Origin of the sequence: Bacillus daqingensis, from assembly GCF_042654445.1 — a bacterium.
Lineage (GTDB): Bacteria > Bacillota > Bacilli > Bacillales > Salisediminibacteriaceae > Alkalicoccus > Alkalicoccus luteus.
This window is the reverse complement of record NZ_JBHSGK010000001.1, coordinates 115343-208706: the sequence shown is the minus strand read 5'-3', so window position 1 is coordinate 208706 and position 93364 is coordinate 115343. Positions and strand designations below refer to the sequence as shown.

Below are 93364 nucleotides of genomic sequence, written 5' to 3'. Positions count from 1 at the left end.
TTGACAGAGAATGATTCATTCTCTTTCCTTCTTCTTGTCTTTTGTTTAGTTTTCAAAGGGCCGTGTTGCTCGGCGCCGCTCGTTTTGGCGACTTTATTAATTTACCACAGAGACACATGACCGTCAACAGAAAAAGTCAATTTTCTTCAAGTCTGCCGGGCGTTTGAGCGCCTGCTGTCTCAGCGACGATTATTAATATATCATAATAATTTCATCACGCGCAACAGCTTTTCTATAAAAAGATAAACTTTTTTAAAAGTGGCTTTTTTCTTCTATATAAGGGGAACCTGCAGGAAGGGTCAAATGCAGCGAAGCAGCCTGTGCAGCAATTCCCCTTCCTTGTCAAAACCCATCAAATTGAATCTGCCTTAGGAAGCGCCGGCCGGTAAAGCCGGTGCTGAATGGCCCCGCCTTTCGTCTTCCCAAACTGGACGGATACAAGTCCTTTTCTAACGAGATATTCCAGCAGCATGCTTAAATCCAGCGAGTATTCATGAAATGTCAGCCGCTCTTTTAACTCGTCTACGCTCCAAGCTTCCTGTTTTTCCTCCATAATAGACAGAAGGTGCGCACTGCCAAGCCTCATCTTAGTAGCAAGCTCAAATTCGTTTGCTAAAAGGAGCAGCTCCAACCGCTTTTCCAATGGTTCGGTACCGTTAACGAGCTCAGAGTACAATTTATGCACTTCAGGTTCAATTCGCCTGACCTGTTCCCAAACGGTCACTTCAGGATAATATCCTTTCTCAATCACAGAAAGACGGGCGAGGTGATGCAGCGCATGTACAATCTGATTAAACGAGTCAAGGTAATGCTTTTCCTGATACAGTGATTTTCCATCTGCAAAGCGCCTGACCAATTTTGCAAACTCCAGCCCTATCCGGGAATATCTGTCTGATTCAGGGAAATGAAGCATTCGCTCTCTAAACCTGTGCATGAATTCATTCCTGTCAAAAATGACTCTCCCATTGATGAGCCATTCCACGACACGGCGATTTGTACTTAGACGAACCCACTCCATTAACTGTTCACTGCTGACGAGATGCATCGCAGCCTTCATCCCGCGATACTCATAGTGCTTTATTTCCCACTGCCTGCTATCATCAGTAACGATGAGAATCACACCGTCAAAATAATCCGTTGCAGCATCCTCCAGCTTTTTCCCCTCCATCATGACGACAGCTAGCGTCTCGGGATCACTGGTACGGTCCTGATAAAGTTCGCGCAGAAATTCTCTCATGATAGAGCCTTCCTCCTATTCAATAAAACCTGCCTTTAAACTCCTGGTCAGGCTAGTATTCGACAACAACCGCCAGATTCCTCTTTCCCATCTCATGTTCACGACTTTTTTATATTTTCAGGGCCTTCTCTATGATATACTAGCGGTGAAGAAAGGCGTGATAGTTCAATGCTTACATTTACAAACAAAATAAACAAAATCCGCACGTTTGCTCTAGTGCTCATTTTTGCAGGTATCGTGATTATGTACGGTGGTTTATTCTTTCAGGCGAATCCGCTTGTGATGACAATCTTCATGCTGATCGGATTTCTTGCGATCATCGCCAGCACCGTCATTTATTTTTGGATTGGCATGCTTTCGTCAAAAGCGGTGCAGGTCACCTGTCCGGAGTGCAGCAAACCAACAAAAATGCTTGGCCGTGTTGATGCGTGCATGCATTGCAATGAGCCGTTGACACTTGATCCGACACTTGAAGGAAAAGAGTTTGACGAATCGTATAACTCCAAACGAAAAAGCAGGAAGTAGACAAGCGTCTACTTCCTGCTTTTTTAGTTAATGCTTTTGCCTGCAGTCTGGACAAGTCCCGTACACTTCCATACGGTGACTTCTAACGCGGAAACCGGCAACATGCTCTGCCAATGCCTCCACTTCATTTAATCCAGGATAATGAAAGTCAACAATTTTACCGCAGTCATCGCAGATCACATGATAATGATGGCTTGTGTTGCTGTCAAAGCGGCTGGAGGAATCTCCATACGTCAGCTCTCGAACCAGGCCGGCCTCTTTAAAGACTCTCAGGTTATTATAAACCGTCGCAACACTCATATTCGGGAATTTGTCTTCGAGCGCCTTGTAAATCTCATCAGCGGTCGGATGACTCTCACAATCGAACAGAAACTCCAAAATCGCGTGCCGCTGCGGCGTCATGCGAACCTTGGTTGATTTTAATGATTGAAGCGCTTCTTTTAGTTCGGCATTTTCCAACTTGCTCACCTCACAATTCGTGCATATCTCTCTCTATTCAGGTGATGAAAACGGCATTGATTGGATGATGGATCAGCTGCATCTAGAGATTCTTACATAATAATGGTTATAAACAGTATACCGAATGCATCACTTCGGTGTCAATTTTGACCCTTTAGAAAGGGAAGACTGTCGCGGGCATCAATCATAAAAGATATATATCGGTTGTGTTCCGGATTAGGTCTTCCACGCTTTTCTTCATAGCGGAGGCAGATATCTTTCATTAAGCTGTGTACCTGATTCACATCTTCCTCGGCAACCCCGATTAAAAATGTGGTGCTTCCTTTTCTCAGGAAGCCTCCGCTGCTTGCAAACTCCGTCATCCGGTAATCCGCCAGCTTAAGTCCTTCCTCCAGTACATCCCGATATCGATTTTGAACGATACAGATCATCAGCTTCACAGCTCGCACCCCTTTCAATATCCCCGATCAGGATCCACTTGGTTTATATATTCCCCATTCCCATGAAGAAAAACAGTAAGATTCTTTTCAAAAATATCCATCGCTCGCGGTTGATACATCGGCGAGATGCCTGACAAATGAGGAGTTACTGTAATAGCAGGGTGTGCCCAAAATGGGTGCTCCTTTGGAAGCGGCTCTTCATTGAACACATCCAGACAAGCATGCCGGAATTCGCCCTCATCGAGAGCAGTAATGATATCCTGCTCATTAACAGCATTCCCACGGCCCATGTTAATGAAAACAGCGCTTTGTTTCATCTGACGGAATTGTTCCAGGCTGAAGAAATCCTTCGTTTCGGCAGTTTTTGGAAGTATAGACAGGACATAATCGGCTGTATGTAAGGCTTCAGGAAGTTTGGAGACGTGCAGCAATTCATCAAAATAAGGACTCTCGCCACCACTTCTGTTTATACCGGTTACATGCATGCCGAACGCTTTAGCAAGCTTAGCCGTACGTGTTCCGATCGCTCCGGCTCCCGCAATCAGCAAAGATGATCCGTACAGCTCATGCATGACCGGCTCTCTGCTCCATCGGTGTTCTTTTTCCTGCTGCTGCACAATCGCTGTTTTCCGGGCAACGTGAAGCATCATGTGCATGCTGTATTCAGCCATTGGAATAGCATGAATGCCTTTCGCATTCGTCACAAGTATGTTTTTAGCTGCCACCTGCCTGAATGGCATTTCATCCATGCCGGCCGATACGATCATAATCCATTTAAGACGAGATGCGGATTCGACATGCCAAGGCTCCATATCTTCTCCATAAGTAATAAAAACATCTGCATCTTTTAAATCAGCTTCCGCCTGTGACATATTTTCGTGCCAGCGGAACTCATGTTCTTGAAACCGCTCCTCTAAGCGAGAGGTAATATCATGATGAATATTTCCTGACGATACAATTTTCACCTGTGGCCACAACCTTCCTGACTTATTCCTCCAGCATTAAGCTAAATTGATACTGACTCGATCTGGTTTCGCCCTCTTCTCTCCAGTTAACGAGCATACGTGCTTCGATCTGTGAAGCCGAACTGCAGACGCTGCACGCTTCGCGGTGAATGAGCTCATCTTCAAATGAATCCATCTCTAAATCCTGAAAATAAAAGCTAACATTTGAACTGTCGACGAATACCTCCAGCATGTCGATCGAATCCGGTTCGAACTCTCTGTCTTCAGCAGGACTAAGTCTGAAGCCGATCTCCGCTTCATCACCTTCCCCTTCGACAAACAAAACCGCATCCCAGTATGCATCTGAGGCATCACTTCGGTGATCCGGATCGAAAGGACCTTCATAATCATCCTGCAGAAAATATAATAGAGCTCCGACAACAACGGAAATCAGTATAAACGGAAGCACCTGCTTCATCCGGATCCCACCTTTCCTACTTACTATAGTAGCAGACTCCTGCATGGAATTCAGCCGCAAAGCAGGAACCGCCCTCCGCAGTCTGTTCAAATGATACAATGACAGAAATAATCGTTTCCGTTAAGGGGTTGGCATCTATGAAGAAAATGTTCATACTGGCTCTTCTATGGCTTACAGCCTGCTCAGCCGAAGAAGCATACGAAGGCCGCACAGCTGGTCCCTCCGACGGGTTTGGACGAATTCTTTTTACCGCAGGCGATACATTCGGACCGGCTATTCAGGAAGACCGCTCCAGACATCCGCTTGAAGGATATGAGGCTGAGGCATTTCACCTGATGCAAGGAGAGGAAACAGCGATATATGATGCTGTTACAGGAGAAGAAGTTGACTCTGATACATTCATGCCGAATCAACGGCTGAGCATCTATCCGCCGCCGGAGAAAGCTGGACACAAAACTCCCCTCCAACGCTATTTAACCTACCAGCCACGATTCCTTCCAGCCTATATCCCGGAAGAGATTGCTGTTCATCCGCTTGAAGAAGAAGATGTAACGACTTTTTACCAGCCTGTACGGGACGGAGACTTCCGCTTGATCGGCCGCGGATTAAGTGAAGAAGAGCTTTTATATCAGCTGCAGGGCATCCCTTCTATGCTTCAGGAAAGGGAGCGCTTTTCTGCCGAACTGCTCGAACAGCAGCAGGCTGCCCAGCTCGAGTACAACTGGGTGCTGCTGACATCAGACGGCCTGGCGGCTCAGGTTGACAGTCCGATGGACATCATTGGTTTTTTCGAAGAAAGAGCGGAGGAGGATGACACATGAAGCTGATTATTGCGCTCGCTGCACTGCTTCTTTTCCTTTCCGGTTGCAGTCAGGATGAAGAGCAGACGCTCGAGGGCCGTTACATGTTCACTCTTTCCATGGAAGGCAGTTTCCAACTATTTGTTGAGGATTCGTATACCGGGTCTTCCTACCGTTACTTAAACGGGCTGCAGACTTCACTCCCGGTCATGTATGAGGCTGAATCGTATTTGATTCATACGACGGAGGAGACTGTTTTTACTGATCTCGACACCGGTGAATCTGCCCTGATGAGCGAGATTGATTTTCCGCTCCACTGGCCGAATCAGCACCTGGAAATCCGCGTTTCAGAAGAGATTGAGCCCTTTACCCGAACACTGGAAAGACCCGTCACAGAAGAATCCCGCCTGTTCCCGATTTATACTGCTGAAGAAATTAAAGCCCATCCATACACATCCGAAGATTTTATTGAAGTGCATACACCGGTTGAAGACGATCATTATATGCTGTTTTTATTTGATGAAAATTTCAATAGAGAATACTTGCTCATTTTAGATGAGTTCGGCTCGCAGGCCGGCGAACGCTACGGGGTCTACATCGACGTTAACTATTATGCACCGGATTATTTTGAGACCTTTATGGAAATCGACGATACGCCGTCCTATCTCGTTCTTTCCTCCGCAGGCGAAGCGATTCGTACGTCGGACTGGGAAGAGATACGCAGCTGGTTTTCAACGGAAGCCGGAATTGGCATGCCGAGAGAGGGAGATCCTGCTTGGAGAGAGCTGCTCTATTAGTACGCGTCGACACGAATGAGTGTGCATGATACAATCTTTCCGACAGATACGAGTGTAATGGAAGGAGAACATCATGCATACATACGAACAATCTGAAAAGCTTTTTCATGAAGCAAAGCAAGTCATTCTTGGAGGAGTCAACAGTCCATCGAGAGCCTATAAAGGCGTAGGCGGCGGTACGCCTGTGTTTATGAATCGCGGAGAGGGCGCTTATTTCTGGGATGAAGACGGCACCCGCTACATTGATTACCTGGCTGCCTACGGACCGATAATTGCTGGACACGCCCATCCGCACATCACCCAGGCAGTTAAGGACGCTGCAGAAGACGGCCTGCTTTACGGAACTCCAACCAGACACGAAAACATCTTTGCGTCCATGCTGAAAGAAGCGATGCCGGCACTGGATCGTGTTCGATTCGTCAATTCCGGCACAGAAGCTGTTATGACAACAATCCGCGTGGCGAGAGCATTTACTAACAGAACGAAAATCATTAAATTTGCCGGCTGCTATCACGGTCATTCCGATCCGGTTCTTGTGGCAGCCGGTTCGGGACCATCGACGACCGGCCATCCTGATTCTGCTGGTGTTACGGCCGCAACAGCTGCGGAGATGATCACAGTTCCCTTTAACGATGCAGATGCTTTAGAGCAGGCCCTGCATCGGTTTGGTGAAGATATTGCAGCTGTCCTTGTCGAGCCGATTGTTGGCAACTTCGGAATTGTCGAACCGCATCCCGGTTTTCTCGAACAGGTTAATCACCTTGCTAAAGGAAATGGCTCGCTGGTGATTTACGATGAGGTTATCACAGCGTTCCGCTTTATGTACGGCGGGGCTCAAGATAAGCTGAACGTCTATCCGGATTTAACTGCTATGGGCAAAATAATTGGCGGCGGTCTTCCGATCGGAGCATATGGAGGCAGACGCGACATTATGGAGCAGGTTTCTCCGATGGGAGCCGCCTACCAGGCTGGCACGATGGCTGGAAATCCAGCTTCTATGCGAGCAGGAATTGCTTGTTTGGAAGTGCTGCAGGAGCCAGGACTTTATGACAGGCTTGACCGCCTGGGAGCAAGACTGGAACAAGGGCTCACGGCCGCTGTCGCAGAAGCAGGCATCCATGCGTGTATAAACAGGCTTGGCGGTGCGCTTACAATCTACTTCGGGGTCAACCGTGTGACGAACTATGAGGAAGCAGATGCTTCTGATACGGACATGTTTGCAGCTTTCTTTAAATTGATGCTGAAGGAGCGCATCAACCTTGCTCCCTCTAAATTTGAAGCTCTCTTTTTAACGGCAGCCCATACGGAAGCCGATATCGACGAAACAATCAGCGCTGCGAGAAGAGCATTTCAAGCGATGAGCTGAGCCTTTCTTGTCAATGACAGGAAGCGGGTGTATGATGAATAGAAAGGAAGGCGACCCGGAGCATGTGCAGCCGGGTCCTTTTTGCAAGCAGCTTTCCAGCTGACTTCAACACGAAAAAGAAAGGAAGTACACATCTTATGAGGCTCGGAGCCCGGATGTTTAAAACTGGTCTGGCAGTGACACTGGCCCTTTATGCGGCGATGTGGCTGGATTTTACAACTCCTGCCTTTGCCGCACTTGCGGCTTTTTTTGCTGTTCAGCCATCTCTGTATAAAAGCATCACCTTAATTTGGGATCAAATTCAAGCCAACATTATCAGCGCAGTGCTGGCAGTCACGTTCGTGCTCACATTTGGTCCGGAGCCGTTCGTGATCGGTGTCGTAGTCGTCCTGATCATTGCCATTCATATTCGCTGGAGACGTGAGGCGATCATTCCTCTCGCCGTTGTGACCGCAGTTATTATCATGGGCAGTCCTACTGACGACTTTCTTCCTTTCGCACTGGATCGGTTTCTGCTCATTATGATCGGCGTCTTTGCTGCATCTGCGGTTAACATGATTTTTCTACCGCCTAACCATGAAAACCAGCTTTATCACAAGCTGACAGCAGCGAATGATGAAATTATTCAATGGATCCGGCTCATCCTTCATCATGAAATTGACTACAGCACCCTTAAACAGGATCAGGATAAAATTCGCACGTCGATTCAAAAACTTGATACGCTCTTTGATCTGTACCGTCAGGAACGCAGTCTGTTCCGAAAAAAAGAGTACTCCCGTATGCGCAAAATTGTCCTGTTTCGTCAAATGATCCGCACGACGTCGAAAGCAGAAAATATTCTTGAAAGTCTTGCGAGACATGATCATGTGACACATCAGCTCCCCCCTGAAGTAGAAGAAGTGATTCAGCATCAGCTGGATGCGCTGACAAATTATCACGAGCGGATTATGCTCAAATATATGGGCAAGGTTCGGCCACAGTCGTTTACGATGGATCTGGAAGAAGTAACGGAGGGACGAGCCTCGCTCGTAGAGATATTTATGAATTCGGAAAAACACGTCGAATTCAAACATGAAACGTGGATTCATTTTCTTCCCGTAATCGCGCTGATCATTGAATACTCCGAAGAGCTTGAACATCTCGATAAGCTGGTAGACGGATTTTTCACGTATCATACGGAAGATAACGAAGTAGATATTGCAGCAAAAGAACTGTAGGACTGGAAGCCTTCACGCGATACGAAAGCCGAATTCAGATCTTCGGAACATTTAATTGAAGCGTACATCGTGGACTTGGTATGTCATCCCAATGTTAAGCAGCAGGAATACATGAGCGAAGTGGAACCTGCATGCTCAAAGCGAAGAATCTTTTGCCGTCATCCACCCCCTGATGTATCTTTCAGCTGAAAAATCATTTTTGTTAAACGTTTATTCATTTCTCAGTCCTTTTTCGCTTATCTAATCTGCCGCGGGGCACGATTCAGAATCCTTTGTCCGGGTCGGAAGGGCACGGCTTATGCCTTTGATCCTCAGAACGGCTTCGGTCGTTCGATTTGCAAATGAGTACCAGAGCCGCAAAGAATTTTGAGACTGCTTGTTGTGCCTCTGGCGAACGCTGTAAAACACTGGCCTGACGATTGTGTTTCATTGTTGTGCAGGAAAGGTTCAAACACTCGCAGCTGGATCGATCCAATGTGAAATCAGGCGTTCCACTTGTCCGGTCAGCTTCCGAAGCCGGAAGGACCCAGCTCAAACAGGGAGAAGATCCGGCGGACAAGAAAGAAAAGCCGCGCCCGTGCTCTCCGGAGAGCGAGTGACCGCAGCTGCAGGAATAGTCATTCAGACAGACTTTATCGACGCACATACAAAAACGAGCCGGCAGCGGCTCGTTTTTGTATGTAGCTATTTGCATCCAATTACCGGTAGTGTCACGACTCTTTTTTTGAGACCGCAATGGCCCGCGAAATGCCTTGACGGAAAGAGAATTTTCCGTACATCAGTACGCCGCCTTTGTATACCCTCGCTGCTGCCAGGTTGATTAATACGGCACTCGTGATCAGCAGGAAGATGATAAGCGCAATTTCCCAGGCAGGTACTGTTTCCATGCCAATTCGCAGAAACAGAAGCTGCGGTGTAAAAAACGGCACGTAGGACAGGATGCGAAACACCGTTAATTCCGGTGCATTCAGTGCAACGATCGAGATAAAAAATGCAATCATCGCCAGGAAAATAATTGGCTGCATTGCCTGATTAGCCTCCTCGGCACGGCTGACAAGCGCACCTGTCATCGCTGCAAGCCCTCCGTAAAGGACATAACCTAAGGCGATAAAAAGAAGGGCGTAGCCTAAAAGGGAATAGTCAAGTACCTCATTGAGAATAAATGAGACCGTCTCCTCTCCGCTCAGCCAGGCCCCTGCCGCAGCTGCAGCAGCCACAGCAGATAGATTGACCAAGCCGGCTAATCCAATCCCCGCAAGCTTGCCAAACATTTGGGTCACTGGAGACACGCTGGAGACAATCAGCTCCATCACTCTTGACGATTTCTCTGCAGCTACCTCTGTCGCAATCATTGATCCAAAGGATACGACGATTAAATAGATAACAAACACGAGCCCGTAGACCATCCAATACGATCCAGAAAAGGCTTCGGGCCGCTCCTCCGCTCCGGGAAGCGGTGATTGACTGACATCTACTCCTCCATAAAGCGGAGCTGCCTCCGACTCATCAAGCTCCAGCACCTGCTCTGCATAAAGCGAAGCCTGAACACGGTCCAGAGCGTCAGCCGTCGTCTGAGCGAGGATCGCCTGCTCGCCACTAACGAGAAGATTTGCTTGAAGTGCTGCTGCCTCTCCCGAAATGATCAGCGCCGCACCATTTCCTTCTTCAGCCCGTCGTTCCGCTTCATCCGCTGATGAAACAAGCTCCGCTTCCATTGCCTGCTGCTCCTGAAACCGTTCTGCAGCCGCTCCATCCCACACCGACTCATCCGCAACGTAAACTGTAGTCCCTTCATCGGAAGCCGTCGTTTGAAGCAAAGTCGGGATAAGAAAGAACGCCATGATTAAAAAGGCCATGACAGCAGTAGATATTAAAAAAGATTTTGACGTAATTCGTCTGACTGCAGTGTGACTGACCGTAATCCAAAAGCTACGCATGTTCTTCGCCCTCCATCTGATCGACGAAGATTTCATGCAGGGATGGCTCCTGCAAATCAAATTTCTTCAGCCATGTCGACTCAGAGCAGCGGCGGAAAACACGTTCAGCTGCTTCCGCTCCGCTAACCTGTACAATCGTTTCAAGCTTGCTCGTATGAACCTGAAGCACGCCGGGAAGCCCTTCAAGCTCGGGTAAATCATCTGCGCCTCTGACAGCAATCCGTTTAACAGGATAAGAAGCCTTAATATCAGTCAGCTTGCCTTTTAAAATAACGTTTCCTTTTTTAAGCATCATCAATTCGTCACAAAGCTCTTCTACATTATGCATTTGGTGACTGGAGAACAGAATGGTCGTACCTTCTTTCTGCAAATCTAACACAGCTTGCTTCAGCATGTCTGAATTCACAGGATCCAGTCCGCTGAACGGTTCATCTAAAATAAGCAGCTCTGGTTTATGCAGTACAGAAGCCATGAACTGTATTTTTTGCTGATTCCCTTTGGACAGCTCCTCTACCCGGCGGTTCTCATATTCTTCAATTTGAAAGCGCGCAAGCCAGCGGCGCATTTCCTCAAAAAACGTTTTTTTCGGCATACCTTTGAGCTTCATAAAATAATGAAGCTGCTGTTTAACGGTCAGCTTCGGGTAAAGGCCTCTTTCTTCGGGAAGATAGCCGACCAGTCTGGTGCGCCGATAGTCTAGCCGTTCTCCATGCCATTCAGCCTTGCCTGCAGATGGATCAATTAATCCTAATATCATGCGAAATGTAGTCGTTTTACCGGCACCATTTGATCCAAGCATGCCGAAAATGGTTCCTGCTTGAATTTCAGCCGAGAGCGCGTGAACAGCCGTTTCTTCTTGAAAGGTCTTTGTTAATTGACTGAGCTTGAGTCCCATTCCGGCAGCTCCTTTCTTTCTGCAGTTTGCTTGCTGTTTCCATTAACCAAGCTTCTGAATTGAGAATAGCTTTTTGTACCGCCCGTCGAGCTTCATAAGTTCATCATGTGTACCTGTTTCTGCGACCTGGCCATTCTCCATCACAATGATCTTGTCCGCATGTGTCACAGTGGACAGACGGTGGGCAACGAGAAAGGTTGTCCGGTTTTCGGCAAGCCTTAAAATAGAGTCTTGAATCAGCTTTTCACTTTCGAGATCAAGGGCAGAAGTCGCTTCATCAAATATTAAAATGCTCGGGTTTTTCAAAAACACTCGTGCGATTGCCACGCGCTGCTTTTGTCCGCCTGATAGTTTGACACCGCGCTCCCCGATTTTCGTTTCATAGCCGTCCGGCATTTCCTGAATAAATCCGTCGGCATTTGCAGCCCGGGCAGCTTCATACACCTGTTCGTCAGTTGCTTCAGGATTTCCCATGCGAATATTGAACATGATCGAATCGCTGAAAATAATGTTATCCTGCAGGACCATACCGATTCTGTCGCGAAGGGTTCTTACTTGATAATCTTTGACGTTCACTCCGTCTATCTTTACAGCACCTTCATTGGCATCATAAAATCGCGGAATCAAGCTCATAATAGTACTTTTTCCGCCGCCGCTCATGCCAACAACCGCAATGGTTTCTCCTGCTTCGGCACGGAAGCTAACTTCATGCAGCACTTCTTCTTCGTCATAACCAAACGAAACACGGTCAAAAATCACTTCACCGTTTCCGCTTTTATATGGCTTTGCCTGCTCGTGATCTTTAATATCATACTTCTCATCAACCAATTCAAACATCCGGTCCATCGACGCGATTGATTGAACGAGTGTTGTCGAGGAGTTAACCAGCCTTCTGAGCGGATTATATAACCGATCCATATAAGCGGTAAAGGCAACGAGCGTACCGACGGTCAGATCGGCTTGAATAACCAGCACTGCAGCAGTGAAGATGACGATAAGCGGAGCGATATCCGTGATGGTGTTCACGACCGCAAAGGTTTTGGCGTTCCACTTCGTATGATCTACAGCACGGTTTAAAAAATTGTTGTTTTGCTTGCCGAACTCTTCCTGCTCATGGTTTTCAAGGGCAAAGCTTTTAATGACGCTGATTCCCTGCAGCCGTTCATGCAGGTGTCCCTGCACGTCGGCCAGCGCCTGCGACCGCTTTCTCGTTAAATCACGCAGTCTGGCATAAAAAAACTTGATCGACAGCGCGTAAAACGGCAGCAGCGCTACAGCTGCAAGCGTCAAGAGCGGATCCAGTGTCAGCATGATAGCAATTGCAACGATGATCGTAAACATGTCGAGCCAAATGTTCATCATGCCCGTCATGATAAACGTCTTCGTCTGCTCGACGTCATTGATCACCCTCGAAATGATTTCACCTGATTTGCGGTTGGCGTAAAACTTTAAGCTCAGCTTTTGCAGGTGGCTGAATAACTGATCCCGAATATCATATAAAATTTTATTCCCGGTCCACTGGGCAAAGTACTGTCTGTAGTACTCGACCGGGGGCCGGATAATTAAAAAGATAAATAACGCCCCGCCCATCAGCCAATAAAGCATGGTCATCTGTTCAGCGACTGCAAGACCTTCTCCGCCAATGATATCATCGATAACGAATTTCAAAATCAGCGGCGTTAAGAGCGGAATTCCAAATTTCAGCATACCGATAAAAACGGTAATCAATATTTCCTTCCAGTAAGGACGAATAAACTGCATATAACGTTTAATACTATCCAAGCAAAGTGCCTCCTATCTTCAGCAGTCCGGACGGTCTAAAGGCGCCATAACGGACACATGCCGTCATGACGCCTTTCACAAGCTCCGGCTGGATGATCAGCGGTGCTGAAGAAATCGTTCATACCAGTACTCAATAAATCCGGGTTCAAATGGTCCTTTTTGCGAGCTGATCCAGGACACGAGCTCATCAACTGCACGATGCAGGATAGGCTCTACTTCCTTAGGATAGTTCATTTGCTTTTTGTGGATATCAAATTCATCCTCGTCCAGCAGCTTATAGGTCATATCCGGAAATACTTTAATATCCAAATCGTAATCAATATACTTTAACGCTTCCGAATCATACGTAAATGGAGTCCCTAAATTACAATAGTAATAAATGCCGTCATTACGAATCATGCCGATGACGTTAAACCAGCTGTTCGCAGTAAAATAGCAAATGGCAGGCTCTCTCGTCCGCCAGTGTCTGCCATCCGATTCATAGACGAGTATCCGGTCGTTTCCACCAATTACTTCCTGACTCGTGCTTTTTAAAATCACCGTCTCTTCCCAGACGCGGTGAAGACTTCCATCGTGCTTGTAGCTTTGAACTTCGATCGTACTTCCAACTGTCGGAAAATCCACGCGGCCTCTCCTTCCTGTCATCTGGCCGCCGGTTTTCGGTGGGTCACCATCCTGTCCTCCGGATGCAGATAAAGGTCAAACGGTGGTTCCTCACGCAGGTAATTTTTCAATTTGAAATAGCTGATCGGACTAGTCTGATCGCTGCCCTTAAGCGGCAGCTCTCCGGTTTCAAGAAAATATTGGTCGCATGCAATCTGAGCATGATCGATCAATCTCGGCGTATCCGGTTCTTCAAACAGCTCGAATGTCTCTTTGGACATGTAAAAAGGGCGGTCCGGTAAGCCGTTCAAATAAGGAATAAGCAGCTCCGCATCCAGTTCGTTACCGGATGTGACGAGCGTTCGCAGTGAAATTCCCGGTCCGGCAGACTCAGCAAACGCGTTAACTGCCTGCCGAACCTCCTCCAGTGAGCAGGAGATGACTTCCGGCTCCTGCTGTGCTTTATCTCGGCCCTGCTTTTTCTGCTTCCGTCTGAACATGACGCCCTCTCCTTTAGCAGTGATTACCTGTTTCGATAAACCGGCGGATAAACATCATAGTATCGGTTCCTGAATATTCCCTTTTATTATACTATTGTTTGGCGCCGGATGCACAGAAGAATCACCGTTTACGCCAGAAGCGATATTCCGCCGTCGACGATGATCGTTTGTCCTCTTACCATATACGCTTCATCGGAGACGAGAAATTTCACAGCAGCTGCCAGATCCTGCGGTTCTGTAATACGGCCTGCAGGCGTCCGGGATGCTGCATCGCCAAGCAGTTCATCACGATTTGGGAAATGCGTCAGCGCATCAGTGTCCACTGCTCCACCGGACACTGCATTCACACGAATTCCTTTCGGAGCCAGTTCAACTGCCATGTAGCGGGTAAGTGCTTCAACAGCAGCTTTGGAGACTCCAACTGTTGTATAATTGGGCAGGTAGCGGATCGATCCGAGCGAGCTCAGGCTGACGATCGCTCCGCCATCCTTCATGCGTTCAGCTGCTTTTTGACTTACGAACAGCATCGCTCTGCTGTTGATGTTCATCGTCCAGTCCCAGTGGCTTTCTTCGAGCTCCATCAATGGACGAAGGACGCCGGAGGCTGCATTATTGATCAATACATCAATGCTGCCGACCTTCTCATCAATCTCCTGAAACATCTCATCAAGCTTTTCGGTTTTTGCGATATTTGCCTTGATTGCAAACGCTCTGCGGCCCTTAGCCTCAATTTCTTTTACCGTTTCATCCGCCTTTGCCCGGCTTCTCGCATAATTAACGATGATATCGTATCCGGCATCTGCCAGGGTCAGTGCAATTTCTTTGCCAATGCCGCGGCTGCTTCCAGTAATCAGTGCTGTTTTTCGATTTTCCATTTCAGATCAATCCTCCAAAATAAACGGTCTCTCCGCTATTGTTCCTCAGTTGCATCATTTTGTCCAGATGAGAATAGATCAGGATAGAAAAACAGCGCCATACAGCAAAGCTGCGGCAATAACGAACGCTGGATGTACCTTGCGGATTTCGAGCAGGTAGTAACTGGCTCCCAGCAAGAAAACCGTCTGCAGCCAGCCGCTGTCCGTATAGGACGTTTCTAAAAATCGGAACGTCATGACGCCGAGCAGAACCGCTATTGTCGGCCTTACAATAGCTGATAACTTTTTCACTTTCGGTGAATCTTTAAAGCGGAGCAGAATGCTTAGCAAAATGATCATCAAAATAAGCGATGGTGCGACGGTGGCAAACAAGGCGATCCCTGCCCCTAAAATACCGCCTTCCACGAAACCGATATACCCTGCCATTTTTGTCGCGATTGGTCCGGGCAGCGCATTGCCTAATGCAAGCACCTCGCCAAACTCCTCTACCCCCATCCATTCATAGCGGTGCACTACCTCGTACTCAATCAGCGGAATTGTTGCTGGCCCGCCGCCATAACCGACAATACCAGGAATGAAAAACGCCAGAAATATTTCCCAGTAGATCATGTGCGGTCACCTGCCTTTTTTACCGGTTTTACTAGTACAAAGAGAATAAGCGCGGCAATGACGATCGCTGGATGAACTCCAGCCAATTCTGTAAGGGCTACAGAAGCTACCGTCAGCAGAATAACTACTTTCCACCCAAGATCTCCTTTTGCTTTCGTTAAAAACCCCCACGTCAATACACCGAGCATGACTGCTACAACGGGCATCACACCTTGCGTCATCCCTTGCACCCAGGCATATTCCTGGAACGAAGCCAGCGACACGAGCAGCGCGATCATTAAGATAACCGTCGGAACGATGGAAGCAACGATGGCATTTAAAAGTCCGGCAGTTCCTGCGACCCGGTATCCGATATAACCTGCCATCTTTGTGGCGATCGGACCTGGCAGCGTATTCCCAATTGCCAGAATATCCGAGAACTCTTCATCGTTCATCCATTCGTAGGTTTCAACAGCTTCCTTTTGAATAAGGGGAATGGAAGCTGGTCCGCCTCCATATCCGAGCATTCCGACTCTGAAAAAAGCCATGAACAGCTCTTTTTGTACTCCCATTCGATTTCACCTCACTACATTGAACTAAGACTTACTGTAACAGCTACTAACCTGCCGCGGTTTTCAGAACCGTTCCATTTCACAGTTACCATGATTTTGCGCACAGCCGTGCGAAAAGAAGAAGCCGTCCAACTGTACAAATTGGACGGCGGTTACGAGCTTGCAGGCAGAAGGTCTCTGTGATCAGTAAGCGGCTACGCTTCCATCTGTTCTGGGCTCCGTTCCACCTTGCAGTACGCCTGTTTTCGGATCTTTCCAAATGATCTGGCCTCGTCCGAACATACCTGAATCATGCGTCAGCTGCACTTCATGGCCTCTTGCAGCAAGTGCTTGAGCAATATGGTTTGGCACGCTGTGCTCCAGTACAACTTTTTTACCGCTCATCCACTGCCATCTTGGTGCATCGAGAGAAGCCTGTGGATTGAGACCGAAATCGATCGTATTCATGATCATCTGCATATGCCCCTGCGGCTGCATAAAGCCTCCCATTACGCCGAATGGACCGATAGCCTCCCCATTTTTCGTAAGGAAACCCGGAATAATAGTGTGGAATGTTTTCTTTCCGGGCTGCAGCGCATTATCATGGTTTGGATCAAGACTGAAGTTATGGCCGCGGTTTTGCAGTGCAATACCGGTCCCTGGGACAACGGCTCCTGAACCAAAGCCCATGTAGTTACTCTGTATAAAGGACACCATATTGCCATCGCCATCTGCTGCTGCGAGGTAGACAGTGCCTGAAGCAGAAGGATCTCCAGCTTCCGGCGTCAGTGCCTCGTCACCGATCAGGCTGCGGCGCTCAGCAGCATACTCTTTTGATAAAAGCGCCTCAACGCTTCTGCTCATATGCTTTTCTTCAGTGATATAGGTTTCTCCATCTGCAAATGCCAGCTTCATCGCTTCTATTTGATGATGATACGTAGCTTCATCTTCCCGGGCGGCGAATGAATCATCCTTCAGCATGTTCAGGGCCATCAGCGCGACGAGCCCCTGGCCGTTGGGTGGTATTTCCCACACATCGTAGCCCTTGTAGCGGACTGATATCGGCTTAACCCACTCCGGCTTAAACGCTTCCAGATCCGACTTTCGAATATAGCCTCCGTGCTTCCGTGAAAAGGAGTCCAGCTTGTCGGCAAGCGAGCCGCTGTAAAAAGAGGCAGCCTTTGTTGAAGCAATTTCTTCAAGTGTCCTTGCATGATCCTCGGAGTGCCACATCTCTCCTGCCTGCGGCGCCTTGCCGTCAGGCGTAAAGATTCGATACCATTCGTTAAATTCTTCCCCCTGCCAAGCCTTTTGGTAAGCAACAGCTGCTTTATTCCAGTACTTCGCCAAAGTAGGGCTGAGCGGGAATCCTTCACGGGCAAGCTTCACAGCTGGAGCCAGCGTTTCTTCAAGAGTCAGCTTCCCAAACTTCTCTGAGAGTTCCGCCCATGCAGCCGGTGCTCCTGGAACGGTGACAGGTGTCAGCCCGAACTTAGGTATCTCTTCCACTCCTGCTGCTTTCAGCGTTTCAATAGACAGCTTTTCCGGGGCCTGGCCGCTGGCATTTAATCCATGCAGTTCATCCTTCATCCAAACGAGCGCAAATGCGTCGCCGCCAATCCCGTTCGATGTCGGCTCTACAACTGTAAGAGCTGCTGCTGCTGCCACCGCCGCATCAACGGCGTTGCCTCCCTGCTTTAATATATCAAGTCCAGCCTGTGCAGCCAGCGGCTGGGATGTTGCGACCATCCCATTTTTTGCAAACGTTACATTTCGGGTTGATGCGTAGGGATACGTATGTGCCTGATCTGTATTCATGAATGAACCATCTCCTCACATTGCTTTTATCTTACTGTATCACATCCGAGCGCAAAAATTAACACAATGTTAATATATATCAATAAAAAATAACTAATTGTCAAGTAAATACCGCAATTAATATTCTTTTATGTCACAACCTCATGAGCAGGAGACTCATCATGAGAACGAAAGTTTCCGTTCTAGATATGAATTAGAAATTGGATCGCGATTGACCGCCGTCTACATTCAGTGTAGCTCCAACGATCCATGAAGCTCTCTCTGAGCAGAGAAAAACAGCCGTATCCGCTACTTCTTCCACAGTTCCAAATCGGCCCGCGGGAATTTCCTGCTCGACAAATCGGTTTATCTTTTCCGGATTTTCATCGAGCCGCTTCTGCCAATTGCCAGTCGGATGCAGGATGGAGCCCGGCGCGATTCCGTTTACGCGGATCCCGTCTTGTATTACCTCATCAGCGAGTGATTTTGTCATGCTGATCATGGCAGCCTTGGCGCTGTTATAGCTCGGCTTCCCGCCGGACTCCCGTCCAAAGATGGATGAAATATTGAGGATGGCTCCGCCGCCATGCTGCTTCATTTCAGCGCAGGCAAGCTGGGCATAATGCAGCGCTGAAAAATAGTTCAGCTCCATCGCTCCGCGAAACGTATCGACCGGTGTATCAAGGTGCGTGCTCCCGGCGGATCCTCCGGCATTGTTAACAAGAATATCAATGCCGCCGAGTAAACGTAGAGCTTCATTAAAGCTCTTTTCGCGCTCCGCCTCGTTCGATACGTCCGCCTGAATCGTTTGTAGTCCAGAAAGCTCAGAAGCGGCCTGCTTTAAAGCGTCTCCTCCTCTCGCAATAACAGCTGTCCTGGCACCTTCTTTTATAAATGCCTCTGCAATACCGTAGCCGATTCCTTTTGATCCGCCTGTAATAAGTACTCGTTTATTAGTAAGGTTCAATTCCATCATGATTCCTCCAGTAAGGCTATTATTTTTTGGTGCGACACAGGAAACGCTTTTTGCTTCAATTCATCAACCGTTAGCAGCTGCTGTGCCTTCTCAAGCTTTTGTACATCGTGTACGGTTTGGTATACATCCATTTCCCAAACAAGATGGGAAAAAACGTGTCTGATTTGGGTGAGGTTTTCCCAGCTGCTTTCATCGACAGCCGGCAGCCCGTCCAGCCCCTCTTCAGAATGTGGAAATTGCCACATGCCTGCAAGCAGGCCGGTATCGGGACGCTTTTCTACCAGGTAGCGGCCCCTGCTGTCCCGAACAACACCTACTGAAAGTTGAACAGAACGCGGAGCTTTTTTCTTAGCTTTTACTGGCAGAAATTCCTGTACGCCTTCCTTTCTGGCCGAGCAGTGCTCTGCGACTGGACAAAGCAGGCAGGCAGGCTTTCGCGGAAGACATACGACAGCACCCAGCTCCATCAAAGCCTGTGTGTAATCGCCCGCTCTATTTTCCGGCAGTAAATCACGCGTAATCGCTTCAAACTTTTTTCGGGAAGCCGGCTTTGCAATATCGTCATAAATGGAAAAGATCCGGGACAGCACCCGCATGACGTTTCCATCTACCGCTGGAGCCGGAACGTTGTATGCGATCGACAAAACAGCTCCGGCCGTATACGGTCCGACACCCTTCAGCGCAGCGATCTCCTTTTCTGTAGAGGGCACGATGCCGTTGTAGTCATCTCTAACCTCTTTCACAGCTTGATGAAGGTTTCGCGCTCTCGAATAGTAGCCAAGCCCTTCCCATGCTTTCAGTACGTCTTCTTCATCTGCATCGGCAAGAGCTTCAAGCGTAGGGAATTTTGTCAAAAAGCGTTCGTAATAGGGAATAACCGTATCCACTTTTGTTTGCTGAAGCATGATTTCGGATACCCAGATCCGGTAGGGATCTCTTTCCCTTCTCCAAGGCAGGTCACGCTTTTCGTTATCGTACCAGTCCAGCAGATCGGACTGGAATTTTTTCGTATCTATAATTTGCACGTTGAAAACTCCTCTTTTGAAACAGTAGAAAAAAGGGTACACTTATGTATACTTACAGGATCTGCTGATGGAGGGAACCTTATGGATACAGCAACTCATGTCGTCATGGGAGTAGCAATCGGCGGGCTCGCTACCCTGGACCCGGTCGTATCCCAAAACCCCGCAATGACTCAGGCAGTCATGATCGGAGCCATCGTCGGATCTCAGGCTCCGGATTTTGATACTGTATTAAAATTAAAAAATAACGCCGTTTATATTAAAAACCATCGGGGCGTTACGCACTCTGTTCCCTTCTGGTTTATTTGGCCGACGCTCATTACGATCATGCTGTTTATGATCATGCCGCCTCTGAATTTGTATCATGTGTGGATGTGGACCTTTTTTGCCGTGTTTCTTCATGTATTTATTGATATCTTTAACGCGTATGGAACAAAGGCTTTTTCCCCGATCTACCGCAAATGGCTCGCACTCGGCGTCATCAATATTTTCGATCCATTTATTTTTATCATGCATATTGCCGCGATTGTAGCCTGGAGATTCGGGGCTCACCCGGGCTGGACCTTCCTCGCCATGTTTGTCGTGATAGCCGGCTACTACGTGTGGAGAATAAGGGAGCAGCGCAAGGTTTATAAAGCTGTCCACCTGGAGCACCCGGACGCTACGCACATTTTTACGTCACCGACATTCCGCTGGTCAAGGTGGCATATCGTAGTCCGCACGGATCATCTCATGTTTGTAGCAGAATGGCGCAGGCAAAAGCTTACCTATTTTGAAACGTATCCGTTTGAACCAATTCCAGAAGATCCAGTTATCGATGCGGCCAGGCACGATGATAACCTGCAGGCATTTCTGTCGTTTTCTCCGGCATACCGGTGGGCAGTCTCTATCGAACCACACGGCTACTCTGTTAAATTCGTTGACCTCAGGTACCGAAGTAAAGGGTATTATCCGTTTGTCGCCATTGTCAGACTGGATGAGAACCTGGAGCCGCTCAGCTCCTATACCGGCTGGATTTACAACACTGATTCGCTTAAACGAAAGCTGCATTATGCTTCCTGAAAAGCGTCCCGCACCAGCAGGCGGGGCGTTTTTTTAAAGTGGAAGTCCGGCAGTGACTTTTCGCAGGGTACGTTTACGGATTTGCAACATAATCAGTGAAAAAATCGCTTTTGATCGAACCACTTCTGATAGCGCGGATTGTTTTTTAATACTTCATGAAGCTCTGAACCATAATTATCAATCCATTGAATCAGCACTTTTTCCGTCATCTCTCTGCCTTTATATGAATGGCCTGCTTTAGCATATGTTGCTTCGAAGTCCTCCCATAAAAGCTCCACCCATGTCCTCGCTTCAGAATAGGAGAGCTGTTCGTTCTGCTCCAGCAGCCGATTGATGAGCCTCTCCAAAGAGTCCTGCATCAGTTATAACCCCCTATCTTCTCTCGTTAAAACAGAAATAGGCACCGCTTCCAGACCGCTGTTACCATCTCTCCAGCCCCAGGCGAATACCCCATTCATATACTTAATCGTAAACGATTCTCCTCCGCTGTTTGCAATCGGATACGTTTCCCCGGAGCGAAATGTATCAGGATCCAGCATGTATGCTTCTGCCATCAGAATCTTGCGTTCATGAACAGCGTATTCATTAATCATTCCTTTCGCTTCGGCCTTTTGCGCAGCGACCCGGAGTTCTTTAATCTCCGCCTCAAGTTCTTCACGGGACATTTTACTGTATTGTTTGCTCACGGTCATCAATCTCCTTTCCCGATACTATCAGTATACGTGTATGACAAGCTGTCATAAAGAATCTGAGCTTTCTATTTCTTCGAGAAAAATCTCGATATGTTCCGACGGGAACCCTTTTTGATAAAGGCCCTGCTTGACTCGCTGCTTTCGTTCCCAATCCGCTTTAGACTGATGCTTGCGCCACAGCTTCTCCCCCTGCACTCTGACAGCTGCCAGCTCCTCTTCCTCATCCGACTCAATATCTGCCTGCTGGAGAGCTTTCGATGCGGTCTCCATGGAATACCCCTTTTGCAGCAGAAACTGCATCAGCTTCTGTTCTTTTCGGCGGCGTGATTCACGCTTGTAGGATTTCTGCTTTTTTTCAATCAGTTCAACCGCGAGCTCCACTGCTTCTTCCTCACCATACTGTTCCATCGCATTCTCCATCTCCTTTTCAGATATCCCTTTTTGCTTGAGTTCCTGTCTGATCGTGCGCGGGCCTTTTTTGGACTGATCCTTTCTCGTGCGGACGAATGCTTCAGCAAAACGTCCGTCGTTCACAAAATCAAGCTTGCGCAGCCGTTGAATCATTTCGAAAGCATCTTCTTCTTCCACATGCTCGTGGCCAAGAATATAGTCCTTCAACTCTTTCTCTGAACGCATCCGGTAAGACAAATAATTTAACGCACGCTGATACACTTTTTCTATTTCGTCTCGTGATTTGAGCCGGGAAATATCTTCTTCTGTCAGTTCTTTTCCTTTCATCAAGTCTTCCGAAACAATCATATCTTCTGAGACGGAGAACGCATACTCTTCTTTCCCGTTCTTTTCTAAATGAATGTGGTATCGCTGCTTCGTTTTTTTAGCAGCCGTTATCTTTGCGATTTTAGGCACAACCGTTCCCTCCGTTCCTACGTTTCAACTGAGTGAGATTAAGGAATACTATACATAACCTTAAACCAGGAGGGGTTGTAATGAAAGTAGCAATCGCAGGCGGCTCCGGGCTGCTCGGCAAAGAACTTACCAAAAAATTGTTATATAAAGGGCATGACGTATACATCCTCACCCGTAACCCGCATAATAAAAAACCGTCTGACGGTATTTTTTATGTAGAATGGCTAACTGCTTCAGCAGAACCTGAAAAACAGCTGGAAGGGATCGATGCGTTTGTTAACCTTGCAGGAGAAAACTTAAATTCCGGACGTTGGACAGAAGATAAAAAACAAGAAATTCTTGACAGTCGAATTGACGCAACCCGTGAAACCATCCGTATTTTATCGGCATTGGAGCAAAAACCTGAAGTGCTGGTCAACGGATCAGCCGTCGGATATTACGGCACATCTTTTACAGAAACGTTTACCGAGGCCGACACCGAGCCTGGGGATGATTTCCTGGCTGATGTTGTCGTACGGTGGGAAGAAGAAGCAGAAGCAGCACCGGAAAACGTGCGCGTTGTTAAAACCAGATTCGGCGTCATCCTGTCCGGAGAAGGCGGTGCTCTCAAAAAAATGCTCCCTGCATTCAAGCTCGGCGGAGGCGGCCGAATCGGCACCGGTCAGCAGTGGATGTCATGGATCCACATTGAAGACGCTGCCCGCGCCATCCTCCACTGCATCGAAAATAAAGCATTTTCCGGACCGGTAAACGTCACCGCGCCGTCACCTGAAAAAAATGAAGTATTTGGAAAAACCTTGGCTGATGTTTTAAACCGGCCGTTTTGGGCTCCTGTCCCGTCCAACCTTGTCAAACTTGCCCTCGGTGATATGAGTGTGCTCATTTTAGAAGGTCAGCAGGCTGTTCCGCAAAAGCTGCTGGATCATGAGTTCGAATTCTCATTCCCCGTTCTTGACGAAGCCCTTTATGATCTAATCGGCCACTGATCTCTCATCGCCGAAAAGCCGCCCGTATGTGCATCTGCGGGTGGCTTTCTTTGTTTATTTTCAACGTCTTGAGCGGTTAGCCTGCTTGAACAAGCATTCAGCAAAAATACATGATTCCGGTACATCCTTTTCAGATAAACGTCCTAAAATCCGCTTGTCTCAATGTTTCAGCCGGATTTTCAGCGGGATGTTCTGCTCGATCTCATACGTACCCCTGCATATTTCTGGCAGACTATCCTACACATAAGCCTGCAGGTCAGGTAAGATAGAGAGAGAACGTGAAACTGACAGTTTCTGAAGGGAGAGATGTACATGCCAGCCCTGCCTCCAAGCTTTTTAGGAAAAAAAGTTTACATGGACGGTGAAAAGAAACAATATTACGTCGTAAAATACGAAGATAAGAAAGGAAAACGGTCTGTCGACGTGTTGTTATTTGAACATGAAAATCCGGTGATTTTTGGGTCACTCGATTACAACGGACGTTTTTTAGACTCCTTCTATCTCTCCAACCGTACGACGAAAGCTTCAGGTGAAGCGGTCGAACAGTTCCGGGTGATGCAGTCCAGGAGAAAGCAGCACCGGATGACACAAGATGATTTAAAGGACGCATTGAAAAGTGAAGAGGATGCAAAGAAGAAAAACAAAAAAATTGTGAAGCTTCTTCTCGACGAGCATCTTGAAGACATTAAAAATGGATGGCCGTCAAGATTAATCGCACTTCAACGCGAAGAGGACGGCGCACCGGATTCACTTATTATGAATACGCTGCTCGAAGCGACCGGGACAGCTAACCCGAAAAAAACGTATGAATACCTAAAGATGCACCGCCTGGATGATCTTGTGCCGACACTCGGTTTTTATACAGATCAACATCCCGAGCTGATTGAGAAAGTGTCTGCTGATTACTTTGCTGTGAAGCAGGGAGCTGTATTGGAGGCCTTTTTGCAGGAGACAGCCGGGGTTGTTCCTATGGAGAACGAAAAAGAAATGGAGCAGCTTCTCGTCACAGCTGAACAAATTGATCGCCGTTACGGCCGGAGCACGCTGAAAAATCTCCTTCGTATCTTATCCAGACGCGTCAAGCAGGAAAAAGATCAGTCAATGAAGGAATGGCTGTATACCATTACCGTAGATAAAAAGCTGAAGCAGGCGATTGTCCAATCATTGAAAAAATAGCTTCACTGCAAGCTTTAGACCGGTCCGCATTTTTGCGGCCGGTCTTTTTGCTGATCATCAACCGCCGGCAGACCGAACGTGCGCAATGACGTAACACCTAACAAAAAACCATGCCAGGCTGTTGAAAAAGTCTTTCAACTTACATGTTTATTCGTTTGGTTGTACTTCCCCTCTGCTTAACGAACCTGACGCGGGCTTTCCTTCAGCTATTTCTCAGGGTGCCCCCTGTATAGAGGGAGAACGGCGCGGCTTCCACGGGCACGCTGCACACATCGGGGAAACGGCTCTGCTTCCTGGAGAACAACGTCTCAACCGGCAGACGCGACTGCTTTTTTTACGTTTACCATGAATTTGATGAAGGACGGACACCCCGATTCAACATCAAAACGTCTCCTCGGGAAGGTTCGATCTGTATGAAGCCGATCGTGCAGGCCTAACCATGTACGTGAGACGGACTGCCAGCTGCCGACATCGGAGGACCTCGGTTCAGAACGAGGCGAAGAGCCGGCGGACAGCAGAAGGAAAAGCAGAGCCCCTTCCTTCCAGAAAGCGAGTGTTTGCAGTTACAGGCAGATGCAACGTGATGCACCTGAAATGACTATATCAACACTCTGAGCATTCTTTTTCCGTCATTAACAAGCCAAAAAGGGGCTGTCCCATCGATAATATCGACTTATGGGACAGCCCCTTTCGTCGTCAGTCGTCCTTTTTCGTCTCCCGATAAACGGGGTAGCTAACGAACAGCGAACCTGCTGCAATCAGCGCGTTTGCAATGTCCGTGATGTTCTCTAGCATGGTGTTCCTTCCGTTGTTGGTAGCCACCAGCCTACCTGATCGGGAAGCCGGAAGCAAGTCAGCGTCCAAAAACATGCTGAGTTACCCCCTATTCTCTTCTAATAATACCCCTTTTATCGCTCGTGGACGGTTAGTTCGATCATCGCCCTGGGCTGTTCATCAATCGTAATCTGCGAGAAAGCGGGAACCATGAATAAATCGACTTCTCGGCTTCGTTATCATGCTTTTGTTCTTCTTGCGAAGTCGACGAATTTGAACTTATCCGGCCGGTGTCTCGACTCTGTATATTGAAACAGACTGGCATCATCAAAATAGACGAAGTTCTTCACCACTACTACGGTATCGTAGCCTTCCAAATCAAGATAACCTCTATCTTCCTCCGTTGGGGCTTCCACGGTGATTTCTTTTCGTGCAAAGCTGATCGCCATGCCAAGCTCTTTTTCAATATATTCATAAATGGAACCGCGGCAAATGTCTTCTGTTAACTGCTCAACGTACATCTTTTTAAAGAAGTCTTTATCAAAAATAATGCGCTCTCCGTCGATTTCACGAATTCGGTGAACCTCCCAGACTTCGGATTCCGGCGAAGCCTGCAGCGCACCCTGCAAGCTTTTATCCGGATGAATCAGCTCCAGCTTTTTCACCTCGGTCACTGCGTTCCCGCCAAGCATGCCGGCAAGCTCTGTAAAGCTGACGAGTCCGGAAACAGGGAAGTCAAACTTCCTTGCATCCAGTACAATCGATCCTTTGCCCTGCACTTTTTGAATGAAGCCGTTTTGAGCGAGCTGGTTCAGTGCTTTGCGAATGGTCTCTCTCGATGTTTGGAACTGCTCAACAAGATCATGCTCAGACGGAAGCTTGCTGCCAGCTTCAAAGCCTCCGCCTTGAATTTGATCCGCTATCTCCTTATAAATCTGCAGATATTTATTCTGCATGGCGTCCACCTGCCCTACCTGGTCAAAATAAAAGCGGCTGTTTCGTATGGCTTAAGCCGGATCGTATCGTTCCAGCTGGTACGTTCGTAGTTGCCAATCAGCCGCTCAGCCTGCGCTGGTTGAAACTCTTCCGGAACCGGGAACAACACGTCCTCGCCATAAAAGTTGTTTAATACAATCAGGGCTTCTTCTTGATAGCGCCTTACGTAGGCAAACACATTCTGGTCATCCGGGCTGAGCAGTTCATAGCTTCCGTACGTAATAATATCATATTCTTTACGCAGCTGAATCAGCTGCTTATAAAAGTAGAAGATTGAATTCGGATCCTGCAGTGCTGCTTCTGCATTAATGGTTTCATAGTTGGCCGCAGCAGGTATCCACGGTGTTCCTGTAGTAAAGCCGCCGTGCCGCTCTGCATTCCATTGAACCGGCGTTCTGGAATTGTCACGGGATTTTGCACGAATAACAGGCATCACTTCATCGTCCGTTTTTCCTTCCGCTTTTTTTGCCTGGTAATAGTTTAATGTTTCTACGTCTCGATAGCTCTCAATGCTTTCAAACCCAGGATCGGTCATGCCAAATTCTTCTCCCTGATAAATATACGGGGTTCCCTGCATCAGATGCATACAGGCTGCGAGCATTTTGGCAGACTCGCGATGGTAGCGTCCATCATCGCCATAGCGCGTAACAACACGCGGCTGATCGTGGTTGCACCAGAACAGGGCATTCCAGCCGCCGCCTTCATGCATGCGAACTTGCCATTCTGATAAAATCTGTTTTAAAGCATAAAAATCAAAATCGGCGAGCGCCCATTTTTCTCCATTCGGATAGTCCACCTTCAGATGGTGGAAATTAAACGTCATGCTGAGCTCATTCCGGTCCGGCCGTGTATAGTTGATGCAATGATCTATCGTCGTGGAGCTCATTTCTCCAACTGTCATTGCGTCATAATGGGAGAAGACCTCCCGATTCATTTCCTGCATAAACTCGTGCACACGGGGGCCATCTGTATAAAACTTTCTGCCGTCCCCTGGTGCTGTTAAGCCATCATCATTGGGAAAGCGCTGATCTTTGGATATTAAATTAATCACGTCCAGCCGGAAGCCGTCTACTCCCTTTTTAAACCAGAAGTGCATCATATCATAAACGTCCTGTCTCAGCTGTTCATTTTCCCAATTTAGGTCCGCCTGGGTTACATCAAACAAATGCAGATAATACTGACCTGTTTTTTCATCAAACTGCCAGGCGTTGCCGCCAAATTTAGACTGCCAGTTCGTCGGCTCTGCCCCGTTTATCGGGTCTTTCCAGATATAATAGTTTCGATAGGCGCTGTCCTTAGACGAGGCTGCGTCTCGAAACCATTCGTGTTCCGTAGACGTATGATTTACAACAATATCCATAATCAGCTTAATATCACGGGAATGTGCTTCTTCAAGCAGCCGGTCAAAATCTTCCATGCTTCCGTATTCCTCATGTATACTGAAATAATCACTTATGTCATACCCGTTGTCGCGCTGCGGGGATTTGTACGGAGGTGTCAGCCATATGACATCCACTCCAAGCGTTTGTAAATAATCGAGCTTCTCAATGATCCCCTGCAAGTCTCCCGTACCGTTTCCTGTAGTATCATTAAAGCTTTTCGGATAAATTTGATAGACGACGGCTCTGCGCCACCATTCCTGCATTGTATTCATGTGTCAGCCTCCTCATATCGGTATCTGCCTGCATTATAACTTGTATATACAAGATAGTAAAGCTGCACCTCTGCTACGATTCCTTTCCCTCTGCCGGCTGCAGACAAGCGTCTTTTTTGGAACGACTTCCAGCTTTATTTCTATAAGCCGCTGCTATCAGGTTTCACAAATGAGTCCCTTTACCGCGGATACCGCGAACTCGTTTTTAGTCACAGAAACAGGACAGCGTTCAAGCGGCTCAACTTGCATACTTGGACCGTTTCTTTCCATGAGAAAAAACCATCCGAGTCGCCCGGATGGTTTTCATCTTATGTGGTAACGCCGCTTTCTGCCTGCTTTAAAGCTTCTGCTGCCAGATCGACGATGTGGACCGCTTTCACGCTGTCAGCCAGTCCCTCTCGTTCAATCCCTGCTTTCATCTGCAGCAGACAGCCTGGATTCGATGTCACGATTACGCTGGCCTGAACATGACGAACATCTGCCATCTTTTTGTCTAAAATTTTCATTGCCATTCTCGGCTGCACCAGGTTGTAAATACCAGCCGAGCCGCAGCACTGTTCCTTATCTGGCATAGCTGCATAGGTAACGCCTTCTATGCGCCGCAGCAATGCTTCCACGTTTCCCTTCTCCTTCATCACGTTTTCCAAGTGACAGGACGGCTGATACGTTACCAGCTCAGCGTCCAGCTTCATCGGCGGAAGCTCCAGCTCTGCAAGCAGCGTACTGATGTCGCCCACTTTCTCAGAGAAAACTTTTGCCCGTTCACACCATTCGGGCTCCTCCTTCAGTAAAAAAGGATATTCCTTTAATCCTGCCCCGCAGCCGCCTGCATTGGTAACAATAAAGTCAGCCTCGATTTGTTCAAAGGCTTCGATGTTCGTTTTAGCAAGTTTTTTTGCTCCATCCGCCTCACCAGCATGAGCATGCAGGGCTCCGCAGCACTGCTGCGTATCAGGAACAACTACTTCACATCCGCTTTTCTCAAGCAAATAGAGCGTATTCTGATTCGTTTCTGTGAACATCGTACTCATTAAGCATCCGTCAAAAAAGACCACTTTTTTTAGAGGTTGCTGCTGCCGCACTGCCAGTACCGGCGGACGAAGAGCCTGCTTTGGAGGAGCTGCTTCAGGCATGATTCGCTCCATCAGCGCTGCTTCTCCCGGCAGCAGGCGAAACGCTCCGCTTTTTTGCATCAGCTTTTGCACGGGGGTCTTTTCATACATCCACCTCATTCGGTGAACCGTTTCCATTCTGCGCCGATCTAAAAAGAGCCACTGAAACACTGTCTTTCGCAGGACACGAACCGGGACCGAGTAGCGTTTATGCTCCTGAATAACGGCTCTGGCCTGCTCCAGAATATGACCATAATTGACGCCTGACGGACACGCAGGTTCGCAAGCTCGACAGCCCAGACACTCATTCAGCTGAGCCTCCACTTCCTCGTCCGGCTCCTTTTTACCATCTGCAACAGCCTTCATCAACGCAATTCTTCCACGCGGAGAGCTTGCCTCATTTCCGCCGGTTTGTATATATGTCGGGCAAGAGGGCAGACAAAATCCACATCTCGTGCAGTTCATCAGTTCCTCATAATCAATACGGCTCTGAAATTCTTGTTGAAGCGATGTCTTACTCACGTGTTCCGCCTCCCAGCACAATACGTTTTTTCGTATCCTTTGCAAATATTTTTCCAGGATTTAAAATATTGTCCGGATCAAGCGCCTGCTTTACTGCTTTCATCGCATCCACCCCAGCCTGACCGAGCTTCCATTCCAGGTAAGGCGCTTTCATTTCGCCGACGCCGTGTTCACCGGTAATCGTTCCTCCGAGATCCACTGCTTTTGCAAAAATAGCCGCAAAAGCCTCTTCTACTCGCTCCATCTCAGCATGATTTCGAACATCCGTCATACACGTAGGATGAAGATTCCCATCCCCGGCATGACCAAACGTACAAATTTCCACCTCATAGGCAGCTGCTGTCTCTTCGATAAAGCGGACCATTTCGGCGAGCTTGGAGCGCGGAACTGTGGCATCCTCCAGCAGCGTCGTCGGCCTTCTTCGCGCAAGCGCTGTTAGAGCGGATCGTCTCGCCTCGGTTAATGCTAGTGCTTCTTCTTCATTCTGAGCAAGGCGGACTGAAATCGCTCCATACTTTTTGCATAACTGCTGCATGGCTTCCATATGCCGGTTTACCACTTCCGGGTCGCCGTCCTGCTCCATTAAGAGAACCGCTCCTGCATCTACAGGCAGGCCGATTTCAGCAAAATCTTCTACCGCTTGAAGCGTTGGCTGGTCTACGAATTCGAGGGTTGCAGGAATGATTTTATCGGCAATGATCGCAGAAACTGATTCTGCCGCCTGTTCCATGTTAGGAAAAAGGGCCAGCGCCGTTTTTTTCGTTTCCGGTTTTGGCACGAGCTTTAAAATAGCCTCTGTCACGATACCGAGCGTTCCTTCTGCTCCCGTCAAAAGTTTTGTAAAATCATATCCTGCCGTATCCTTCGCGAGCTTGCCCCCTGTACGTATCACTTCACCGTTTGCGAGCACCGCTTCCAGACCAAGTACATAGTCCTTCGTTACTCCATACTTTAATCCTCTGAGGCCGCCGGAATTCTCATTAATATTGCCAGCGATCGTAGATATTTTCATCGAGCTCGGATCCGGTGGATAAAACAGCCCTTCCGCCTCCGCCCGTTTGGTAATATCAAGTGTGATGACTCCCGGCTGAACGGTCATCGTCAAGTTTTCCTTATCGACCTCCAAAATTCGATTCATGTGCGTGAATACCATGACGATCCCACCTTGTGACGGCACCGTACCGGCACACAGGTTCGTTCCCGAGCCGCGCGGAATGATAGGGATATGGTGCTCTCGGCAGACGTTTATAATCGCTTGTACTTCCTGAACCGATGCAGGTCTGATTACACCGTCAGGCTCGGACTGGAAACCAGGCGTTGCGTCATAAGAATAGACGAGCCTCTGTTCATGTGTATCTGAGAAACGTTCCACCCCTGTAATAGCCGTCAGTTGATCCTTAACTGTTTGATCCAGCATAAAAAATCCCCTCTCTGCGCTGTTTATACTTGAGTATACGCAAAGAAGGGAGAAAATGGTATATCACTTCTGCTAATTACAGGTAATATTTTTATTGTTTTTTTGGCTGATTTAACAATTTCACGGCGATCACAAGCACTGCCAAGTCTTCTCCCCGTTTCCACGAAAGTCCAGTAAGATCTTCCAGTTTGGCAAGTCTGTACTGAACGGTGTTCACGTGCACGTCGAGCACGGCTGCTGTGCGTTTTAACGAATAGCCCTCTTGTATGAACGCCTCGACCGTCCTGCGAAGAGCTGTATCATTACTCAGGGCAGTGTCCTCCATCAGCTTCTTCTTCGTCCGATCAGTCAAATCGTGCAGCAAGAGTTCCAGCGACAGCATTTGATAGATAATTAATTCTCCAGCTGAATGCTGCGCTGCTGTTTCTGCTTCTTCAAGCATATTTGCAAAATCCATCCCTGGCCGTGAAAGTCCGGCACGTTCCACTACTGCATCATGCTTGTCCAAATAATTCATGAACTGACTGGAAAGCTGCTCCGCCTGGTCACTTGCCCATATACAAACGTACTGATCATAGCGCCATTTTGTTAAAAAGCCGGCAAACTGCTCCGGATAGGGGATCTCTTCTGGTTCGGGCTGTACCATTTGCACGATGAGTAAGCTGTAGAAATCGTCATCATTAAGCCCGATCCGGCTGGCAATCCGCTTTTGCTCCTCAGAGTTTTCTTTTGCTGCAAGCAGCCCGTGCAACAGCCTTTCTCCTGCATACCAGCGAAGCCGGAGCGCTTCTGCACTAAACAGCTTTTCGATAAGTAATTCCGTCATTTTTTGAAGAAGTGCACCATACGTAGCAGTCTTTTCCCTGCTCCCTGTTATACCGAGGACTCCGATGATGCTTCCTCGAAACCCAAGCGGAAGCACTGTTCCCGCTCTCACTGAAGGATCCGTTTGCGCCTCCGATTCACTGATCGTTTTCGCTTCTCCGGTGATCATCACTTCCCGTCCCGGAAGATGCCGGGTCCCGATTCTGCCGGAGTCTGTAGCTGCGGTAATATAGCCATCTTTATCAATCACAATGATTTCTTCTTCAATGACGTCGGATGCTTCGGCTACGATTCTCGCAGCGAGATCGTCGGAGATAACCAGATCATTCACCGCCTTCCCGTTTTACATCGTTCTAATTACTCGCTTTCCTGAAGACTGACAACCGCAGGTGAGGCTAAGTATGCGGCAACAAGAGCAACGGCCAGCAGCACGAGAGATGCTCCGCTGTCTGCGTTTACAACTTCTCCAATAAGATAAGCTGCACCGACCGATCCAATCAGCAGCAAGCCCTGCATTCTTCTCGATTTTGTCGTAGGGACTAGCTTCTTACTGCAGGCTTTGCAAACTGTACTGCGATTGATTTGCAGCAAGTCGCTGTATGACAGCTCTGCATAACAGGCTGGGCATTTTTTCATCTGATCCACCTCTTTCACGGATTTAGTATAGCATATCCCTGCGTACCTAAAAAAAGCGCACCGGTTTGTTTACCGGAGCGCTTTCGGCGTGCGTTATAAGTGGTCAATCCTTCACTTACTTAATCACTTGCTTTTCAGATGGATACGTGACATCTTTGGTTCGGTAGCGGTCGAATCGTCTGCGGAGATCTTCTCCCAGAAGGGCTGCCGGAACCATAATCATACCGGATACCATAAGCGCTGTGATCAGCCAGACGGCATAGGCGAACTGCATGATAGGGAAGACAACGACAGCGTGCATCAGAACAACAGTAAGCGGGAGAGCCAGCAGCGTTATATATTGATTTCGAATCAAAAAGCCTGCTCCAAACCCAACAAACAGACTGATAACCGGCATTACAAAAAGGACAAGCTGAGTGGTAGTCATGGTGTTCTCCTCCTTGCACAATGATGTACAGTCAAGGACTGATAACCACCTATACCCGTTTTCAGAATTTTCAATCACTTATCTATTGAGACGAAGGTCCGAATTTTCCCTGCCTATAATCCATCATCGCCTGCTCGAGCTCTTCTTCTGTATTCATAACGAATGGACCGCCTGCAGCTACCGGCTCCTGAATTGGTTTACCAGAGTAAAACAGCATTCGCATTCTTGAAGCTGCCTTTATGCGCACCCCCGTTTCACCTTCCCCAGGCGTTTCATAAACCGCTGTGCCGGAGCGCTCCATCTGCGCTTCAGACTCTCCAGCCTTCACGGAGCCAGCCAGCACGTAGCTGAACACAAATTCGTCTCCGGGAAATGGGATCGTGTATTCCGCGCCCTCTTCCAGATAAAGCTCTGCCATTCGAAATGGATACACGCTTTCAGCCGGCCCTTTTACGCCGTTAAATTCTCCACTGTAAATACGCAAATGTCCGCCCTGGATATCGACGAGCGGTGCGTCTTCAAGACGAATGTTTTGGTAAAAAGTGTCCGAAAACTTCTCTTGTTTCGGAAGGTTCAGCCACAGCTGCAGCGTATGAATTAAATCATCGTTGTATGCTTCCTCAGCATGTCTCGCTGCACCACCTGCATTCATATACTGTACGTCGCCAGCATCCAGAATGGAGTAACCTCCTGCATTGTCACTATGCTCCAGTCTTCCGTCTATGACGTAGGTGATCGTTTGAAATCCCCGGTGAGGATGATCGGAGAATACTCCGCGTTTAAACCAGTCTTCTGCCATTAATAAAAACGGATCTACTTCCGTCATTTTCTCCGGTGGCAGCACGAATCCTTGCTGCATATGCGGAAGTCCCGGATTTCGATATTGCACGTGCCAAAAATCTTTCACTGTTCGTAAATTCATCGATGAACGGCTCCTTTCTTTAACATCACTGTTTTACCTTTATACCACATCTATCTTCAACTTACAAAAAGTAAGCCTATTGATTTTCACCTTCCTTGTGAGCATATAGTGACGCTTCTCCATTTCGTGCTATACTAATAAAAAGCGTGTGAATCCATCGCAGGAGGTTCAGTGGATGTGAAAATATATTTGATTTCACTTCAGCTGCTGTACGGGGCAGCAATTCCCGCTTGGGTGATTGTTTGGCTTATTGCACTTATGACGCTTGATGCTGGCTTTCACTTATGGAACGTCATGTTTTTCAGCCTGACTACCCTCTTCCCTGTTGTAGCAGGATTGTGCGCCGTTTATGCATGGAAGTCACTGGAGCATCCGCGCCGCGCTGCCATGATTAATGCTTTACCTCTTTTATGGACTGCCCTCATTTTTTATTACGCGTCCTATATGTAATTCGTCTTCGCCGGAAGAAGTTTTTATTCCGGTATTTTTTGTGGCTTGCTGCCAATCTGCACGTTTTTTATGAAGGAGCTGACAAGATGAAATTAACCGTTACAGCTGCTATCTTATTTGCGGCTGCTCTGATCGCATCGATTATTTTTTATCAGACTTACATAGCAGACTATGCACACCCTGTCGAAACAGTCATGGCTATTGCCACCGCAGCACTTGCCGCCATGTTTTTAGCACTAGCGATATTCATCCCACGCCGTTTAAAGCTTGTGACAGGCATCTCCATCACGCTCTTTTTTGCTGTCATTCTTGTAGGCGTAACCTTTTGGCTTGTTCGTCCGTACCAGCTGATTTATACGGAGCTGCCGGAGCGGGAGGCTGCTCTTTCCTCCCATTTGGAAGAGGAATATCCGGAAAGGGAATGGGAAATGAATAGAAGCCAAGTAGAGACGCATCCGATCTTCATGTTTGAAGTTGTGTTTGACGACGAGCCTGACCGTCCTTATTTGTATTTAATGGATCAGGATACGATGGACGGTGAATCCGAAATCGAACCACACGTACCTGAAGAGTAAGCGCTCCTGTACTTGACAACAAAAAAAGACCCGGCCCCCTCTTATGAAAGGGACCGGGTCTTTTTTGACAGGTTCGTGGTTGTCCAGAATCTGTTTTATGACGTTTCTGTCTCCAACAGCTCAAGCGTTTCGGCTGGAGCCTCCATCATCGTCGGGTAGCTGACGAACACATACAGCATAATAAACACCGCAGCAAGAATGAGGATGACAGCTATGGTTCGCCTGCCCCTCGTCTCACTGTTCATTCGAAGGGCGTATAAAACAGCAGCACCTGCTGCTGCAAGCAATACCACACTTGACCCGGCTGCTCTTTCCAGCTCATCAGCCTGCGCCATCGCCAGAACGGTCAGGAATTCACTCGTTTCATCTGCATTTGCTGTATTTATGGTGAACCGCTCCGGCTGAAAAACACCTCGCTCAAACTGTACTTCCTCTCCCTGCTCTTCATACTGCACCGTTCCAGGGTATACTCCCCCTGTATGAATCAGAAGCAGCGCCACAGCGGCAGCACCGATCAATCCACCGGACAGGATTAAATACAGGCGCCTGCTTTTCAACATCATTCCATTCTTCCCCCCTGCATCAATTAAACATCCTTCGTTACCTTATCACGGTTAAGGCTTTTTACGCCAGTCTCCAAACAGCATCCACAAGAGCAGGAAAGCTGCAGCTGCTGTTGCTTCCATGCCGATAATGTGCCAGGGCTGTCCTCCGAATAAATCAAGCAGGCTGGTACCATCCGGTCTGTCCATAATAAACCAGTAGTTCCCCCCAGTTGCTCTGTTAATGATCCATATAAATGGAAGAAGCACATTAAGCAGCAGCAGTGTCAGCCAGACGGAGCGGAATGAAAGAGAATAGCGGTGCACCCAGAGAAAGTAAAAGCCTGTTATGATGACGGCACCATGTGTCAGGAAAAAATGAAAAAAACGGGCGTGAGGCAGTCCAAACGAGAGCACCGGTGTTAAAAAGGCCATTAAAGCACTCGCAATTCCAGCCATAAATACTACTTCAAAGACGAATTGATTTCTTGTGAGCAGGAGGATAATTGTACATATAACCATGATGTTGCTCAGTTCAAGTGGAAGGGCATGGTGGACTTCCCACCTTTCGGTCATCAGCAGCCAGAGCTGATACCAGACCTCCATTCCGGCAAGCAGCAGGGCGGCCGTCCATTCCAGCCTTCTATTTGGTGAACGATTCTGATTTAACCGCACGAATAGGATGGCACCGATAAGCAGTGCCAGAGCGGATATATGCTGCCAGTCGAACATGGTGAACGGGGCTTCTGAAGCATCTCCGCCAAAAAACACTGGAATCCCTCCTGTTTTTTCTATCCAGACGTTTACAATCGCAAAAAGCCGGTTATAGTCGTACTAGTTACCTATCTTTAAGTCAACTTAGAAAGGAGTGGTCATTCTTGGATAAGCAATATTCCCTGATTGTACTCGATGCAGAAGGTGAGACTCAGCACATTATGGATCCTAGAAACGGTCAGGCATTGGAGGAGCTTTCAGCAGGTGATCTTCAGTCTGCACGTGTTTTTTACGATGAACTGAAAGAGGCTTATAAAGATTTTTCCGTTAAAATGCTGTTAAAATAAGCTGCACTTTGTCTGGTGCTGGACGAATGATCAGCTGTAAAAGCCATTTTACAAGCTGTGGACTTAGCAGATGCACGTATTTTTGTATATGATTATCTGACAGCCGTTAACCCGATTACTGCCATTATACATGTATAAATTGGACATGAAGACAGGGATGAAGCAGACGCTTATTTCTGTCTTTTTAATTGCTGTCGTAAACAATCATCGTATCAATCACAGCCCTCGGCTGTCCTTCAAGTTCTTCCCGCTCGATGATCCATACGTTTACTTCCATGCCCCTTCGGATTGAAGAAATGGAAAGCGGTTCTTCTTCTGGCGATAAAATGACTGAATCCAAATGTTCAATCAGCCATACCAGCTGCTGGTCTTCTTCATCATTGATACGTATTTGAATACGCCCTTGTCCATGCTGATGGTCGACAACCGTTCCAGAGAGCTGCGGAGGTTCTTCAGGCACTGAGGAATGCAGGCACCCTGGCAGAAACAGACTGCTGAGCAAAAGTGTGACAGCTGCCATCCTGATCATCGCAGTCCCCTCCCGTAATAGCATGTTAAGTACCAACCTATTCCCAGCCCTCACAAGCTTCAAACCGTACTTCTTACTCTCACCCATTCCATTTAGTCTAAAATAGACAAATCTTGCAGGAATCCGGACGTTCGTATGGAATTGGTCTAGGATGATGCAGTTAACTCTTAAAGGAGGAATCAACGATGCAGCAAATCAAATGGGGAATACTCAGTACAGCAGGAATTGCACGCAAGCAGATGGTTCCGGCTATTAAAGAGGCCGGAAATGCAATGCTATATGCCGTTGCAAGCGGAAGCGGCAAAGCTGCTGCTACAGCCGCAGAATGGGGAGCCGCAGTCCATCATGATTCCTACGAAGCGCTTCTGAATGATCCTGAAGTAGACGCTGTTTATATTCCCCTCCCAAATGCCCTTCATAAGGAATGGGTCATAAAAGCCATGCATCACGGCAAGCATGTGCTGGTAGAAAAACCTGCAGCCGTTACTTCTGACGATATCCGTGAGATCCGTGAGGCAGGAAAAGAAACCGGTATGACGTGGATGGAAGGATTTATGTATCAGTTTCATCCGCAGCACAGCTATGTAAAGGAACAGATCGCTATAGGGACGATCGGTACGATTCAAAAAATGCGTGCCTCCTTTTCATTCCCGTTGGATCTGACCAGCTCGAACATTCGGCTGGATTCTTCCTTAGGCGGCGGCAGCCTTTATGATGTTGGCTGTTACTGCGTACATGCCTGCCGGCACATTATCGATCAGGAGCCGGAGGCGGTTGTCGGTACAGGGCGCAGGCAGAGTGAAACAGGAGTAGATATTTCTACCTCTGCGATTCTAACGTTTCCGGAAATTGATGCCGTTATCGACTGCAGCTTTAACGAGTCTGCTTTGAACCGGTATGAAGTGTCCGGAACGAAAGGCCGGATAGAAGTCCCCTATGCGTTCCGCCCGGATCAGAATCCAGATAACGGCGAAGGCCTGGTCATCATAAAAGATGAAAATGGTAAGGAAATAGAGCGCAGATCGTTTGCAGGCAATCAGTTCACTCTCCAGGTGGAGCATTTTTCCCAGTGTCTGCTCGATGGTACGGAGCCGGTCTACACACCGGAGAGTACACATAACAACATGAAGGTGATTGAAGCAGTATATGCATCTCAAGAACAAGGCTGATCATCAACACGGTTTCTTGGCCGGACGTGTGCTGCACAGGGACCATTCAATCAATCTGTTTTTTCATCCTCCTCCATTCTGTGTTTCAAACGAAACATAGTCAAAAGCAGGAAAGCCCGGACCTGTAATCAGTCCGGGCTTCCAGAGCGTGGATAAAGTCAATTAAAGTGAATATCATTGCATCTGCCTGTAGCTGCGGAATTTCGCTTCCTGAAGGGAACGAGCTCGGCTTTCCCTCCTGCTGTCCGCCGGATCTTCGCCTCGTTCTGAGCCGAGATCCTTCGATGCCGGCAGCTGATCATACGTTTCACGAGCCTGGTTATGAAGGCACGATCGGCTTCCATACGGATAGAGCTTCCCATGAGACGTTTCGAAGTTAAATAGGGATGCCAGGCCTTCATCGAATTCATGATAAATGGAAAAAAAGCAGTCGCGTCCGCCTGTTATGACGTTGTTCTTCAACAAGCAGAGTCATTTCGCTTACACATGTAAGTTGAAAGACTTCTTCAACAGTCTGAAAGCCTGTTTTTACATAGGTTTCTGTACAGTGAAGTCGAGCTTTTCCAGCTCCTGAAGCCGATGAATCTCTGCATCTGCGTTGTGAGGAACCTTATGCTGCTCCGGATTAAACCAGACCGTCTTTATTCCCGCACGAAAGCCACCTTCAATGTCGGCTGCCAGGCTGTCGCCGATGATAGCAGTCTGACTGCGGTCTGGCTGATCGAGTACTGCAAAAACGTGATCAAAGAAATGATTGGACGGTTTCGCACTGCCAATATCACCGGATATGAAAAGCTGATCAAACTGGTCCATCAGGCCTGCTTTTTTAAGCCTGCGCCTCTGTGTATCGCCTATCCCGTTTGTCACCGCACAGATCACTGCATGATACGACAGATAATCCAGTATTTGTTCGGCACCGTCGACTAAGTATACATGTTCTTCCAGCCCCTGACGGAACATCCGGTCTGCCCGTTCCCCGGATCCTTTTTTCCCAAAGGCAGCGAAGGTTCGGTTGAACCGCTCGGTAATCACATACTCTTTTTTTACTTTTCCTTGTTCATATTGCTCCCATAAGGAACGATTCGTTTTCTGATAGTAATCACGAACGTCCTGATTAAACGGTAATCCATATGCGTGAAAAACCTGATGAAGCGACTGCTCAGCTGATCGTTTAAAATCGAGCAGCGTATCATCCAAATCGAATAACATCGTTCTCATCCTGTTCCCCCTGCAGCATTTGATTTTCGTTTAGTATACCATACGCATGTTAGGTTCTCTTTGAGAATTGCCGTTTCACGTTCGCTATATCCGTTTATTGCCAATTGCGTTAGAATAAAGGATGTATCATTCGATATCCGAATGAATCAGGAGGCCGCCTATGATTCGATTGCTCCGTTATATCAGCAATATCCTGACGGGTGCTGTTGTCTTTGTATTTGTGATTTGGATGAGCGGAGCTGCATTTGAAGAATCCCGGCTCATACCCTCCAGATGGTATTATTTCCTGCTTGCTGCAATATGGATCACAGGGATCATCTGGCAGACAAAGCCGCGTATGAGAACGTGGGGGATCGTCGTTACGATGCTTCCAACCGCGTATATCATCATCGCATTCTATCTTGCTTGGATGTTTCAAGGAACTCCTGCCCAGCAATAGTACCCTTATTTCCTCATTTGAGAGGAAATAACGCTTGATGAAGCATGCCCAGAAAAGAAAAGTGTATGCCCCTTGTTTTAACGCCACTGGCTGTTCAAACGTTACCACGATGAGGAGGAATTCAATCGATGCAGATTCAAGGATTGCACCATGCTCAAATTACGATCCCTAAAGGACGTGAACAGGAAGGCCGGCAGTTTTACTGTGAATTGCTTGGCTTAGAGGAAATGGAAAAACCGGAAGCTCTAAAAGGCAGAGGCGGGTTTTGGCTTCACGCCGGAAACCTGCAGGTTCACGTAGGTACAGAAGACGGGGATGCAAGAAGCGCAACGAAAGCACATCTTGCTTATGAAGTAACCGGCTTGGAAGCTTGGAAAGAAACACTTCGAGCACAAGGCCTTGTGCCGGAAGAATCGGTCCCTGTCCCCGGAATGGAACGCTTCGAATTCCGTGATCCGTTTGGCAACAGGGTCGAACTGCTGGAAGTTACCGAAGACCCTTCCCTCTGACGGGCAAATAGCTCTATGGATAGGGAAGAGCCCCTTTCCTTAGAGCTATTTTTTAATAAGCAGATTGATACAGGCCTTAAACCGGGTATGGTAAACTGTACGTAAACTGAAATCATGCCTTGCAGAGGTCTACCACCTACTCTTTCTAAGCTGCTATGACTGTAACCTGCTTCTCAGCCTCCGCGGGCTGCAGGGAGGAATGATGATCAAATGTTTGGACTGTTTTACCGTACGTATCAGACTTGGCAGATTCCGGAATTCCGCATTACAGATTCTCCTTACATCATTAAGGCCGTACAGGAACGGGATTCGTTTATGGATGCGACTGACATTTTAGGCGGTGCGGGTTCAATGGGACGTTATGTCTTTTATGAGGCCTCACGCGATATTTTGCTTGTTTTTCGTTTTCCGCTGTCCAACTACGTGAATATTTATGTGCACTTACGCGGTGCTGACGGCAAGTTCGGCCAGGATGACGGCATCAAGGTTGCTACCGTTACGCTCTCAAGCATTAAACCGGAGGAACACAGCGTCGATTATCATTTAAATGGCTGGTGGATTCCGCTTTTAAACGGCTTCTTCCTCTACTTGATTGATGACATGAAGCATCAGGAAACCGGGCGCGAGCCCCGGGTGAATACTTCCCGGCTGCGAGAGCTTGAGAATCAGTCGCTTCAGATAAAAGATCAGCTTCAGGATCTGTTCCGCTCAAGAAAGAGCCAGGGAGGCCGGCAACCTACGTAATGCGTCCAAGCTTTCCAGGTGGACGCTACGACCGGACTTTACGGCACGTTAAGATGCTTTTAACACCTATAATAAAGTCCTGAATGGAACGCACTTCTCGATGGAACGCAGAACGTAACGCCGGAGGTCGCATCCAGACCTCCGGCGTTACGTTTGCTGTTTCGATAGCATGCGGCTGGCCACTACACGCAAAGGGAGCACTTACCTTTGTACGTCGATAATCACGCGGCCTCTGATTTTGCTTTTAAGAATATCGTGAAGAGCCTGCTGAATCCCGTCAAGTCCGATCTCTGTCGCTGTTTCTTCCATATGGGACGGCTTCAAGCTGCCAGCACATCTGGACCAGACTTCTTTACGAAGCGGCATCGGGCAGTATGCTGAGTCAATTCCAAGCAAATCCACCCCTCTCAAAATGAAGGGCATCACCGTCGTCGGTACTTCTACCCCGGCCGTAAGCCCAGATACAGCAACGCTTCCATGCTGCTTCACGCTGCTTAAAATAGCCGCGAGTACGCTTCCTCCTGTCGGATCTACTGCTGCTGCCCACTTTTGTTTATCGAGAGGCCGGATCTTCTCAGGAGTGACCTCCTCCCGACCAATCACTTCTGCTGCACCGAGCTTTTTCAAATAAGCTTCTTCTTCAAGACGTCCTGTACTCGCTGTAACATGGTAGCCTCTTCCCGCCAGCATATCAACAGCCATGGAGCCGACACCTCCTGAAGCTCCCGTAACCAGTATCGGCTTATCTTCAGAGGTCAGGCCATTTTGTTCCAGACGATGAATCGACAAAGCTGCAGTAAAACCGGCAGTGCCGATAATCATTGATTCACGCAGAGACAGGTTTTCCGGAAGAGGCACAACCCAGGCAGCCGGCACCCTCGCGAACTGGCTGTAGCCCCCGTCGTGGGCAGTGCCGAGATCATAGCTCGTGCAAATCACCCGTTGGCCTTTACTGAAATCGGGAGATTCCGAATGCTCAACGGTTCCCGCCAGATCGATCCCAGGTACCATCGGATAGTCCTTTGCAATTTTCGCTTTTTTATGGAGCGCAAGCCCGTCTTTATAATTCACACCTGAATAATGAACCTTAATCAGTACTTCTCCTTGAGGAAGGTCTTCTTTATTCCGCTGAATCAGTGACCCCGTTCCCTCTCCTTCAGTCTGAAACGCATAAAACTGTTCTGACATGATGAGCCTCCTCTGCAGATTTTGGTTTCTCTACAGTGTATTCGCTTTCATCGCGTCAATTCCTGCCGTTTTTGAAAATGTGACTGCTTTACCGATTCAACATGTTCCATGTATGCCTGAACGAAGGAAGCAATCCGCTCTTCGTCATCAGGCTGGGGCAGCAGCTCCACTTTCAGAACAGGAGGCTCTGCCCCGGTTACTAGCTTCAATAAGGAACGAAGCCGATCCACCGCACCGCAGAAATGTGGATAGAACGAATCACCTGTTCCAAATATGCCGCATGGCGTTGCAGTTAAATCCTGTGATTTGATCCGATCCAGTGCAGGCTTCATGTGACGGGGAATCTCGCCGTTTCCCCACGTATACGTCCCGAACAGAATCCCCTCGATTTGGTGCAAATCCAATTCATCCGGCAGATCACGAACGGCCGTTTTTTCTGCATACCAGCCTCGCTCATGAAGCTTTTGAATAATTAAATCTGCAAGCTCATCCGTATTCCCCGACATCGATTGAACAAGAACCGCGATCACAGCTCATCAAACCCGTTTTGCTCCGTTACTTTTGTATAGGCTCTGGATTTCTGCTCAAAGAAATCTGATTTTGTTTCATTCATCATGTCGTCACTGAATACTTGAATCCACGGCATTGGGTTTTCTGAACGATGATACAGGTTGGAAAGACCGAGCTGCCTGAACCGCTTATCTGCGAGGTATTCCACATATGCTTCATATTCATTCGTATCAATGCCTTTTATGTCCTTCAAAAGGACAGCGGCCCACTCTTTTTCAAGCTCAACCGCCTTAGCGATCGTGTCATAAATAAATGCTTCGTTTTCCTCTGTCCGAAGCTCTTCGTTTTCAGCCATCAGAATTCGGATAAATTGGGAAATGAAATAGGCATGCTGCATTTCATCACGCTGAATGTAGCTGATCATCGTACTCGTTTTGACCATTTTTTGATTGCGGGCGAGGTGATAAAAAAATGCAAATCCAGCATAAAAATAAATTCCTTCCAGATTGACAGAGTTAATACACAGCTCCAATAAACGCTGAGGTGAGGGGTTCTTCCTGAAACGTTCATAGGAATCCAGAATAAGGGCATTTCGCTTTCGGACGAGCGGATCATTTTTTGCGTCATCAAATGCTTTTCTTTGTTCATCGGTGGAAACGAGAGAACTCAGGACATAAGAGTACGATTCATTGTGTACGGCTTCCTGCTGCGCGATCACGGCAAATACTGCTTTAAAGCTCGGATCGCTTACATAATCAAGCACCATCGACATCGTTGGTGTCTGCAGACTGTCGAGTGAAGCCAGCTGCGTATTGACCTTTAAAAAAATCTCCTTTTCTGCGTCAGACAAGGCGTCCCACTGTTTAATATCGTCCTGCATGTTAATCTCCTGCGCTTTCCAGAAGTTAGACAGTAAAACGTGGTACATATCGTACATTTGCGGATAGGCGATATCGTTCCAGTTTAAAATGCCGGAAGCTCGTCCGTTTATAATGCCGGTCGATTTATTCGCGTGATCCGGCTCAAGCAGCTTCATTTTTGTCAATGTCATCGTATGCTCCATCCTTTCGTTTTGCTGCCTCCTGCAATCAGGAGTGACAGCTTTCGCATTCTTCAATTTCTCCCTGGGACGTGCTGCGCACATAATAGGTCGTTTTCAGCCCTTGACGCCAAGCCTCCATGTGCAGCTGCAGCAGGTCTTTTGCGTGAATATCGTGGCGGACATACAAGTTAAAGCTGATTCCCTGATCGACATGGCGCTGACGCGCTGCGTTTTGGCGGATGCTCCAGTGCTGATCCAGCTCATGCCTGGCCCTGTTGTAATATGGGTACGTATGATGCGTAAGGTCCGGCGGTGTAACCTTGAGCTTGAAATTTTTCTTTTCTTCCGCGTACTCCAGTGCATAAACAGGATCAATGCCATCTGTCGAACCGGCAATTTTTGCCGTTGATGAATTTGGGGCGACCGCCATCAGCCAGCCGTTTCGAATTCCTGTCTCAGCTGTTTTCTGCTTCAGCTGCAGCCAGCGGTCTGACGTATAGCCCCGCCGCTCAAAGTACCGGCCATTTTCCCACTCTGAGTGCCGAAAAGCAGGATAAGCTCCTTTCTCCTCTGCGAGCGCTGCACTTGCCTGAACAGCGGCAAACGCAATCCGTTCATACAGGTCATCCGCGAAAGCTACCGCGTTCTCTGATTCCCAGTCAATATGGTTCACAGCAAGTACGTGGTGCCAGCCAAATGTTCCGAGACCGACGGCCCGGTATTTTTTATTCGTCTCCTGTGCCTGGCCGACAGAAAGCGTATTTAAATCAATAACATTATCGAGCATTCTTACCTGTATAGCTACCGTCCGCTCAATCACATCATCTCTGCAGGCTGCAGCCAAGTTGATAGAGGAGAGATTGCAGACGACGAATTCACCCGGCTTTCGCACGATCACGATACTTCCGTCTTCCGCCACATATTCATCAGTGATTTCTGAGGCGGACATATTTTGGGCGATTTCGGTACAAAGGTTGCTGCAGAATATCGAGGTACGGCCCATTGCCTTTTTGTTCGGGTTGCCTCTGTTCACTTCATCCCGATAGAACATATAGGGCGTTCCAGTTTCCAGCTGAGCGATCATGATGCGTTTCATGATATCCATCGCACGGTACGTCTTCCGCGGAAGCATCGGATGCGCGCAGGCTTCCTTATATTTTTCAGTAAACGCAAGGTGGTCCGTTTCATCATAGAAATCCTCCAGACCGAGCGAATTGCCGTTCTCATCCTTCCATCCCATGATGGTCTTCACCTGATGCGGACAAAATACCGACCACTCTCCACTGCTGCGTCCGGCTTCATCTGTTTCTTCCAGCATTCTCATAAAGTGATCAGGAATACTGACGCCCGTAAATATATCGTGCGCTTTTCTGCGCTCATCTCCATTGTTTGTCTTCAAGTCCAAAAACCCGCTCATAATATCCTTGTGGAAAATATCTAAATAAACTGCAACAGCCCCCTGCCGCTGGCCAAGCTGGTCGACGCTTACAGCAGTATCATTAAGCAGCCTGATCCAGGGAATAACACCTGAAGAGGTCTCTTTAAAGCCTTTAATGTCCGAACCAAGCGCTCTCACCTTGCCAAAATAAACGCCGATTCCTCCGCCATCCTTACTGAGTCTTGCCGTATCCCAATTGTTTAAGTAAATGCCGTCCAGCGAATCCGAGACGGTGTCGATAAAGCAGGAGGAGAGTTGCCCGTAGCTTTTCCCTGCATTTGCTAACGTAGGCGTCGCTACCGTCATGTAGAGGTTAGACAGCGCCCAGTATGCCTCTTCTACGAGCATAATCCGTTTACTGGCCGGCTCATCTTGCATCAGGGCCATTGCGATTACGAGCCACCGTTCCTGTGGAAGCTCCCACACCTGCTTATCATGATCTCTTGCCAGATACCGGTCTGCAAGCAAAAACAGTCCGATAAATGTAAATGAATGATCCCGGTCCGGCTCTATTATTGTTTCTAATTTTTCAATTTCTGCTTTTGAATACGACTGCAGCAGCGAGGAGCTGTAAATTCCCTTTTCCGTCAGTACCTGCAGCAGTTCATAAAACCCGCTGTAAGCCTTATAACCGCGCTGAGCCTCTGCCTGCTCATAAAGTCGCGTTAAGTAAAACCGGGCTGCTGCAAATGTATAATCCGGCTGGTCCATGGCGATCTTGTTAAGGGAGGTATGCAGCGCATGATCAAACGCTTCCTCCTCCTGTTTCGATTCGACCTGCTGTTTCAGTTCCGATAAATCAAGTTTGTAGTTGTTTTCCAGCTCGTTGATCGTGAGCTGAATCCGTGATTGTAGTGCAGATTTCATTGAAATGCCTCCCTTTTCTTCTACATGATTCACTATATTGAATGATGCAGCACAAATCAGCAGAACCAAAAAAGTGCCTCTTCGGAGGAAGAGACACGAAAAAGGAAACAGCACAGACGCCCGGCATACCGGCGCTGCACCATTCCCTTTCTCAATCCCCGAAGAAAAGAAACGTCTGAAACGTACGGCAGGTCTCCTGGCTTCTGCTTCATCCTTACAGCCTCCCTTCCCGTTAAAAAACAGTGGGTGATCGGCTGCTCGTCAGCAGTTACAGTTGCGGGGACAGCTCCGGCTTTTAACCGGATTCCCTATTAAACCGCTTTTGCGGTACCTGTACGTTTCTGCACGCTATATTTAGATGTCTACTTGCTTATACACTCAATATATTGATTATGCTACCTCTATTCCCAGCTATTTGCAACATGAAACTTGCAGAATAGCAAATCATTTTCAACGACATACTGATAGACCGCCTTCAGCTGACCATATTTCTTTTTTTGTCAAAAGATGCAGGTTTCGTTGTTCATCTAAAGCTTTTTTCCGTTCATGAAATATTGCGCTGCAAGACTCTCTTCTTCTGACAACGGTTTTCCGTATTCGTCCATCAGCAAGTTTTTCAGTTCTGCTTCATCGCCTGCACGAGCGCTTAACGAGGCTGTTTTCTCCAGCAGCTCCAGCTCCTCGATAAACAGTTCTTTCGACAAGGGCTTCCAGTGTGATATGACGTTCCAGGCTGAAGCAAAAGGCTTCAGCTTTTTTACAAGCTGCTTTGTTTCGTCTGGCGTATAGTGCCAGGATGATGCATATAAGTTCGGAGCAGTAATATCTCCTGCAAACAAAATATCTTCCTCTGCCAGGTGAACAATCAAATGATCAGACGCGTGGTTGCCGCCAGCATGAACGAGCCGGCAAGTGATTCCGCCGAGGTCAAGTACCAGCTCATCGTTAAACGTTATCTCCGGCATATGGATACGTATAGAACGTTCAGCTGGAAATTCTTTTTTTATCGCTTCTGCACAGAAACGAATCTCTTCTCCGGTCTCGACCCGCTCGTCGAGTGCTTCATCCTCCCATGAATAGGACGACAAACGCTGCAGCTCTGTTTTCGTCGCCTCTGTGCTGATAACAGGCGTTCGGTTTAACGCCGACGCCCCGAAAACATGGTCCCAGTGCCAGTGGGTCAGAACAGCCAGTGAAGGGGCAGGAACACCGCTTCGTGTTAATTCGTCTAAAAACAGACGCACGTGTGCTTCTGAGTTTCCGGCGTCGATCAGCAGCGTCAGATTATCCCCGACTACTGCGCCAAGAATGGGCCTGTCTGTTTCTTCGACCGGTGTGAGATAATAAAATCGCTCCGAGAGCTTCTTTAATTCCTGCATGAAAATTCCTCCTAGTCCGGCTGCTTCAATAAGACTGCAAGTGCATCCCTGTTATCGGTGATATCCTCCAGCGTATACTGATCCAGCACATGCAAGTAGGCTGTCAGCGCATCAGAAAGAGCAAACTGAAGCTTGCATGCCGGTGTAATTGGGCACGTGTTCGTTTCACTGTTAAAACATTCCACCAAATGAAAATTGTCTTCGGTATGTCTGACAACTTCGCCAATATTTATATTCTGCGGTTCACGTGCAAGTCGGATACCGCCGTTCCTGCCACGGATTGTCTCTATGTAGCCGAGCTTACCGAGTCGATACACAACCTTCATAAGATGGTTTTTGGAAATGCCGTAAGCCTCTGATATGTCCTTGATTTGCGACAGCTTTCCAGATGGCTGAACTGCAGTGTACATAAGCACCCGGAGTGAAAAATCGGTATATTGAGTTAAATGCATGGCGGTTCCCCTTCCATTTCCTGCTGCTGTTTCATAAGTAAATGCTGCTTCAACAGTATCCTGTCAAAGCAGCACCATGTCTTTCTATCAGTGTAGCATATGAACCCGCTCGAAAGCATAGTCCGAAGCATGACCGTTAAAACAGGCCGGTCAGGCCGGCGAGAATCGTTCCCGCAATTCCGATCAGCGCCGCGTAGCCAAGCGCAGGAACGACCGTTCTTCTGATGATATCGCCTTCCTTATCTGCAAGCCCGACCACCGCCGCAGCTGCGACGACGTTATGCACGCAGATCATGTTCCCTGCAGCTGCACCCGCAGTCTGCTGAGCGAGAACCAGCGTCTGATCAAGCCCTGCTGCCGACGCAACAGATGTCTGAATTGGCGCGAAGGTCAAGCCTGATACCATTGCACTGCCTGTAATAAACGATCCCAAAAGTCCAAGAAACGGCGCTGCAAGATGCCAGACGCTTCCGAGGCCTGATGCGAGCATCACAGCAATGTGTTCCGGCATTGATACGAGATTTCCGGCATTAACACCGGAATTAATAAACACGTTCACTAACGCAAGCGTCGGGAACAAAGCCAGTGCGGCTCCGCCTACCATCTTCCTCGAATCCATTACGGCTTCTCCGACGACTCGCAGTTTTTTCCGCTGCACGAATACAGACAGCACCGCTGCAAGAAGTAAAACTGCACCTGGTGAGTAAAGCACCTGCCAAGTAGAAGTGGCGGTTTCAACACCGAGAATCGTTGTCCATGACAAATCGACCGCCGTTTGAGCAAATTCCTGGATTGGTTCTACTATTCTTGTCAGCAAAAGCAGGCCGATGACGATAAAGTATGGGCTCCATGCTGCAAAAAGCGACATATTCGGTGCTTCCTCTTCCTGCACCGCTTTAGGTTCCAGCGCTTTCTTCCACTCTTTTTCCGGCATAAAAATACCGGCGCTTGCCGTAGCTGCTGCGACAGCCAGCGCTGTCAAAGAAGCCAGGATCGCAACGAACTCAGGTCCGAATAAAACGGCATACAGAAGAGCAGATCCGGTGTATGTCATCCCTGTCAGCAGTGCCCAGGGAGCCATCTCGCGCGTATCCTTCCAGGCATGTTTTTTATCGGCAAAAAACGTAAGCACGAATATGAGCAGCAGCGGAATAAAGGTCCCAGCTCCAAGATCCATTGCCGTAATCCGGATCGCTGTGTCCTGGAACAATGCTGAATCGGCTCCCGGCACACCGCCGAGGCCGACGATAACAGGCGTTCCTACGGCTCCAAATGAAACAGCCGTACTATCTGCAATGAGTGCGAGCGAAGCCGCTGCCATCGGGGCAAAACCGAGGGCGACGAGCAGCGGACCTGTAACAGCAGCCGGAGTGCCGAACCCTGCCGCCCCCTCAATCAGACTGCCGAATAGAAAGGCAGTTAATACAGCCTGGACGCGCATATCTCCTGAGACACGCCGGAATCCCTGATTAATACGAACGACGGCCCCTGTCCGTTTTAGTGTATTCAACAGCACGATAGCGCCAAGCAGAATGAATAAGATCGTGACCGCCTGATGCAGCCCTTCCAAAATGGAAGCTGAAAGCACGAGAAGCTCCATCTGCCAGACGACTGCCGAAAGTATGATAAACAGCACGGCACTGTAAAGCATACCTTTTCTCGCAGGAAGGCGCAGGACTACCAGAAAAAGAAAAGGAAGAATAATTGCACTTAATGCTGTAAGCATGAGCATAGCCGACGCCCTCCTTGTTCAACATTTCACATAAATAGATTTATGTAAGGACTGATTCCATTATACCGTGAAATCAGTCTTGGAAAAATGAAAGCTAGCAAAAAAACGTGTCGACTTTGTGAATTTATGAACAAAATCATAACTGCACGCTTTTCAGCAGCCTGTCTACCTCCTGAAGCACCTCTCCTGCCCGTCCTTCCAGCACTAAGTCGAAATCGGATGCTGTTCCGCTGTAGTCGGCATTAATATAAACGGACCGCCCTTTTGACATCAACGGCAATTGATTGGCCGGATACACTTCCAGACTGGTGCCTATTGTGACGACAAGATCTGCTTTCTGTACAGCTAAAAGGGCTTCATCCCAATCTTTTTCGGGGAGGATCTCGCCAAAGAGTACTACCCCTGGACGCAGCTTTCCGCCGCAAATTTGACACGGTCTGCCTTTGCGGAAATCTGCTTCGCCAGCCTCTTCATCACATCGCGAGCACCGGACCGCCTGCAGCCTGCCATGAAGCTCATACACCCTTTGGCTGCCCGCTTTACGATGAAGCCCGTCTACGTTCTGCGTGGCGACAGCTTGCACCATGCCCCGGCTCTCCCATGATGAAATGACATAGTAGCCAGCGTGCGGCACAGCCGCTTCTAAAGATGCCATCCTGGCTGCATAGAAATCCTTAAACAGCGGATAATCCTGATTCATCGCTTCCGGAGTGGCGACGGTTCGCGGATCGACCCGTCTCCACCATCCTTCTTTAGAACGAAAGTCAGGCAGGTTCGATTCGGTGCTCATTCCTGCTCCGGTGAACAATACTGTTCGCTCGGCCGTCAGCAGCCAGTTAGCAAGCAGCGCTGCTTTTCGCTCCGCTTCCGGATAGCAGGCTTCAAGCCAAGCCATAAACGATGACTCATTTCTGTATTTATGGTGAAGCACTTTCTTTTCAACTGCTCCTGCTGCTTCCGGGCTCACGTAGAGAGGATAAAGTGACATCCAGGCGATTCCATCCAGCAGCTTTAAGCCGTCTTCTTTTGCTCCCTGCGCTGTATGATACGTGACGCCCTCTGATGATTCATCTGTACGCAGGCGGAAGTCCCACCAGCCATCGTACCGCTCTGCCCCTTTGAGTTCGATTGTTCCGCCCTCTGTGCCGATCGAGAGCAGGGTCGTCCATTCTTCAGCATTTCTCATACGAAGACCTCCCGGCTGATGCGAGGCCGTTTCAAAAGATACCTCGACTTGGCCATCCATTTGTCTGATGCAAGTGGTAATCTATACCCGGTCCAAGCAGGAGATAACCTCAGTCTATCCGCTTATAAACCGGTCGTTTTGTCCCGATCTGCTCATAAAAAAGGGAGATATCTTCTTCTTTCAGCATGTTTGTCTGCAGAACTTCCTGTTCTTCGTCTTCTTTCACCAGAAGGCAGCCCTCTTGGGTCCAAATAGCATAATGCAGTTGAGTCCATCGCACCAGACGTTTTTTTCGTGCAGGCCCTTCGTGGATATAGATTCCGTCCTCCTCGATTCGAAACAGCTCCATCCGGTGCAGCCGAAAAAAATAAAAGCTGACGATTACAGCGAGCAGCGATGTGAACGCTGCTGCAGCCTCCAGCAGACCGACGCCGCCAAAATGAATTCTGGCCGCCGTCAGCCAAGCTGTCATCACTGCTGTGACTGCCCATAAAAATCCGAGCACCGTCCAGTTGTTCTGTTTTGCAAATAAAAATGACATGATGATACGCTCCTGTCTCAACCTTATAAAAAGAACGCCCGCAAGCAATCTGCGAAGCGTCCCGGACTCGTTATTGCTTCTGATCCAGAATTTCTTTTACACGTCCGACGGTGCCGTCTTCCAGCCGGACCTTTATTCCATGCGGATGCGTCGCTGATTTCGTCAAAAGATCTTTTACGACACCCTCTGTCAGCTTACCGCTGCGCTGATCTTGTTTTTGCACGACTGCTACTCTCGCTCCCGGAGTAACGGATGCTCTGTTCTGGCCACTCATATCCGCAGCCCCCCTTTCCTATACAGTATAGCTTATTATACTGCTGTGAAAAAGCACTCACTCTATTCCATGCTGCAGGGTGCGTAGAGGCTGAGTCGGCAGATGATCGGTTGCACGAACAAACGAAAAAACCGTCCGGTCACCGGACGGTCCAGCGCTTATGTTTTCATTTTTGGATCAAGTGCATCGCGAAGGCCATCGCCAATCATATTAAAGCCGAGTACAACAAGCATGATCGAGAGACCCGGGAATAGTACCGTCCAAGGGGCGCTCTGAATATACTGCCGTGCATCAGAGAGCATGCTGCCCCATTCCGGCGTCGGCGGCTGGGCACCAAGTCCGAGAAACCCAAGTGCTGCGGCTTCCAGAATGGCCGTACCAAAACCGAGCGTTGCCTGAACAATAATCGGTGCGGTACTGTTAGGCAGGACGTGATGAATAAGGATTCTCCCGCTCTTCATTCCCTGAGCTTTAGCCGCAAGAATGTACTCCTCTTCCCGGATTGAGATAACTTTCGATCGGACGAGACGGCCAAAAATCGGAATATTGATAATCGCAATCGCGATCAACGCATTCTGCAGAGACGGACCAAGAATCGCTACGATCGCGATCGCAAGCAGAATGGATGGAAATGCGAGCATAATATCAAAGATGCGCGAGATAATCATATCAATCCAGCGCCCAAAGTATCCGGCTATAATCCCGAGAAGAGAGCCGAAGAAAAGGGCACCGGTTACAGCAAAGAAACCGACCATCAGGGAAATTCTAGCCCCGTACACAATTCTCGTGAAGATATCCCGTCCCAGATCGTCCGTACCAAACCAGTGATCCGCATTCGGAGACTGGAGCCTGGGACCGGCATTGATCGATTGAGGCTGATAGCTCGTCAACAGCGGTGCAAAAATCGCTGTCAGAATAAAAAAGGCGATAATAAACAATCCGACAAGCGCAAGCTTGTTTTTCTTCAGTTCCTTATAAGCGACCTTCCAGGGAGAGGCTGGTGCTGGCAGCACCGTGCCGGCCTCATCGTTTTCAGGGCCTGGAATGGGGCTTTTTTGTTTGTTAGCCTGTTCCATGTTCCTCTCCCCCTAATATTTAATACGAGGATCGATATAGCTGTAAAGCAGATCCACGATCAGATTGATAAATACGAACATGGTAGCGATGACCAGAATGCCGGACTGAATAACAGGATAATCCCGTGTACCGATCGCTTCAAACACGTATCTCCCGATTCCAGGCCAGCTGAAAATCGTTTCTGTTAAAATCGCCCCGCCCAGCAAGGTTCCAGTTTGCAGACCGACTACTGTCAAAACTGGGATAACCGCATTTTTAAACCCGTGTCGATACACGATGGACATGTGATTGATTCCCTTTGCCTGCACGGTCCGTATGTAGTCGGAGCGCAGGACTTCCAGCATGCTCGATCTTGTCATTCTCGCAATAATCGCCATAGGAATCGTACCGAGCGCGATTCCCGGGAGAACGAGGTGCTTCAACGACGTAACAAACTGGTCCGGTCTTCCTGAAAGCAAGGTGTCAATCAGATAAAAATGGGTGACTGTTTCCACAGGGTCCCGTGGATTGGAGCGGCCAAAAGCCGGCAGCCATCCGAGCTCCTGGGCAAACACCCACTGCTGCATTAACCCCAGCCAGAATATTGGCATCGATACACCGATGAGAGCAATCAGCATAGCTGTATAATCAAACATAGAATTCTGCTTCCAAGCACTGATAATTCCGGCGTTAACGCCCACAATTACAGCAAATACCATTGCAAAAAACGTCAGTTCAATTGTAGCCGCGAGAAACGGCCAGATTTCTACAGAGATTGCCGCGTTTGTTCGCAGCGAGTTTCCGAGATCTCCCTGGAGCAGACCTAACATGTATTCTGTATACTGTACAAAATACGGTTCATTCAGCCCCAGCTGTTCTTCAAGCTGTTCAATTGCCGCAGGAGTAGCCTGCTCGCCGAGAATGGTCTGGGCAGGGTTACCTGGTATTAAATGAATGATGGAGAATGTAATCAGCGACATCCCGATCAAAACCGGAATGAGCATGAGCAGTCTTCTTATCGTATATGAAAGCAATTGCCTGCACCCCCCGCTGCCTTACAGCGTATGTATCCGTTTTTCTGCATAAGGAACGCAGCGGACAGGCAACCTGCCCGCTGCACCAATATGCTTTTAATCCATAAGTTCAACGTTTGTCAACGGCTCACTGGTAGATGGATGCGGTACGTATCCAGAAACCCGCTCGCTGCCCGCAAGAACCGGAATGGAATGAACGAGTGGAATCATCGGCGCGTCTTCATGGATGATTTCCTGAGCTTCCATGTAAAGCTCTGCACGCTCGTCTTCATCAATCGTAACCTTCGCTTCATCGAGAAGTGCATCTACTTCATCATTGCGGTAGAAATTACGGTTACCGCCAGGAATTGCGTCTGAATGAAGCAGGTTGCCGAAGAAGTAGTCCGGATCACCGTTTACACCGGACCACCCGAGCATAAACAGGTCATGTTCACCTGCTTCTGTCTGCTCCAGGTACGTCGCCCACTCCATACTGACGATATTCGCCGTTACACCAATTTCATCGAGGTTTGCCTGCATAACCTCTGCAGCTCTCTGAGGATCCGGCATGTATGGACGTGCAACAGGCATCGTCCAAAGATCAAATTCCAGGTCTTCATAGCCTGCATCTTCCAGCATCTGCTGAGCCAGCTCCGGATCATACTCATACGCTTCAATGTCATCATTGTAGCCCAGATAGTCAGGTGGAATCAGATTCTTAGCCGGCTCTGCCATGTCAGCATAAAGCAGGGAAATCAGATTTTCTTTGTCGATCGCATGGTTCAATGCACGCCTCAACTCTGGATCATCGAACGGCTCTTTGTCTTCATTAAAGCCCAGATAGCCGATATTATTTGTTGCACGCTCAAATGTCTGAACGCCTTCTTCTCCTTCAAGCTGCTCCAAATCGTCCGGGTTCAGTCCGTCCATAATATCGATCTCTCCGGAACGAAGAGCCGTCAGACGAGCGGAATTATCCGGGATCACCTGGAAGATTACCTGATCCAGCTTAGGCAGATCTTCCTGCCAGTAGTCCTCGTATTTCTCCAGTACGATTGAATCATCACGAGACCAGCTGACAAATTGGAATGGGCCTGTCCCAACCGGATTCTCGTTAATTTCTGCTCCATACTCTTCAAAGGCTGCTGGAGACGTGATCGAGAAGTAGCTCATCCCCATATTTTGAATAAACGATCCGAGCGGCTGATTCAGTACAAATTCAACCTCATAGTCGTCAAGCACGTTAATTTCATCAATCACGTGGCCTTCGTCTCCCACGAAACCACCAAACTGCGTTCCGTACACGCTGTATGCGTATCCTTCATCAGCGAAATGGAATTCATGATCCGGATCAGCCCAGCGTTCAAAGTTCAGTTTGACCGCATCTGCATTAAAGTCTGTTCCATCATGGAACGTTACCCCTTCACGCAGCTGGAACGTGTACCGCATGCCGTCATCATGCACTTCCCAGTCTTCTGCAAGCCCAGGCTGAATTTCAAACGAATCCTCTTCAAAGCTTAGCAGCGACTCATAAATCTGTTCAGTCACACGGGACGATTCTCCGTCTGTTACGCTCGCATAATCCAGGCTGACAGAATCGCCGCCCCTGGCAAAAATCAGCGTCTGGTCTTCAGAAGGTGTTCCTGCTTCTTCATCTCCATTATCCTCATCATCCGCACCGTTGTTCTCATCGGCCCCATCATCTGCAGCATTGTTCGCTTCAGCGTTGTTGTCGACATCTGTATTTTGTTCGTTGTTTTCTCCGCCGCAGGCTGTGAATAGCAGCGCAGCTGCAGCAACTGACGTCAGTACAAAAGACTTCTTCATTCCATTTCCCCCTTTAAGATTGGTGATGTATAGTGGTTTCTGCTGATTGTCCCGTACGCTCCTCGTTGTAGAGGTGACAAGCAGCAAAATGGTTAGCTCTGATTTCCCGAAACTCGGGTACGACCGTGCGGCATTCCTCCATAACGTGAGGACACCGTGTATGGAAAGGGCATCCGGAAGGCGGATTTGCCGGGCTCGGAACATCCCCCTCTAAAATAATGCGTTCTTTCTTCAGATCAGGGTCCGGCTCCGGCACTGCAGATAAGAGAGACTGCGTATAGGGATGGAGCGGCTCTGCATACAAATCCTCTTTATCTGCAAGCTCTACCATCTTACCGAGATACATGACACCGATCCGGTCACTGATATGTTTTACGACGCTTAAGTCATGCGCAATAAACACATAGGTAAGACCGAACTGTTCCTGCAGATCCTCCATCAAATTCAGCACTTGGGCCTGAATCGATACATCGAGCGCCGAAACAGGCTCATCGCAAATAATCAGCTTTGGACGAACGATCAGCGCCCTGGCAATGCCAATCCGCTGGCGCTGCCCTCCGCTGAACTGATGCGGATAACGGGACGCATGCTCAGGCGGCAGGCCGACGATTTGCAGAATCTCTTCCACTTTCTTTCGGCGTTCTTCTTTCGTACCGATGCCATGAACAATCAAAGGCTCCCCGAGAATCTTTTCGATTTTATGCCTTGGATTCAAGGAAGCGTAGGGATCCTGAAAAATAATCTGCATGTCGCGACGCATTTTTCGCATTTCTTCCTGCGAGAGGGCTGTTACATCTTTCCCTTCAAACAATACGTCACCGGCTGTCGGCTCAATCAGGCGGAGAATGGATTTCCCGGTGGTGGATTTTCCACAGCCCGACTCTCCAACAATGCCCAGCACCTCTTTTTCGTATACGTCAAAGGAAACGTCATTAACAGCCTGGACATCGCCGATGCGGCGACCGAATACGCCACCCTTTATCGGGAAGAATTTCTTAAGATTTTTGACTTGCAGAAGCGGCTGACGGCTCATTCGGCGCACCTCCTTCCGTATCATAGAGGAAGCAGCGGCAGTCGTGCCCCGTCCGCAGCTGAATCAGCTCTGGGTCTTCCTGAAGACAGCGGTCGAAAACGTGCTCGCATCTCGCTGCAAAACGGCACCCTTTTTGAATGGAACCTGGCTTTGGCACATTGCCCGGGATCGAATACAGCCGCTCATCTCGTCCAGAGAGCTTTGGCAGCGAACGGATTAGTCCGACCGTGTATGGATGCTTTGGCGCCTTTAAAATGGTGCGCACATCTCCCTGCTCGACCACCTTGCCTGCATACATAACCACGACTCTGTCGCATATTTCTGCTACAACGCCGAGGTCATGTGTAATCATTAGAATCGCGGTTCCTTTATCCCGATTCAGATTCTTCATCAGCTCAAGAATTTGTGCCTGAATGGTTACATCCAGGGCCGTCGTCGGCTCATCCGCAATAAGGATTTCAGGATCAGACGCCATCGCTATCGCAATCATTACCCGCTGTCTCATGCCTCCTGAAAGCTGGTGAGGATATTCATAAGCAATCTCCTCAGCTCTAGGTATACCGACGATTTTCAACATCTCAACCGCTTTCTGATGCGCTTCTTTTTTTGATAGCTTCCGATGCTTTCGTAAGCCTTCTGTGATTTGAAAGCCGATTTTATAAAGCGGATCCAAGGAGGTCATTGGTTCCTGAAAAATCATCGACAGCTTGTTTCCGCGTATGCTGCGGATCTGTTTTCCGCTCATTTTCGTTAAGTCCATCTTTTGTCCATCGCCAGCTTCAAACAGGATTTCACCGCCGACAATTTTTCCTGGCGGATTCGGCACCAGTCCCATAATCGAAAGCGACGTTACACTTTTGCCGCACCCGGACTCTCCAACTACCCCGAGCACTTCCCCTTCTTCAATATGAAAGCTGACATCATCTACGGCCGGGATTTCGCCGCTGTCGGTAAAGAAGTGCGTCTGCAAATTCTTTACGTCGAGTACTTTTCTGCTCATATTGCCCCCCCGGTAAAGCCTGTTAGTATGTACGCAATTAAAAATATTCAAAAAATTATATCTTAAAAAATAAATTACTACACTGTTACACATTTAGCAATTACTATTTTCAAATTTTTATAAGATTCTGGATATACATGTAATTCAATCGTTCTTGTATGATATGATAAAAGCCTTATGTACCAGTGTTTAGAGACTTTATTTAGATTACAGAAATATCTGACACCTAATAAAATCTTTTTTTCGTGAATTATGCTGCGATAGCGTTTATGAACGGTTTCACATGTTTTCCGGCTTCAACGAGGGGGTGGTTCATGTTCCCGATTTGATCCTCGCCTGATGACGGGATCCACTTTGATAATTATCTATTGGCACCGACATGCTGAAGAGGAGCGTTTTCGTTCGTTGAGGAAGCCTGCTTTGTTTTTATAAATGGCCCTGATTACTTTTCCATCCCCCCTCCAATAAAAAAAGCGGGCACAGGCCCGCTCAAAGTGTCGATAAAGTCATTTTAAGTGAATATCGTTGCATCTGCCTGTATCTGCGGGCACTCACTTTCCGGAGGGAGCGGGCTCGGCTTTCCCTTCTTTCATCCGCCGGATCTTCGCCTCGTTCTGAGCCGAGATTCTTCGATGTCAGCAGCTGGCAGTGCGTTTCATGTGCCTGGTTACGAAAGTACGATCGGCTTCCATAAAGATTGAACCTTCCCGACGAGACGTTTCGATGTTGAATAGGGATGCCAGTCCTTCATCGAATTCATGATAAACGTAAAAAAAGCAGTCGCGTCTGTCGTGACGTTGTTCTCCACGAATCAGAGTCGTTTTCCCGATGTGTCCGGCGGAGGCGCAACAAGCAGTCTGAACGGGGACAGACCCGCTTCGTTTTCTTATACTGTTCGTCGTTTCCATCACCTCGTACCGCAGGTTCAGCGATGTAACACTAAGCTGCTCCCTGCTCAGGGGCTCGGTTATACTTTGTAAAAAGGGCCCCGACAATCAAAAGGACAAACGCTGCTGCAGCAGCGGGCGTTTCATAAGGCAAACTAAATGTATAAGGTACCGCTATGATAACTGCTGCGCTCAGCATACTTATTGGTGTGACGGCTGTTTTCCAGCCCTCTAATCCAGCCTTCCGTCTCCTGCGGATGCTCATAAAAGCAAACAGCGGCAGCAGCACCCAAAAAATGAGCCACATCGTGTTCATTCGTTACTCCCTTCCCTTTACCGGCCAAAGCTCCGGATACAGATTCCCTTCGTCAAAAAACAAATAAGACAATCAGTACAATAGCAGCGGCCTGAAGAATTGAAATAATAATCAGCTGGTCGGCAGACTGATTAACACCAGGGATGAACCTTCTGCCAAGAAAATTAATGGCTAACATGAACAGCAGCCCCATAGAGAAAATGACTGCAGCCTCCATGGTCCTCACCCCGCTTTTTTAAAAGTTTGTTATGTACCGGCTCTCTCCAGTATAAAGAAACGTCAGCCCGGCTGCCACACCAAAAAAGCAGAGCACCGGTTTACGGATACCTCTGCCTTCCTGTCGGCGCTTCTATTTTTTACTGCTTTCTTCCTGAGCAAGCAGTCTGTCTTCAAGCCGCTGAATTTTATCATGAAGCTCGTCATTCTCACGCTGCAGCTCCACGCCTTTTGACGAGTAGTATGGGTCGGTTTCCCACCAGTCCATTCCAATTTCTTTCGCCTTATCTACTGAGGCTACGAGCAGACGGATCCGAATCGTAATCAGCTCTACTTCAGCGAGGCTGATCGAAATATCGCCTGCAATCACCACACCTTTATCCAATACAGTTTCCAGCACATCGACAAGACTGTTTGAAGCCGTTGGGTGTTTTATCGCATCGAAATCTGACATGATCGAATCGACTCCTTTATAATAGGTTTCCGAGAGGCCCGAGATCAATATTCAGATCCTCTGCGGTCAATCCAAAATAGTCTTTCATCTCTTCCATTTTTTCTTCGAGTGTGTATAATGCTTCACCGAGTCTTTCAATTTCCTCATCTGTGAGCGTCCCGCTGTCCACTCGTCTCATTGCCTGCCGTTCGACAAGCTGTCGAACAAGCTCAATCACCGTCAATACCAGCTCGGCGAGGCCCTCCTGCGCCTTGTCAGGATCGAGCGACACTCGGCCCGGATGGCTGTTCAGCAGTTCCGGAGTTTGATTCATGTCGATTCCTCCTCAAGTTCGTGCTTGCGCTCTGTGCTTTTTATCAGCGTATCCACCGACGTCAGCAGGATACGCAGGTCCAGATAAACAAGGTCGATATCAGCTATGGAAATCATGATATCCCCTTTCAATACGACACCTTTTTCCAAAACGGCATCGAGAACATCCAGCAGCGCAACATCTTTATCTTTGTCCAGTTCCTGAAGCACCGGCTTCTCCTCCTAACTGGTCGTTTCTTTTTGTTCCAGCACCGCGAAATGATAGGGAGGCCAAGGTCCAGCCGCCTCAATTTGTATACCAGTTTCTTCTTTATTAAATTGATCCTGCTCGCTTCGTAAAATGTCAGCCGCTGCAGCAGCAGCTTCTGCATCCTTAAACAAGTAGACGCCGTTCCATACCATGTCCTCTGTCCGGCCGCTGAGCTTTTTCTCCCATACCTTTTTTCGGACTGAATCGGACGAATACGGCTCAAGCAGAGCGTGCAGCCGCTCGCCTATCTTTCGAAGCTCTTCATCTGCTTTCTCTTTCAACCAGTTGCCAAGCTTCTTCTTTTCAAAAAACTGTTTGCCTCTCGGCAGTTTTTCAATCTCTTCATATTTTGCTTGGATATCAGATTCGTTTTGTTGAAACTGCGGATCGAACTTAGCACGGTCCGCATAGAGCTTCATACTCCATTCCTGCTTTCCTTTCAGATCAGAAAATAATTGCTGCATCGTCGCAGCCCGCTCATCAAGTACTGTTTTCAAGCCGGCCGTTTGCTCATATACTGTCCCAAAGCTCAGCGGAATAACCATCGAAGCATGCTGCTGCAGTTCATGCATAATGTGGTGATGGTGATAAGCTCTGTCCTTCAGCCAATGCATATTTTCCACATTACCTTGCAGAGCCTCCTGCGAATAATCAGATTCAGGCACTTCACAACAGGCTGCAGAAACGCCGGACGACGTGACATAGGCCACTTCTGTCTGAGGTTCGATTCCGGGCAAGCCTGACTTCTCCTCGCCTTCCGGCACAAATCCGAAAACGTAAATTAGCGACATTGATTATCCCCCCTCCTGTTCCAGCTGTTTAGCAATCCGGTATCGTTCCAGCAGAATAGCTTCTTCACGGTCATATGCTTCCTCGGAGATATCTCCAAGCTCCAGCATCATCTGAAGCCGCGCCAGCTTCTTTTGAATCGTTTCCAGATCATACAGCTCTTTGTCGACTTCCTCTTTCACCTTTTCACCGACAAACTTTACTGTGTCAATTGGCCAGGTGAACAGTTTGAAAATCATGGGCTTCCTGCTTTCACTTTCAGATCAATAAAGTTGTAAGCCGGCCAGGGACCTGTATAGGAAAAATCGATCCGGTCCTTCCACTTTTCATAGATCCGGTTTACTTCTTTATCAAATGCTTCTTCCTTTTCAGCGTCAAGCAAGAATGCTGCGTTTAAGAGCATCCGTTCGTTTATCGTTTCGTTTGATTTAGCTGCATCAGCGATCTTTGCGAGCGGCTGGAATACTTCTTTTTCAAACTCCTCATGGAAGGACGTAACGAACTTTTTCGATGCTTCCCCTGCTGCCAGGTTTTCATAGTAAGTGGAAGGTCTCGAGCGGCTGTTCAGCTGCTGCTGCATTTTTTTAAGCGCCGGATTTTTCATCGCCTGCTCTTTCATCCACTCTTTTTTTCCCGTCAGCTTCAGACCAACTTCCATTTTCCCTTCGATTTTCGGGAAAATCTGTTTAAATTTTCCGTAAAGCTGACTGGCGAATTCCTTTACATCCGCCTCGGATTCTACAACGTTTCCGAAGCTCACGGGAATGACTGTACAGTCTTTCATGACAGCCGCTACCGTATCCTGGTGGGCTTTCGCATTTTTTCGATTCGGTTCATATATTTTGACCGGGGCTTCCGCTGCGACGACGCTTACGTCTTTATACGTGATCGTCCGGACCGGATACTCCGTCCCGTCAAACGTTACATGCCGTACCGCCGGCTTTTGCGCTCCCGGAACAACTGCTAACATATAAAATCCCATTTCTATTCCCCCTGCACTTCTTTAAGGCCTTTCCTGACTGCTGTCGCAGCCTGCTGAAAGTCCGGGGCACCGCCGAAACGAACAAGCTCTCCGCTCAAAATATCGGTGCATACCTCCGTAAACTCCTTATTGTCAGGCTCCAGCGCAATATTCGCTTTTTTCGCAACGGAGGTGATCATAAGCGCAGACCGAAGGCTCACAAACCCGTTTTCCGCATCTGTAGCATCTTTTATTTTACGGAGAAGGCTCCAGATCATTTTCGCATCCTTATGGCGTACTTCTGCACGCTTTTGAATGATCGTTTCCATCGTTTTTTGCGTATAGTGCACTTCCATCGTCACTAATCTGTCCATAAGCGCGTCCTGTTTCTCGAATACACCGGCATACTCCTCCGGATTAGATGTAAACAAGATCCGGAAATCGGGATGGACCTGGACGTAGCGCTTTTTCTGCTTCGTTCCGTAAAGCGGCACGAGGCCCTCTTCCAAAATAGATAAGAACAGGTTGTTCGTTTCCGCAGTAGAGCGGGAAAATTCGTCGTAGATTACCGTATGTCCTTTTTCACAAGCTTCCACCAGCCTGCCCGGCGTCCAGTCTTCCTTAATGTTTACCTCTTTTTTGTAAACTTGACGAATAAAATTATCCACAAGCTTGGTGCTCGTGACACCGGTGATCCCGCCTAAAAGATCCTCGTTATTCATCTCGTGGTTACCGGTGATGAGCGTCACCGGGCGTCCTCTGCTTTTTGCCGCTTCCATCGCGAGTGCTGTTTTCCCTGCTCCTGCCCGACCGGTAACATGAACCGGATATCCAGCTTCCAGAACCCTGGAAATTCGGTGAATGTAGTGGTTAATTTCATCGGTTTTAATATAGGATGCCTGTTCCCTTACAGGTTTTCTAGGCTCCTGCTTTTTCTCGGCAGGTTTTCCCAGTGATTGTGAGGGTGCGCTGCGCACTCCACCGGATTTTCTCGCGCTGATTTCCCGTCTTGTTTGTGCCTGCTTCTGCGCAGCCATACTTATTCTGCCTCCTGTTCCTGATAAATATCTGTTGAAGTTCGCTGTCTAAGCGCCGTTCGTTCAAAAGAAGTCACTTCATTTTTATTGTTAACACGTACCATATAGGTTCCGACCAGCTGGTCGCGGCCGTACCGCTTCATGTATTCTTTTTCTTCGATCATTTCCACGCCCACTTCCCAATAATTACCTTTATTGGAGATGGCCGTAATCCGAAGTACCGGGGACAGATGCTCTTCAAAAAAATCTTTGACTGCTTCGATCAGTTCATTTGCCTTCACGATAATCCCTCCTTCACTGCATGGTAAAGAGGAGGACGATCCTGCCGTCCTCCTAAGCTGTCTATTCGTTATGCAAAGTTAAGCTGTTCTCTGCCGCTGTCAGATAAATCGCTGTCAATTTCGCCTTGTACTTCGTCCCGCAGCAGTCCAACCGCTTCTGCGTATCGCAGCCACGTATCAACACTTGCAATAACGACACGTGCTTCAATCGTAATCAGCTCAATGCCGACTAGTGAAATTCGCGCGTACAAGTCGATGACAATCCCTTTATCAAGAATCCGGTCGATAACCTCTGCAAGACTGGACGAATCGGTGCTCTTCTGAATAGCCATGTTCCTATCTCTCCTTCTTTCATTATTTTTATACTAATACTTTTTCAGCTGTGCCGCCCCTTTAATGCGGCTCGCCCCCTTCACGCTGGAGTATCCCTTGATGTCACTGGCCTTTTTAACCCCGTCTCCACCGTCAGATTCATGACTGCTCAGGGCGTTATCCTTTACTTCTTCCTTCGCATTCTCTGCCTGGCCTTTCAACTCGTGTTTAATGTCTTCTGTTCGTTCTTTCGCTTTTTCAGCTGTTTCTTTCAGCTTCTCGCCGGCTTCTTCAAAGTTTTCTTTAAACTCTTCTTTCTTCTCTTTTGCATGCTGAAATTTGTCATACAAATCCTTCGCAATCTTGAAGGCAGATTCCGCCCGGTCTACCTCCGGAAAATGATCCTCCAATGAATCTACCGCATCTTCTGCATCGTCTTTTACTTCGTCTTTTACTTTTTCTTTTACCTTTTTTGCTTTTTCTATGATCCCGTCGGAGGACTCTTCTTCTGCCATGAAAGCACCTCCTTTATGAGGACTCTTTTACTTTCCCTAAAAAGAAACCATCTACTTCCTTCAGCTTCCCGCGCCAGAGAACGGCTCCTTTAGATGGGAGGGCCGTCCCTGATTCATCGAACAATTTGGCGTCTGCAATATGAATATAATTAATTTCCGGTTCTTCTCCGGAGCTGAGCTTCTCCGCAGCTTTCTCGAGACTTTCATAAATTCCTTTATCTGCATCGAGATCAGTATCAAACGCCTCTTTAAATTCTGTGAAATAACGCTCAGCGCCAATGAGGTCGCCGCTGATAATAGAGCCATTCACATTGACTGTTACCGGAAGTGTGTAGTCTTCATTGTCATTGCATGCTTCGATCATCATCTGAAGAATAACGTCTTTTTCATTTTTTATTCCCGGCATAGCGCAGCTCCTTCTGTTAGTTCTATTTCTTTTTCGAAGATCCGGACTTGCCTTCTACTTCCGTTTCTTTTCCGGACCCGCTTTCCTCTTCTTCCTCTTCTTCTGATTCATCTTCCTCTTCTTCATCATCTTCTTCCTCGTCGGACGAATCAGAATTTGAGGCGATGAGCTTTTCCAGCTTTTCTTCAAGGCTGTTAATCCGGTCTTTCAATTGTTCATTTTCTTCTTCTGTACTGCTTTTTTCTTCGCTTTCCTCAGATTGATTGTCGTCTTCCGTTTCTTCCTCTTCTTCGTTTTCGTTCTCGTCATCCTCTTCTTTACTGCCGTCTGCACCAAGAAGCTTTTTAATCGGCTCCTTTACTTTCTGTTTCAGGGAGCCGCCTGACCCGGATGCTGTTTCTTTCAGCTTTCCAGCCAGGCTGGCACTCTTTTGCTTCCATTCCTCTTTATCAATTGTTTCCCACTTATCCATCAGCTTCTCCCGGTTTTTCGGACTGAAATAGTAGCCGGCGGCTCCACCGATGACGGCTCCTACAAATGTAGATTTAATAGTGCCCGGCCCTTTGCTGCCGGATTCTTTTTCCTGCTGCTTCTCGTCTTTTTCTTCTTCTGCCATAATGAAAAACCGCCTTTCAATTATTTTTTATCTGCGAGCTCGGACACCATTTTTTCCAACCGGTCCAGGCGCTCGTTTAAATCATTGTTCTCCTTCTCGGCCTGTTGATCGTTGGACTTATTCCCAGAGCCAAGAAGCTTATCTTTACCGGCTTCCATCAGCTTTTGAGCCGGACCGCTGTCCATATTTTGAAAATAGCCATCCACCTGTTTTCTGAGATTGTTGGAAGCCTGTTCGATCAGCATGTCCTGAAGCGTTCGCCTCACCTGAAATCCAAGTGCTCTTGCTGCCTCCGTTTTTGCTGCTTTGGAAAGCAGAGTTCGGGCACCTTTACTGCTGGATAGAAATCCAATACCTGCACCTATAAGAGAACCCGTAAGTACATAGCTTTTATCTTGACTGTTCTGTTCATCCGACATTCCGTACCCTCCTTAAATAGTGACAATTAATGTCCTATACCACTTCCTGTCATGAATTATGCAGAAAAACAGTTAAATATTCCTTAAATATATTCTTTTACACAATATATCGTTAGTACAAAGGATGATTAATATCTGTATAACGAACGTAGATGAATAAAATGTAACTAATGAACGAATTATCTGTGTTCCGCTCCTTATCATCGACTGGAAATATGCCTATTACCCAAGTCAACAAGACAGCTTCCATTTCGGAACGTCGATCACGTTACTACGGATAACTGCCTTTAATTGGCCTGTTCATGAAAACACTCGCTTTCGAAGAGAAACGGCTCGGTTTTTCCTCCTGCTGTCTACCACGGCATACCTGTATTTTCATTAATATGTAACGCTTCGGACCGGTAATCGTCAAACAAAAAAAGAGCGGGCTCTCGAAAGAGCTCCGCTTGCTGTGACAGTAAATTCAGTTCGTATTCATGTCTGTAAAACAGTCTTCTTTGTTCACGATTGAACGAAAGAAGCGACGGTTTCCACTTGGGCTGTGTGCGGAAACATATCAACAGGCTGCAGCGATTCAAGCCGGTAGCCTCCTCGTTCAGCTAACACCGCAGCATTTTTTGCCAGTGTCGACGGGTTGCAGGATACGTATACCAGTCGCTTGGGTTTTATTTTTGTTAGAGTTTTCAGCAGACTATCAGCCAAACCGGTACGAGGCGGATCGACGATTATGACGTCTGCTTTCCATCCATCATTTTCCCAAGCCGGCAGCACATCCTCTGCTCTGCCAGTTTCAAATGAAAGATTGCTCAATCCATTCAGGCAAGCATTGTGCTCCGCATCGCTGATCGCATCCTGAACCGTATCCATACCCCTGACCTCATGCGCCTGCCCGGCTGCCCATATGCCTATCGTTCCCGTTCCGCAGTAAGCATCTACTACATTTTCCGAGCCGGTCAGATTTGCTGCTCTTATTGCTTCGGTATACAGCGCAATCGTTTGAGACGGGTTCAGCTGAAAAAAGGCTCTGGCTGAGAGCTCAAATACGTTTCCTGATAACGTTTCCCGGATACTAGTTTCTCCAGCGAGAGGAATGGTTTTCTCTCCGAACACGAGAGGGGTTTTCTTCTCATTAATATTTTGCATGATGGATGTCAGGTTTGGGAGCCTGCTGCGTATTTCAGATAAAAAGGCTTCTTTTTCGGGAAATGTTTCAGATGCTGTGACGAGGACGAGCTGAGTTTCATTTGTATGAAATCCCTGCCTGGTTACAATCGTCCGCAGAAAACCTTTATGCTTTTTCGGATGGTAGATCGATATGCCGCAGGCCTCGGCCGCTTCCTTCACTTCATTGGTGACGTGATCGATCGTTTCGTGCTGGACGATACAAGCGTCGATGTTCAACAGTCGGTTGCTGTGTTTTTCGTACAAACCGGCGATCACGTGCCCGTTCAGCATGCCGGCCTGCATTTGCCCCTTATTGCGATAGCGCCATGGATGCTCCATGCCAATCGTTTCTTTTAATAAAGAAGCCGTTTTAATTGACGTATACCGCTCAAATGATTGGCGGACGAGATCCTGTTTTTCGCGCAGCTGCGCTTCATAAGACAAATGCTGCAGCTGGCACCCGCCGCAGCGGTCATATACCGGGCACGGTGCCTTCTGCCTGTCAGGAGAAGATTTACGAATCTTGACGAGCTTTGCCCGTGCAAATTTAGAGGACACGCTGACTGTTTCACAGACAACCTCTTCCCCCGGCAGCGCTCCATCCACGAACACAACCTGTTTCTTAAAAAAGCCGACGCCTTCTCCATCGATCCCGAGCCGCTTTATCGTAAGTGGGAAACGCTGGCCTTTCTTTATGGTCACTTGTTTTTGAGCCACAGTTATTCTCCTTTCTATAGAGGCGGACTTTCAATGCTTTCCCATAGATAAAGGGCAGCGTATGTCCGATAAGGAGGCCACGCTTTTGCAACGTAATCCAATTCTTCTGCCTTTGGCTTTTGATCTAAACCTCTCAATTTTTTCCATCCGTTTTGAAGCCCAATATCCTGAACAGGAAATAAATCCAGCTCACCCAGCCCGAACATGAGAAAATTTTCAGCAGTCCATCGACCGATTCCGCGAACCGCTTTTAACGCTGCAACTGCTTCTTCTTTATCCTTAAGGACAAGTGAGTCGAGCGACAAACGCCCCTCAGCGATCAGCGCGGAAGTATCAATGACATATTCCGCTTTTCTGCCGCTGAACTGCAATTCCCTTAGATCAGCTACACCCAGTGCGGCGGTGGTTTCCGGATATGGATAGAACCAGACACCGCTTTTCTCAAATCCTGTTTCATGCACAAACCGTGTGCTCAGTGTAAAGGCAAAGGTCATGTTCAGCTGCTGATGAATGATCGTTTTAACGAGAGAGCCGTACCGCTGAAAATCACATATAAACGGAGTATGACGAAATTGTTGAAAGAGCGGATCCAATTCCGTTCCTTTAAACGCATCGGCTACCGCGCCTAAATCTGTTTCCCACTGAAACAGTCGCGCAACTTCAGAAGTGACTGCTTTTTCGTCCGCTTCGTCCCATTCCAGCTGAAAAACGGGCCGCTCCATTGAGCCAGTCTGCAGCATCCGCACCGGCACCGGTTTATCGTCAATCCAAAGCGGTACGAACAGTTCCTGATGCTCATGATTAAGTTGAAGAAGCGGGTCAATGGACAACCGTTTCAACGCCTGATCGAACCGGTATGGTCGTACAAGCTCAATTGTTACTGTAGCCACGTTGATCAGCTCCTTCTGTTAGCAGGTATCGTATGGACTGTACTGTTTACAAAGTGAAAAAATGCCGTACCGTTTTTCCACAGTTCCAGTTTCGTAATGCCAGTGTTTGAGATCATGTATGGATTGTGCACCTCAGGCCAGCTGTCCCCGGCTGATAAATACATCAGCAAAATACTGATAAATCCGCCATGTGAAACAGCAGCAGCTACGGCTTCGTCTTCATGCGAGCAAAGCAGCCTGACTATCTTTCTGCATCTGTCTGTTAATTGTTCGAAGCTTTCCGTGCCCGGTATTCCCGAGGCTGCAAGTCTTTTTTTCTTTAACTCCGGATAAGCAGCTATAATTTCATGTTTCGTTCTGCCCTCAAGCGGACCAAGAGCCGCTTCTCTGAACAACGCAGATTCTTTTACTCGCAATGAGCGCGTTTCAGCGAGGTAAGCAGCCGTTTGGGATGCCCGCTCAAGGTCGCTGGCGTAAATGGCATCCAAGTGTACCTGCTCCATCCAGGCTGCAGCAGCTTTCCCTTCCTTTTTCCCTAATGAAGAAAGTGGATAGTCAGACTGTCCTTGAATGATACCGCCTGCGTTTGCTTCAGACTGACCGTGCCGGATCAAATAAATCGTAGGCATGCCCGGTCACTCCTCTTCCCCGCGATACTGACGGCATTTTTCTTCGAGCTCTTCCAGCATGAGAATCATCCGGTCAATATCCTCCACTTCCGTCCGCTCAGGATCAAGCTGATCTACCATATTTGAGAGTCGCTCCATGCGGTCATGAAGGCTCGTCCATTTTTCCTGCTTGTTCATCTATGATGCTCCTTTCCTTATCCAATGTACCATTCTATCACGCCAGCCCAGAAACTCAATTATATTCCTGCGCTCTCTTTACGAAAAACCTCCTGCAAGCCGCCTGAAGCTGTTAAACTATGAATGGCAGAAGCAAAACTCCTGCTTTAAAACAGGTATGGAAAGCAGAAAGGACGATAGAATGACGAATATAACGAAGATATCCCCTGCAAATGATCCGTGGGAAGCATATATGGATCAGACTGAGTTTGGCCGGGCTGTCTTATCAAATATAGAAATTACGACAACGAACCTTTGCAATATGCGCTGTGAACACTGTGCTGTCGGCTACAGTCTGCAGCAAAAGGATCCCGATGCACTCTCATTTGAGCGTATTAAGGAAAGCCTGGACACTGTGCCGTTTCTGCGCGCATTCAGTATCACCGGAGGAGAGCCAATGCTGAACATGAGATCCGTACGTCATTATGTGGTGCCTCTGCTCCGCTATGCACATGAACGAGGTGCGCGTACGCAAATTAATTCTAACTTAACGATGCCGCTGAAGCGGTACGAAGAAATTTTACCTTACCTGGATGTGCTGCATATTTCCCACAATTACGGAAGTATCGAGGATTTTTCAGATATCGGTTTTGCTGTTATGGAGAAAAAACCGCCGGAGCAAGTGCGGGAGAAAGCCTTCCGCACTATGGTGGAAAACAGTTTGGAGCTAAGCCGGCGCGGCGTGATGATTTCAGCTGAAACGATGTTGAATAAACGAACGCTGCCTCATTTAGAATCGATCCATGAACAAATTGTCTCGATGGGGGCTGCCCGGCATGAAGTTCATCCGATGTATCCAACCAGCTTCGCTGCCCACCTTGAAACTTCTTCACTTGATGACATTCGAGACGGGATCCATCGGCTTCTCGATGTACGCAATCCAGACGTTTGGATGCTGTTCGGCACCTTGCCTTTTTATGCGTGCAGCTCAGATAAACGGGATTTAGAACTGCTGCAGAGGCTTCAGGCAGAGCCAAACGTTACCGTCAGAAACGATCCCGATGGACGGTCACGCTTAAATTTAAACATTTTTGACGGGTCCATTCATGTCACGGACTTTCATGCTGACGGCGAGCTTGGAACAATTGATGACCACACCCTGCCGGAAGCATTCCATAAGTGGCAGCAGTCCAAAACTGCAGCTTCTTTATCGTGCCACTGTCCCGCTGTTTCCTGCCTTGGTCCGAATTTGCTCGTGAAAAACACCTACTACCCGGAGACCGACTTTCGCACTCGTCATGCAGCTATATCCTATAAACGGACTGATACAGCTGATATTTAGCAGGTCTTCGGCTCCAGGAGGATCAGAACGCAGCGAAGACCCGGCGGACAGCAGGAGGAAGCGGTTAGCTGAGGCCGTTCCCTCCGGACAGCGAGTGTCCGCAGATGCAGGCAGATGCAAGGTTATTCACCTGAAATTACTTTATCAACAGTCTGAAAAGCGCAGAGGCCTGAGCCTCTGCGCTTTATTAAATGCTGAATCAGCTGTACGCCTGCCGGTCCTGGCCGATAAGGCGCTCACACTGGCGGTGTCTCATGCTGAATATTTTAAGCGGGTCGTAAAAGTATTCCGGGTGCTCATGAAGCCTCTGTAATTCTGTCCGCGTTTCAGCAAGCGCTGTTTCATACTCTTCCATTATCTGCTCAATATGAAGAATGACATCAGTAAAGGCTGAATCGACATCCGCACGGATCGCTTTTTCAAATAGATCAAATTCAAAGAACAGCTTATAGGAAAGTGACTCCGCTGTATCCTGAAAATCATCATTCTCCAGAATACGCTTGTACTGCTGAAGTAAAAATGACTTGCTCTGCTGCATCTCTCCAAAAAATTTGCCGACATTACGCAGCATGATCTGCTTCGGCTCCAGTCTGCCCATAATGTTCTCTTCTGGAAGCTCCGTCCGGTTAATCATGCGCGTTAAGTCTCGGCGCCAGTCTTCCAGCAGAGCAAAATCCAGCTGAAGCTGCATTTTTTCTTGGCCGATCATACTGTTTAAGCTTTCATTGTTTTCATCCAGATACAGCTGGGATTCCTGGAGCTCTTGTTCTGTATTTTTCAGCCATCCTTGAAGCGAACGGCGGAAAATTGGGAAAAGCTCGTCGTCAACGAAGGCGCGCAGACGAGTATTCATCGCCGCATTCAAATCTTCGTGAAGATTTTTAACCGGCTTTTCCTCATCTTCAAGCACATCTTCACTCGCTTTAATTAAAGAAGGCACATTGGACTCAAACTGCTCCTTTTGCATCTGCTTCATTTTCTGATAGGTGCCGACAATGCTCTGCTGCTTTTCAGAACGTGTGTCTGTCAGCGTATTGCGAAGCCCTTTAAATCGGCCGAGCATTTCTTCATAAAACTGAATGTCCTGCTCAAGAGAATTTTCGACTGACCGCTGCTGTGCTTCGAGTCGGTCAAGCAGTCGTTTTGCAGCTCGAGCAAGCTCAGCTGCCGTCCGCTCAGCGCGATCAGAATCTGTGCGGATCGCCTCCAGCCACTTTACACGGTCAAATGTTAACCCGTCCCGCTGGTCCATCATCGTACTTAAGCCCGGAATAGCAGCCAGGTCTTCACGGAGCGGCTCCGTCGTTCCTGAAGGATCAAGCTCCTCAGCTTCCACCCAGGAAGCCATTGATTCCAGTAACCGGAGCATTTCTTCAACGGCAAGCGATGCATGCTCTGTTTCTTCATCCAGTGGACTTGTGAGCACGGATTCTTTTTCAGGATAAATCTCTTCCCATGCCGCTTGAGCTGCTACAGCAAGAACCGCATTCTGTCCGTCCGACAGCATTTCCCAATGCCGGAGAAGCTCCGGCATAACCGGTTCCATCTCTGACTCCATGAACGCCCCATTTGTCAGATCGAGGTAGACATCATGGTGCAGTGCTGCCATCTGCTCCCAGTCAGGTCTTCGAGTCAATTCAATGGATGCAAAGATCCCGTTCATCGCTGCCACCCAGTAAATAAACTGATCCGTGCCGCGGTAAACTGTCGTAAGTGCTCCCATAACGTCCTGGAACAGCCGGTGGTCTTTCTCTGCCAGGTCTTTAGCCGGAAGATCAAAATACTCCGGAGAAAAAGACGCTGTGTAACCGGATGTTATGTACCCGTGCAGATGACGATACCAGCTTAAATCATTCGTTCTGGCCCCCTCTTTAACGGCAAGGTCCACTGCTTTGTTCCAATCTTTATAATCCTCGTAGATGGTTCTTGCAAGATCAGATACACCTGGATAATCCGGATCGATATCAAGAGCAAGCTCTAAGTATTCATATACTTTCGCCTGATCTTTTTCTTCTGCGTAAATGGAGAGAAGTTGTAAAGCCGTTTCGCTTCTAAGCACACTGTCTTCTGTTTTTACAGAAAGATACTTGCTTTTCGCTTCTTCCATCCACCCGGAATCGTAGTGCGCATCACCAATGTTTTTCACTGCCCAACCGTGCAGCTCTCCTTGAACTTGCTCCCATTTAAATACTGCAGCCTCTAAATCCTGATGGTGATAGTAGACCTCTCCCTGTGCAAATCGAATATCGTCTTCTTCGCCTTCTCCTATCTTTAACGAGTCTGCCAGGAGATTCCCCAGCCGGCTGACCGGAAACTGATGATATTCTTCACCTGCAACTTGTTTATAATACGTTTTTTGAACAAGTGCCTCTGCCTGCGTCATATTATGATCCCTCCACGATGCCTGTTTGCCTGATGTTCCGGCTTATCCCGAAAGCATAGGTCTTTCATTGATATATTCGATGATAAAGACGTTTTTCCTGCGGGTCTGTTTCATTTTTTCGAGTCTTCCATAATATTTATGCTTCTCCAACCGCCGAAGCGGTAATAAGCAGCAGCAATCAAGGCACTCAAGACTAAGGAAGCGCCCATGCCAATGCCGATGCCGGCTTCACCAAACATCGAAGCTGCGAGATAGGTCAGTGGAAACCGGAGAATCCAAAATGAAATAACATTCAAAATAAATACCTGCATCATTCCCCCGGCAGCACGGACAACACCGTTTAGAACGAAGTTAATCCCAAGAAACGGGTAGAAAAACGCAACTGTCTGGACATACATCGTGCCGAATGCCACGGTTTCCGGATCTTGCACGAACAACCCAACCGCCCATTCTGCACTGAAAAAAACAGCTGCGCTTAGACTGACGGAAACGATCGCGATCAGCGTCAGTCCGCTTCTCGTTATATCTCCAACACGGCCCCACTTATCAGCGCCGATATTTTGACCTGCCATGCTGTTGATCGCAGATCCTAACGTCAGTGCTGGAATCATAATGAGACTGTCTAACCGCTGAGCAGCTCCGAAGCCTGCCGTGACTTCATCACCGAAGCTCGTAACAACCGTCATGATTGCCAGTACACCGCCAGAAATGACCATCATGGAAAGACCGGATGGAAGGCCGAGCTTAAATATCCTTCTTGCTTGCTCAGCAGCGGGCAGTGACGGCAAGGAAAATGGAACCCCTCCCTTTGTAACTGAATAAATAAGCCCATACAAAAAGGCAGTTCCCTGCGACAGAATCGTAGCATAAGCAGCTCCGGCGATCCCTAAATCCAATACAGCGATAAAAATGGGGTCCAATACTGCATTCAGTATCACGGCCAACAGGACGAACTTTACCGGGGTTTTACTATCTCCAAGCGCTCTCAGCACGGTCGCAATAAAGTTATAGCCAAAAAGAAATAAAATTCCAACAAAGTTTATGCGAAGATAAAGCGCAGCAAGCGGCAGCGTCTCTGCCGGAGTACCCATTGCATTCAAGATCCATTCAGCTGATACAAAGCCAATGACCCCGAGAATAAGAGCGAGGGACCCGAGAATCACCACAAACGCATTCAACGCCTTCTTTAATCCATCATCGTTCCCGGCACCTTTATACTGGGAGAGTACCGTCAATGCAGACGTATTAATTCCGATGATGAACGATAAAATCGTAAAAATGACAACGCCTGATACAGCAGTCGCTGCCAATGCACTTGGGCCGAGCAGATTTCCTACCCATAATGAATCAATCACTTGATACGAAGTCTGCAGGATATTCGTTAAAAAGATCGGCGAAGAGAACAGAATCATTTTTTTCATGATGCTGCCTTTCGTGAAGTCGTACTGCTTTCCCGCCATGATGGTCTCCTCCTGCCTTCTGCGTGCGACTAAAAAAGCTGACTTTCACCGGTCTTGCCGGTAAAAGCAGCCTACTTGTCTATTCCGTGATTTCGAATGTTTCTGTCAGATCGACAGCCCCTTCAACAGTGCGTGCCATCGGACAGTTTTTTGCGGCAAGTGAGACCGCTTTTTCGACCTTTTTCTCTGCAAGGCCGCTTCCTTTTATCACGTAGTGAAGAGCAATTGCTGAAATACGGTTTGCAGCTTCTTCATCTCTCGTCACATCAGCGGTAACCGTCAGTGAATCAACCTGCATCCGCTGTTTTTCCATTACCTGCCTCAAAACCGAAGCACTGCACACAGCAATGGATGAAACCATCAGCTGAAAAGGGCGGAAGCCATGTGCTTCTTTTCCGCTGATTTTCAATGTGCCGAATTCAAATTCGGTTTCAAAATACTCGCCTTGCCACGTAAAATCCATTGTATCCCTCCTGTTATCTGCCCTTCCTATTTTACCTTTCTCCCCCTGCTTCGTCACGTAAAAGCTTCTTGCATATCTGCATAAGAAGTCTAAAATAGGTGAAGGATATTAACTACTCGAAGCAGGTGATGCGTATGGCTAACAAACCCGGCTTCCGTTACTGGGTGCTGATCGGCATGGTGCTGATCGCCGGATTTTCGCAGGGTATGCTGCTGCCCGTGCTTGCAGTGCTGCTCGAAAATGCTGGCACGTCCTCTGCTGCCAATGGTCTTAATGCAGCAGCTCTTTATATCGGAATTATTTTGGTTTCCCCTTTTATCGAACAGCCTGTTCGAAAATACGGTTATAAGCCGGTTATCCTGGTCGGGCTGGTGCTTGTTACCATCTCTGTCCTGCTGATTCCCTTATGGCAGGCATTCTGGTTCTGGTTTGTTCTGCGGATGATCGTAGGGATTGCCGATAACTTGATCCACTTTTCAACGCAAGTGTGGATCAGTACGACAGCTGATCCTGCCAAACGAGGCAGACAGCTGGCTTTATATGGCTTGTCTTTCGGACTCGGTTTTGGCCTGGGGCCGATGACAGTTCGGCTTTTAGATGTCAATCTTTATCTTCCGTTCGTCATTTCTGCCCTGCTCAGCCTCGTTGCACTTTGCTTTATGCTGTATTTAAAAAATGAATATCCTTCTGGAAATGTGGAAACTGCATCAAAGCTCGGTACCGTCGGCAGGTATAAAAAAGTGATAAAACTCGCATGGTTTGCGCTGCTCCCCGGCTTTTGCTACGGCTATCTGGAGGCCTCGATCCACGGGAACTACCCTGTCTACGCCATGCGGATGGGCATCGACTTGGAGCTGACGACTATGTTTCTGCTTCCGGGGTTCGTTTTCGGAAGCCTCGTAACCCAGTTCCCGTTAGGGATGCTGAGTGACCGGATTGGGCGCAGCCGCGTTTTGCTTGGACTCATGACCACCGGAGCAGTTAGTTTCTTTCTAATGCCGTTAATCGAACAATCCTCCGTACTGCTTTTCAGCGGATTTGTTTTAACCGGCATGCTGCTCGGCTCTTTATTTTCACTCGGGATTACGTATTTAGCAGACTTGGTTCCGGCTGATCTGCTGCCTACGGGTAACGTGATGACAGCGGTGCTGTTCGGATTCGGCAGCATGACCGGTCCGGTGATCGGCGGGTTCTTGATTGATACGGTCGGGTCCGGTGCCATCTATTTGTCCATTGGCGGCATGCTGACGCTTGCTGCAATGGCAGGTGTCGTTTTCGAATACCGAAAATCCTCCGGCCGGCTTCACCAAACAAACAAGCAGACAGCCTGATCTTTTTTCAAAGTAATAGAGCTGCCGCCGGATGATCCGGCGACAGCTCTTATTGCCATTCAACACGTATTTTTAATCAAACACTTCTGCTAATACATGCTTCGTTTCTTTTTTATTCAAGTTCTTCTCCACATAGCCTGCCGGCTCTGTCTGAAGAACTTCACCAAACGTGCGGGCCATGTCAGCTTCACCGACTACGTAAATTTCCTGCCAGCCGTGGTCTTTTTTAATTTTCTCCACTTTTTGAGCCATGTCTTTATAAAAACGGTATTTATTTTCCTCGAATCGCTGCTTGAACTTATCCACATGGCTCGCACCGGAAGCGGTTCGATCCTGCGAAGCGAGGCCTTCTTTAAACGTCCACTCTTCCTTGCCGGAATCAAACTCATAGCTCCACTCGTCGTGGACTTCCCCGAGCGAGGTATCAATAACACGTACTTCATCATTATTCGGCATGACAACGCCAGCCCGCGGATAACTGCTTTGCAGGCTTTCAAGCTGGTCCAGCACTGGTGTTTCTTCCCAATGGAAAGAGGTTTCAACCGGCACTTGCAAATAATTGACTGACCAAAGATCTTCATGGTCGGATGCGAAGATAATGACACTCTTCAGTAAATTCGGCTGATTGCCATGGATTTCTTCTTCCACTTTTTTACGAAGCTTTTTATATGCTTTTTTCTCCTCTTGATCATCCGAGGCTTCGATATATTCATCAATTCGTTTCATACCGTTCTTGAGGCGGATCTTCCATTCCCCTTTTTGCTGGTCAGGATCAGACGGATCGGTGTTCAAGTAAACAGACAGAACACATTTACCGTCCGGACACTGTATTTTTTGGAGTGATTTCAGTTCGTTTGTTAATGCCATAGTCGATCAAACCTCCTAATAATATGTGTACTTTTTCTGTTGCCTGTTTCACAGGCATTAAAACATCTTTTTATTGTACTTCTCTAAAGCATCGAACAGAAAAGACGAAACGCTTCCTCAGTAGCAGGTTTTTTATTTACCGCCTTACCATGCAGAGTCGCTATCCCCTTATGTAACTGGAAAAAGAGGCTGGGACAAAACCAGCATCAAAAGAAGCCCTTACCATTTTTGGTGGGGGCTTTCTGTATGAGGGGGTTGATCCTTCCAATGCCGATCGCTTACCGCGGGCAAGGCTTCAGCTAACCGCCGCAAAAACAGCGGCGGTGGACCTTCAACCCTTGCTTTTCCCGCAGGCGTCTCTTGTCTTTTCACGATCAACCCATGATCAGGACCGTACGGTCTTGATTTCCCGAAAAAAAAAGGATACCTTCAGGTTAAGTTAGAACGACCAAGTCATAACAAAACCGGAGGTATCCTTATGTTTAAAGAGTTTAACATGGATCAGCTTGTACTGCTGATACATTTATCCTTTCCATGATCGAAACAGTTATTCGAAAACCGATCCGGAAGAGGATTCGTTCCTCTGTCCTAACGGACAAAAAGTCCCCTTCCGTTATAGGTCCCGCCGAAAGGATCGATCAGGATTTGAGCGGACATTCAAGGTCTACGAATGTGAAGACTGTACGAGTTGTCCTTTCCGCGTCGATTGTTCCAGGGCGAAGGAAGGGACGAACCGAAAGGTTTATTACAATGAAGGATGGGAAACGCAACAAGCACCTATCCGCCAACTGCTTTCGGAAGAGAAAACTGGAGCTTTCTATGGTCGGCGCAAAACCGACTTGGAAGCCGTTTTTGGATTTCTGAAGGCGAATTTGCGTTTCACCAGGATGTCGGTGAGAGGCAAAGCCAAGATAAAACAAGAACTGGGATTCGCCTTCATGGCCGTGAACAAGAGAAAGTTCACGGCCATGAGACAGATTCGTTCTTGCTTCTCCCAAATAAAACGCTTTCGACGACCCGCCTGGGACATCGAAAGCGTTTTTTACGTGCTGGAGAAGTATTTTGTCCCAGCCTCTTTTTATTACAATTTATTTGGCCCTTCACCAGGTTCAGGAACGTGCTCAAGTTCAACGTCTCCCTGATCGATTCGTTTCGGCTCCTCTTTAACTTCTTCAAGAAGGTCTTTCCACTCTGTATTAACTCCTTGAAGCACTCGGGATACTTCATCAAAATGGGACTTCATCTTTTTAGAAGCCTCCATGAGCTGCTTGACATCATCAGAAGCGTGATCCACTACGCGGGAAAGTTCTTCTCCCGAAGCCTTTAAATGCTGAACTACTTCTTCACGATTATCCCGCACCAATGCAATAAGGTTTTTCACCTGCACGCTGGAAGCAGAAGCCGCTCGTGTAACACCTTTTCTGGCTTTTGGACTTGAAGCTACGGCTGCAGCCGCTGCCAAAAGGCCTGCAATCGAGCCGGCTGTCACCCATTTAGAATTTTTGCTCATACACAAATCCCTCCGATCCTATCGTTAGTCACTCTGATTACCATTCTATAACAAATAGTGCTGGGAACCAACTGTCTGTTGCGAATTGTATTTCTCTGCGATAATTATGTTTAATTCCCTCCGCGAGTCTTTTGAAACCTGAACAGTCAACGATAGACCCTGATTTCATTAAATTCGTTGCTTTTTGTTGCGTCATCGCTTCGTAACTGGTATTGTCATTCCTTGTGCACGAAAAGTATGTGTTCCGTATTTATGAAGGAGGATAAACATGAAACATGCAAGAATAGACTGGCCGGTTATGGTTATAAGCGGCGGACTGCTGATCGCGTTTGTGATTGCTTCGCTGATCAATGCAGAAGCAGTAGGGGGCTTCGTTGACTGGTCCTTTACCTTTGCAACAACTTACTTCGGAGCATTTTGGCAAGTGCTTATGCTCGCTACGTTTCTTATCGCCATTATTATTGCCTTTTCCCGTTTTGGAAGAATTAAGCTCGGTGCGATGGATAAACCTGAATTTAGTACGTTTAAATGGATATCCATTATTATGTGTACGCTGCTGGCAGGAGGCGGTGTCTTCTGGGCTGCGGCCGAACCGATGTATCACTTTCTTGAAACACCGCCAATGTACGACGCAGAGCCAGGCACGGCGGGCGCTGTCATTCCAGCTATGGCGCAGTCATTTCTTGACTGGGGCTTTCTCGCCTGGGCTGTCCTAGGTACACTTGCTGCTATCATTCTCATGCACGCCCACTATGATAAAGGCATGCCGCTGAAGCCGAGAACACTGCTTTATCCCGTTTTCGGTTCTAAAGTCATTCACAAAAATGCGGTCGGTACACTTGCTGATTCATTTTCTATCATTGCTGTTGCAGCGGGAACGATTGGACCTATCGGTTTTCTCGGCTTACAGGCCGCGTACGGCTTTGAATCCGTATTTGGACTGCCCAATACATTCCTTACCCAAGTCCTGATCGTATTTGGTCTCGTTTCTGTAGCCGCAGTTTCAGCTGTTACCGGCGTTCACCGAGGAATTCAGTTTCTCAGCAGATGGAACGTCATCTTAACAATGTTTTTGATTGGAGCTGTGCTGATTCTTGGTCCAGGCGGCTTTATTATCGATACATTTATCGGTACAACCGGGGTATATGTACGTGACTTTTTTGAACTGAGTCTCTATCGCCAGGATACAGCATGGCTGTCGTTTTGGACGCTGTTCTTCTGGGGATGGTTTATCGGTTATGCTCCAATGATGGCTATATTTATCAGCCGTATTTCCAGAGGAAGAACCATCCGTGAGCTGGTTACCGCTGTAGCCATTATCGCTCCAATAGTAACGAATTTCTGGTTTTCTGTTGTAGGTGGTTCCGGTATTTTCTACGAACTGCAGCAGGCAGGTGCCGTTTCCGGTGCCTTAGATGAAGGCGGTATGCCGGCGGCGATGATCGCTATTGTAGAACAAATGCCGTTTGGAACCGTGCTTGCGATTCTGTTTTTAATCGTTACCGTTGTTTTTGTTGCTACAACGAGTGACTCCATGAGCTATTCGATTTCCATGGCAGTTACAGGTGGAACAACGCCATCTGCCGGACTTCGTGTATTTTGGGCCGTTTTGATGGGAGCCGTCGCATCTGTTCTGCTCTATTTAGGTGAAGGAAGCGTCGATGCCCTGCAGTCCTTTATCGTCTTCACTGCAGTCCCGGTTTCTCTGCTGCTTCTGCCGACGCTCTGGACGGCACCGAAAACAGTGCGCAAAATGTACAAAGAGCAGTTTGACTCGCAGCATCGCCCGTAGTGTTAAACATGAAAAATGGACTGATTAAGAAGCCTGGATTTTTTTCCTGGCTTCTTTTCTTTTTAAGCTTTTTAAAAGCACAGCGGTTAAAACGTTAAACAGATTATGCAGCTTACGCCTCGTTTCCAGGTATACGAATCTATCCATACCCATCGTCAGCTGGTTCACGCTATTAAGGAAATCATAATTTGCGTAAAATCAGATAAAAACCGAGCGCGGGTGTATGCAGCTCGGTTTTTATGCGGAAGCAAAGCCCTCCGTATTCATCTAAAGCTGAAGCGATTCGTACACCGCCTTGTTTCCATCGATCCAGACGCTCACCCTGCCTTGTTGCGCAAGCAAATCGAGATGACCTAGTGTCTCGGAAAACGTGAGGTCCGGTTGTTTCTTAAACATGGTACCATAGACTGTTTTCGTCAACTCTGCCACTGTCATCGGCTGTTCTAATTTTGATAAAAACATATCCGCTTTCTGAAGCTGAGCCGTCAGCCTTTTTTCGATCAAAGTTCTCGGGTTAGTAATCATATCCCCGTGCCCGGAAAAAATAAGCGCTGTTCCTGCACACTTTTTTAATGACTGCCGATAATCAAGCAGTGTTTTCGGACGTTCGGCTCCAGCTGAAGCGGGTGCTTCAATGATGGCGTTGGAGGAAATGTGTTTGATCACATGATCACCTGCAACCAGCAGCCCGTCTTCTTCACGCAGCAGACTGATATGTGTGCTGGCATGACCGGGCGTTTCGATAATTGTCCATCCTGGCAGCATTGGCGTCTGAACGGTCTCTTCCAGTTCATCTGTCATCTCTGCAGGTTGTACAAACTCCCTGTAGCGCTCCTGTTGGCGGACGATCTGCTCAATCACTTCCTCATCCATTCCATGTCTTTTAAAGAATGGACGAAAAAATGCTTCGATATGCTCGTAAAGTCCTTCATTCTTTTCAAGCCAAGGTTTTAAGAGCGGATGCCCTGCCGTTTTCGTTTTGCCCGTAAACATTCCGGCAAGACCGATATGATCGGGATGATGGTGTGTCAAAATCAGGAGATCGATATCCTCCGTTTCAAGTCCTCTCCCCCTGAGACCTTGTAACAGCGCCTGCTTCGCCTCCGGAGTATCCGGTCCTGTATCAATTAGAATATTTACGTCTCCGCTTATCAAGTACACATTCACATCTCCGACAAGGAACGGCGTCGGAATGATAATTCGTTCCACCTGACTCGTTCTAGAAGCAGTCCGCATCCGTTTCATCCTCCTTTTATTAACGTTCAATATATTGTAACAAACCTGTTATCTAAATTATCTGAATTTAGTGTATACTTATTCTTGAAGCCACATAAAAAGGATGGGATGACATGCGACGTATTAATCGAACCAGCTTTGAAGAGCTTGTCGAACAAAATAAACGTGACATTATGAATGACCAGCAGGCCGTTTCTGAGATCGAAGAAAAGCTTGACTCAAAATACGAAAAGCAGCTGAAAGCAGATTCTTGAATCTGCTTTCTCTGCATTTTATACGAAGCATGATTACTGCTGATACTTTTTAAGCAGCGACTGAAACTTCAGTGCGTGTGAAACATCTCCTTTTACCTTCAGTTTCCCGCTCATATAAGCCATGGTTGCATTTAAATCGTCTTCTGCAAGCTTTTGAAAGTATTCCCGGCTCATTTCAAGCACCAGTTTTGGCTCCCAGGGTGTTCCTTCTGCATAGTCGGCGGCTCCCTGATCGATTTTCAGCTGATAGGTACTATCCTCATCCGTAATGTGAAATTCATACGTGTAGGTCAATGATTCGATATGCTGCGGGTCTGCTTCCATTTTTTCAGTGAATTGCTGCAATACTTGTGAAACGGTCATCATAAGCCCTCCATTTGTGAATGATTATTCATTCATTATAGCTTCTTTCCTCCAATTTGTATAGAACTATACGAACAAATAAAATGCATACAGAAGCAGAAGCAGCAGAACGCCTCCGCTCAGCAGTCCGGCTGCGGCAACGGTCCCTGAAGCGGCTTGAAAACTTCCGGTATTAATCGTTTTACGATGCTTGAAATATAAATATGTACCTATTCCCAATACTGCTGCGCCTGCTGTAAATGAGAGCAGGCTGATCCAGATTGCCCCTCTCCCTGCCTGTTGATCCGAAAGAAGCAGCTCTGCTCCAAACACAAGAAACCCAATTCCCTTCATTGCAAGTGCGGTTCGAACCCATGCAAGAAACGTTCGCTCGTTTGCCAGATGCTGTTGGATATAGGAAGAATCCGGAGTAGGTTTCATCACGCTGCCTCCTCTGTTGTTTTGCTCCCGATCATGCTAAACTAAACAAGTTATGCTACCAGACAGGAGTTTTTAACTATGCGTACGTTTTTCATTATAGCAGGATTTTATGTAGCAGGCCTTGCGGCGCTTTCGTTCGGAATCAGCTTGATTATTACGGCCGGTCTTGGAGCCGGTCCCTGGGATGCCTTTTTTGTCGGTTTGTCTGAGTCGATCGGCCTTACAGTTGGGAGCTGGACGTTTATTGGCGGCTTCGTTTTGATTCTCATTAATGCAGCATTATTGCAGCAAAAGCCTGATTTTTCAGCACTTATTACGATGTTCTTAATTGGAAGCTTTATCGATTTCTGGATGCTTATTGTCCTAGCAGAAGCCGTTCCTGCTACGTTTATACAGCAGGCAGCCATTTTAACAGCTGGCATTTTATGCTGCGGCGCCGGCATTGCTTCTTACCTTCAGTCTTCCTTTGCCCGTAACCCGATTGACCACGCGATGATAGTGTTTCATACGCTGACTGGAAGAAGCTTGGCTTTCTCCAAAACAGCGCTTGAGCTGATGATTCTGGTTGCCGCTTTTTTCATCGGGGGTCCGATCGGGATCGGGACGTTAATCATTGCGTTTTTAATCGGTCCGCTGATTCAGGTTTTTCATCGACCTGTCACAGCCTTTCGTACAAGACTCACCGCATGATAATGGAAACGGAACCGGCAGCATGTCCTCATGCATGCTGGTTTTTTTGCTTTCACGCACTGAATTATTCCCTCTCTCCTACATTTTTCGTTCTTTTTACGACGATTTTTCTGTCTTTTTTGGCTCAGGGGGTTTACAAACGAAAATATATAAGTATCATTAAGAACGTTAATTATTTTTTTAACAAACTGAACAGACCGTGCTGTGTTCTCTTATCTGATCTTCCACTTCATTCCGGCAGCAGGAGATGACACGGCCGATAGTTTGCGAAAAAAGCATGAATGAAGGAGGTCCTCTCCAATGGCAGACTTTCACGAAGAGAAAGCCCGTGAGACGATTGATCATGCGAAAGAGCTGGTCATTGACTCCCTCGCGGAAACGATGGATCTTTACGGAGTAACCAGAAGCGCCGGAACCTTGTATGGGACAATGTATTTTGAAGGCGATATGACGCTGGATCAGATGAGAGATGAGCTTGGAATGAGCAAGCCGAGCATGAGCACCGGGGTCCGCAAGCTGCAGGACTTTAACGTCGTCAAAAAAACATTTAAAAAAGGCGAGCGTAAGCATACGTATGTAGCAGAACGGGATTTTTTCAAGTTTTTCTCCAATTTTTTCAGTAAGAAATGGGACCGCGAAGCCGCATTGAACCTGGAATCAATCCGGCATGCACAAAAAGAGCTCCTGGAGCTTTCCTCACAGGAAAATCTTCCGGAAAGCGTAAAGGAAGAAGCGAAATCAGTGTATACTATATTAGAAGAGTCCAAGCCTTATTATTACTGGCTTCAGCGGCTTTCTGCCTCTGTAAAATCCGGAGAAATTTTCGACTTGATTCCTTTTTATCCTGAAGATCAGGATACAAACGAATAAACGGTACCCCGGTGGTATCAAAATTTAGCAGGAGGTTGTCAAGCATGAAAAAGACGAACATGAACATCTGGAAGACATCAGCAGGAATAGGAGCGGCGGCACTGCTGCTGGCTGCCTGCGGAGAAGAAAACACAGGTGCAGATGAAGATTACAGCCCGGAAGGCCAGGAAATTGAGCTGACGTATGTAGCATGGGAATCGGAGCTTGCCTCCACAAACGTGATTGCGAAGGTTCTGGAGGAAGCAGGGTACGATGTAACGCTCACTGTCGTTGAGCAGGCACCGATGTGGGTCAGCGTAGCGAATGGCGACGCAGATGGTTTTGTCGGCGCATGGCTCCCGTCTGATATGGCTTCTGAGTATGAACAGTACGGGGACGACATGGTAGACCTTGGCGCGAACCTGGAAGGAAGCCGCACCGGTCTTGCAGTTCCTGACTACATGGACATCACGAGCATTGATGAACTGTCTTCTGATGTCGTTGATGAAATCATCGGTATCGACGCTGGTGCGGGCATCATGATGTCCACTGAAGAAGTGGTCGACGTGTATGACCTTGATATTGATGCTTCTCCAAGTTCTGATGCTGCGATGACCGCTGCTCTGGATGCTGCTATTGACAATGAAGACCCGATCGTCGTAACAGCATGGCAGCCTCATTGGAAGTTTAACTCTTACGATATCCGCTTCCTGGAAGATCCGGAAGGTGTTTACGAGGAAGAGGAAGAAATTCGCACGATGGTCCGTGAAGGTCTTGAAGAGGATCATCCAGTTGCGTTTGACATCCTCGACAACTTTTATTGGGATGCTGACGACATGAACGAAGTCATGCTTGACGTAGCTGAAAACGACATGGAAATCGAAGACGCTGCTCAGCAGTGGATCGACAACAACCGTGAAACCGTTGACGAGTGGCTTGACGTTGAAGGTGCAGAAACAGATAACGAGGGTACGGATAACGAAGAATAAACGAAAGCAAGAAAGAGAGCGGTCCAGATACGGACCGCTCTTTCCAGAGTTGATAAAGTCTTTCGACTTACATGTTGATTCGTTTGGTTTTATTTCCCTTCTGCTTACCTAGCCTGCCCTGGGCTGACCTTCCGCTATTTCTCAGGGTGACCCCCTGTATGAAGGGAAGAAAGGCACGAGAGGATGGCGCGGCTTCACTCGGACTCAGGCTTCTCACGTGAAGCCTTCAAGAGCCAGTCCGGCTCCGCTCGTGCGATCTGCCGCTCCAAAACAAAGCGCTAGAGATTCTTCAGACTGCTTGTTGCGCCCCGCCGGACACATCGGGAAACAGATCTGCTTATTGGAAAATAACGTTTCACGATAATCAGAAGCGACTGCTTTTTTATGTTTATCATGATTTCTAGGAAGTCCGGACACTCCTATTCAATGTTGAAACGTCTCATCGGGAAGGTTTTATCCTGTATGGAAGCTGATTAACCAGGTATATGAAACGTACTGCCAGCTGCCTACATCGAAGGAGCTCGACTCCGAGAGGATTAGAACGAGGCGAAGATCCAGCGCTTCCGACGGAAGAAGGAAGCGGTTAGCTGAGCCCGTTCCCTCCGGAAAGCGAGGGTCCGCAGATACAGGCAGATGCAATCTTATTCACCTAAAATGACTTTATCAGCACTCTGAAAGAGAGCGGTCCAGATACGGACCGCTCTCTTTCTTTACATAGGAGTACGTGCTGCGCTTTCTATTCCGTACTTGAAACTGCCGCTGCATTTAACTTGTGAACGAAGCTGGATCGCATTTAATTGCCGCTGCGTCCATGCGCCTGTTACAACACGCTTTCACTCTCAACCGCAGCCGGCAAATGCTCTTCTACCCGCTGTTGAACAAGAGCAGCAAGCTCAGCTGCATCTATTTTCTTGTCCTGATGAATCGTAATCGGCTCTCCATACGTAACGATGACGCGAGCAGGCTTCATTTTTCCTCCATTCGCTTCCATTAACCGGTACGACCCATCGATTGTAACGGGAACAATCGGCACTCCGGATAACTGCGCCAGCTTTAGGCTCCCTTTCTTGAACTGCCCCGGTTTTCCGCCCCGGTTTCGCGTGCCCTCCGGAAAAATAACCAGACTGCTTCCATTCTTTAATTTCTCAGAACCTTCCCGGATGGCAGCTACAGACTGCCGCCGGTCCTTTCGATCAATAAACACACAGTCAAGCAGCTTCATCCAAGAACCGATGAGCGGTATTTTTTTAACCTCTACCTTTGAAATAAAGCCGATTTTTCTATTAGCAGTTGAAAGTAGTATCGGGATATCGAAGTTGCCCTGATGTCCAGCAACAAACAGTACAGGTCCATCAGGCAGCTGTTCGTTTCCGTGAACGACTATTTTCCCTCCGGCAAACTTGACAAGACTTGCAGCCCAGAGGTACGCACGCCTGTGAATATAAGCGTCAGCTTTTTCCCTGTCCTTTCGTTTCAGCATGTGAGCAATTCCAAGTCCGGGAATCACCAGAACCAAGTGAATAAAAAAGTAGATAAACCATAACCCTGTTCGAATCATAACTGCATCCGCTTCCTTTCTAAAATTCAATCAGCTGAAGCTGCTGCTTCAGGTGTAAAAAATCCGGTGTCAGGGAACATAATCGATGAATATGCCTTTTATAAAGGAGGTTGATTATGCCCCGCTATGATATTACCGTGACAGGCCGTGTGCAAGGTGTTGGATTTCGTTATTTTGCACAGCTCGAAGCCTCACAGCGGGAGCTCTCAGGTTGGGTCCGCAATGAGCCGGATGGATCTGTACGTATGGAAGCTCAAGGAGATGAAGAGAGCTTGCATGCGTTCATCCGAGCGCTTGGCCAGGCGAGATATCCGGCCGAGGTTGACCGGGTGATTCCGGTTGAGCTTGATGAAAAATCCGAACCTGCAAAGTTCCGCATCGTTCACTGATGTAGTAGTTCTTCAGCGATCAGCCGATATGACTGCATCCGGTTTTCATGCGAGTGCAGGTTACTGATAATCATCAGCTCCTGCGCTTTCGTTCGTGCAGCAAGCTCCTGCAGCTGAGAAGCAGCTGACTTGGCGCTTCCGACAATCAGTCTGCGGCGATTTTCTTTCTGACGCTCCCCATCATATCCGGACCAGTCGTGGGCTTCTGCTTCTTCCGGATGCGGAATTTCCGGAAGAGGCGCCCCTTTTTCTGCTGATAATACGGCTAAGTCTACGCTTTTTGCCAGCCTTTCCGCTTCTTTGTCAGTCGGTGCACACACAACGGAAGCAGCAGCCATGAAATAAGGCTCGTCCAACCACTCAGAGGATTGAAACTGATCCACATAAACAGCTGCCGCTCGATCGGTTTCCTCTTCATTAATGAAATGCGCAAATGTAAATGGGAGTCCATGCGCGGCAGCAAGTGCTGCTCCCTTTTCTGAAGAGCCGAGAATCCAAACTGGAGGCGCTGTACGTACTGAGGGGCCTGCTTTCGCCTCGCCGTACACATATTTTTCTACAGGCCGGTCATGCAGCCAGTTTAAAAGATCCTCCAGCTGTTCTGGATACCTTGCTGCATTCCGCGGACGGCCTTCACTTAATGCCAGTGAAGCTCTAGGCATACCGCCGGGCGCCCTGCCAATCCCGGCATCAATTCTGCCCGGATACAGGGCTTCCAGCATATGAAACAGTTCAGCTGCACGATACGCACTGTAGTGAGGCAAAAGCAGCCCCCCTGTTCCAAGCCTGATGACGCTTGTTTGGGAGCCGATACGGCTCAGCAGTATTTCCGGTGCGGTACAGGCTAACCCTGGACTATCGTGATGTTCTGCAGCCCAGTAGCGGTAATAGTCCAGCTTTTCGGCCATAGCTGCCAGTTCAATGGACTGATGAAGAGAGATCCGGGCAGAGCCGCCGTACACTACAGGGGACTGATCAAGCACACTGAGTCGCATTAGCTACTCTGCTCCTTTATCAACAGATTCTGGGGCACCGAACCGCTGAAACACATTCGATCCTGTTTCTTTATAAACGGTGCGGCCTGCAATGTCATTGATGATCGTTGCGTTACGATGAACAGCTAGTGCCAGATTGGTCGCGCCGGCACCATGCGAGTGAACGATATCAGTTAGCGTATAAAGCCTGCCGGTCCGCTCGTCAGGAAAGGATACGTCGAAACGCCGGTTGATTTTCAGCCATCCGTCCCCTTCCCTGTTCGCGTCCTTTGTGAGCACGTCAAGCCATTCCGGTACATCAGGCTTGTAGCCGGTTCCAAGAATCACCCTGTCGACGGTTACATCGAATGTTTCTTCCTGCTGATGCTGCCGAAGCGTAACGGTGTACGAGCTATCGCTGTTCGCTGTAATATTCTCCACTTCCGTATTCGCCTGGATGCAAGCTCCGCTTGAATATCCACCAGCTGTACGATGATAAAGAACATCGTAGATTTTATGCAAGGTGCTTTCTTCCACTCCATTTCGCAGCTGCGTCAGATTAGGCAGCTCTTCCAGTCTCCTCTCCAGCGGGAGTTGATGGAAATAGTTAATGTAATCTGGAGAGAATATTTCCTGACCGAGCTTACCTGATTCCAGCTGAAAAAAACCGGATGATCTGGTAAACCAGTGCAGCTCAGGCCGGTCATCTTTTTGAAGCAGCTCAAGAAACACTTCGGCTGCACTTTGACCTGAGCCAGCTATCAGCACGCTGCCTGCTCCCGCAATACTGTCTTCCTGCATGACATATTGACTTGTATGCAGCACATCCTCGGGAGGATGGCCCTGCAGGGGCTCTGGTATGAGCGGCTTTGTTCCTGTACCAACTACGATATGATCAGCATAATACACCGTTTCTACTTTCGTCTCCTGATCGAGCACCTGCACGCAGTAGCACCCTTGATCATAGGTAACATCTGTTACACGTCTTCCAAAGAGACAGTTATGCAGTTGATCTGCGGTCCAGCGGGCGTAGTAGTTATATTCTCTCCGGGGGATATCGAAGCGGTTAAAAAAGAAAAAGGCGTGCAGCCGGCCTTGTGAAGATAAATAGTTCAAAAAAGAATACGGGCTCGTTGGATCTGCCATCGTTACCAGATCGGCTAAAAACGGAACCTGCAGATCTGCTCCTTCGATCAGCATACCGGGATGCCACTGAAATTCAGGCGATTCATCAAAGAAAAGAGAGGTAACCCCCTCCGCTTTCGTTAACAGTGCGGCGAGCCCCAGATTAGCAGGTCCGATTCCAATTCCAATTACATGATAATTCGTCTTTTTTTGTGCCATGAGCTGATTGGACATCCTTTCACTCCAGCATCGATCAATTAGATGGGACAGGCCCGCCTTATGAAAACGGGCACAAGCAGCACGATACTTTTTTGGAGGTGTTTTGTTATGACCCAGCCGACTTTTGCCGTCTGGTTTCGAAATGATTTTCGTTTTCACGACCACCCTGCTCTGGAAGCTGCCTGGAATGCAGCAGAGGAGCACGATGGCAACCTGATGTTTTTCTTTCATCTGCATCCGGATTTTCAGCATAACACAGATAGCAGCAATGATTACTTTTTTCAAACAGCAGCTTCGTTCAAATCACAATGTGAGGAGGCGGGTCTGAAGCTTCATATTCTCTCAGGTACAGTAGAAGAAGCATTCAGCCTGCTGGCTGAACGGACTTCCTCCCTGCGCGAAATCTTTTATATCGAGGATTATACACCTTTTTCACACGAACGCGACAGCGAAGCCTTTCGCACCCTGGAAAAATCAGATATTCAGTTTACCAGCACGCCGGGAAGCTATATACACGAGCCGGACGAGATCGTTAAAAACGATGACACTCCTTACAAAGTATATACTCCCTTTTCACGCAAGTGGCTGCAGGAAGACAAACCAGCGGAAGCCGATGATAATCACGACCAGTTCCATAAGCGGTATCATCCGCATCAATCGCTTTCTGCTGACGGCGAAAAGGCCTTTGAGCAGGTTCTTTCTTCCTGCAGCCGTAAGTGGCAGGCGCTTGGCGAAGCGGCCGCACTCGACAGACTGGAGGATTTTATTGATGACCGTATAGCACACTATGACAAGGAACGAGACAGTCCCGCCGTTGCCGGCACGAGTCGGCTGTCCCCTTATATCCGCACCGGCGCCCTCTCTGTCAGACGTATTTACCATGCAGCGGCAGATAAAGGCGGACAGGGTGCGGAAACATTTATCAAAGAGCTTGCGTGGAGAGATTTTTACGCGATGATCATGTATCATTTCCCGGAGACGGCAGACCAGGAATTCCAGGAGAAGTTCCGTTCGCTCGAATGGGTGACCAGTAAAGAAAACCTGCAAGCCTGGCAGGAGGGTCGTACAGGGTTCCCGATTGTTGATGCCGGAATGCGCCAGTTGAATGAAACCGGATGGATGCATAACAGGCTTCGCATGATCACCGCCTCCTTTTTAACAAAGGATTACCATATTGACTGGCGGGAAGGAGAAGCATATTTTGCTGATAAGCTGATTGATCATGACCCGGCTTCAAACGTCGGGGGCTGGCAGTGGGCCGCTTCGACTGGCACCGATGCAGTACCGTATTTTCGTGTGTTCAGTCCGATCCGTCAGTCTGAACGGTTTGATCCGGATGGCTCTTTCATCAGACGTTATGTGACGGAGTTGGCGGATGTTCCTGATAAATGGATTCACGAACCTCACAAGATGCCGGAGGAAGAACAACAACAAGCATCATGTACCATTGGGGAGGATTATCCCGAACCGACAGTCGATCATAAACTGGAACGAAAAAAAGCGATCGAGATGTATCAGGATAAGGGGGAGTAAAAAGTGGAGATCCGGCGGCTGAAGTCATCAGAAGCAGAGCATGCAGTAAAAATGTCAGAATTTGCATTTCAGTACGAGCTGACCGAAGAACAGCGCAGAGCACGCCTGGCTGATATGAATCCTCAGGAAACGTGGGTGATTGAAGAAAACGGTGAGATGCTGTCAAAAGCAGCCGTCCTGCCGATGGACATTTACTTCTATGACATGAGCATCCCGGCAGGCGGAGTCTCCGGAGTTGCTACATGGCCGGAGGAACGGCGCAAAGGACACGTCGGCAAGCTGCTTTACCATTCCCTTCAGCAAATGAGAAAAGAAGGCAGGCTCCTGTCTCTGCTATATCCTTTTTCCATTCCGTTTTACCGCAGATTCGGCTGGGAACTATACGCCGATCAGGAAACGTGCGTGTTGAAAAGGGAGCAGTTCCCGTTGTTTGAGCCCAGTGAAGGCAAAGTGAGCCGGATTACGCCGGATGCCCAGAAAATTGGTCCGGTGTATGATCGATGGGCCGCGAACATCAATGGTTCCGTCGTGAGGTCAGCTGAATGGTGGCGCAAGAATACATTTAAACGCAAGCCTGGAACCTGTGCGGTTTACACCCGTGGTGATGATATCTTCGGCTACATGATTTATGAAATGAAAGATAGAAAAATGACCGTACATGAAATAATTTGGCTCGATCCGGACGCGCGTCGCGGTCTTATGGGCTATATCCGCAATCACGATTCCATGGCCGATACGGTATCGATTACCGGCAGAGCGCATGATATGATGCCGTTCCTGCTTCCGGATCCGAAGGTAGAGCGGAATGTAGCCTCTTATTTCATGGCGCGAATCGTATCGTGCGAGCCACTTTTGAGCCTGCTCCCGCTCGAGCTGAAAACAAATGAATCGGTCATGCTGCATGTGAGCGATGAATTTTGCCCTTGGAATGATGGAACGTATATTTTATCTGCAGATTCCGGTCCCCCGTCCCGTGTCCGGTTTTTCCCTCCGCGAAATGAAGAAGACCGATCGCTGCGGCAACTTTCCAAAAAGGGGATCAAACTTGATATTAATATGCTGTCTGCTATCATTATGGGAGCACAAAAGCCGGTTCGTCTTTGGGAAGAAGGCATGATTGAAGGAGAAGAGGATATGGTACGGCTCCTGCAGCGGGCTCTGCCGGACTATCCTCCGTTCATTTACGATTTTTTCTGAGCCGGCCGTGCTCGATGAACAAAGCAGGAGGATAGAATGATGCATCCATTAAAAACATTTTTTGAAAAGCTGTACGGACAGGTTCCAGACGACAGTTCGTTAAGGCTCTATTACTGGGTTACCGCCGTTATTTTCTTTATACCGGCAGCACTGTCACCTGTGTTCCTGGTCGCTTATTATGTACAGTTCGGCTTAGGGTATGTCCTGACGTACGGACTGCTGATGCTTGCTGCTGTCTGGATCTTCATGCCGCTTTTTTTCAGACTGATCATGAAGATGAATCGATTTTTGTTTAATGAGAAAGACCGAAAACAATAAGATGAACGAAAAGGGATCCGGCTTTGATAATAAAGCCGGATCCCTTTCGTACCCAAACGGCAAGATAGGCCGTATGAAGGTTGGTTTGACATCTTTGAAGCTGCAGCCGTTATTCCCACATTTTTTTCAGCGTATTTAACGTTTTCTGCGAAGGATTATAACGGATCGGCAGATCAAACTTCGTCGTTTGCTTTAGAATACTTTTTCGATGTGTAAATGTATCAAAGCTGTCTTTCCCGTGATAGGCTCCATGACCGCTCTCTCCTACCCCGCCAAACGGAAGATACGGCGTGCTGATATGCATAATAGTATCGTTGATGCAGCCTCCTCCAAAAGACAGGTTGCTGATAATCATCTGCTCAGTGTCCTTATTTTCGGTGAACAGATACAGGGCAAGCGGATTAGGCCTCTCCCGCACAAAATCCAGCACTTCATGCTCATACTGATACGAAACGATCGGCAAAATCGGCCCAAATATTTCATCTTCCATAACTGGATCATCCAGCTGGACGTCCATCATAATCGTCGGCTCTACCTTTCGGCTGTCCCGATCAAAAGCGCCGCCGTATAATATTTTCTCCTTATCAAGAAGCTCTGCCAGTCTGTCCACATGCTCTTCCGATATGATTCTTGGATAGCTTCGTTTCCCCCGTACCTCCGGACCGAAGAACCGTTTCGTGTACTGCACCACAAGCTTCAAAAACTTTCGGCGCGATGATTCATGAATCAGCACGTAATCCGGAGCAACGCACGTTTGACCAGCATTTAAGAACTTTCCCCATACGATCCGTTTCGCTGCAAGCTTCAGGTTGGCATCCTCTGTTACAATAGCGGGGTTTTTACCGCCAAGCTCCAATGTAACAGGAATCAGCCGCTCTGCTGCTTTAGCCATCACTTTTTTCCCTGTATGCTTAGAGCCCGTAAAGAAGATATAGTCCAGCTTTTGATCCAGAAGAGCTTTCGAAACTTCCGCATCCCCTTCTACAACGGCGATATATTCTTCCGCAAAGGTAGCCGTAACAATATCCCGAATGACCATGCTCGTATTGGGCGTCATTTCAGACGGTTTAACAATTGCCGTGTTGCCAGCGGCAATCGCTCCGATCAGCGGCGTCATCGCAAGCTGGAAGGGATAGTTCCAAGG

The 93364-nt window shown here is 48.0% G+C and carries 103 protein-coding genes, 1 pseudogene and 1 riboswitch (1 of these 105 only partly in view); of the genes and pseudogenes, 27 read left to right on the top strand and 77 right to left on the bottom strand.

All coding sequences use genetic code 11. The features are described 5' to 3' along the window. Positions 1-352 precede the first annotated feature (352 nt). A complete protein-coding gene (locus tag ACFO4L_RS00980) occupies positions 353-1237 on the bottom strand; it encodes a nucleotidyltransferase-like protein (RefSeq protein WP_377907764.1) in 885 nt (294 codons plus the stop codon). Positions 1238-1405: 168 nt separating this feature from the next. On the opposite strand from ACFO4L_RS00980, the gene ACFO4L_RS00975 reads away from it, so the two are divergent. Then, the gene (locus tag ACFO4L_RS00975) at positions 1406-1762 is read left to right on the top strand and encodes a YgzB family protein (protein ID WP_377907763.1); all 357 of its coding nucleotides are present in this window, start codon (positions 1406-1408) and stop codon (positions 1760-1762) included. Positions 1763-1789: 27 nt separating this feature from the next. On the opposite strand, the gene ACFO4L_RS00970 is transcribed toward ACFO4L_RS00975, so the two are convergent. From ACFO4L_RS00970 to ACFO4L_RS00955, 4 genes are all read right to left on the bottom strand, one after another. Next, positions 1790-2164, bottom strand: coding sequence for a Fur family transcriptional regulator (locus ACFO4L_RS00970; RefSeq protein WP_377907777.1), 375 nt, complete (start codon positions 2162-2164; stop codon positions 1790-1792). 197 nt (positions 2165-2361) lie between these two features. Further along, entirely contained in the window at positions 2362-2652 is a 291-nt protein-coding gene (locus tag ACFO4L_RS00965; RefSeq protein ID WP_377907776.1) for a cyclic-di-AMP receptor, read from the bottom strand. 23 nt (positions 2653-2675) lie between these two features. Further along, positions 2676-3626, bottom strand: a complete 951-nt coding sequence (locus tag ACFO4L_RS00960; protein ID WP_377907762.1) for a D-2-hydroxyacid dehydrogenase — start codon at positions 3624-3626, stop codon at positions 2676-2678. Positions 3627-3648: 22 nt separating this feature from the next. After that, a complete protein-coding gene (locus tag ACFO4L_RS00955; protein WP_377907761.1) occupies positions 3649-4083 on the bottom strand; it encodes a hypothetical protein in 435 nt (144 codons plus the stop codon). Positions 4084-4220: 137 nt separating this feature from the next. On the opposite strand from ACFO4L_RS00955, the gene ACFO4L_RS00950 reads away from it, so the two are divergent. The 4 genes from ACFO4L_RS00950 to ACFO4L_RS00935 all read left to right on the top strand — a co-directional run bounded on the left by ACFO4L_RS00950 (position 4221) and on the right by ACFO4L_RS00935 (position 8263). Then, positions 4221-4904, top strand: coding sequence for a hypothetical protein (locus tag ACFO4L_RS00950; protein ID WP_377907760.1), 684 nt, complete (start codon positions 4221-4223; stop codon positions 4902-4904). Beyond that, positions 4901-5680 carry a hypothetical protein gene (locus tag ACFO4L_RS00945; protein ID WP_377907759.1) on the top strand — a complete coding sequence of 260 codons (780 nt, stop codon included), beginning with the start codon at positions 4901-4903 and terminating at the stop codon, positions 5678-5680. The genes ACFO4L_RS00950 and ACFO4L_RS00945 overlap by 4 nt, the downstream gene beginning before the upstream one ends. Before the next feature lie 73 nt (positions 5681-5753). Continuing rightward, positions 5754-7046, top strand: a complete 1293-nt coding sequence (locus ACFO4L_RS00940; protein WP_377907758.1) for a glutamate-1-semialdehyde 2,1-aminomutase — start codon at positions 5754-5756, stop codon at positions 7044-7046. Positions 7047-7183: 137 nt separating this feature from the next. Continuing rightward, positions 7184-8263, top strand: coding sequence for an FUSC family protein (locus tag ACFO4L_RS00935; protein WP_377907757.1), 1080 nt, complete (start codon positions 7184-7186; stop codon positions 8261-8263). 710 nt (positions 8264-8973) lie between these two features. Here ACFO4L_RS00935 and ACFO4L_RS00930 read toward each other — a convergent pair. The 11 genes from ACFO4L_RS00930 to mutY all read right to left on the bottom strand — a co-directional run bounded on the left by ACFO4L_RS00930 (position 8974) and on the right by mutY (position 19792). Next, a complete protein-coding gene (locus ACFO4L_RS00930; protein ID WP_377907756.1) occupies positions 8974-10200 on the bottom strand; it encodes an ABC transporter permease in 1227 nt (408 codons plus the stop codon). Then, the gene (locus ACFO4L_RS00925) at positions 10193-11095 is read right to left on the bottom strand and encodes an ABC transporter ATP-binding protein (RefSeq protein ID WP_377907755.1); all 903 of its coding nucleotides are present in this window, start codon (positions 11093-11095) and stop codon (positions 10193-10195) included. Before ACFO4L_RS00925 ends, ACFO4L_RS00930 begins: the two co-directional genes overlap by 8 nt. A 42-nt stretch (positions 11096-11137) precedes the next feature. Beyond that, positions 11138-12877: an ABC transporter ATP-binding protein gene (locus ACFO4L_RS00920; protein ID WP_377907754.1), complete on the bottom strand. Its 1740-nt coding sequence runs from the start codon at positions 12875-12877 to the stop codon at positions 11138-11140. A 96-nt stretch (positions 12878-12973) separates the two neighbouring features. Continuing rightward, on the bottom strand, positions 12974-13501 hold the full coding sequence (ntdP, locus tag ACFO4L_RS00915; protein WP_377907753.1) for a nucleoside tri-diphosphate phosphatase: 528 nt from the start codon (positions 13499-13501) through the stop codon (positions 12974-12976). A gap of 17 nt (positions 13502-13518) precedes the next feature. Beyond that, positions 13519-13980: a DUF3939 domain-containing protein gene (locus ACFO4L_RS00910; RefSeq protein WP_377907752.1), complete on the bottom strand. Its 462-nt coding sequence runs from the start codon at positions 13978-13980 to the stop codon at positions 13519-13521. A gap of 128 nt (positions 13981-14108) precedes the next feature. Next, entirely contained in the window at positions 14109-14855 is a 747-nt protein-coding gene (fabL, locus tag ACFO4L_RS00905) for an enoyl-[acyl-carrier-protein] reductase FabL (protein WP_377907751.1), read from the bottom strand. A gap of 78 nt (positions 14856-14933) precedes the next feature. Next, positions 14934-15464 (bottom strand): chromate transporter, encoded by a 531-nt coding sequence (locus tag ACFO4L_RS00900; RefSeq protein ID WP_377907750.1) that lies wholly within the window; start codon positions 15462-15464, stop codon positions 14934-14936. Continuing rightward, a complete protein-coding gene (locus ACFO4L_RS00895; RefSeq protein WP_377907749.1) occupies positions 15461-16015 on the bottom strand; it encodes a chromate transporter in 555 nt (184 codons plus the stop codon). Before ACFO4L_RS00895 ends, ACFO4L_RS00900 begins: the two co-directional genes overlap by 4 nt. Positions 16016-16198: 183 nt before the next feature. Continuing rightward, positions 16199-17812 carry a gamma-glutamyltransferase family protein gene (locus tag ACFO4L_RS00890; RefSeq protein ID WP_377907748.1) on the bottom strand — a complete coding sequence of 538 codons (1614 nt, stop codon included), beginning with the start codon at positions 17810-17812 and terminating at the stop codon, positions 16199-16201. Positions 17813-18005: 193 nt separating this feature from the next. Continuing rightward, positions 18006-18764 carry an SDR family NAD(P)-dependent oxidoreductase gene (locus ACFO4L_RS00885; RefSeq protein WP_377907747.1) on the bottom strand — a complete coding sequence of 253 codons (759 nt, stop codon included), beginning with the start codon at positions 18762-18764 and terminating at the stop codon, positions 18006-18008. Further along, on the bottom strand, positions 18764-19792 hold the full coding sequence (mutY, locus tag ACFO4L_RS00880) for an A/G-specific adenine glycosylase (RefSeq protein ID WP_377907746.1): 1029 nt from the start codon (positions 19790-19792) through the stop codon (positions 18764-18766). Before mutY ends, ACFO4L_RS00885 begins: the two co-directional genes overlap by 1 nt. Positions 19793-19873: 81 nt before the next feature. On the opposite strand from mutY, the gene ACFO4L_RS00875 reads away from it, so the two are divergent. Then, on the top strand, positions 19874-20851 hold the full coding sequence (locus ACFO4L_RS00875; RefSeq protein ID WP_377907745.1) for a metal-dependent hydrolase: 978 nt from the start codon (positions 19874-19876) through the stop codon (positions 20849-20851). Between the two features lie 92 nt (positions 20852-20943). Here ACFO4L_RS00875 and ACFO4L_RS00870 read toward each other — a convergent pair whose 3' ends face one another. From ACFO4L_RS00870 to recX, 3 genes are read right to left on the bottom strand one after another with little or no spacing between them, the layout of a single operon-like run. After that, positions 20944-21210 carry a YfhJ family protein gene (locus tag ACFO4L_RS00870; protein WP_377907744.1) on the bottom strand — a complete coding sequence of 89 codons (267 nt, stop codon included), beginning with the start codon at positions 21208-21210 and terminating at the stop codon, positions 20944-20946. A gap of 3 nt (positions 21211-21213) precedes the next feature. After that, positions 21214-21537 (bottom strand): YfhH family protein, encoded by a 324-nt coding sequence (locus ACFO4L_RS00865; RefSeq protein WP_377907743.1) that lies wholly within the window; start codon positions 21535-21537, stop codon positions 21214-21216. Positions 21538-21588: 51 nt separating this feature from the next. Continuing rightward, positions 21589-22410 (bottom strand): recombination regulator RecX, encoded by an 822-nt coding sequence (gene recX / locus ACFO4L_RS00860; protein WP_377907742.1) that lies wholly within the window; start codon positions 22408-22410, stop codon positions 21589-21591. Between the two features lie 80 nt (positions 22411-22490). Between recX and ACFO4L_RS00855 the strand changes: the two genes are divergently transcribed. Together ACFO4L_RS00855 and ACFO4L_RS00850 are read left to right on the top strand one after the other, a co-directional pair. Then, positions 22491-23396, top strand: a complete 906-nt coding sequence (locus tag ACFO4L_RS00855; protein ID WP_377907741.1) for a TIGR01777 family oxidoreductase — start codon at positions 22491-22493, stop codon at positions 23394-23396. Positions 23397-23708: 312 nt separating this feature from the next. Next, on the top strand, positions 23709-24572 hold the full coding sequence (locus tag ACFO4L_RS00850; RefSeq protein ID WP_377907740.1) for a hypothetical protein: 864 nt from the start codon (positions 23709-23711) through the stop codon (positions 24570-24572). Between the two features lie 1013 nt (positions 24573-25585). Here ACFO4L_RS00850 and treR read toward each other — a convergent pair. The 8 genes from treR to ACFO4L_RS00810 form a co-directional block, all read right to left on the bottom strand. After that, complete coding sequence (gene treR / locus ACFO4L_RS00845) at positions 25586-26302, bottom strand: trehalose operon repressor (protein ID WP_377907739.1); 717 nt, start codon at positions 26300-26302, stop codon at positions 25586-25588. Between the two features lie 14 nt (positions 26303-26316). Continuing rightward, positions 26317-27987, bottom strand: coding sequence for an alpha,alpha-phosphotrehalase (gene treC, locus ACFO4L_RS00840; RefSeq protein ID WP_377907775.1), 1671 nt, complete (start codon positions 27985-27987; stop codon positions 26317-26319). A 317-nt stretch (positions 27988-28304) separates the two neighbouring features. After that, a complete protein-coding gene (locus ACFO4L_RS00835) occupies positions 28305-29573 on the bottom strand; it encodes a (Fe-S)-binding protein (protein ID WP_377907774.1) in 1269 nt (422 codons plus the stop codon). A gap of 49 nt (positions 29574-29622) precedes the next feature. Continuing rightward, positions 29623-31047 (bottom strand): glycolate oxidase subunit GlcD, encoded by a 1425-nt coding sequence (gene glcD / locus ACFO4L_RS00830; RefSeq protein ID WP_377907738.1) that lies wholly within the window; start codon positions 31045-31047, stop codon positions 29623-29625. 91 nt (positions 31048-31138) lie between these two features. Beyond that, positions 31139-32203 carry a CdaR family transcriptional regulator gene (locus ACFO4L_RS00825; RefSeq protein WP_377907737.1) on the bottom strand — a complete coding sequence of 355 codons (1065 nt, stop codon included), beginning with the start codon at positions 32201-32203 and terminating at the stop codon, positions 31139-31141. A gap of 26 nt (positions 32204-32229) precedes the next feature. Then, positions 32230-32508, bottom strand: a complete 279-nt coding sequence (locus ACFO4L_RS00820) for a hypothetical protein (RefSeq protein ID WP_377907736.1) — start codon at positions 32506-32508, stop codon at positions 32230-32232. A 115-nt stretch (positions 32509-32623) separates the two neighbouring features. Next, positions 32624-32935 carry a hypothetical protein gene (locus tag ACFO4L_RS00815; protein WP_377907735.1) on the bottom strand — a complete coding sequence of 104 codons (312 nt, stop codon included), beginning with the start codon at positions 32933-32935 and terminating at the stop codon, positions 32624-32626. An 82-nt stretch (positions 32936-33017) separates the two neighbouring features. Beyond that, positions 33018-33857 (bottom strand): pirin family protein, encoded by an 840-nt coding sequence (locus ACFO4L_RS00810; RefSeq protein ID WP_377907734.1) that lies wholly within the window; start codon positions 33855-33857, stop codon positions 33018-33020. A 177-nt stretch (positions 33858-34034) separates the two neighbouring features. Between ACFO4L_RS00810 and ACFO4L_RS00805 the strand changes: the two genes are divergently transcribed. Further along, positions 34035-34307: a hypothetical protein gene (locus ACFO4L_RS00805; protein ID WP_377907733.1), complete on the top strand. Its 273-nt coding sequence runs from the start codon at positions 34035-34037 to the stop codon at positions 34305-34307. Positions 34308-34393: 86 nt separating this feature from the next. Next, positions 34394-34882 carry a hypothetical protein gene (locus ACFO4L_RS00800; RefSeq protein WP_377907732.1) on the top strand — a complete coding sequence of 163 codons (489 nt, stop codon included), beginning with the start codon at positions 34394-34396 and terminating at the stop codon, positions 34880-34882. A 95-nt stretch (positions 34883-34977) separates the two neighbouring features. Here the strand turns inward: ACFO4L_RS00800 and ACFO4L_RS00795 are convergent, their stop codons facing one another. Beyond that, positions 34978-35445: a hypothetical protein gene (locus ACFO4L_RS00795; RefSeq protein ID WP_377907731.1), complete on the bottom strand. Its 468-nt coding sequence runs from the start codon at positions 35443-35445 to the stop codon at positions 34978-34980. Positions 35446-35496: 51 nt separating this feature from the next. Continuing rightward, entirely contained in the window at positions 35497-36195 is a 699-nt protein-coding gene (locus ACFO4L_RS00790) for a YwaF family protein (RefSeq protein WP_377907730.1), read from the bottom strand. A gap of 107 nt (positions 36196-36302) precedes the next feature. Here ACFO4L_RS00790 and ACFO4L_RS00785 point away from each other — a divergent pair, with 107 nt between their 5' ends. Continuing rightward, positions 36303-36485 carry a hypothetical protein gene (locus tag ACFO4L_RS00785; protein ID WP_377907729.1) on the top strand — a complete coding sequence of 61 codons (183 nt, stop codon included), beginning with the start codon at positions 36303-36305 and terminating at the stop codon, positions 36483-36485. 184 nt (positions 36486-36669) lie between these two features. On the opposite strand, the gene ACFO4L_RS00780 is transcribed toward ACFO4L_RS00785, so the two are convergent. Continuing rightward, complete coding sequence (locus ACFO4L_RS00780) at positions 36670-37014, bottom strand: hypothetical protein (protein WP_377907728.1); 345 nt, start codon at positions 37012-37014, stop codon at positions 36670-36672. A gap of 185 nt (positions 37015-37199) precedes the next feature. Here ACFO4L_RS00780 and ACFO4L_RS00775 point away from each other — a divergent pair, with 185 nt between their 5' ends. Continuing rightward, entirely contained in the window at positions 37200-38183 is a 984-nt protein-coding gene (locus ACFO4L_RS00775) for a Gfo/Idh/MocA family protein (RefSeq protein WP_377907727.1), read from the top strand. A gap of 528 nt (positions 38184-38711) precedes the next feature. Here the strand turns inward: ACFO4L_RS00775 and ACFO4L_RS00770 are convergent. Further along, the gene (locus ACFO4L_RS00770; RefSeq protein WP_377907726.1) at positions 38712-39401 is read right to left on the bottom strand and encodes a YjjG family noncanonical pyrimidine nucleotidase; all 690 of its coding nucleotides are present in this window, start codon (positions 39399-39401) and stop codon (positions 38712-38714) included. 160 nt (positions 39402-39561) lie between these two features. Between ACFO4L_RS00770 and ACFO4L_RS00765 the strand changes: the two genes are divergently transcribed. The 3 genes from ACFO4L_RS00765 to ACFO4L_RS00755 all read left to right on the top strand — a co-directional run bounded on the left by ACFO4L_RS00765 (position 39562) and on the right by ACFO4L_RS00755 (position 41093). Beyond that, positions 39562-39840 (top strand): hypothetical protein, encoded by a 279-nt coding sequence (locus ACFO4L_RS00765; RefSeq protein ID WP_377907725.1) that lies wholly within the window; start codon positions 39562-39564, stop codon positions 39838-39840. 128 nt (positions 39841-39968) lie between these two features. Continuing rightward, positions 39969-40349 (top strand): VOC family protein, encoded by a 381-nt coding sequence (locus tag ACFO4L_RS00760; RefSeq protein WP_377907724.1) that lies wholly within the window; start codon positions 39969-39971, stop codon positions 40347-40349. Positions 40350-40559: 210 nt separating this feature from the next. Beyond that, positions 40560-41093 (top strand): hypothetical protein, encoded by a 534-nt coding sequence (locus ACFO4L_RS00755; protein ID WP_377907723.1) that lies wholly within the window; start codon positions 40560-40562, stop codon positions 41091-41093. Between the two features lie 201 nt (positions 41094-41294). On the opposite strand, the gene ACFO4L_RS00750 is transcribed toward ACFO4L_RS00755, so the two are convergent. The 34 genes from ACFO4L_RS00750 to ACFO4L_RS00585 all read right to left on the bottom strand — a co-directional run bounded on the left by ACFO4L_RS00750 (position 41295) and on the right by ACFO4L_RS00585 (position 68979). Then, positions 41295-42281, bottom strand: coding sequence for an oxidoreductase (locus ACFO4L_RS00750; protein ID WP_377907722.1), 987 nt, complete (start codon positions 42279-42281; stop codon positions 41295-41297). A gap of 47 nt (positions 42282-42328) precedes the next feature. After that, positions 42329-42811 carry a flavodoxin domain-containing protein gene (locus tag ACFO4L_RS00745; protein WP_377907721.1) on the bottom strand — a complete coding sequence of 161 codons (483 nt, stop codon included), beginning with the start codon at positions 42809-42811 and terminating at the stop codon, positions 42329-42331. Then, positions 42808-43842 (bottom strand): ribonucleotide-diphosphate reductase subunit beta, encoded by a 1035-nt coding sequence (locus ACFO4L_RS00740; RefSeq protein WP_377907720.1) that lies wholly within the window; start codon positions 43840-43842, stop codon positions 42808-42810. Before ACFO4L_RS00740 ends, ACFO4L_RS00745 begins: the two co-directional genes overlap by 4 nt. Positions 43843-43879: 37 nt before the next feature. Beyond that, on the bottom strand, positions 43880-46138 hold the full coding sequence (locus tag ACFO4L_RS00735; RefSeq protein ID WP_377907719.1) for a ribonucleoside-diphosphate reductase subunit alpha: 2259 nt from the start codon (positions 46136-46138) through the stop codon (positions 43880-43882). Positions 46139-46307: 169 nt separating this feature from the next. Then, a riboswitch (cobalamin riboswitch) is annotated at positions 46308-46489 on the bottom strand. A gap of 176 nt (positions 46490-46665) precedes the next feature. Further along, complete coding sequence (locus ACFO4L_RS00730; protein WP_377907718.1) at positions 46666-47517, bottom strand: MBL fold metallo-hydrolase; 852 nt, start codon at positions 47515-47517, stop codon at positions 46666-46668. A gap of 11 nt (positions 47518-47528) precedes the next feature. Then, positions 47529-47969, bottom strand: a complete 441-nt coding sequence (locus ACFO4L_RS00725; RefSeq protein ID WP_377907717.1) for an Rrf2 family transcriptional regulator — start codon at positions 47967-47969, stop codon at positions 47529-47531. Positions 47970-48105: 136 nt separating this feature from the next. Beyond that, a complete protein-coding gene (locus tag ACFO4L_RS00720; protein WP_377907716.1) occupies positions 48106-49701 on the bottom strand; it encodes an L-lactate permease in 1596 nt (531 codons plus the stop codon). A 136-nt stretch (positions 49702-49837) separates the two neighbouring features. Continuing rightward, positions 49838-50887 (bottom strand): SIR2 family NAD-dependent protein deacylase, encoded by a 1050-nt coding sequence (locus ACFO4L_RS00715; RefSeq protein ID WP_377907715.1) that lies wholly within the window; start codon positions 50885-50887, stop codon positions 49838-49840. A gap of 109 nt (positions 50888-50996) precedes the next feature. Beyond that, positions 50997-51428: a hypothetical protein gene (locus tag ACFO4L_RS00710; protein ID WP_377907714.1), complete on the bottom strand. Its 432-nt coding sequence runs from the start codon at positions 51426-51428 to the stop codon at positions 50997-50999. Positions 51429-51498: 70 nt separating this feature from the next. Beyond that, positions 51499-51702: a YwbE family protein gene (locus tag ACFO4L_RS00705; protein WP_377907713.1), complete on the bottom strand. Its 204-nt coding sequence runs from the start codon at positions 51700-51702 to the stop codon at positions 51499-51501. 158 nt (positions 51703-51860) lie between these two features. Then, positions 51861-52778: a nickel transporter permease gene (gene nikC, locus ACFO4L_RS00700; RefSeq protein WP_377907711.1), complete on the bottom strand. Its 918-nt coding sequence runs from the start codon at positions 52776-52778 to the stop codon at positions 51861-51863. A 12-nt stretch (positions 52779-52790) separates the two neighbouring features. After that, a complete protein-coding gene (locus tag ACFO4L_RS00695) occupies positions 52791-53792 on the bottom strand; it encodes an ABC transporter permease (protein WP_377907710.1) in 1002 nt (333 codons plus the stop codon). 96 nt (positions 53793-53888) lie between these two features. Further along, the gene (locus ACFO4L_RS00690; protein WP_377907709.1) at positions 53889-55598 is read right to left on the bottom strand and encodes an ABC transporter substrate-binding protein; all 1710 of its coding nucleotides are present in this window, start codon (positions 55596-55598) and stop codon (positions 53889-53891) included. A gap of 13 nt (positions 55599-55611) precedes the next feature. Continuing rightward, positions 55612-56631, bottom strand: a complete 1020-nt coding sequence (locus tag ACFO4L_RS00685) for an ABC transporter ATP-binding protein (RefSeq protein WP_377907708.1) — start codon at positions 56629-56631, stop codon at positions 55612-55614. Then, positions 56594-57631, bottom strand: coding sequence for an ABC transporter ATP-binding protein (locus ACFO4L_RS00680; protein WP_377907707.1), 1038 nt, complete (start codon positions 57629-57631; stop codon positions 56594-56596). The genes ACFO4L_RS00685 and ACFO4L_RS00680 overlap by 38 nt, the downstream gene beginning before the upstream one ends. 939 nt (positions 57632-58570) lie before the next feature. After that, entirely contained in the window at positions 58571-58834 is a 264-nt protein-coding gene (locus ACFO4L_RS00675; RefSeq protein ID WP_377907706.1) for a hypothetical protein, read from the bottom strand. A 52-nt stretch (positions 58835-58886) separates the two neighbouring features. Next, positions 58887-59051 carry a hypothetical protein gene (locus ACFO4L_RS00670; protein ID WP_377907705.1) on the bottom strand — a complete coding sequence of 55 codons (165 nt, stop codon included), beginning with the start codon at positions 59049-59051 and terminating at the stop codon, positions 58887-58889. 132 nt (positions 59052-59183) lie between these two features. Then, positions 59184-59504 carry a gas vesicle protein gene (locus ACFO4L_RS00665; protein WP_377907704.1) on the bottom strand — a complete coding sequence of 107 codons (321 nt, stop codon included), beginning with the start codon at positions 59502-59504 and terminating at the stop codon, positions 59184-59186. Positions 59505-59520: 16 nt separating this feature from the next. Then, positions 59521-59817 carry a gas vesicle protein K gene (locus ACFO4L_RS00660; RefSeq protein WP_377907703.1) on the bottom strand — a complete coding sequence of 99 codons (297 nt, stop codon included), beginning with the start codon at positions 59815-59817 and terminating at the stop codon, positions 59521-59523. Further along, positions 59814-60026: a gas vesicle protein gene (locus ACFO4L_RS00655; protein WP_377907702.1), complete on the bottom strand. Its 213-nt coding sequence runs from the start codon at positions 60024-60026 to the stop codon at positions 59814-59816. Before ACFO4L_RS00655 ends, ACFO4L_RS00660 begins: the two co-directional genes overlap by 4 nt. Before the next feature lie 12 nt (positions 60027-60038). Next, the gene (locus tag ACFO4L_RS00650; protein ID WP_377907701.1) at positions 60039-60857 is read right to left on the bottom strand and encodes a GvpL/GvpF family gas vesicle protein; all 819 of its coding nucleotides are present in this window, start codon (positions 60855-60857) and stop codon (positions 60039-60041) included. A 3-nt stretch (positions 60858-60860) separates the two neighbouring features. Then, positions 60861-61094, bottom strand: a complete 234-nt coding sequence (locus ACFO4L_RS00645) for a gas vesicle protein GvpG (RefSeq protein WP_377907700.1) — start codon at positions 61092-61094, stop codon at positions 60861-60863. Beyond that, a complete protein-coding gene (locus ACFO4L_RS00640) occupies positions 61091-61837 on the bottom strand; it encodes a GvpL/GvpF family gas vesicle protein (RefSeq protein WP_377907699.1) in 747 nt (248 codons plus the stop codon). Before ACFO4L_RS00640 ends, ACFO4L_RS00645 begins: the two co-directional genes overlap by 4 nt. A 2-nt stretch (positions 61838-61839) precedes the next feature. Next, complete coding sequence (gene gvpN / locus ACFO4L_RS00635; RefSeq protein WP_377907698.1) at positions 61840-62853, bottom strand: gas vesicle protein GvpN; 1014 nt, start codon at positions 62851-62853, stop codon at positions 61840-61842. Between the two features lie 2 nt (positions 62854-62855). Beyond that, positions 62856-63134, bottom strand: a complete 279-nt coding sequence (locus ACFO4L_RS00630) for a gas vesicle protein GvpR (protein WP_377907697.1) — start codon at positions 63132-63134, stop codon at positions 62856-62858. A 68-nt stretch (positions 63135-63202) separates the two neighbouring features. After that, entirely contained in the window at positions 63203-63466 is a 264-nt protein-coding gene (gvpA, locus tag ACFO4L_RS00625) for a gas vesicle structural protein GvpA (RefSeq protein WP_168006768.1), read from the bottom strand. Between the two features lie 33 nt (positions 63467-63499). Next, positions 63500-63961, bottom strand: coding sequence for a hypothetical protein (locus ACFO4L_RS00620; RefSeq protein ID WP_377907696.1), 462 nt, complete (start codon positions 63959-63961; stop codon positions 63500-63502). A gap of 13 nt (positions 63962-63974) precedes the next feature. Next, positions 63975-64367 (bottom strand): gas vesicle accessory protein GvpU, encoded by a 393-nt coding sequence (gene gvpU / locus ACFO4L_RS00615; RefSeq protein ID WP_377907695.1) that lies wholly within the window; start codon positions 64365-64367, stop codon positions 63975-63977. Between the two features lie 22 nt (positions 64368-64389). After that, positions 64390-64983 (bottom strand): GvpT/GvpP family gas vesicle accessory protein, encoded by a 594-nt coding sequence (gene gvpT, locus ACFO4L_RS00610; RefSeq protein WP_377907694.1) that lies wholly within the window; start codon positions 64981-64983, stop codon positions 64390-64392. Positions 64984-65003: 20 nt separating this feature from the next. Next, on the bottom strand, positions 65004-65402 hold the full coding sequence (locus ACFO4L_RS00605) for a hypothetical protein (protein ID WP_377907693.1): 399 nt from the start codon (positions 65400-65402) through the stop codon (positions 65004-65006). Between the two features lie 501 nt (positions 65403-65903). Then, positions 65904-67289, bottom strand: coding sequence for a 23S rRNA (uracil(1939)-C(5))-methyltransferase RlmD (gene rlmD, locus ACFO4L_RS00600; protein ID WP_377907773.1), 1386 nt, complete (start codon positions 67287-67289; stop codon positions 65904-65906). An 8-nt stretch (positions 67290-67297) separates the two neighbouring features. Further along, entirely contained in the window at positions 67298-68173 is an 876-nt protein-coding gene (locus tag ACFO4L_RS00595) for a DNA-3-methyladenine glycosylase family protein (RefSeq protein ID WP_377907692.1), read from the bottom strand. Between the two features lie 5 nt (positions 68174-68178). Continuing rightward, positions 68179-68802: a histidine phosphatase family protein gene (locus tag ACFO4L_RS00590; protein WP_377907691.1), complete on the bottom strand. Its 624-nt coding sequence runs from the start codon at positions 68800-68802 to the stop codon at positions 68179-68181. A 6-nt stretch (positions 68803-68808) separates the two neighbouring features. After that, positions 68809-68979, bottom strand: a complete 171-nt coding sequence (locus tag ACFO4L_RS00585; protein WP_377907690.1) for an SE1561 family protein — start codon at positions 68977-68979, stop codon at positions 68809-68811. 181 nt (positions 68980-69160) lie between these two features. Here ACFO4L_RS00585 and yfkAB point away from each other — a divergent pair, with 181 nt between their 5' ends. Continuing rightward, positions 69161-70300 (top strand): radical SAM/CxCxxxxC motif protein YfkAB, encoded by a 1140-nt coding sequence (gene yfkAB, locus ACFO4L_RS00580; RefSeq protein WP_377907689.1) that lies wholly within the window; start codon positions 69161-69163, stop codon positions 70298-70300. Between the two features lie 199 nt (positions 70301-70499). On the opposite strand, the gene ACFO4L_RS00575 is transcribed toward yfkAB, so the two are convergent. From ACFO4L_RS00575 to ACFO4L_RS00565, 3 genes are all read right to left on the bottom strand, one after another. Then, entirely contained in the window at positions 70500-72683 is a 2184-nt protein-coding gene (locus ACFO4L_RS00575) for a hypothetical protein (RefSeq protein WP_377907688.1), read from the bottom strand. Positions 72684-72793: 110 nt separating this feature from the next. Then, a complete protein-coding gene (locus ACFO4L_RS00570) occupies positions 72794-74143 on the bottom strand; it encodes an MATE family efflux transporter (RefSeq protein ID WP_377907687.1) in 1350 nt (449 codons plus the stop codon). 79 nt (positions 74144-74222) lie between these two features. Then, positions 74223-74606, bottom strand: a complete 384-nt coding sequence (locus tag ACFO4L_RS00565) for an OsmC family protein (protein WP_377907686.1) — start codon at positions 74604-74606, stop codon at positions 74223-74225. 134 nt (positions 74607-74740) lie between these two features. On the opposite strand from ACFO4L_RS00565, the gene ACFO4L_RS00560 reads away from it, so the two are divergent. Beyond that, positions 74741-75937, top strand: a complete 1197-nt coding sequence (locus tag ACFO4L_RS00560) for an MFS transporter (protein ID WP_377907685.1) — start codon at positions 74741-74743, stop codon at positions 75935-75937. A 72-nt stretch (positions 75938-76009) separates the two neighbouring features. On the opposite strand, the gene ACFO4L_RS00555 is transcribed toward ACFO4L_RS00560, so the two are convergent. Then, positions 76010-76804 (bottom strand): VLRF1 family aeRF1-type release factor, encoded by a 795-nt coding sequence (locus tag ACFO4L_RS00555; RefSeq protein ID WP_377907684.1) that lies wholly within the window; start codon positions 76802-76804, stop codon positions 76010-76012. A 524-nt stretch (positions 76805-77328) separates the two neighbouring features. Here ACFO4L_RS00555 and ACFO4L_RS00550 point away from each other — a divergent pair. Continuing rightward, positions 77329-77946 (top strand): annotated as a pseudogene (locus ACFO4L_RS00550) (transposase); the annotation flags it as partial. Here the strand turns inward: ACFO4L_RS00550 and ACFO4L_RS00545 are convergent. Continuing rightward, positions 77886-78314, bottom strand: a complete 429-nt coding sequence (locus tag ACFO4L_RS00545) for a hypothetical protein (RefSeq protein ID WP_377907683.1) — start codon at positions 78312-78314, stop codon at positions 77886-77888. The pseudogene ACFO4L_RS00550 and the gene ACFO4L_RS00545 sit on opposite strands and share 61 nt — an antisense overlap. Positions 78315-78582: 268 nt before the next feature. On the opposite strand from ACFO4L_RS00545, the gene ACFO4L_RS00540 reads away from it, so the two are divergent. Beyond that, complete coding sequence (locus tag ACFO4L_RS00540; protein WP_377907682.1) at positions 78583-80106, top strand: BCCT family transporter; 1524 nt, start codon at positions 78583-78585, stop codon at positions 80104-80106. 267 nt (positions 80107-80373) lie between these two features. Here the strand turns inward: ACFO4L_RS00540 and ACFO4L_RS00535 are convergent, their stop codons facing one another. Continuing rightward, on the bottom strand, positions 80374-81351 hold the full coding sequence (locus tag ACFO4L_RS00535; RefSeq protein ID WP_377907681.1) for an MBL fold metallo-hydrolase: 978 nt from the start codon (positions 81349-81351) through the stop codon (positions 80374-80376). A gap of 104 nt (positions 81352-81455) precedes the next feature. On the opposite strand from ACFO4L_RS00535, the gene ACFO4L_RS00530 reads away from it, so the two are divergent. Continuing rightward, the gene (locus ACFO4L_RS00530) at positions 81456-81596 is read left to right on the top strand and encodes an FbpB family small basic protein (RefSeq protein WP_377907680.1); all 141 of its coding nucleotides are present in this window, start codon (positions 81456-81458) and stop codon (positions 81594-81596) included. Between the two features lie 33 nt (positions 81597-81629). Here the strand turns inward: ACFO4L_RS00530 and ACFO4L_RS00525 are convergent, their stop codons facing one another. Together ACFO4L_RS00525 and ACFO4L_RS00520 are read right to left on the bottom strand one after the other, a co-directional pair. Beyond that, entirely contained in the window at positions 81630-81959 is a 330-nt protein-coding gene (locus ACFO4L_RS00525; protein WP_377907679.1) for an SCP2 sterol-binding domain-containing protein, read from the bottom strand. A 66-nt stretch (positions 81960-82025) separates the two neighbouring features. Further along, entirely contained in the window at positions 82026-82379 is a 354-nt protein-coding gene (locus ACFO4L_RS00520; protein WP_377907678.1) for a YidH family protein, read from the bottom strand. 78 nt (positions 82380-82457) lie between these two features. Here ACFO4L_RS00520 and ACFO4L_RS00515 point away from each other — a divergent pair, with 78 nt between their 5' ends. The 3 genes from ACFO4L_RS00515 (at position 82458) to ACFO4L_RS00505 (ending at position 84907) form a co-directional block, all read left to right on the top strand. Then, positions 82458-83069 (top strand): YczE/YyaS/YitT family protein, encoded by a 612-nt coding sequence (locus ACFO4L_RS00515; RefSeq protein ID WP_377907677.1) that lies wholly within the window; start codon positions 82458-82460, stop codon positions 83067-83069. 300 nt (positions 83070-83369) lie between these two features. Continuing rightward, positions 83370-83939, top strand: coding sequence for a choline uptake/conversion transcriptional regulator CudC (gene cudC, locus ACFO4L_RS00510; RefSeq protein WP_377907676.1), 570 nt, complete (start codon positions 83370-83372; stop codon positions 83937-83939). Between the two features lie 44 nt (positions 83940-83983). Next, positions 83984-84907: a glycine betaine ABC transporter substrate-binding protein gene (locus ACFO4L_RS00505; RefSeq protein WP_377907675.1), complete on the top strand. Its 924-nt coding sequence runs from the start codon at positions 83984-83986 to the stop codon at positions 84905-84907. Positions 84908-85727: 820 nt separating this feature from the next. On the opposite strand, the gene ACFO4L_RS00500 is transcribed toward ACFO4L_RS00505, so the two are convergent. After that, on the bottom strand, positions 85728-86465 hold the full coding sequence (locus tag ACFO4L_RS00500; protein ID WP_377907673.1) for a lysophospholipid acyltransferase family protein: 738 nt from the start codon (positions 86463-86465) through the stop codon (positions 85728-85730). 116 nt (positions 86466-86581) lie between these two features. Between ACFO4L_RS00500 and ACFO4L_RS00495 the strand changes: the two genes are divergently transcribed. After that, positions 86582-86854: an acylphosphatase gene (locus tag ACFO4L_RS00495; RefSeq protein ID WP_377907672.1), complete on the top strand. Its 273-nt coding sequence runs from the start codon at positions 86582-86584 to the stop codon at positions 86852-86854. Here ACFO4L_RS00495 and ACFO4L_RS00490 read toward each other — a convergent pair. Together ACFO4L_RS00490 and ACFO4L_RS00485 are read right to left on the bottom strand one after the other, a co-directional pair. After that, the gene (locus ACFO4L_RS00490) at positions 86848-87849 is read right to left on the bottom strand and encodes an LLM class flavin-dependent oxidoreductase (RefSeq protein WP_377907671.1); all 1002 of its coding nucleotides are present in this window, start codon (positions 87847-87849) and stop codon (positions 86848-86850) included. The two genes, ACFO4L_RS00495 and ACFO4L_RS00490, sit on opposite strands and share 7 nt — an antisense overlap. Before the next feature lie 3 nt (positions 87850-87852). Beyond that, a complete protein-coding gene (locus tag ACFO4L_RS00485; protein ID WP_377907670.1) occupies positions 87853-89187 on the bottom strand; it encodes a lysine N(6)-hydroxylase/L-ornithine N(5)-oxygenase family protein in 1335 nt (444 codons plus the stop codon). Positions 89188-89280: 93 nt separating this feature from the next. On the opposite strand from ACFO4L_RS00485, the gene ACFO4L_RS00480 reads away from it, so the two are divergent. Genes ACFO4L_RS00480 through ACFO4L_RS00470 form a run of 3 tightly spaced genes read left to right on the top strand, consistent with a single transcriptional unit; the run spans position 89281 to position 92220 of the window. After that, positions 89281-90705, top strand: coding sequence for a cryptochrome/photolyase family protein (locus ACFO4L_RS00480; RefSeq protein WP_377907669.1), 1425 nt, complete (start codon positions 89281-89283; stop codon positions 90703-90705). Positions 90706-90708: 3 nt separating this feature from the next. After that, a complete protein-coding gene (locus ACFO4L_RS00475) occupies positions 90709-91902 on the top strand; it encodes a GNAT family N-acetyltransferase (RefSeq protein ID WP_377907668.1) in 1194 nt (397 codons plus the stop codon). Between the two features lie 39 nt (positions 91903-91941). Continuing rightward, positions 91942-92220 (top strand): hypothetical protein, encoded by a 279-nt coding sequence (locus tag ACFO4L_RS00470; protein ID WP_377907667.1) that lies wholly within the window; start codon positions 91942-91944, stop codon positions 92218-92220. Positions 92221-92329: 109 nt separating this feature from the next. Here the strand turns inward: ACFO4L_RS00470 and ACFO4L_RS00465 are convergent, their stop codons facing one another. Beyond that, positions 92330-93364, bottom strand: partial view of an aldehyde dehydrogenase gene (locus ACFO4L_RS00465; RefSeq protein WP_377907666.1) — the 3' portion only. It continues 339 nt past the right edge of the window; 1035 of the gene's 1374 nt are visible here — the last part of the coding sequence; the start codon falls outside the window, past its right edge; it ends in the stop codon at positions 92330-92332.

Bases quoted from the DNA above. Each gene is read 5' to 3' on its own strand.
- ACFO4L_RS00980 (WP_377907764.1), bottom strand. From the start codon at position 1,237: ATGAGAGAATTTCTGCGCGAACTTTATCAGGACCGTACCAGTGATCCC.
- ACFO4L_RS00975 (WP_377907763.1), top strand. From the start codon at position 1,406: ATGCTTACATTTACAAACAAAATAAACAAAATCCGCACGTTTGCTCTA.
- ACFO4L_RS00970 (WP_377907777.1), bottom strand. From the start codon at position 2,164: ATGACGCCGCAGCGGCACGCGATTTTGGAGTTTCTGTTCGATTGTGAG.
- ACFO4L_RS00965 (WP_377907776.1), bottom strand. From the start codon at position 2,652: ATGATCTGTATCGTTCAAAATCGATATCGGGATGTACTGGAGGAAGGA.
- ACFO4L_RS00955 (WP_377907761.1), bottom strand. From the start codon at position 4,083: ATGAAGCAGGTGCTTCCGTTTATACTGATTTCCGTTGTTGTCGGAGCT.
- ACFO4L_RS00950 (WP_377907760.1), top strand. From the start codon at position 4,221: ATGAAGAAAATGTTCATACTGGCTCTTCTATGGCTTACAGCCTGCTCA.
- ACFO4L_RS00945 (WP_377907759.1), top strand. From the start codon at position 4,901: ATGAAGCTGATTATTGCGCTCGCTGCACTGCTTCTTTTCCTTTCCGGT.
- ACFO4L_RS00940 (WP_377907758.1), top strand. From the start codon at position 5,754: ATGCATACATACGAACAATCTGAAAAGCTTTTTCATGAAGCAAAGCAA.
- ACFO4L_RS00935 (WP_377907757.1), top strand. From the start codon at position 7,184: ATGAGGCTCGGAGCCCGGATGTTTAAAACTGGTCTGGCAGTGACACTG.
- ACFO4L_RS00930 (WP_377907756.1), bottom strand. From the start codon at position 10,200: ATGCGTAGCTTTTGGATTACGGTCAGTCACACTGCAGTCAGACGAATT.
- ACFO4L_RS00925 (WP_377907755.1), bottom strand. From the start codon at position 11,095: ATGGGACTCAAGCTCAGTCAATTAACAAAGACCTTTCAAGAAGAAACG.
- ACFO4L_RS00910 (WP_377907752.1), bottom strand. From the start codon at position 13,980: ATGTTCAGACGGAAGCAGAAAAAGCAGGGCCGAGATAAAGCACAGCAG.
- fabL (WP_377907751.1), bottom strand. From the start codon at position 14,855: ATGGAAAATCGAAAAACAGCACTGATTACTGGAAGCAGCCGCGGCATT.
- ACFO4L_RS00900 (WP_377907750.1), bottom strand. From the start codon at position 15,464: ATGATCTACTGGGAAATATTTCTGGCGTTTTTCATTCCTGGTATTGTC.
- ACFO4L_RS00895 (WP_377907749.1), bottom strand. From the start codon at position 16,015: ATGGGAGTACAAAAAGAGCTGTTCATGGCTTTTTTCAGAGTCGGAATG.
- ACFO4L_RS00890 (WP_377907748.1), bottom strand. From the start codon at position 17,812: ATGAATACAGATCAGGCACATACGTATCCCTACGCATCAACCCGAAAT.
- ACFO4L_RS00885 (WP_377907747.1), bottom strand. From the start codon at position 18,764: ATGGAATTGAACCTTACTAATAAACGAGTACTTATTACAGGCGGATCA.
- ACFO4L_RS00875 (WP_377907745.1), top strand. From the start codon at position 19,874: ATGGATACAGCAACTCATGTCGTCATGGGAGTAGCAATCGGCGGGCTC.
- ACFO4L_RS00870 (WP_377907744.1), bottom strand. From the start codon at position 21,210: ATGCAGGACTCTTTGGAGAGGCTCATCAATCGGCTGCTGGAGCAGAAC.
- ACFO4L_RS00855 (WP_377907741.1), top strand. From the start codon at position 22,491: ATGAAAGTAGCAATCGCAGGCGGCTCCGGGCTGCTCGGCAAAGAACTT.
- ACFO4L_RS00850 (WP_377907740.1), top strand. From the start codon at position 23,709: ATGCCAGCCCTGCCTCCAAGCTTTTTAGGAAAAAAAGTTTACATGGAC.
- treR (WP_377907739.1), bottom strand. From the start codon at position 26,302: ATGCAGAATAAATATCTGCAGATTTATAAGGAGATAGCGGATCAAATT.
- treC (WP_377907775.1), bottom strand. From the start codon at position 27,987: ATGCAGGAATGGTGGCGCAGAGCCGTCGTCTATCAAATTTATCCGAAA.
- ACFO4L_RS00835 (WP_377907774.1), bottom strand. From the start codon at position 29,573: ATGAACTGCACGAGATGTGGATTTTGTCTGCCCTCTTGCCCGACATAT.
- glcD (WP_377907738.1), bottom strand. From the start codon at position 31,047: ATGCTGGATCAAACAGTTAAGGATCAACTGACGGCTATTACAGGGGTG.
- ACFO4L_RS00820 (WP_377907736.1), bottom strand. From the start codon at position 32,508: ATGAAAAAATGCCCAGCCTGTTATGCAGAGCTGTCATACAGCGACTTG.
- ACFO4L_RS00815 (WP_377907735.1), bottom strand. From the start codon at position 32,935: ATGACTACCACTCAGCTTGTCCTTTTTGTAATGCCGGTTATCAGTCTG.
- ACFO4L_RS00810 (WP_377907734.1), bottom strand. From the start codon at position 33,857: ATGAATTTACGAACAGTGAAAGATTTTTGGCACGTGCAATATCGAAAT.
- ACFO4L_RS00800 (WP_377907732.1), top strand. From the start codon at position 34,394: ATGAAATTAACCGTTACAGCTGCTATCTTATTTGCGGCTGCTCTGATC.
- ACFO4L_RS00795 (WP_377907731.1), bottom strand. From the start codon at position 35,445: ATGATGTTGAAAAGCAGGCGCCTGTATTTAATCCTGTCCGGTGGATTG.
- ACFO4L_RS00780 (WP_377907728.1), bottom strand. From the start codon at position 37,014: ATGATCAGGATGGCAGCTGTCACACTTTTGCTCAGCAGTCTGTTTCTG.
- ACFO4L_RS00775 (WP_377907727.1), top strand. From the start codon at position 37,200: ATGCAGCAAATCAAATGGGGAATACTCAGTACAGCAGGAATTGCACGC.
- ACFO4L_RS00770 (WP_377907726.1), bottom strand. From the start codon at position 39,401: ATGAGAACGATGTTATTCGATTTGGATGATACGCTGCTCGATTTTAAA.
- ACFO4L_RS00765 (WP_377907725.1), top strand. From the start codon at position 39,562: ATGATTCGATTGCTCCGTTATATCAGCAATATCCTGACGGGTGCTGTT.
- ACFO4L_RS00760 (WP_377907724.1), top strand. From the start codon at position 39,969: ATGCAGATTCAAGGATTGCACCATGCTCAAATTACGATCCCTAAAGGA.
- ACFO4L_RS00755 (WP_377907723.1), top strand. From the start codon at position 40,560: ATGTTTGGACTGTTTTACCGTACGTATCAGACTTGGCAGATTCCGGAA.
- ACFO4L_RS00750 (WP_377907722.1), bottom strand. From the start codon at position 42,281: ATGTCAGAACAGTTTTATGCGTTTCAGACTGAAGGAGAGGGAACGGGG.
- ACFO4L_RS00740 (WP_377907720.1), bottom strand. From the start codon at position 43,842: ATGACATTGACAAAAATGAAGCTGCTTGAGCCGGATCACGCGAATAAA.
- ACFO4L_RS00735 (WP_377907719.1), bottom strand. From the start codon at position 46,138: ATGAAATCTGCACTACAATCACGGATTCAGCTCACGATCAACGAGCTG.
- ACFO4L_RS00730 (WP_377907718.1), bottom strand. From the start codon at position 47,517: ATGCAGGAATTAAAGAAGCTCTCGGAGCGATTTTATTATCTCACACCG.
- ACFO4L_RS00725 (WP_377907717.1), bottom strand. From the start codon at position 47,969: ATGCATTTAACTCAATATACCGATTTTTCACTCCGGGTGCTTATGTAC.
- ACFO4L_RS00720 (WP_377907716.1), bottom strand. From the start codon at position 49,701: ATGCTCATGCTTACAGCATTAAGTGCAATTATTCTTCCTTTTCTTTTT.
- ACFO4L_RS00715 (WP_377907715.1), bottom strand. From the start codon at position 50,887: ATGAGAAATGCTGAAGAATGGACGACCCTGCTCTCGATCGGCACAGAG.
- ACFO4L_RS00710 (WP_377907714.1), bottom strand. From the start codon at position 51,428: ATGTCATTTTTATTTGCAAAACAGAACAACTGGACGGTGCTCGGATTT.
- ACFO4L_RS00705 (WP_377907713.1), bottom strand. From the start codon at position 51,702: ATGAGTGGCCAGAACAGAGCATCCGTTACTCCGGGAGCGAGAGTAGCA.
- nikC (WP_377907711.1), bottom strand. From the start codon at position 52,778: ATGGAACAGGCTAACAAACAAAAAAGCCCCATTCCAGGCCCTGAAAAC.
- ACFO4L_RS00690 (WP_377907709.1), bottom strand. From the start codon at position 55,598: ATGAAGAAGTCTTTTGTACTGACGTCAGTTGCTGCAGCTGCGCTGCTA.
- ACFO4L_RS00685 (WP_377907708.1), bottom strand. From the start codon at position 56,631: ATGAGCCGTCAGCCGCTTCTGCAAGTCAAAAATCTTAAGAAATTCTTC.
- ACFO4L_RS00680 (WP_377907707.1), bottom strand. From the start codon at position 57,631: ATGAGCAGAAAAGTACTCGACGTAAAGAATTTGCAGACGCACTTCTTT.
- ACFO4L_RS00675 (WP_377907706.1), bottom strand. From the start codon at position 58,834: ATGAACACGATGTGGCTCATTTTTTGGGTGCTGCTGCCGCTGTTTGCT.
- ACFO4L_RS00670 (WP_377907705.1), bottom strand. From the start codon at position 59,051: ATGGAGGCTGCAGTCATTTTCTCTATGGGGCTGCTGTTCATGTTAGCC.
- ACFO4L_RS00665 (WP_377907704.1), bottom strand. From the start codon at position 59,504: ATGTCAGATTTCGATGCGATAAAACACCCAACGGCTTCAAACAGTCTT.
- ACFO4L_RS00660 (WP_377907703.1), bottom strand. From the start codon at position 59,817: ATGAATCAAACTCCGGAACTGCTGAACAGCCATCCGGGCCGAGTGTCG.
- ACFO4L_RS00650 (WP_377907701.1), bottom strand. From the start codon at position 60,857: ATGTCGCTAATTTACGTTTTCGGATTTGTGCCGGAAGGCGAGGAGAAG.
- ACFO4L_RS00645 (WP_377907700.1), bottom strand. From the start codon at position 61,094: ATGATTTTCAAACTGTTCACCTGGCCAATTGACACAGTAAAGTTTGTC.
- ACFO4L_RS00640 (WP_377907699.1), bottom strand. From the start codon at position 61,837: ATGGGATTTTATATGTTAGCAGTTGTTCCGGGAGCGCAAAAGCCGGCG.
- gvpN (WP_377907698.1), bottom strand. From the start codon at position 62,853: ATGGCTGCGCAGAAGCAGGCACAAACAAGACGGGAAATCAGCGCGAGA.
- gvpA (WP_168006768.1), bottom strand. From the start codon at position 63,466: ATGGCTATTCAGAAGAGCACCGATTCGTCCAGTCTTGCAGAGGTTATC.
- ACFO4L_RS00620 (WP_377907696.1), bottom strand. From the start codon at position 63,961: ATGGCAGAAGAAGAGTCCTCCGACGGGATCATAGAAAAAGCAAAAAAG.
- gvpU (WP_377907695.1), bottom strand. From the start codon at position 64,367: ATGCCGGGAATAAAAAATGAAAAAGACGTTATTCTTCAGATGATGATC.
- gvpT (WP_377907694.1), bottom strand. From the start codon at position 64,983: ATGGCAGAAGAAGAAAAAGACGAGAAGCAGCAGGAAAAAGAATCCGGC.
- ACFO4L_RS00605 (WP_377907693.1), bottom strand. From the start codon at position 65,402: ATGTCGGATGAACAGAACAGTCAAGATAAAAGCTATGTACTTACGGGT.
- ACFO4L_RS00590 (WP_377907691.1), bottom strand. From the start codon at position 68,802: ATGCCTACGATTTATTTGATCCGGCACGGTCAGTCTGAAGCAAACGCA.
- ACFO4L_RS00585 (WP_377907690.1), bottom strand. From the start codon at position 68,979: ATGAACAAGCAGGAAAAATGGACGAGCCTTCATGACCGCATGGAGCGA.
- yfkAB (WP_377907689.1), top strand. From the start codon at position 69,161: ATGACGAATATAACGAAGATATCCCCTGCAAATGATCCGTGGGAAGCA.
- ACFO4L_RS00575 (WP_377907688.1), bottom strand. From the start codon at position 72,683: ATGACGCAGGCAGAGGCACTTGTTCAAAAAACGTATTATAAACAAGTT.
- ACFO4L_RS00570 (WP_377907687.1), bottom strand. From the start codon at position 74,143: ATGGCGGGAAAGCAGTACGACTTCACGAAAGGCAGCATCATGAAAAAA.
- ACFO4L_RS00565 (WP_377907686.1), bottom strand. From the start codon at position 74,606: ATGGATTTTACGTGGCAAGGCGAGTATTTTGAAACCGAATTTGAATTC.
- ACFO4L_RS00560 (WP_377907685.1), top strand. From the start codon at position 74,741: ATGGCTAACAAACCCGGCTTCCGTTACTGGGTGCTGATCGGCATGGTG.
- ACFO4L_RS00555 (WP_377907684.1), bottom strand. From the start codon at position 76,804: ATGGCATTAACAAACGAACTGAAATCACTCCAAAAAATACAGTGTCCG.
- ACFO4L_RS00545 (WP_377907683.1), bottom strand. From the start codon at position 78,314: ATGAGCAAAAATTCTAAATGGGTGACAGCCGGCTCGATTGCAGGCCTT.
- ACFO4L_RS00540 (WP_377907682.1), top strand. From the start codon at position 78,583: ATGAAACATGCAAGAATAGACTGGCCGGTTATGGTTATAAGCGGCGGA.
- ACFO4L_RS00535 (WP_377907681.1), bottom strand. From the start codon at position 81,351: ATGAAACGGATGCGGACTGCTTCTAGAACGAGTCAGGTGGAACGAATT.
- ACFO4L_RS00530 (WP_377907680.1), top strand. From the start codon at position 81,456: ATGCGACGTATTAATCGAACCAGCTTTGAAGAGCTTGTCGAACAAAAT.
- ACFO4L_RS00525 (WP_377907679.1), bottom strand. From the start codon at position 81,959: ATGACCGTTTCACAAGTATTGCAGCAATTCACTGAAAAAATGGAAGCA.
- ACFO4L_RS00520 (WP_377907678.1), bottom strand. From the start codon at position 82,379: ATGAAACCTACTCCGGATTCTTCCTATATCCAACAGCATCTGGCAAAC.
- ACFO4L_RS00515 (WP_377907677.1), top strand. From the start codon at position 82,458: ATGCGTACGTTTTTCATTATAGCAGGATTTTATGTAGCAGGCCTTGCG.
- cudC (WP_377907676.1), top strand. From the start codon at position 83,370: ATGGCAGACTTTCACGAAGAGAAAGCCCGTGAGACGATTGATCATGCG.
- ACFO4L_RS00505 (WP_377907675.1), top strand. From the start codon at position 83,984: ATGAAAAAGACGAACATGAACATCTGGAAGACATCAGCAGGAATAGGA.
- ACFO4L_RS00500 (WP_377907673.1), bottom strand. From the start codon at position 86,465: ATGATTCGAACAGGGTTATGGTTTATCTACTTTTTTATTCACTTGGTT.
- ACFO4L_RS00495 (WP_377907672.1), top strand. From the start codon at position 86,582: ATGCCCCGCTATGATATTACCGTGACAGGCCGTGTGCAAGGTGTTGGA.
- ACFO4L_RS00490 (WP_377907671.1), bottom strand. From the start codon at position 87,849: ATGCGACTCAGTGTGCTTGATCAGTCCCCTGTAGTGTACGGCGGCTCT.
- ACFO4L_RS00485 (WP_377907670.1), bottom strand. From the start codon at position 89,187: ATGTCCAATCAGCTCATGGCACAAAAAAAGACGAATTATCATGTAATT.
- ACFO4L_RS00480 (WP_377907669.1), top strand. From the start codon at position 89,281: ATGACCCAGCCGACTTTTGCCGTCTGGTTTCGAAATGATTTTCGTTTT.
- ACFO4L_RS00470 (WP_377907667.1), top strand. From the start codon at position 91,942: ATGCATCCATTAAAAACATTTTTTGAAAAGCTGTACGGACAGGTTCCA.